Origin of the sequence: Streptomyces solicavernae, assembly GCF_029968095.1 — a bacterium.
Taxonomy (GTDB): domain Bacteria; phylum Actinomycetota; class Actinomycetes; order Streptomycetales; family Streptomycetaceae; genus Streptomyces; species Streptomyces solicavernae.
In genome coordinates, this window is the sequence record NZ_JASCIR010000004.1 from 112,071 (window position 1) to 225,714 (window position 113,644).

The following is a 113,644-nucleotide window of genomic DNA, read 5'->3' on the forward strand; positions in this document are numbered from 1 at the left end:
GGCCCGTACAGCCGAGATGTCGAACTGCAGCCGCACCTTCTCGCTCACCATCGTGCCGCCCGCCGCGAGGCGCTGGTTGTAGACCAGGCCCCACTCGGTGCGGTCGATGGTGGTGGTCCCGTCGAAGCCCGCGCGCTCGTAGCCGAAGGGGTCCATGACCGAGCCGAGGTAGTCGAGCTGCAGGTCGACGGGCCGGGTCACGTCGCGGATGGTGAGGTCGCCCGTCATACGGAAGCTCTCCCCGCCCTCGTGCACGGCCGAACTGGAGCGGAACGCCATCTCCGGGAAGCGGTTCGCGTCGAAGAAGTCCGTGCCTACGAGATGCGCGTCCCGCTGTTCGACCCCGGTGTCGACGCTCCCGACGCGGATGACGAGTTCGGCCCGCGACTCGGAGGGCCGGTCCCCGTCGAAGTAGAGCGCGCTGTCGTAGTCGGCGAACGCACCCCGCACGGTCGTGACCATCGCGTGCCGCACGGAGAACCCGATCCGGCTGTGCGGCCCGTCGATCGTCCAGTGCCCGGTCAGCGCACGGAGCGCAGGATCGAGCGCGACCCCGCCACCACCGGCCGGCGGACCGGCGACCGGAGTCCGCTCGACGGTGGCGCTCTGACGACGGCTGAAGATGCCCATGAGGCCGTACTCTCCTTCGAGTTGGTCACTCCGTGTTATCACGGCCCGGTAACCGCCCCTCAGCGAGATGGGCGCCCTCGTCCGGCTTCCATGCCCCCGCCTGCAAACAAGCACAAGATCGGCAAGATGTGTACGCACCCTCGGGCGCGCGGGCATCACGCAGGGTGATGGGTCGTGGGCGAGTGGGGGATGTGGGTGGCCGGTCGGGCAAAGAAAAAGACCCCGCCTCAGCAAAACCGCTGAGTACGGGGTCTACAGGCACCTCGTCCAAGGTGCCCCCGGCAGGATTCGAACCTGCGCACACGGCTCCGGAGGCCGTTGCTCTATCCCCTGAGCTACGGGGGCGTGTCCACCGCGGCAGGCGCGGCGACGGGTAGAACCCTACCAGCTTCGCGGGGGTGGCCAGGAACGGGTATTTCCGGGGGTGGGCAGGGGGTTCGGCAGGGGGGTCGGCGCCTCCCCCGGGGTGAGGCGGAGGCCGTGTGCCGCTGCCGGGCGGAAGTGGGGAAAACCCGGACGCGGGGCGCCTTGCGGTCCTACTCTCAAGTTGTGCCAGGGGCGTTGGGCCGGGTCCTTGTCGTCGACGACAACAAGGTGATCCGGCAGCTGATCAGGGTCAATCTCGAAGTTGAGGGCTTCGAGGTCGTGACCGCGGCCGACGGTGCCGAGTGCCTGGACGTCGTTCAGCAGGTGCGCCCCGATGTGATCACCCTCGACGTCGTGATGCCCCGGCTCGACGGGCTCCGCACCGCCGCGCGGCTGCGCTCCGAACCCTCGACGCAGGACGTGCCCGTCGCGATCGTCAGCGCCTGCACGCGGTACGAGGTGGAGAGCGGCCTCGCCGTAGGGGTCGACGCATTCCTGAGCAAGCCCTTCGAACCGGCCGAACTCCTCGGAGTCGTAAGGCAGCTGTGCCGGAACGGACGGCGGCCCGGGGTCAGGTCCGGGCGCATGGGGGAGCGCGCCGAAGAGGCCGGCGGGCGCACGCGCCGCTGAGGTGCGGGAACGGGCGGGCCGTCCACATCGCAAGAAGACGGCGAAACCGGTTCGCCTACCCACCCCCCTCCTCCCATACGCTTGTCCCGTGACCCCCGCCGAGCTCTCCCGAACCGTGCTGCGCGTCGTGCGCCGTGCTGCCGAGGATGAGCAGCTGAGCGTGGTCGTGCCCGCACGCGTAGTGGTCGAGCGGCCGCGGCCCGGCGGGCGCGGGGACTTTGCCTCCAATGTCGCGCTGCAGCTCGCGGGCCAGGCCGGACGCCCGCCGCGCGAGGTCGCCGAGGTGCTGAGCGCCGCGCTCGTACGCGAGCCGGGCATCGCCGGAGTCGAGATCACCGGGCCCGGCTTTCTGAACTTCACCCTGGACGGCGCGGGCGGCTCCCCTCTCGTACGGGACGTCCTCGCGCAGGGCGCGGCCTACGGACACGGGGACGCGCTCGCCGGGCGGGATTTCGCCTTCGCGCCGGTGGACGAGGTGCGCGCCGGGATCGTCACCGACGGTGTCGTACGGCTGCTTCGGGCGCTCGGCGCGCGGGCCGGGGTCGTGCCCGGGGGAGACCACACGCTGCGCGTCGCGCCCGTACCGCGCAGTGCGGGCGATGTGTTCGAGCGGTTCGGTGCCGACGCCGCCCGCTGGGCCCTGCTGAGCGCCCCGCCCCAGGAGACCCCGCGCTTCCCGGCCGCGCTGCTCGCCCAGACCGAGGACAACCCGCTGTTCCGCGTCCGGTACGCGCATGCGCGGGTGCGGGCCCTGCTCCGTAACGCCGCCGAGCTCGGGTTCGCCCCCGAGGCGGGGGACGCGGACGGCCCGCTGCTCGCCTTCCTCGCCGACCATCCCTCCGTACTCGAAGCCGCCGCCCACCACCGCGCCCCCGACCGGCTCGCGCGGCACCTCGTGGGCGGGGCCGATGCCGTACTCGCGTACCAGCACACCGTCCTGCCGCTCGGCGACGAGAAACCCTCGGCCGCCCACCGTGCCCGGCTCGCGCTCGCCGAAGCCGCCGGGACGGTGCTCGCCGGCGGCCTGACCCTGCTCGGCATCAGCGCCCCCGAACATCTGTGAGAGAGACCGCATCATGAGCCGTTCCGCACACCCCGCCGGGCCCCGCCACGCCGATGTCCTGCCCGAGGGCCACTGGACCGCGCCGCCCGCCGACCTCAACGCCCTCGACCCGAAGGTCTGGTCGCGCACCGTCGAGCGCGCCGCCGAGGGCGCCGTCAGCGTCGGCGGCATCGAGGTCGCCCGGCTCGCCGAGGAGTTCGGCACCCCGGCGTACTTCCTCGACGAGGACGACTTCCGGGCCCGCTGCCGCGCCTGGCGGGACGCCTTCGGCACCGAGGCCGACGTGTTCTACGCCGGGAAGGCCTTCCTGTCCCGGGCCATCGTGCGCTGGCTGCAGGAGGAAGGGCTCAACCTCGACGTCTGCTCCGCCGGCGAGCTCACCACCGCCCTCGCCGCGGGCATGCCCGCCGAGCGGATCGCGTACCACGGCAACAACAAGAGCCCCGAGGAGATCGAGCGGGCCGTCGAGGCGGGCGTCGGGCGGATCGTGCTCGACTCCTTCCAGGAGATCGTGCGGGTCGCGCACACCGCCGAGCGGCTCGGCAAGCGGCAGCGCGTGCAGATCCGTGTGACGGTCGGCGTCGAGGCGCACACCCACGAGTTCATCGCCACCGCCCACGAGGACCAGAAGTTCGGCATCGCCCTCGCGGGCGGTCAGGCCGCCGAAGCCGTACGACGGGCGCTCAAGCTGGACGGCCTCGAACTGACCGGCATCCACTCGCACATCGGCTCGCAGATCTTCGACATGGCCGGCTTCGAGGTCTCCGCCCGGCGCGTCGTGCAGCTCCTCGCCGAGGTGCGGGACGAGCACGGCGTCGAGCTGCCGGAAATCGACCTCGGCGGCGGGCTCGGCATCGCGTACACGAGCGACGACGACCCGCGTGAGCCGCACGAGATCGCCAAGGCGCTGAGCGAGATCGTGACGCGGGAGTGCGAGTCCGCCGGGCTCGCCACGCCCCGCATCTCCGTCGAGCCGGGCCGCGCCATCGTCGGCCCGACCGCCTTCACCCTCTACCGCGTCGGCACCGTCAAGCCGCTCGAAGGACTGCGCACGTACGTGTCCGTCGACGGCGGCATGTCCGACAACATCCGCACCGCGCTCTACGACGCCGAGTACACCGTGGCCCTGGTGTCGCGCCGCTCCGACGCCGAGCCGATCCTTGTCCGGGTGGTCGGCAAGCACTGCGAGAGCGGTGACATCGTGGTGAAGGACGCGTTCCTGCCCGCCGACCTGGCGCCCGGCGACCTGATCGCCGTGCCCGCGACGGGCGCGTACTGCCGCTCCATGGCGAGCAACTACAACCACGCGCTGCGCCCGCCGGTCGTCGCCGTCAGGGACGGCGAGGCCCGAGTGATCGTGCGGCGTGAGACGGAGGAGGATCTCCTGCGTCTGGACGTCGGATGACCGAGGTCCGGCGGGGCGGGACCGACCGCCCCGTGAAATTTCCGTCTCACAATCCGGACGTAGGGTAGAAACTCCGTTCCGGTGGGTGAGACTGGTCCAACCGTAGATGTAATGAGAAGTGAGGTCGGATGATGCGTACGCGTCCGCTGAAGGTCGCGCTGCTTGGCTGCGGGGTTGTCGGCTCCGAGGTGGCGCGCATCATGACGACGCACGCCGACGACCTGGCGGCCCGGATCGGCGCCCCCGTCGAGCTGGCGGGCGTGGCCGTCCGCCGCCCCGACCGGGTGCGCGAGGGCATCGACAAGTCCCTGATCACCACCGACGCCACGGCGCTCGTCAAACGCGGCGACCTGGACGTCGTGGTCGAGGTCATCGGCGGCATCGAGCCCGCGCGCACGCTGATCACCACCGCCTTCGAGCACGGCGCCTCGGTCGTCTCCGCCAACAAGGCGCTGCTCGCCCAGGACGGCGCGGCCCTGCACGAGGCCGCCGACGAGCACGACCGCGATCTGTACTACGAGGCCGCCGTCGCCGGTGCCATCCCGCTGATCCGCCCGCTGCGCGAGTCCCTCGCCGGCGACAAGATCAACCGTGTCATGGGCATCGTCAACGGCACCACCAACTTCATCCTCGACAAGATGGACTCGACCGGCGCCGGCTACCAGGAGGCCCTGGACGAGGCCACCGCGCTCGGGTACGCCGAGGCCGACCCGACGGCCGACGTCGAGGGCTTCGACGCCGCCGCCAAGGCCGCGATCCTGGCCGGCATCGCCTTCCACACGCGCGTGCGTCTGGACGACGTGTACCGCGAGGGCATGTCCGAGGTCACCGCCGCCGACTTCGCGTCCGCGAAGGAAATGGGCTGCACCATCAAGCTGCTCGCGATCTGCGAGCGCGCCGCCGACGGCGAGTCCGTCACCGCCCGCGTGCACCCCGCGATGATCCCGCTCAGCCACCCGCTCGCCTCGGTCCGCGAGGCGTACAACGCGGTGTTCGTGGAGTCCGACGCGGCCGGCCAGCTGATGTTCTACGGCCCCGGCGCGGGCGGCGCCCCCACCGCCTCCGCGGTCCTCGGCGACCTCGTGGCCGTCTGCCGCAACAAGCTCGCCGGCGCCACCGGGCCCGGCGAATCCGCGTACACCCGACTGCCCGTGAGCCCCATGGGCGAGGTCGTGACGCGGTACCACATCAGCCTCGACGTGGCCGACAAGCCGGGCGTGCTCGCCCAGGTGGCGACGGTCTTCGCCGAGCACGGCGTATCGATCGATACGGTGCGCCAGCAGGGCAAGGACGGCGAGGCATCGCTCGTCGTCGTCACCCACCGCGCCGCGGACGCCGCCCTCACCGGCACCGTCGACGCTCTGCGGCAGCTCGACACCGTGCGTGGTGTCGCCAGCATCATGCGTGTTGAAGGGGAGTAAGGAAGCCATGACCGCCATCCGAACCGGCGCCCACCAGTGGCGCGGGATCATCGAGGAGTACCGCGACCGTCTCCCCGTCACCGAGACGACGCCCGTGGTCACGCTCGGCGAGGGCGGCACTCCGCTCGTCCACGCAGAGGCGCTGTCCGAACTCACCGGCTGCGAGGTGCACCTGAAGGTCGAGGGCGCCAACCCCACCGGTTCGTTCAAGGACCGCGGTATGACCATGGCCATCACCAAGGCCAAGGAGGAGGGCGCCAAGGCCGTCATCTGCGCCTCCACCGGCAACACCTCCGCCTCCGCCGCGGCGTACGCGGGCAAGGCCGGCATGGTCAGCGCCGTCCTCATCCCGCAGGGCAAGATCGCCATGGGCAAGCTCGGCCAGGCCCTGGTGCACGGCGCCAAGATCCTCCAGGTCGACGGCAACTTCGACGACTGCCTGGTGCTCGCCCGCGGCCTGAGCGAGAACTACCCGGTGGCGCTGGTCAATTCGGTCAACCCGGTCCGCATCGAGGGCCAGAAGACCGCCGCGTTCGAGATCGTGGACCGCCTCGGCGACGCCCCCGACATCCACGTCCTGCCCGTCGGCAACGCCGGCAACATCACGGCCTACTGGCGCGGGTACAAGGAGTACGCGGCCGACGGCCTCAGCTCGCACACGCCGCGCATGTGGGGCTTCCAGGCCTCCGGTTCGGCGCCGATCGTGCGCGGCGAGGTCGTCAAGGACCCGTCGACGATCGCCACCGCGATTCGCATCGGCAACCCCGCCTCCTGGGCCTTCGCCGAGGCCGCGCGGGACGAGTCGGGCGGCTTCATCGACGAGGTGACCGACCGTCAGATCCTGCGTGCCTACAAGCTGTTGGCCTCCCGCGAGGGCGTCTTCGTGGAGCCCGCGTCGGCCGCCTCCGTCGCCGGTCTGCTGAAGGCCGCCGAGGACGGCAGGCTCGACAAGGGGCAGCGCATCGTCTGCACGGTCACGGGCAACGGCCTGAAGGACCCGGACTGGGCCGTCGCCGGCGCCCCCCAGCCCGTCACCGTCCCGGTCGACGCCGCGGCCGCCGCCGAGCGCCTCGGCCTGGCCTGACGCCTGGCACAACTGCCGGTGTGAACGGCGCCTGTTGGGGGCATCCCTTCGAGCGGGTGCCCCTGCGGGCGGATGTCTCAGGGCATAACCCGCATTCCCTGACAGGGGGTGCACAGGGGGCTTACGACACGCATCGTGCGCCTCCTGTGCGCCCTGTGTCGCCACTGAACCTTCCTTCGATAGGCTGTACCGAACCCGCCTGCCGCATATGCCGCGGTGCCGCCGGTAGCGGCCTTCGGGTATTTCCGTAACTCAGTCGTTTCCCTTGCGAGAGCACGAACTCGCAGTTCAACAAGGAGAGTCATCGAGCGATGGCCGGTCCCGCATTCCGCGCCGCCGCCGTCCGGGTGCGCGTCCCCGCCACCAGCGCCAACCTCGGCCCGGGCTTCGACGCCCTCGGCCTGTCGCTGGGTCTGTACGACGACGTCGTAGTCCGGGTGGCCGATTCCGGTCTGCACGTCGACATCGCAGGCGAGGGCTCCGACACCCTCCCGCGCGACGAGAAGCATCTGCTCGTACGCTCCCTGCGCACCGCCTTCGACCTGCTCGGCGGCCAGCCCCGCGGCCTTGAGGTGGTCTGCGCCAACCGCATTCCGCACGGCCGCGGCCTCGGCTCCTCGTCCGCCGCGATCTGCGCCGGCATCGTCGCCGCGCGGGCCGTGACCATAGGGGGTGACGTCAAGCTGGACGACACCGCGCTGCTCGAACTCGCCACGGAGATCGAGGGGCACCCCGACAACGTCGCCGCCTGCCTGCTCGGCGGCTTCACGCTCTCCTGGATGGAGGGCGGATCGGCGCGCGCGATCAGGATGGACCCCGCCGATTCCGTCGTTCCGGTGGTTTTCGTACCGGGCAAGCCGGTCCTCACCGAGACCGCCCGCGGACTGCTCCCGCGCACCGTCCCGCACGTCGACGCCGCGGCCAACGCGGGCCGGGCCGCCCTGCTCGTCGAGGCGCTCACCCGGCGCCCCGAGCTGCTGCTCGCGGCCACCGAGGACCGGCTGCACCAGGAGTACCGCGCCCCCGCCATGCCGTCGAGCGTCGCCCTGGTGGAGCGGCTGCGCGCGGACGGGGTCCCCGCGGTCATCTCCGGCGCGGGCCCGACGGTCCTGGCGCTGGCGGAGAGCAGCACGGCCGACAAGGTCGCCACGCTCGCGGGCGAGGGCTGGGCGGCCAACCGCCTCGCCCTCGACGCTACGGGCGCGAGCGTGCTGCCGCTTGCGCCCTGATACGCGAATGCCGGAGCAAGAGAGGGGGAATATTTGTTGGATCCGGTAGTGTTAACCTCAAGTCTGCACCCGAGCCCTGATGGGCGTGGTGCCTCGTGTCCCTGTCAGGTAAGCAGGGGACAGACCTTCTTCCGGGAGCCCCCGAACTGTTCGATGGCACGCATCGAGCGGCACTGAGCACGCTCCGGAGTCGGTGCGACCGATCCGAGTGACACAGCACGAACCGGTGTCACGGATTCGGGAAGCGCCGTCATCAATGAATTCTTCCGCCACTTCCGGCGGGACCACCGCCCCGGCAGGTCCGCACCACACAGGCACCCGCCGGACAGCACAACCGGTCGCCGAGCCAGACAGGCCGACGTCCGCTCCAGGGAAGGACCCTTCGTGAGCGACACCACCGATCTGATGGGCGTGACTGCCGACAACGCGGTCGACACCGCCGGCGCGCCCGCCACGGACGCCTCTGCCGCGCCTGCCACCGGTGCTTCGGCCGGCACGCGGCGGCGCCGCGGCACCGGCCTTGAGGGCATGGTGCTGGCCGAGCTTCAGCAGGTCGCATCGGGCCTCGGGATCAGGGGCACCGCGCGGATGCGCAAGAGCCAGCTGATCGACGTCATCAAGGAGGCCCAGGCCGCCGGAGGCTCCGCCCCCGCCAAGTCGACGGGTGACGCCGAGACCAAGCCCAAGCGCCGGGCCACCTCCAAGGCCCGTACCGGCGAGACCGAGAGCGCCGGCAAGGCGCCGCAGGCCGAGAAGGCCGAGAAGCCCGCCAAGACGGAGAAGTCTCAGAAGGCGGAGAAGGCCGAGAAGCCCGCCGCCCAGCAGCAGATCGACATCCCGGGCCAGCCGGCCTCCGACGACGCCCCCGCAGGTGAGCGCCGCGGCCGCCGTCGCGCCACCGCCGAGGCCGGCGCCCCCGAGGGCCAGGCCGAGTCGAAGCCCGAGGCGAAGACCGAGGCCGCGGACTCCCGTTCCGAGCGCGCCGAGGGCGCCGCGGACAGCGCCGAGGGCCGCGGCCGTGACCGCGACCGCGGTGACCGCGGCAACCGCCGCGACCGCGGCAACCGCCGCAACAAGGGCGACGACCAGGGTGGCCAGGGCGGCGGCCAGGGCCGTCAGCAGCAGGGCGGCGGCGGCCGTCAGGACCGTCGGGCCGATGAAGACGGGGACGAGTTCGAGGGCGGCCGGCGCGGTCGCCGCGGCCGCTACCGCGACCGCCGTGGCCGTCGCGGCCGTGACGACGCGGGCGAGCCGCAGCTGTCCGAGGACGACGTCCTGATCCCCGTCGCGGGCATCCTGGACATCCTCGACAACTACGCGTTCATCCGTACGTCCGGCTACCTGCCCGGCCCGAACGACGTGTACGTCTCCCTCGCCCAGGTCCGCAAGAACGGTCTGCGCAAGGGCGACCACGTCACCGGCGCCGTGCGCCAGCCCAAGGACGGCGAGCGGCGCGAGAAGTTCAACGCGCTCGTCCGCCTCGACTCCGTGAACGGCATGGCGCCCGAAACCGGCCGCGGCCGCCCGGAGTTCAACAAGCTGACGCCCCTGTACCCGCAGGAGCGGCTGCGCCTGGAGAACGAGCCCGGCGCCCTGTCGACCCGGATCATCGACCTCGTGTCGCCGATCGGCAAGGGCCAGCGCGGTCTGATCGTGGCCCCGCCGAAGACCGGCAAGACCATGATCCTGCAGGCCATCGCCAACGCGATCACGCACAACAGCCCCGAGTGTCACCTCATGGTCGTCCTCGTCGACGAGCGGCCCGAGGAAGTCACCGACATGCAGCGGTCGGTGAAGGGCGAGGTCATCTCCTCGACCTTCGACCGTCCCGCCGAGGACCACACCACCGTCGCCGAGCTGGCCATCGAGCGCGCCAAGCGCCTCGTCGAGCTGGGTCACGACGTGGTCGTCCTGCTCGACTCGATCACCCGCCTCGGCCGTGCGTACAACCTCGCGGCCCCGGCCTCCGGGCGCATCCTGTCCGGTGGTGTCGACTCGACCGCGCTGTACCCGCCGAAGCGCTTCTTCGGTGCCGCGCGGAACATCGAGGACGGCGGCTCGCTGACCATCCTGGCCACCGCGCTCGTCGAGACCGGCTCGCGCATGGACGAGGTGATCTTCGAGGAGTTCAAGGGCACCGGCAACATGGAGCTCAAGCTCGACCGGAAGCTCTCGGACAAGCGCATCTTCCCGGCCGTCGACGTCGACGCCTCCTCCACCCGCAAGGAGGAAATCCTCCTGAACGGTGAGGAGTTGAGCATCGTCTGGAAGCTGCGCCGGGTGCTGCACGCGCTCGACTCGCAGCAGGCGATCGAGCTGCTTCTCGACAAGATGAAGCAGACGAAGTCGAACGCCGAGTTCCTGATGCAGATCGCCAAGACCACGCCCACCCCGGGCAACGGCAACGACTGACCGGGTCCAGCGGACCCTCGGAAGTCCCGCCTCGTCACGATGGTGACCAGGCGGGACTTTCTTTGTGCGGGGCCCGCTGCCCCGAGACCTTTCCCACAGCTCAGCGCCCCCTCGGGACGGCCCCTCAAGGCCCGCTCCGTACCGCGACCGTGCAGGTGAGAGCGGTTACCCGGACGGGCGCGAAAGGACGGTTCCCGGGCAGCTCGGGCCCTTCGGCCTTACGGAGCGCTTAACGCCCTGTGCAACCCTTTTTCGGGATTCGACGTCTGACCAGTGGATGCACCAAAGCGCCGCGTAAAGGTGGCGTCGAGCCGTCAGACCCTGAGAGCAGGGGGTACCCGACGACCGAGGACTGAGGAGCACATGGCCGACGAGAGCGACGATCCCGGTACGGTGCAGCGCCGACGCGACAAGGGCGCCACCGGAACGCGCCGCAAGCGCCGGGGGCGCAGCAAGGCCCTGGCAGTCACCGCCTGGGCCGCGGCCTCCGTGGTGCTCGCCGGAGGCATCGGCCTCGGCTACGTCTACTTCAAGCTGAACGGCAACATCAACGGCGTCGACATCAACGCCGCGCTCGGCACCGACCGGCCCGACGACGTCGACAACGGCTCGATGGACATCCTCGTCCTCGGCTCCGACTCCCGCGACGGCGCCAACTCCAAGTACGGCGGCGCCGGGCAGGAGGGCGCCCGCTCGGACACCGCGATGGTCGTGCACGTCTACGAGGGCCACAAGAAGGCAAGCGTGGTCTCCATCCCCCGCGACACCCTGGTCACCAGGCCGGCGTGCACGACGGAGGCCGGGACGAGAGACCCCGGCGGGCCGCACCACATGTTCAACGAGTCGTACTCGGTGGGCGGCCCCGCCTGCGCGGTGAAGACCGTCGAGAAGATGTCCGGCATCCGCATGGACCACTATCTGGAGGTCGACTTCACCGGCTTCAAGAAGCTCATCGACGAGCTCGGCGGCGTGGACGTCACCACCGAGAAGGCCATCTCCGACCCGGACAGCCACCTGAACCTGGCGGCCGGCACCCACACCCTCGACGGCGAGCAGGCCCTCGGCCTGGTCCGCACCCGGCACGCGGTGGGCGACGGCGGCGACCTCGGCCGCATACAGCTCCAGCAGGCCTTCATCAAGGCGCTGCTCGACCAGATCAAGGACGTCGGCGTCTTCACCAGCCCGAAGAAGCTGTACGACCTCGCGGACACGGCCACCAGGACGGTCACCACCGACTCCGAGCTGGACGACGTCAAGAGCCTGATCGGCTTCGCCAACAGCCTCAAGGGCATCGAGTCGAACGACATGAAGATGGTGACGCTCCCCGTCACGTACGACCCGAACGACCCGAACCGCGTCCTGCCGCTGGAGCCGCAGGGCAAGCAGGTCTGGGCCGCCCTGCGCGCCGACCGGCCGATCCCCGCCTCCGCGACGAAGGGCTCGGCGGGCGACAAGGGGGAGGCGGGCACCGTGGTGAGCAGCAAGTAGCGCGCGGGCCGACAGTGCGGGACAGCGCTGGGAATAACCCGCCCCCACCCCCCGTTTTGGGGGATGCGGCCCAGTCCTGGCAGACTGGTACGTCGGCCCCGGTTCACGCACCCGCATCCCGCGTCTGCGACCCGGCGCCCTCCCGGAACTAGGAGACACCTTGAAGCGCGACATTCACCCCGAGTACGTCGAGACCCAGGTCAGCTGCACCTGCGGCGCGTCGTTCACCACCCGCAGCACGATCTCCAGCGGCACCGTCCGCGCCGAGGTCTGCTCCGAGTGCCACCCGTTCTACACGGGCAAGCAGAAGATCCTCGACACCGGTGGCCGCGTGGCCCGCTTCGAGGCCCGCTTCGGCAAGGCCGCCGGCTCCGCCAAGAAGTAGCGAGCCACAGCGCCGGTCCTCGGTCGCTCCCGCCCGGGGCGACGAGGACCGGCGTTTTTGGTCGTTCCCTTCCCTTTTACGTACACAGGAGCCCGGAGATGTTCGAGGCGGTCGAGGACCTGATCGGTGAGCACGCCGATCTTGAGAAGCAGCTCGCCGACCCTTCGGTCCACGCGGACCAGGCAAACGCGCGCAAGCTCAACAAGCGCTACGCCGAGCTGACCCCGATCGTCGGCACGTACCGCTCCTGGAGGCAGACCGGGGACGACATCGAGACGGCCCGTGAACTGGCCGCAGACGACCCGGAGTTCGCCGCCGAGGTCAAGGAGCTTGAGGAGCAGCGCGAGGAGCTCACCGAGAAGCTGCGCCTGCTGCTCGTGCCGCGCGACCCGTCCGACGACAAGGACGTCCTCCTGGAGATCAAGGCGGGCGCGGGCGGTGACGAGTCGGCGCTGTTCGCCGGCGACCTCCTTCGGATGTATCTGCGGTACGCGGAGCGCATCGGCTGGAAGACCGAGATCATCGACTCCACCGAGTCCGAGCTCGGCGGCTACAAGGACGTCCAGGTCGCCGTCAAGACCAAGGGCGGCCAGACCCCCGAACCGGGGAACGGCGTCTGGGCGCGGATGAAGTACGAGGGCGGGGTGCACCGCGTGCAGCGGGTGCCGTCGACCGAGTCGCAGGGCCGCATCCACACCTCCGCCGCCGGCGTGCTCGTCACGCCCGAGGCCGAGGAGGTCGACGTCGAGATCCACGCCAACGACCTGCGGATCGACGTGTACCGCTCGTCCGGCCCCGGCGGCCAGTCCGTCAACACCACGGACTCCGCCGTACGCATCACGCACATCCCGACCGGTGTCGTGGCCTCCTGCCAGAACGAGAAGTCCCAGCTGCAGAACAAGGAGCAGGCGATGCGTATCCTGCGCTCCAGGCTGCTCGCCGCGGCGCAGGAGGAGGCCGAGTCCAAGGCCGCCGACGCCCGCCGCAGCCAGGTCCGCACGGTCGACCGCTCCGAGAAGATCCGTACGTACAACTTCCCGGAGAACCGGATCTCCGACCACCGGGTGGGCTTCAAGGCGTACAACTTGGACCAGGTGCTCGACGGCGACCTGAACGCGGTCATCCAGGCCTGCGTCGACGCGGACTCCGCGGCGAAGCTCGCGGCCGCGCAGTAAGCCCCCTCGCATACGAACTCCGGAGGACGAGCGTGCAGCGATCATTTGGGGAGCGACCCCCAAGCCCCCGCAGCGTGCTGCTCGCGGAAGTGGCCCAGGCCACCCAGCGGCTTGCCGACGCCGGCGTGCCCTCGCCGCGTTTCGACGCGGAGGAGCTCGCCGCCTTTGTGCACGGCGTGAAGCGGGGCGAACTGCACCACGTCAAGGACGCCGACTTCGACGCCCGCTACTGGGAGGCCGTCTCCCGCCGCGAGGCCCGCGAGCCGCTCCAGCACATCACCGGCCGTGCCTTCTTCCGCTACCTCGAACTCCAGGTGGGTCCCGGGGTGTTCGTGCCGCGGCCGGAGACCGAGTCGGTGGTCGGCTGGGCCATAGACGCGGTCCGCGCGATGGACGTGGTCGAGCCGCTGATCGTCGACCTGTGCACGGGCTCCGGTGCGATCGCCCTCGCCCTGGCCCAGGAGGTGCCGCGCTCTCGGGTGCACGCCGTGGAGCTGTCCGAGGACGCGCTGCGGTGGACCCGTAAGAACGTCGAGGGGACGAGGGTCCGGCTGCACCGGGGGGACGCGCTGACCGCGCTGCCGGACCTGGACGGCCAGGTGGACCTGGTGATCTCCAACCCGCCGTACATCCCGCTCACCGAGTGGGAGTACGTCGCCCCGGAGGCCCGCGACCACGACCCGGAGCTGGCGCTGTTCTCCGGCGAGGACGGGCTCGACACCATCCGCGGCCTGGAGCGCACCGCGCACCGGCTGCTCCGCCCCGGCGGCGTCGTCGTCATCGAGCACGCCGACACCCAGGGCGGCCAGGTCCCCTGGATCTTCACCGAGGAACGGGGCTGGGCCGATGCGGCCGACCACCCCGACCTGAACAACCGGCCGCGCTTCGCGACCGCCCGCAAGGCGCTGCCGTGACGGCGCAACCACCGCAGAACACCGAGAAGCTGTACGCGTACGAGGAGGCTCGCTCAATGGCACGGCGATACGACACGAACGACGCGACGGACCGCGTGACGGGTCTGCGCGAGGCCGCGTCCGCCGTTCGCCGCGGCGAGCTGGTCGTGCTGCCCACCGACACGGTCTACGGAATCGGCGCGGACGCCTTCTCCTCGGAGGCCGTGGCGGACGTGCTCGCCGCCAAGGGGCGGGGCCGCAACATGCCCACGCCCGTGCTCATCGGCTCCCCGAACACGCTGCACGGCCTGGTCACGGACTTCTCCGAGATGGCCTGGGAGCTCGTCGACGCGTTCTGGCCGGGCGCCCTCACCCTGGTCGCCAAGCACCAGCCGTCGCTGCAGTGGGACCTCGGGGACACCCGCGGCACCGTCGCGATCCGGATGCCGCTGCACCCCGTCGCGATCGAGCTGCTCACCGAGGTCGGCCCGATGGCGGTGACCTCGGCGAACCTCACCGGGCACCCGGCGCCGGAGAACTGCGACGACGCGCAGGAGATGCTGGGCGACTCCGTCTCCGTCTACCTGGACGGCGGGCCGACGCCCGGCATCGTGCCCTCCTCCATCGTGGACGTCACCGGCAAGGTGCCCGTACTCCTTCGCGCGGGCGCGCTCGACGCCGACGAGCTCCGCAAGGTGGTACCCGACCTTGAGGTGGCCAATTGACGGCCCCCGAGGGGCGTGGCATAGCGAGCTTCCCCGAAACGTTTCCCGGCGCCTTCGCCGGTCCGACGGACAGCTTCCGCATCCTCCACGTCAGCACCGGCAACGTCTGCCGCTCGCCGATCACCGAGCGGCTGAACCGTCATGCCCTGGCCCACCGCCTCGGCGACCTCGACACCCGCGGCCTGATCGTGGAGAGCGCGGGCACCTGGGGGCACGAGGGCGCCGCGATGGAGACCAACGCGGCGGCGGTCCTCTCCGACTTCGGGGCGGACTCCACCGGCTTCATCGGCCGCGAACTGCTCGACGAGCACGTCATCCGCGCCGACCTGGTCCTCACCGCCACCCGTGACCACCGCGCGCAGGTCGTCTCGATGGGCCACAGCGCGGGGCTTCGCACGTTCACCCTGAAGGAGTTCACGCGGCTCGTCCGCGCCATAGATCCGGCGACCCTGCCCGATCCCCTCGACGACGGCGTGGTGGAGCGGGCCAGGGCGCTCGTACGGGCCGCGGCGGCGCTGCGCGGCTGGCTGCTCGCGCCGAGCGCGGAGGCGGACGAGGTGCACGATCCGTACGGCGCCCCGCTGCCGTTCTTCCGCTCCATCGGCGACGAGATCAACCAGGCGCTGGACCCGGTCGTCACGGCGCTCACGGGGGTACCGGCGGCGGGGTTGCCGGCGTAGGACGGAAACGGGCCGCAGGGGGCCGGGGATGCGCACGCCGGGCGGGGCGCCGGTGGTCGGCCTAGATTGGGACCCAGGACCCTCTCCCCGCCGGAGCCGATGATGCCGGTCACCACCGCGGCCGCCGCCGCCACCGCCCCCGCCCTCGGGCCCGATGTCGACGCCCTGCGCCGCCAGGACCCCGAGCTGGCGGAGATCCTGCTCGCCGAGCTGGAACGCCAGTCGACCGGCCTGCAGTTGATCGCCGCCGAGAACTTCACCTCGCCCGCCGTCCTCACCGCGCTCGGCTCACCCCTCGCGAACAAGTACGCCGAGGGCTACCCCGGCGCCCGCCACCACGGCGGCTGCGAGTTCGTCGACGTCGCCGAGCGCATCGCCGTGGACCGCGCCAAGGCCCTGTTCGGCGCCGAGCACGCCAACGTACAGCCGCACTCCGGCTCCTCCTCGGTGCTCGCCGCGTACGCCGCGCTGCTTCGCCCCGGCGACACGGTCCTCGCGATGGGCCTGCCGCACGGCGGTCACCTCACGCACGGCTCGCCCGCGAACTTCTCCGGCCGCTGGTTCGAGTTCGTCGGCTACGGCGTCGACGCCGAGAGCGGCCTCATCGACTACGAGCAGATCCTCGCCCTCGCCCGCGCGCACAAGCCGAAGGCCGTGGTCTGCGGCTCGATCTCGTACCCGCGCCACCTCGACTACTCCGCCTTCCGGGACATCGCCGACGACGTGGGCGCGTACCTGATCGCCGACGCCGCCCACCCCATGGGCCTGGTCGCCGGGGGAGCGGCGCCCAGCCCGGTGCCGTACGCGGACGTGGTGTGCGCCACCACCCACAAGGTGCTGCGCGGCCCGCGCGGCGGCATGCTGCTGTGCGGGTCCGACCTCGCGGAGCGCATCGACCGCGCCGTGTTCCCGTTCACGCAGGGCGGCGCCCAGATGCACACGATCGCCGCGAAGGCCGTCGCGTTCGGCGAGGCGGCGGCCCCGGCGTTCACGACGTACGCGCACAAGGTGGTCGCCAACGCCCGTGCCCTGGCCGAGGAGTTGACCAGGCGCGGCCTGCTGATCACCACCGGCGGCACCGACACCCACCTGCTCACCGCGGACACCGGCCGCTTCGCCCTCGACGCCCGCACCGCCCGCGGCCGCCTCGCCGCAGCCGGCCTGGTCCTCGACACCTGCGCGCTGCCGCACGGCGACGTCCGCGGACTGCGCCTGGGCACGGCGGCCGTCACCACGCAGGGCATGGGCCAGGAGGAGATGACGCGGATCGCGGAGCTGTTCGCGGCGGCCCTGCACTCGGACGCGGAGCCCGGCCGGCTGCGCGGCGAGGTGCGGGAGCTCGTACGACGGTTTCCGCCCTATCCGGGATGACCCGCCCGCACCGGGCCGGATGACGTCCCCCTGTCAGGCTGGATAACGCGCCATCCGGCTGGATAACGCGCCCAGGTCCGGCTGGATAACGCGCCTCGCGCGGGCCGTACGCCTCCGGATCCGGGGTAGGCGCAGCGAGGTGGACCGGTACTCGTGCAACCATCGTCGCTACCCGGAAGTCCTCAACCATATGCGCGCGAAGCTAGGGTGTGGGGCTGAGATGGCCAGCGATACCTGTGGGGAAGCCCGTGCGTGAATATCTGCTGACGCTCTGCGTCACGGCAGCGGTCACCTATCTACTGACCGGGCCGGTGCGGAAGTTCGCCATCGTCGCCGGGGCGATGCCGGAGATCCGCGCGCGTGACGTGCACCGGGAACCGACCCCGCGGCTCGGCGGCATCGCGATGTTCTTCGGCCTGTGCGCGGGCCTGCTCGTCGCGGACCACCTGCAGAACCTCAACGAGGTCTTCGAGAACTCCAACGAGCCTCGCGCGCTGCTCTCCGGCGCCGCCGTCATCTGGCTGATCGGTGTCCTGGACGACAAGTTCGAGATCGACGCCCTGATCAAGCTGGGCGGCCAGATGATCGCCGCGGGCGTGATGGTCATGCAGGGTCTGACGATCCTGTGGCTGCCGGTCCCCGGTGTGGGATCCGTCTCCCTCAGCGACCAGCAGGGCACGCTCCTGACGGTCGCCCTGGTCCTGATCACCATCAACGCCGTGAACTTCGTCGACGGCCTCGACGGCCTCGCGGCAGGCATGGTCTGCATCGCCGCCGCGGCGTTCTTCCTGTACGCGTACCGCATCTGGTTCTCGTACGGCATCGAGTCGGCCGCCCCGGCCACCCTGTTCGCGGCGATCCTGATGGGCATGTGCCTGGGCTTCCTGCCGCACAACATGCACCCCGCGCGGATCTTCATGGGCGACTCCGGCTCGATGCTGATCGGCCTGGTCCTCGCGGCCGGCGCGATCTCCATCACGGGCCAGGTGGACCCGGACGCGATGAACCTGTTCGCCGGCTCGGAGCGCTCCGCGGTGCACCAGACGGTGCCGGTCTACATCCCGCTGCTGCTGCCCCTGACGATCATCGCGGTGCCCGCGGCGGACCTGATCCTCGCGGTGGTACGCCGCACCTGGCGCGGGCAGTCGCCCTTCGCGGCGGACCGGGGCCACCTGCACCACCGGCTCCTGGAGATCGGCCACTCGCACAGCCGGGCGGTCCTGATCATGTACTTCTGGTCGGCGCTCATCGCCTTCGGCGCCCTGGCGTACTCGGTGCACTCGGCGTCCATGTGGATCGTCCTGGTGGTCGTCGTGCTGAGCTTCGTGGGCCTGGTCCTGCTGCTCCTGCCGCGCTTCACGCCGCGTACGCCGCGCTGGATGGACGCGTTCGTGCCACCTCGGTACCGGAGGGGGCGGGGGGCCGCGGAGGCTGTGGGGGCGGCGGAGTCCGCCGAAGCCGCCGAAGCCGCCGAGCCGTCCGGGGACGCCGGTGAACCGGCCTCGGATGCGGCCGCCGCACGGCGGCCTGCGGTACGCGGCGGGGGCTCCACGGCGATCGGCGGCCGCTCCCGTTACCCGGAAGAAACATCCACGCCGGACCACTCCCGCGTCTAGCCGCCGCCAAACAGTGCCAATAGCAGACAAGTCGGGCGTATGCGCGCGCAGACGCGCGCATTAACTCTCATGTGTGACGGCTGGCACACCCGGTGGGTAAAGACCTCATCAAATAGTTTGTGATACCGTTCACGAGATCCCGGGGTAGGGCCGAAGGACCGTAGTGCGACGGTCGCTTGGCACCAAGGAGCTCTCCGTTCCCGGGCTTACGCTCGTCCATGACGACAACTCGTCCCCTTCTGTAGTAAGTGGAGCTGCCGCCATGCAGTCCAATGACGCCCGAACTCTCGTGCCCATCGTCGTGCCCACCGTCGCCGTCGGCGCCATCGCCGCCGTCGTCAGTGGAATCGTCGCGGGTGGCGAGGGAGCGATCGGCGCCGTCGTCGCGACCGCGGTGGTGTGCCTCTTCATGGGGCTCGGGATTCTCGGCCTCCAGTTCACCGCCAAGCACTTTCCGCACCTGTTCCAGGCGATGGGACTCGTGCTCTATGTCGTGCAGTTGCTGGTGCTGTTCGTGTTCGTCGCCGTCTTCAAGGACACCACTCTCTTCAACCCGAAGACTTTCGCCGTGACCATCATCGTCGCGGCGGTGGCCTGGGTAGCCGCACAGGCCCGTGCCCACCTCAAGGCGAAGATTTTCTACGTCGACCCCGACTCTTCGGACAGCTCGAAGAACGAGAAGTCGGGGTCCTCGTCATGAGGGGTAGGGCCGGGATAAAGAGCCGTAAGAACTCCTGCTATCGTCCGGTGCCAACTGCGGCACTGCGGGCGCGGGCAACTGAGCTGACGCCTGCTTCATCGCGAGGCTCAACGCCTGATAGCCGCCCCCATATCCGAAACACCAGACCGGTGCCGACTCGCGGCTGCACGCCGCGCCGACACAACGAGGTTGCCGTACTTATGCGTCACGCCGAAGGAGCCCGCGGTGAGTGCTGACCAGACCCAGCTCGCCTTTGACTGGAGCTGCCGCATCATGTCCGACAACGGATGTGGCTTCCCGGCGCCGGGCCTGCACTCATTCCTTTTCCAGCCGATCTTCACCGTCGCCGGCTTCGAGTTCAACAAGGTGATGCTGCTCGCCCTGATCGCGACCGGCGTCGTGGTCACTTTCTTCACCCTCGCCTTCGGCAAGGCGAAGGTGGTCCCGGGCAAGCTGCAGCTCGCCGCCGAGGCCGGATACGACTTCGTACGCCGCGGAATCGTCTACGAGACGCTGGGCAAGAAGGAGGGCGAGAAGTTCGTCCCCCTGATGGTCTCGCTGTTCTTCTTCATCTGGATCATGAACATCTGGTCCGTGATTCCGCTGGCCCAGTTCCCGGTGGGATCGATCATCGCCTACCCGGCCGTGCTCGCCGCCATCGTGTACCTGATCTGGGTGCCGCTGACCTTCAAGCGCCACGGCTTCGTCGGCGGCTGGAAGAACATCACCGGATACGACGCCTCGCTCGGGCCGGTGAAGTGGCTCGTCTCGGCGATCGAGTTCTTCTCGAACCTGCTGGTCCGCCCCTTCACCCACGCGGTCCGGCTCTTCGCCAACATGTTCGCCGGTCACCTGATGCTGGTGATGTTCACCGTCGCCTCCTGGTACCTGCTGAACAGCTGGATGATTCCGGCGGCCGGCGTGTCCTTCGCCATGACGATGGCCATGATCGTCTTCGAACTTTTCGTGCAGGCCGTCCAGGCGTACGTCTTCGTGCTGCTTGCCTGCTCGTACCTTCAGGGCGCGCTCGCCGAGCACCACTGAGCCAACCCGCCCGCACCACCCCCAGATCGCCCGGTGGCCAACCCCCACCGGTCCTTGAAAGAGAAGGAAGTAACGGCATGTCCGCGACCATCGAACTCGCCGCCGTCACCGGATCCCTCGGTTCCATCGGCTACGGCCTCGCCGCCATCGGCCCCGGCATCGGCGTCGGCATCGTGTTCGGTAACGGCACGCAGGCCCTGGCCCGTCAGCCCGAGGCCGCCGGCCTGATCCGCGCCAACCAGATCCTCGGCTTCGCCTTCTGTGAGGCGCTCGCCCTCATCGGCATCGTTCTGCCGTTCGTCTACGGCAAGTGAGCTGAGCCCTCACTGACCACGTTTCGACGAAAGGCACTGACGTGATCGACAGCATGATTCAGCTGGCGGCCGGGGAAGAGCAGAACCCGCTCATCCCGCCCGGCCCCGAGCTGCTCGTCGGCACCATCGCCTTCGCCATCGTCTTCTTCTTCTTCTGGAAGAAGCTCCTCCCGAACATCAACAAGGTTCTGGAGCAGCGCAGGGAAGCGATCGAAGGCGGCATTGAGAAGGCCGAGGCCGCCCAGACCGAGGCCCAGAGCGTCCTTGAGCAGTACAAGGCCCAGCTCGCCGAGGCCCGGCACGAGGCCGCGCGGCTGCGCCAGGAGGCGCAGGAGCAGGGCGCCACGCTCATCGCCGAGATGCGCGCCGAGGGCCAGCGGCAGCGTGAGGAGATCATCGCTGCCGGCCACGCGCAGATCGCCGCGGACCGCAAGGCTGCCTCGCAGTCGCTGCGTCAGGACGTCGGCCAGCTGGCCACCACCCTGGCCGGCAAGCTCGTCGGCGAGTCCCTTGAGGACCACGCCCGGCAGAGCCGCACCATCGACCGCTTCCTTGACGAGCTTGAGGAGAAGGCCGAGGCCGCGCGATGAACGGAGCGAGCCGCGAGGCACTGGCCGCCGCACGTGAGCGTCTCGACGCGCTGACCGACAACACGTCGGTGGACGCGACCGCGCTCGCGGACGAGCTGGCCGCCGTCACCGCGCTGCTCGACCGCGAGGTGTCGCTGCGTCGGGTCCTGACCGACCCGGCGCAGGCCGCTGAGGCGAAGGCCGAGCTCGTGGGCCGGGTACTCGGTGGACAGGTCTCCGCCGAGACCGCCGATCTGGTGGCCGGCGTCGTCCGCTCCCGCTGGTCGCAGTCGCGTGACCTGGTCGACGCCCTTGAGGAACTGGCCGACGTGGCCGACCTCACCGCCGCGCAGCGTGCCGGCAAGCTCGACAACGTCGAGGACGAGCTGTTCCGCTTCGGGCGGATCGTCTCCTCAAGCACCGAGCTGCGGGCCGCGCTGACCAGCCGTACCGCCGCCGGAACGGCCAAGGGCGAGCTGCTGCGCAGCCTGCTCGGCGGCCGCGCGGAGGCCACGACGGAGCGACTGGTCGCACGCCTGGTGACCCACCCGCGGGGACGTAGCCTGGAAGCGGGACTTGAGTCCCTGTCCAAGCTGGCCGCGGACCGCCGGGACCGCACGGTCGCGATCGTCACCTCGGCCGTCCCGCTGTCCGACGGACAGAAGCAGAAGCTGGCGGGTTCGCTGGCGAAGCTGTACGGGCGCCAGATGCACCTCAACCTCGACGTGGACCCCGAGGTCCTCGGCGGGATCAGGGTGCAGGTGGGCGATGAGGTCATCAACGGCTCCATCGCGGACCGGCTCGAAGACGCGAGCCGCCGGATGGCCGGCTGACGGCCACACGGTCGACCTGGGCGTAACGCTCGGCGAATCAACTCAACAAGCATGACTACGGCCCGAGTTGGGTCGTGCAGACAGTTTTTCTGGGGGGCGCCCCCAGACCCCCAAGAAAACTTCGGGCCCAACAAGGAGAGCAGGGAACCCAGATGGCGGAGCTCACGATCCGGCCGGAGGAGATCCGGGACGCGCTGGAGAACTTTGTCCAGGCGTACAAGCCGGACGCGGCCTCGCGCGAGGAGGTCGGTACGGTCACCCTGGCCGGCGATGGCATCGCGAAGGTCGAGGGCCTGCCCTCGGCCATGGCCAACGAGCTGCTGAAGTTCGAGGACGGCACCCTCGGTCTCGCTCTGAACCTCGAAGAGCGCGAGATCGGTTCGATCGTCCTCGGCGAGTTCAGCGGAATTGAAGAGGGCCAGTCGGTCTCCCGTACCGGCGAGGTCCTGTCGGTCGCCGTCGGCGAGGGCTACCTCGGCCGTGTCGTCGACCCGCTCGGCAACCCGATCGACGGCCTCGGCGAGATCGAGACCACCGGCCGCCGCGCCCTTGAGCTGCAGGCCCCCACGGTCATGGACCGCAAGTCGGTGCACGAGCCGATGGAGACCGGCTACAAGGCCGTCGACGCGATGACCCCGATCGGCCGTGGTCAGCGTCAGCTGATCATCGGTGACCGCCAGACCGGCAAGACCGCCCTGGCCGTCGACACGATCATCAACCAGCGCGACAACTGGCGCTCGGGCGACGTGAACAAGCAGGTCCGCTGCATCTACGTCGCCATCGGTCAGAAGGGCTCGACCATCGCCTCCGTGCGTGGTGCCCTCGAAGAGGCCGGCGCCCTTGAGTACACGACGATCGTCGCCGCCCCGGCGTCCGACCCGGCGGGCTTCAAGTACCTGGCCCCCTACACCGGTTCGGCCATCGGCCAGCAGTGGATGTACGAGGGCAAGCACGTCCTCATCATCTTCGACGACCTCTCGAAGCAGGCCGACGCCTACCGCGCCGTGTCCCTGCTGCTCCGCCGCCCGCCGGGCCGTGAGGCCTACCCGGGCGACGTCTTCTACCTGCACTCCCGCCTCCTGGAGCGCTGCGCCAAGCTCTCCGACGAGATGGGCAAGGGCTCGATGACCGGTCTGCCGATCGTCGAGACCAAGGCGAACGACGTGTCGGCGTTCATTCCGACCAACGTCATCTCCATCACCGACGGCCAGTGCTTCCTGGAGTCGGACCTGTTCAACGCCGGTCAGCGCCCCGCGCTGAACGTCGGTATCTCCGTCTCCCGAGTCGGTGGTTCCGCGCAGCACAAGGCGATGAAGCAGGTCTCCGGCCGCCTCCGCGTGGACCTCGCCCAGTTCCGTGAGCTGGAGGCGTTCGCCGCCTTCGGTTCCGACCTGGACGCCGCGTCGAAGGCCCAGCTGGAGCGCGGTCAGCGCATGGTCGAGCTGCTCAAGCAGGCTCAGTACCAGCCGATGCCGACCGAGGACCAGGTCGTCTCCGTCTGGGCCGGCACCACCGGCAGGATGGACGACGTGCCGGTCGCCGACATCCGCCGCTTCGAGCGCGAGCTCCTGGACCACCTGCACCGCAAGGAGCAGGGCCTGATGACCTCCATCAAGGAGGGCGGCAAGATGTCCGACGACACCCTCACGGCCGTCGCGGACGCCATCGCGGAGTTCAAGAAGCAGTTCGAGACCTCCGACGGCAAGCTGATCGGCGAGGACGCTCCGGCAGCCGTCGACGTCTCCAAGTGACGACGGAAGGGACCTGACTCATGGGAGCCCAGCTCCGGGTCTACAAGCGTCGCATCCGGTCCGTCACCGCGACGAAGAAGATCACGAAGGCGATGGAGATGATCGCCGCCTCGCGTGTCGTCAAGGCACAGCGCAAGGTGGCGGCCTCCACGCCGTACGCGACCGAGCTCACGCGCGCGGTCACCGCGGTGTCGACGGGTGCGAACGACAAGCACCCGCTGACCACCGAGGTGGAGAACCCGACCCGGGCCGCGGTCCTGCTCCTCACGAGCGACCGTGGTCTGGCCGGTGCCTTCAACTCCAACGCGATCAAGTCGGCGGAGCAGCTCACCGAGAAGCTCCAGGCCGAGGGCAAGCAGGTCGACACGTACATCGTCGGCCGCCGCGGCATCGCCCACTACAACTTCCGCGAGCGCAAGATCGCGGGGGAGTGGACGGGCTTCACGGACGAGCCCTCGTACGCGGACGCCAAGGCGGTCGCCGGGCCGCTGATCGAGGCCATCGAGAAGGACACGGCCGAGGGCGGCGTGGATGAACTCCACATCGTCTACACCGAGTTCGTCTCGATGATGACGCAGAACGCGGTCGAGTCCCGACTGCTTCCGCTCAGCCTCGACGAGGTCGCGGAGGAGGCGGGCACCAAGGACGAGATCCGCCCGCTGTACGACTTCGAGCCGTCGGGTCAGGACGTCCTGGACGCCCTGCTTCCGCGGTACGTCGAGAGCCGTATCTACAACGCGCTGCTGCAGTCGGCTGCCTCCAAGCACGCCGCGACCCGCCGCGCGATGAAGTCGGCGACCGACAACGCCGGAGAGCTGATCAACAACCTCTCCCGGCTTGCCAACGCGGCCCGCCAGGCCGAAATCACCCAGGAAATCAGCGAGATCGTCGGTGGCGCGAGCGCCCTGGCCGACGCGACCGCGGGGAGTGACAAGTAATGACGACCACTGTTGATACGGCCGTTGCCACGGGCCGCGTCGCCCGGGTGATCGGCCCGGTCGTCGACGTGGAGTTCCCCGTCGACGCGATGCCGGACATCTACAACGCCCTCACCGTGCAGGTGGCCGACCCGGCCGCCGACGGCGAGCTGAAGACCCTGACGCTTGAGGTCGCCCAGCACCTCGGCGACGGCCTGGTCCGCGCGATCTCCATGCAGCCCACCGACGGTCTGGTCCGCCAGGCCGCGGTGACCGACACGGGCGACGGCATCACCGTCCCCGTCGGCGACTTCACCAAGGGCAAGGTGTTCAACACCCTCGGTGAGGTGCTGAACGTCCCCGAGGAGAACGCCAACGTCGGTGAGCGCTGGTCCATCCACCGCAAGGCGCCGAACTTCGACGAGCTTGAGTCGAAGACCGAGATGTTCGAGACCGGCGTCAAGGTCATCGACCTTCTCACCCCGTACGTCAAGGGTGGAAAGATCGGCCTGTTCGGTGGTGCCGGCGTCGGCAAGACGGTGCTCATCCAGGAGATGATCTACCGCGTCGCCAACAACCACGACGGTGTCTCCGTGTTCGCCGGTGTCGGCGAGCGCACCCGTGAGGGCAACGACCTCATCGACGAGATGTCCGAGTCGGGCGTCATCGACAAGACCGCGCTTGTCTTCGGTCAGATGGACGAGCCGCCGGGCACCCGTCTGCGCGTGGCCCTCGCCGGTCTGACCATGGCGGAGTACTTCCGCGATGTGCAGAAGCAGGACGTGCTGTTCTTCATCGACAACATCTTCCGCTTCACGCAGGCCGGTTCCGAGGTCTCGACCCTTCTGGGCCGTATGCCCTCGGCCGTGGGTTACCAGCCGAACCTGGCCGACGAGATGGGCCTCCTCCAGGAGCGCATCACGTCGACCCGTGGTCACTCGATCACGTCCATGCAGGCGATCTACGTCCCTGCTGACGACCTGACCGACCCGGCCCCGGCCACCACGTTCGCCCACCTCGACGCGACGACGGTTCTCTCCCGTCCGATCTCCGAGAAGGGCATCTACCCGGCCGTGGACCCGCTGGACTCCACGTCCCGCATCCTGGACCCGCGGTACATCGCGCAGGACCACTACGACGCCGCCATGCGCGTCAAGACGATCCTGCAGAAGTACAAGGACCTCCAGGACATCATCGCGATCCTCGGTATCGACGAGCTCGGCGAGGAGGACAAGCTCGTTGTCCACCGTGCCCGTCGCGTGGAGCGCTTCCTGTCGCAGAACACCCACGTCGCCAAGCAGTTCACCGGCGTCGACGGTTCGGACGTGTCCCTCGAGGAGTCGATCGCGGCCTTCAACGCGATCTGCGACGGCGAGTACGACCACTTCCCCGAGCAGGCGTTCTTCATGTGCGGTGGCATTGAGGACCTCAAGGCCAACGCCAAGGAGCTCGGCGTCTCCTGAGTCCGCTGACTCACGGGAGGGGCGGGCGCGTCCCGCCCCTCCCGGTACGCCCACTAGAATTTGACCCAACACCCGGCAGAACCGCCGGGTGGTGACCCGAGGAGCCACCCTTGGCTGCTGAGCTGCACGTCGAGCTGGTCGCCGCCGACCGCCAGGTCTGGTCCGGCGAGGCCACCCTGGTCGTGGCGCGCACCACGTCCGGCGACATCGGCGTCATGCCCGGTCACCAGCCGCTGCTCGGTGTGCTGGAGTCGGGCCCTGTGATGATCCGTACGACCTCCGCGGAGGCCGGCACGATCGTCGCCGCGGTGCACGGCGGTTTCGTCTCGTTCGCGGACAACAAGCTTTCGCTGCTGGCCGAGACCGTGGAAATGGCCGACGAGATCGATGTACAGCGTGCGGAGCGGGCGCTGGAGCGTGCGAAGTCGGAGGCCGACGCGGCCGCCGAACGGCGCGCGGACGTCCGCCTTCGCGCGGTGGCGGCGCGCTGACGACAGCGCGACGCGGAGTGTGCGACTCAGCCGCGGCCAGGACCGGAGCGATCCGGACCGGGCCGCGGCTGAGGCGATGCAGGTGCAAGGTCGGTTTGCGTGACTGGACGGAGCGAGGAGGTCGGTGCCGATGATCCTCGCTGTGGTTGTGTGCGCGCTGGTGGTCGTGCTCGTGTTGGTGGGGCTCTTCGTCTTCGGGCTGCGCAGGCGCCTGATCCAGCGCTCCGGCGGCACCTTCGACTGTTCCCTCAGGTGGAACGCGCCCGAGCCCGGGGATACGTCCGGCAAGGGCTGGAGCTATGGAGTGGCCCGGTACAACGGCGATCGCATCGCCTGGTTCCGGGTCTTTTCGTACGCGCCGCGGCCGCGGCGGGTGCTTGAGCGGTCCGCGATCGAAGTCGTGGACCGGCGTGCGCCCGACGGCGAGGAGGAGCTGGCGCTGCTCTCCGACGCGGTGGTGCTCGGCTGCACGCATGACGGGACGCGGATCGAGCTCGCGATGAGCGAGGATGCGCTGACCGGTTTCCTGGCCTGGCTGGAGGCGGCGCCTCCGGGGCAGCGGGTCAACGTGGCTTAGGGCGCTCCTGCCCCATAGGGCGCGGGGAACTGCGCGACCAGCCACGACGGCGCAGCAGCCGACCGACGGTATCGCCTCAGATCCTCAACTCCTGAGCCAGAACGGCCGCTTGGACCCTGCTGCGCAGTTCCAGCTTGCCGAGCAGTCGGCTCACATGGGTCTTCACGGTGGCCTCCGCCATGTCCAGTCGTACCGCGATCTCCGCATTGGACAGGCCCTGGCCGAGGCAGGACAGGACCTCGCGCTCGCGGCGGGTGAGGGCGTCCACGGCCTCCAGGACCGCAGGGTCGGGGGCGCCCTGCGCGCGGGCCGGCTCCGCCGCGAACTCGGCGATCAGGCGGCGGGTGACGGCCGGGGCGATCAGGCCCTCGCCGCGCGCGACCGTGCGTACCGCCTCGATCAGGTCGGCCGCGTCGGTGTTCTTCAGGAGGAACCCGGCGGCGCCCGCGCGCAGCGCCCCGAAGACGTACTCGTCCAGGTCGAAGGTGGTCAGCACAAGTACGTCGGCCAGCTGCTCGGCGACCACCCGGCGGGTCGCGGCGACGCCGTCGAGGCGGGGCATCTGGACGTCCATCAGGACCAGGTCGGGGCGGAGTTCGCGGGCGCGGGCCACCGCCTCCTCGCCGTCGGCGGCCTCGCCGACGACCTCGATGTCCGGCGCGCTGCCCAGGATCAGGACGAGGCCCGCGCGCACCGCGGACTGGTCCTCGGCGACCAGGACCCGGATCATTCGCTTCCTCCTTGAGATGTCTGCGGCACGGCTTCTCCCACGGGCAGCGCGGCCCGTACGCACCAGACCTTGCCGCGGTCGCTGTCGCGCGGCCCCGCCTCGAACTCCCCGCCGAGCAGCGTCGCCCGCTCCCGCATGCCGACGAGCCCCGCCCCCGAGCCCGGCGCGCGCGGCCCCGACGGGTCGCCGAAAGCGCTGGTCACCGTGGCGGTCAGGGTGCTGTCGGCCAGCGCCAGGACCACGTGGACGGGGCCCGGCGCGGCGTGCTTGAGGGCGTTGGTCAGGGACTCCTGGACGATCCGGTACGCGGCCAGCTCGACCGGGGCCGGCAGGCGGGCCGAGTGGGCGCGGCGGTCGTCGAGCGTGACGTCCAGGCCGTTGGCGCGGGCCTGTCCTGCGAGGGCGGTGAGGCCGTCGAGGGTGGGCGCCGCGGCCGGTTCGTGGTCGTCGCTGCCGTCCCGGAGCAGGCCGATGAGGCGGCGCATCTCGGCCAGTCCGTCGACGCTGTTCTCGCGGATCACACCGAGGGCGTCCCGGGTGGTGCGCGGGTCGTCCAGGGAGAGCGCGGCGGTGGAGTGGATGGCGATGGCGGAGAGGTGGTTGGCGACCATGTCGTGCAGCTCCCGGGCCATCCGGGCGCGCTCGGCGGTGACGGCCTGCACCCGGTCCGTCTCGGCGAGCAGCGCGGTCTGTTCGGCCCGCAGGCGCGCGGTCTCGGCGGCGTCCCGGTGGTTGCGGACGATGGCGCCGGTGGTGGCGGGGGTGAACGTGATGAGGCCGACCATGAGGCCGAGCAGCACCGCCTCGGGCTGCTGGAACCAGGCCAGGAAACCGAGCGTGGCGGCGACCGTGGCCAGCCCGGTGGCCCATGGAAGGCGCCGGGCGGCGGCGGGCGAGCCGTACAGGACGGCGGCGTACGCGAGGTCCGCGAAGAGGATGACGGTCACGAGGTTGCCGGGCGTGAACTGGTCGGCCACCAGCGCGAGCGTGCCGAGGGCGAGCGCGGTCTGCGGCAGCGTGCGGCGCATCAGCTCCAGGGCGGACATGAGGGCCAGCGGTACGAGGAGCCAGGCGTCCGGGAGCGAGGGGACGGGCGGCGTGCGCATGCCGAGGCCGATGCCCCAGAGGGCGAGCCCGCCGAGCAGCCCGGAGAGGGCGATCAGGACGTCGATCCGGTGCGGCCGGGGCAGGCTCGCGACTCCCGCGCGTCGGCGCGGCGGGCGGTCGGCCGCACGGGGCGGGCTCTCGGAGGTCACCCTGCCATCCAACACGGCGGGCGCGGCCCTGGCGTCCGTACGCAGATGGAGGCGGGTCGGAGCGCGACTGCATCCTTCGATGTACGCGCACTTCGTCTGCGCAGACGACGAGCGGGCGCGCGGCGGACGGGACGCTGGAGGGACCGTGAGAGGAGAGTCCCGTGATCGTCACGCTCATCGTCATCTGCGAGGTCGGCTTCTGGGTGCTGCTCGCCGCGGGCCTGGCCCTTCGGTACTGGGCGAGGATGCCACGCGCGAGTGTCGCCGTACTGCTGTGCGAGCCGCTGCTCGAAGTGGTGCTGTTCGTGGCCACCGCGATCGACCTGCGGGGCGGCGCCGAGCCGGACTGGAAGCACGGCCTCGCGGCGGTCTACATCGGCTACTCGGTCGCGCTCGGCCATTACACGATCAAGTGGGTCGACGTCCGCGTCGCCCACCGCTTCTTCGGCGGCCCGCCGCCCCACACCCCGAAGTACGGCACCGCCCGCGCGCTGCACGAGTGGAAGCTGGCGGCCCGCTGGGTGCTCGCCGCGGTGATCGCCATGGGGCTGCTGCAGGGGGCGATCTGGTACGTGGGGGAGGCGGGGCGGACCGGCTCGCTTGAGGAGTGGCAGCAGAAGATGCTGTTCGTGATCGGCATCAACGTGGTGATCGCCGGCTCGTACACCCTCTTCCCGAAGAAGCCCCCGCTCACCTCCGGCAGGTCCGCGTGAGGGCTACCGCTCCCCGCCCGGCACCCACAGCACGTCCCCGACCTCCTTGTTGGCGACCCGGGCCAGGATGAACAGCAGGTCGGACAGGCGGTTGAGGTACGTCGCCGTCAGGGCGTTCATCGTCTCGCCGTGCGCTTCGAGCGCCGCCCACGTGGAGCGCTCGGCGCGCCGTACGACCGTGCACGCCTGGTGCAGCAGGGCCGCGCCGGGCGTGCCGCCGGGCAGGATGAACGAACGCAGCTTCTCCAGCTGCTCGTTGAAGTGGTCGCAGTCCGCCTCCAGCTTGTCGACGTAGGACTGCTCGACGCGCAGCGGCGGGTATTCCGGGTTCTCGACGACCGGCGTGGACAGGTCCGCGCCCACGTCGAACAGGTCGTTCTGCACACGCGTGAGGACCTTGACGACCTCCTCGTCGAGCCCGCCGAGCGCGATCGCGGTGCCGAGCACGGCGTTGGCCTCGTTGGCGTCGGCGTACGCGGCGATCCGCAGATCGGTCTTGGGGGCGCGGCTCATGTCGCCGAGGGCGGTGGTGCCGGTGTCTCCGGTGCGGGTGTAGATGCGCGACAGAATGACCATGGGGCCGAGGTTACTCCGCGGGGCGTGGGGCGGGGGCCCGGAACGTCCGCGGAACTTCCGGCCAAAACGCCCCAACTGCGCGGTGCGGACCGGGTGGTCGCGCGACGGGTGGGCGTGACGCGTATCTCGTACGCCCCCAAGGCGGCCTCACGCCCGCTAGTCTCCGCCGGAGAGTTCGTTGTCAACCACGGGTAAGACCGCAACTGTCAAAGGGGATCGCACAGTGGCACGGAAGCTCGCCGTCGTCGGAGCCGGACTCATGGGGTCCGGTATCGCTCAGGTCTCCGCCCAGGCGGGCTGGGACGTGGTCCTGCGCGATGTGACCGACGCAGCCCTGACCCGTGGCACCGACGGCATCAAGGCCTCGTACGAGAAGTTCGTCAGCAAGGGGAAGCTGAGCGCCGAGGACGCCGAGGCCGCGCTCGCCCGGATCACCACGACCACCGATCTGGACGGCGCCGCCGACGCGGACGTCGTAGTCGAAGCCGTCTTCGAGAAGCTTGAGGTCAAGCACGAGATCTTCCGTACGCTCGACAAGCTGGTGCGCCCCGAGACCGTGCTCGCCTCCAACACCTCCGCCATCCCGATCACCAAGATCGCGGCGGTGACGGAGCGTCCGGAGCGGGTCGTGGGCGCGCACTTCTTCTCGCCGGTGCCGATGATGCAGCTGTGCGAGCTGGTCCGCGGCTACAAGACGAGCGACGAAACCCTCGCCACCGCGCGGGAGTTCGCCGAGTCGGTCGGCAAGACCTGCATCGTCGTGAACCGTGACGTCGCGGGCTTCGTGACCACTAGGCTGATCTCGGCCCTCGTGGTGGAGGCTGCCAAGCTCTACGAGTCGGGCGTCGCCACCGCCGAGGACATCGACATCGCCTGCAAGCTCGGATTCGGCCACGCGATGGGCCCCCTGGCCACCGCCGACCTGACCGGGGTCGACATCCTGCTGCACGCGACCAGCAACATCTACACGGAATCCCAGGACGAGAAGTTCGCTCCGCCGGAGCTGATGCGCCGCATGGTCGACGCCGGCGACATCGGCCGCAAGAGCGGGCAGGGGTTCTACGAGCACTGAACCGCGGTGCCCCGGCCGGACGCCCGTACGCGACCCGTACGCACCGGCCGGGTCCCCCTCAGGGGTGAATTGCGTATCGGTTCGCTCACGGACGGCAACTTCTGCGTCCGTGGGCCAGTCAGTTCAGTGAGACCACAGTGGGGACGTACGTGACGACGGTGGCGACGACGCCACAGCACTCTCGGGAGCGCATATGCACATCAGGGGCGACCATGCCGAGCTGACCGTCGGGGGCAGCCTCGACGTCCGAAGCGCGGCGGACGCCCGGACTGTCCTGCACTCGGCCCTGGACGAGGGGGCGGGCGACCTCGTCCTCGACCTCTCGGACCTCGCCGCACTCGACGCCACAGGACTCGGCGTGATCATGGGCGCCCACCGCCAGGCGGGCCGCTGCGGGCGCCGCCTGGTCCTGCGCAACGTACCGCCGCAGATGCAGCGGCTGCTCGTGGCCACCCGGCTGCACCGCATCCTCGCGATCGAGGGCGGAATCGGGGCGCATCCCCTGTAACGCGCGCCACCGCGTGGTCGCGCGCGCCACCGCGGTGGGTCACCCGCGCCATCGAGCGCGCACGCCAACGACAAATCCGGTGAGACCGTGACGTCCCGGACGGCACGCCACCCCAGGTGTTCCGCGGCACCGGCCCAAGGTCTAAGGTTCGGTCGCTCACCGATCCCGTTCCCGTGATCCCGTGAGTGCCGGACCAGAAGCGACAGAGCCGTATGCGAAGGCCGGGGAAGTCAAGGCATACGACGCTTATGGGGGCTTTGACCATGGACCCGACGAGCCGGGGACCCGAGGAGCACGGCCAGGACGGCCGCGGCCCGCACGGCCCCGCCGGTGCGCCGCCCGCCCGCGAGCCCGGACCGCACCGCGACGCGGCCCCGAACTCCGCGAGCCGGGGCTACCCCGCCGCCTCCGAGTTCCCGGCCGCCGCGCCCGTACGGACCGTGCAGCTGACCTCCGGCGACTACCTGCTGACCGTCAACCCGGTCGACGGCAGCGAGATCGAGCCATGCCCGCCCGGCGAGCAGCCCGCGCGCCCGCAGCGGTACGAGCCGGACGAGCGGGCCGCCCGCGCCACCGCCGCCGTACCGCCCGCGCCGCCCGGCCCCGCCCGGGTCCGGCCGCCGCTCCTGGAGCGCCAGGAGGTACGCGAACGGCTCGCCCGGCTGCTCGCCCGCGGCCGCTCCGTACGCCTCACCGGGCCCGCCGGCTCCGGGCGCACCTCGCTCCTCGACGCCGTCGCCGAGGACTGCGCCGACCTCGCGCCCGACGGGGTCGTCCGGCTCTCCGGCCACCGCCGCGGCCCCGCCGAACTCCTCCACGAGCTGTACGCCGCCGTCTACGCCTCGCCCGGACACCGCCCCGACGACGCCCAACTCCGCGGCTGCGTCCACGAGATCGGGGCCGTCGTCGTCCTCGACGACCTGGAGTTCGGCGGGGCCACCCTGCAGGACTTCCTCGACGCCACCCCCGAGTGCGCCTACCTCCTCGCCGCCACCCCGGACGTGGCCGCGCCGCTCGCCGATTCGCACCTCGAAGAGATCTTCCTCGGCGGCCTCGACCGGGCCGCCGGACTCAAGCTCCTCGAACTCGCCACGGGCCGCCCGCTCGTCGACGAGGAAGAGGCCCTCGCCGGCGACCTGTGGTTCGAGTCCGAAGGGCTCCCGCTGCGGTTCATGCAGGCCGGGGCGCTGCTGCGGCAGCGCGACCGGCTGCTCGCCGAGGCCGCGGACGCCGAGGGCGGTCCGGAGGAGGGCGCCGCAGTGCCGCTGCCGTCCCTCGCCGAGGCCGCCGCGCCCGCCGCGCTGCTCGCGTCCCGGCTGAGCGAATCCGCCCGTACCGCCCTGGAGTTCGCGGTCGCGCTCGGCGGCGAGGTGCCGCATCAGGCGCATCTGCCCGCCCTCGTCGGCGACACGCACGCGGACGCCGCGCTCGGCGAGCTCGCCGCCGCCGGGCTCGTCGGCCCCACCGGTGCGCGCCACCGCCTCGCCGCGGGCGTCCTCACCCAGCTGGAAGCCGCCGGGTACGGGGACGTCGCGCCCGCCCGCGCGCACGCCGCCGCGCAGCACTACTCCTGGTGGGCCGGTCACCCCTCGGTCACCGCCGACCGCGCCACCGCCGAGTCCGACGCGCTGCACGCCGCGCTCACCGCCCTCGTGCCCGGCACCGAGGCCGGCCACCTCGGCTCGGCCGTCCTGCTCGCCCGCACCGCGGCGCCCGCGCTCGCGGCGGGGCTCGCCTGGGGCGCCTGGGAGCGGGTCCTGCGGATCGGCCAGGAGGCGGCGCGGCTCGCCGGTGAGGTGGCCGAAGAGGCGTACTTCCACCACGAGTTGGGCGTCCTCGCGCTCCTCGGCGGCCGCCTGGAGCGGGCCCGTACGGAGCTGGAGGCGTCCATCGGGATGCGCGGCGCCCTCGCCGACAAGCGGGGCACCGTCGCGGGCCGCCGCGCCCTCGCCCTGGTCTCCGACCGTGACGGCACGACCCCGCCCGCGGGCCTCCCGGCCACACCGGCCGCGCTGCCGGACCCCGGCGGTTCCGGGGGTTCCGGGGGTCCTGGTGGTTCCGGCGGTCCTGGCGGGCCTGGCAGTGCTGGCAGTTCCGGCAGGTCCGGCCGGTCGGGCAGTGCTGGCAGTTCCGGCGGTTCCGGCTTCGCTGCGGACGAGGTGCGGACGGTGGTGAGCCGTGCGGCCGCCGCCGGGCCGGGGGCGGGGAGCGCGCGCAGGGCCGTCGTCGCCGGTACGCGGCGCAACCTCGCGGCGGCGGGGGCGGGCGCGCTGCTCGCCGCCGTGCTCGGCACCGTGGTCACGCTCGGCGCGATCTCCGAGGACGAGGGGCCGGCCCGGACGGTCAAGCCGGACCGTACGACCGGCCGGCCGGACGACGACGGCCTGCCGCCCGAGCAGCCGGCGGACGACCTGAGCAGCGGCCCGGCCGCCCCGTCCGCGCCCGGCACGTCCGGTACGCCGAGCAGCTCGCCCTCGGACAGTCCGAGTGGCAGCGAGTCCCCGAGCCCGAGCGGGTCCGCATCGGACGACCCGACGACTTCGGCGCCGCCGAGCTCGTCCGAGCCGCCCACGTCCTCCAGGCCGCCGAGTTCGTCCAGGCCCCCGACGACCTCGACGCCCCCCACGTCGGAGCCTCCGCCGTCCTCTCCCGACCCGGACCCGTCGAACCCGGACCCGGACCCGGACCCGGACCCGGGCTCCAGCGAACCGCCCAGCAGCGCGGCGGGCAGCCCGTCGCGTACGGGGCCGGGGTCTGGGCCGGAGTCGGGGTCGGCGGCGCCGGAGGGGGCGGTGGCCTGAGGGGGCTGGGGCCTGAGGGGGCCGGGGCCCCCGAACCCGTACCGCGGGCCTGCCCCTCAGACCCCCAGACCCCCCAGACCCTCAGCCCTCAGCCCTCAGAACAACCGCAGCTTGTCGTCCTCGATGCCCCGCAGCGCGTCGTAGTCCAGGACCGCGCAGTCGATGCCGCGGTCCGTGGCGAGGACGCGGGCCTGGGGCTTGATCTCCTGGGCCGCGAAGACCCCGCGTACGGGCGCCAGGTGCGGGTCGCGGTTCAACAGGTCCAGGTAGCGCGTGAGTTGCTCGACGCCGTCGATCTCGCCGCGGCGCTTGATCTCCACCGCCACCGTCGCCCCGTCCGCGTCCCGGCACAGGATGTCGACCGGGCCGATCGCCGTCTGGTACTCGCGACGGATCAGGGTGTATCCCTCGCCAAGTGTCTCGATCCGGTCGGCGAGCAGCTCCTGCAGGTGCGCTTCCACGCCGTCCTTGATGAGGCCCGGGTCGACGCCCAGTTCGTGCGAGGAGTCGTGCAGGATCTCCGCCATCGTGATGATGAGCTTCTCGCCCGCCTTGTTCACGACCGTCCAGACGCCCGCGTCGTCCCCCGAACCCTCCTTCAGGGTGCACGGCGGCGACATCCAGTTCAGGGGCTTGTAGGCCCGGTCGTCCGCGTGGATCGAGACACTGCCGTCCGCCTTCACGAGGATGAGGCGGGGCGCGAGGGGGAGGTGGGCGGTGAGCCGGCCCGCGTAGTCCACGGAGCAGCGGGCGATGACGAGACGCATGGTCGGCAACGCTACTGGACGCCCCCGCTCCGCGCGAAACGCCCTCGTGGAACGAGCGGCGGCCCCGGAACGGAGCGGCGAACTGCGCCCTATTTACCGGGAAGGACACTGTTCGCCCTTGGCCGGTTGTGCGTGCATTCTCCTGGTGCGAGCAGGACAGGTTGCATACCGTGGAAGCGGGTGGTCGTCACGCGTGCACGCTGCGTATGCGTCGCCCCTTGCCTGTCCGTCAGCCCCCGCTCCCCGGGGGTGCGAGAGGAGAACCCATGTCGCTCGACGTCTCACCGGCACTGTTGGAACAGGCCGAGCGAGGCGAGGTCGACGAAGCCGCCTTCGTCGACTGCGTCCGGACCTCCCTGCCCTACGCATGGGAGATGATCAGCTCTCTGGTGGCCCAGCTGAAGGTGGACGGCGGCGAGTTCGCCGACAACCAGACGCCGCCGCCGAACGAGCAGGCGCGTGGTCAGCTGCTGCGTGCACTCGCGAGCGACGCGATACGAGGGGCGCTCCAGCGCCACTTCGGAGTGCGTCTCGCCTTCCAGAACTGCCACCGCGTCGCGGTCTTCCCGCTCGGCGAAGAGTCCGACGACCGGCTGGCCAAGTTCACTTCCGTACGGGGCCAGTTGCTGAACCAGTCGCCGGAACTCAGGGACTGCTGAACCCTGTTGCTGCCGTCCCGTACGCGGGAGGTGTCACAAGTCCGGGGCGGCAGCCCACCCGTCGGCACACCGCACCCTCAGGCCAGCTGCGGCAGCACCTCCGCGCCCAGCCGGCGCACGTTCTCCTCCGTCGCCGCCAGGTCCCCGGAGCCCTCCATGAGCAGCGCGAACCGCGTGATGCCGGTGCGTTCCGCGGTCGCCGCGAGCCGGTCCGCGCAGCGCCGCGGCGTGCCCACCGGGTGGATCCCGCAGAGCATTTCGGTGTACGCGAGCGGGTCCCGCATCCGCCGCTCCCGGCCGTCGACCGTGACATGCGCGTCCAGGCCCTGCTTCAGCCAGCCCGGCATCGCCTTGAGCAACGTCTCCGCCGCCTGCGCGTCCCGGTCCGCGACCTGCGCCACCCCGGCCGACACATGCCCGGCCGCCCGTACGACGTCCGGGGTGTGCCCCGCGGCCAGCGCGCTCGACCGCCACAGCGCCACCATGTCCGCCTTCTCCTCGTCCCCGCAGTGCATGCCGAGCAGCATCGGCAGGCCCCGCTCCGCGGCAAGCCGCACGCTCGCGGGCGAGGTGCAGGCCACCACGACCTCCGGACCCGCGGGCCCGGACAGAGCCTCGTCGGGACGCGGAACCACCGCCACCTCACGGAAGTCGAACTGCTCACCGGACGCGCCGACCCGGGGTTTGCGCAGCCAGTCCAGGAGCAGGTCCAGGGATTCGGGGAAGCCCTTCTCGTACGCCCCGATCTCCTTGCCGAAGACCTCCAGGTCCACCCACGGCCCGCCGCGGCCCACGCCGAGCGTGAAGCGGCCGCCGCTGGTGAGGTGGAGGAGCGCGGCCTGCTCGCCGAGGGCCACCGGATGCTGGGTGGGCAGCACGCTCACCGCGGTGCCGACGCGGATGCGCCGGGTGCGGCCGAGCAGAAACGCCGCGAACGTCGCCGCGGACGGGCACACTCCGTACGGGACGAAGTGGTGCTCGGCCAGCCAGACCGAGTCGAGCCCGGACTCCTCGGCGACCTCACCGATGCGCAGGGCCCGGTGCAGCGCCTCTCCCTGGCCCTGGCCCGGGAACTGCGCGGCCAGTACAAAACTTCCTACACGCATCGCACTCCTGCCTCTCGGCGCCGACGCGGCCTCCCCTACGCGCAACAACGCGCAGCACGTGCCAAGGGCACGGCCTGGCATACAGGTTGGCCCATTTTCATACGGGAGAGTGCCCCGGTTCATACGGGAGAGTGCCCCGGAAGGGCGGTCCCTCCGTCGAGGCACGGGTACCCAGGGAAGCGGCGCGTAGGCTGGAGCGGTCCCATCGGCTTCCCGTACGCACATGAGGTGTTCCGTGTCTCCGCGCCGCAACCGCCCCAAGGGCGCAGGCTCCAACGGCAGGGGAGCGGACGACGACCGTCCGCGCTACGGCGGGCACCAGTACACCGAGTCGTGGCAGGGCGAGGAGTTCACCGTCCGGCACGTCGCCGGTTCCGGCGGGCCCGGCAAGACGTACCGCTGCCCCGGCTGCGACCAGGAGATCCGCTCGTCCGTGCCGCACGTGGTGGCCTGGCCGGAGCACGGAGGGGGCGTCGACGACCGCAGGCACTGGCACAAGGCCTGCTGGAACGCGCGGGACCGCCGCACCACGCGGGTGCAGCGGTCCCGTAACGCGCCGAGGTTCTGAGGCGTCCGCCTCGCCCGGCACCCGCATCCGAGGAGTCCGTCAGAGGGCGTCCGTCGGTCAGACGTCCCTGGTCTCGGTGGTGAGGAACGCGGCGCCGAGGGCGACGGCCGTCAGGCCGATCATGATCCACAGCGGTTCCCAGCCCGTCGGGCCGGTGCCGCCGGCGACCGAGTCGCCGTAGAAGGCGATCAGCTGGCTGGGCACGGCGTACTGCAGCAGGAACAGCTGCAGGTCCGCCATGGACTTCGAGAACATGAACATGGCGAGCACCAGCGGCAGCAGCACCACACCGATCATGATCGTGATCGCTCCGGCGGAGTGCCGCACCAGGGCGCCCACCGCCAGCGACAGCAGCCCGAGCGTCGCGACGAAGAGACCCACGCCGACCGTGCCGCGCAGCCACTCCTCGCCGGTCGCGCTCGCGCCCTCGACCATGGCGGTCTGCAGCGCGGCCACGAGCGCTGCCGCGAGCGTGGTGACGACGAAGACCAGGGCGAAGAAGACGATCGACTTGGCGGCCAGGATCCGGCTGCGGGACGGGCAGGCCGTCGTGGTCGTACGGATCATCCCGGTGCCGTACTCGGAGCCGATGGTCAGCACGCCCAGCGTCATCACGCACAGCATGCCGAGCAGGATGCCGAAGGAGCCGAGGCCGATGGCGGATGCGCCGTCGAGGTCCAGGTCGGCCGAGGCGGCGACGATGCCGATCAGCGTGCCGATGCCGAGGACCAGGGCCAGCATCACGCCGAGCGTCCACATCGTGGAGCGCACGCTGCGGAGCTTCGTCCACTCCGAGGTGAGCGCGTGCCCGAGGTGCGTCTTCGTGATCGGGATCGGCGAGACGTACGTGTCCACCTGCGGGGCCGACTGCCACTGCTGTTGGGCTTGTTGGGCTTGTTGGGGCTGGGGCTGGGGCTGCTGGGGGGTGGCGTTCTGCGGGGCGGGCAGCGTGCGCAGCATCGCGGTGTGCTCCTGCGGCGGCTGCTGGGGCGCCTGCTGCGGGTGTTGCGGGGGAGCGGGCGGCGCGGGGGGCGCGGACGGGGGCTGGGGCGGCTGCTGCGGCTGCGGCGCGGAGGGCGGGGGCGGAGTGCTCATCGGGTGGCGTCCTCGTTGTCGCTGGTGGCGCTCTCGGTCGGTGCTGCGGCGGGCGGCAGCGGCTGGGCCTGCGGCTGCTGGGCCTGGGGCTGGGCCTGCGGCTGCTGCGGCTCGGGCAGCTTGCGCAGCATCGCCGTCTGCTGTTCCTGCGCGGCCGCGGCGGGCAGCGTGCGCAGCATCGCCGTGTGCTCGGGCGCCTGTGCCTGCGCCTGTGCCTGCGCCTGCGCCTGCGCCTGGTCTGCGTACGGGTTCGGCCGGTCGCCGTGCTGCGGGGCCGGCGGCGGGTACCAGCCCGGCTGGTCCTGGCCGGGCACCGGCACCGGCGGCGCCATCCCCGGCGGCATGCCCGCGGCCTGCGGCTCCTGGAAGCCGCCCAGCTGGTCGGCCGTGGAGCGGTAGTCCACCGCGCCCTGGGTGAGCCGCATGTACGCCTCCTCAAGCGAGGCCTGGTGCGGCGACAGCTCCCACAGGCGTACGTCCGCCTCGTGCGCGAGGTCGCTGATGCGGGGCAGCGGCAGGCCCGTGACGCGCAGCGCGCCGTCCTGCTCGGGCAGCACCTGGCCGCCCGCCTCGGTCAGGGCCGACGTCAGCTTCTCGCGCTGCTGCGGTTCGGTCTCCGGCGTACGGACGCGCGCGAAGCCCGCCGAGTTGGCCGCGATGAACTCACGGACGCTCATGTCGGCGAGCAGCTGGCCGCGGCCGATCACGATCAGATGCTCGGCGGTCAGGGCCATCTCGCTCATCAGGTGCGAGGAGACGAAGACCGTACGGCCCTCGGCGGCGAGCGACTTCATCAGGTTCCGGACCCAGAGGATGCCCTCGGGGTCGAGGCCGTTGACCGGCTCGTCGAAGAGCAGCACCTGCGGGTCGCCGAGCAGCGCGGCGGCGATGCCGAGGCGCTGGCCCATGCCGAGCGAGAAGCCCTTGGACCGCTTCCTCGCCACGTCCTGGAGGCCGACGACGCCGAGCACCTCGTCGACCCGGCGGGCCGGGATGCCGGACAGCTGGGCGAGCGAGAGCAGGTGGTTGCGGGCGTGCCGGCCGCCGTGCACGGCCTTGGCGTCGAGCAGCGCGCCCACCTGGCGCGGCGCGTTCGGCAGCTTGCGGTACGGGTGCCCGGCGATCGTGACGCGACCGGACGTCGGGTTGTCGAGCCCGAGGATCATGCGCATCGTCGTCGACTTGCCCGAGCCGTTCGGCCCGAGGAAGCCGGTCACGGTGCCCGGCCGGACTTGGAAGGAAAGGTTGTACACGGCCGTCTTCGCGCCGTAGCGCTTGGTCAGACCGGCTGCCTCGATCATTCTCCGCACCCATCGAGAGGTTCAGGACGTCGGGGCAGTGCTCACGCCCCCGTAAGGGTTAGGAGGATATCCACGGCTTGACGGTTCCGGCCAAGTCGGGTGAAGGACCAGGCCCTCCTCCGCGAAGAGCCGCGCGGCCCGGGCCCGTACCGCCTCGTCGGCCCGCGCCGCGCGCACCCAGGCCCGCGCGTCCGGACCGAGCAGCGCGCGCAGCGCCGCCGAGCCCGCGAGCAGCCCGGCGAGCAGCGCCTCCTGTTCGCCCGCCGCCAGCGGCCGCCCGTCGGGACCGGCGAGTACGCCCCGCTCCCCGGTGTAGACCCAGGCGCCGGGCCCGTCGCCGCGGAGGTAGCCCTCGTCCAGCCACCGGCGCCGGTAGTACGGCAGCTCGGTGGCGTCGACGGCGGCGAGCTGGGCGTCGTCGAGCCAGCTGAGGACGAGGGTGCGGGTGCTGTCCGGGTCCGGGTAGGGGGCGGCGGCCACATACCCGGCCCGCCCCACATGTGCGGAGCACCCGATGCCGAGGCCGCGCACCGTGACCGGCAGCATCGGCACGTCCGAGCCGAGGGACCGCCGCGCGAGCTTGTACGCGACCTGGGCGGGGCAGGCGTTGGAGCCGACGGCGAGCACCGGGTGGCGACGGTCCAGGTCGTCCAGGACCTGGTCGAGCCGCCCCCCGCCCTCGACGTACATCCCGCCGAGCGGACCCGCGCCGCCCGTGAGCCGCAGCAGCCGGTCCCCGCGCAACAGGGCGGGCCAGGGCACGGGCGGCCCGGGGTACGTCAGCGGCTGCTCGAACGGCACGACACCGAGCCCGAGCTCGACAAGGCTCCGCCCCTTCACGACTTGCCTCCTGCACTCGCCCCGCGAGGGTGCGCCCTTCCAGGGGCGCGGGGAACTGCGCGACCGGCCCAAGGAGGAAAACTTGCATGAACTTGCATGAACTCGCACGAAATCGCAAGAACTCCCACGAGCCCCTACGAACACCTACGAACTCCCACAAACCCCTACGCATCCCTCCGCTTGAGCAGTACATACCCGCCCAGAACGGCCACCACCACCCACGCCCCCATGATCGCCAACCCGCCCCAGGGCCCGTACGGAGTGTCGTCGTCCAGCGGGCTGACCACCTGCATGATCTTCTGGCCCGCCTGGTCCGGCAGGAACTGGCCGATCTTCTTCGTGGCCGAGACGTTGCCGAGGATGCTGGAGACCAGGAAGAAGAACGGCATCAGGATGCCGAGCGACAGCATCGGGCTGCGCAGCATCGCGGCGACGCCCATCGAGAAGAGCGCGATCAGCGTCATGTAGAGCCCGCCGCCGATCACCGCCCGCAGCACTCCGGGGTCGCCGAGCGAGGCCCGGTGCTCGCCCATCGCTGCCTGGCCGACGAAGAACGTGATGAAGCTGGTGACCATGGCCACCACCAGGGCGAGCGCCGTGGCCACCGCGATCTTGCTGAACAGGAACGCCGCGCGCTGCGGCACCGCCGCGAGCGAGGTGCGGATCATCCCGGTGCTGTACTCGTTCGACACCACGAGCACCCCGAAGACGATCATCGCCAGCTGACCGAGGCCCATGCCCGCGAAGCTGATCGCGGTCGGGTCGAAGGCGAGCCGCTCGCGGGCGTTCATGGAGTCGAAGTCGTTGCTGACGAGGATCGAGATGAGCAGGCCGAGGCCGACCGTCACGACGACGGCGAGGCCCAGCGTCCACACCGTCGACGCCACCGACCGGATCTTGGTCCACTCCGACTTGAGTACGAGTACGCGTCCCGAGGACATCCGCTCAGCCCCCCGCCTTCCGCTTCCGCTGCTCCCGGGCCCACTGCTCGCCCCAACCGCCGCCGGAAACGGCCTCCGTGCCCGTGCCTCCGGCCCACCCGTTGGTGTCCGGCGGCCCCGTATCGGAGTGCGCGTGGTACTCCACCGACTCGGCGGTCAACTGCATGAACGCCTCCTCCAACGAGGCCTGCTGCGGGCTCAGTTCATGGAGTACGAGATGGTGCTCGGCGGCCAGCTCCCCGATCAGCTCCGACCGCGCCCCGTCCACCTCCAGGATTCCGCTTCCGGCCTCGACGGCGGGCACCCCGGCCTGTCCAAGGACGTCCCGGAGCCGTTCCTGCTGCGGTGAGCGCAGTCGTACGTACGACCGGGAGTTCTCCCGGATGAAGTCGGCCATCGAGGTGTCCGCGAGCAGACGGCCCTGGCCGATGACTACCAGGTGGTCGGCGGTGAGGGCCATTTCGCTCATCAGGTGCGAGGAGACGAAGACAGTACGGCCCTGCGCCGCGAGGCCCTTCATCAGATTCCGGATCCAGTGGATGCCCTCGGGGTCGAGACCGTTGACCGGCTCGTCGAACATCAGGATCTGCGGATCGCCGAGCAGCGCGCCCGCGATGCCGAGCCGCTGGCCCATGCCGAGCGAGAAGCCCTTGGCCTTCTTCCTCGCGACGGCGGTGAGGCCGACGGTGTCCAGTACCTCGGCCACCCGGGACTTCGGGATGCCGTTGGACTGCGCCAGGCACAGGAGGTGGTTGAAGGCGCTGCGCCCGCCGTGCATGGCCTTGGCGTCGAGCAGGGCGCCGATGTACTTGAGCGGGTGCCGGATCTGCTCGTAGTGCCGGCCGTCGATCCGCACGTCACCGGCGGTGGGGTGGTCCAGGCCGAGGAGCATCCGCATCGTGGTGGACTTGCCCGCGCCGTTGGGCCCGAGGAAGCCGGTGACGACGCCGGGTCTGACGGTGAAGGTCAGATGGTTGACCGCGACCTTCTCCCCGTACCGCTTCGTCAGGCCCTCAAGCTCGATCATGCGGCCACGCTAAAACGGCACAAAGCCCCCTGCCACTTGAGTGACAGAGGGCTTCGTCGCGCTCGGGGTACCGCAGAAGCAGTGGTCAGCGGGTCTGCTGGGCCGGAACTCCGCGGCTGACCGGCTCCTCCTCGCCGCCCGGCGCGGCCTGCGCGGCCACGGCGGCACCGGTGAGGGTGGCCAGCATCTCGCGGACGTTGGTCAGCTGCGCGTTGATCGAGTCGCGGCGGTTGGTCAGGGCCGCCAGCTCGCGCTCGGACTCGCTGCGGATGCGGTCGGCCTTGGCGTTGGCGTCCGCCACGATGTCCTCGGCCTGACGCTGCGCGGTCTCCACCGTCTGGCGCGCGCGACGCTCCGCGTCCGTGCGCAGCTTCTCCGCCTCCAGGCGCAGCTGCTCGGCGCGGTGCTCGATCTCCGCGAGGCGCTTCTCGGCCTTGGCCTGACGCGAGGCCAGGTCGCGCTCGGACTGCTCGCGGCGCTTGGCGAGGTTGGTCTCGAAGTCGGCGGCGGCCTGCGCGGCCTTGGCGCGGGTCTCCTCGAAGAGGGCGTCGGCCTCCTCGCGCTTGGACTGCGCGTCCTTCTGCGCCTCGGTGCGCAGCGCGGTCGCCTCGCCCTTGGCCTTCTCTACGATCCGGACGCCCTCGTCCTCGGCCTTGGCCTTGCGCTCGGCGGCGAACGCCTCCGCGTCGTTGCGCACCTGCTGGGCGGCGGACTCGGCCAGCTCGCGGTGCTGCTCGGCGGCCCGACGGGCCTCCTCGCGCAGGTCCTTGGCCTCCTCCTCGGCAAGCCGGAGGATCTTCTCGACGCGGGCGCCGAGTCCGGCGTACGACGGCTCCGCGTCGTTCACCTGGGCCTGGGCGTTCTGCGTTTCGAGGTGGAGCTCCTCGATGCGCTTTTCCAGAGCAGTGATACGAGCGAGAGCGGAGTCACGGTCGGAGACGAGCTTGGAAATACGTTCGTCCACCTGAGCGCGGTCGTACCCACGCCGCACAAGCTCGAAGCCGTAGGGGGAAGTGTCGCTCATGGGGTTCCTGTCAAATGGGACCGGTGAGGTGTTAGGAGGAATCCTAGGGGTCTTGGCGGCGTGTCATCGAGCAGTTGCCCGTTTGATCTGGAGAATGACACCCCTTTCGGGTGGCACATGACCGGACCGCTTGCCAGCGCTGTCTCCCAACACCCCTGCCGAGTACGGAAGATGGCGTTCCCGCCAGGGCCTGTTCCGCGAAGGCCCGCCGGACCGGCCCTAGTTTTCCGAGGACTTCCCACCCGATCGAGGGGCCCCGACCGTCGCCCCCGCCTTGACGCCCCCGGAGCCGCCGCCCGCCTTGCCGTTGCCGCCGGCCGAGGGCACCTCGAAGGACTCCAGGGCCTCCAAGACGTCCTGGACCCGGGAGATTTCGGCGTTGATGTCCTCCCGGCGGCGCACCAGGACGTCCAGCTCCCGCTGCCCCTCCTCGACGAGCCGCGCGGCCTCCCGCTCGGCCTCCGAGGTGAGCCGCTCCGCCTCCCGTACGGCGTCGGCCTTCTTCTGCTCGGCCTCCTTGATGAGGCCCTCCGCCTTCTTCACGGCGGAGATGCGCACCGTGCTCGCCTCCGAATCGGCGTCCGCCTTCAGCTCCTTGGCCTTCGCCTGCGCCTCGGCCAGCTGCTCCTCGGCCGCCTTCACCAGGGCGTCACAGCGTTCTCCCGCAGATTTCATCTGCTCGGCGGACTCGCGCCGCGCCCGCTCGTGCAGCTCCTCGATCTCGCCGGTGATGCGTTCGCGCAGCTCCTCGGCCCGCTCCCGGATCTGGGTCGCGTCCCGGCGCGCGCCGACGAGGAGTTCGTCCGCGTCCGTACGCGCCTTCTCGACCATCGAGTGGCCCTCGGTGCGCGCCTCGGAGACAAGCCGCTCCGCCTCGTTGCGTGCGGCGCCGACCATCGTGTCCGCCTGCGTCTCCGCGTCCGCCGTCGTCTTCAGCGCCTTCTCGGCCGCCTCCGCCGTCAGCTTCTCGGCCTCCGCCGTCGACTCCGTGATGAGCTTGTCGACCTGCTCGGCGGCCTCCGTACGCCGCTTGTTGGCGTCCGCGCGGGCCTCGTCGCGCATGCGCTCGGCCTCCGCCTGCGCCTCGCTGCGCAGCCGCTCCGCCTCCGCGGCGGCCTCCGCCCCGACCCGCTCGGCCTCGCTGCGGATCCGCTCCGCGTGCTGCTGCGCCGAGCCGACGGTCTCCGCCGCCTCCGCGCGCAGCCGCTCCGCCTCGTTGCCCGCGTCGGCGAGGGTCCGGTCGGCCTCCGCGCGGGATTCGGCGCGGAGCTGGTCGGCGGCGGCCTGGCTGTCGGCGCGCAGCTGTTCGGCGGTGGCCTCCGACTCCGCGCGCAGCTGGTCCGCGGTGGCCCGGGACTCCGCGCGCAGCTGGTCGGCCGCGGCTTGCGTCTCGGTGCGCAGCTGGTCGGCGGCGGCCTGGCTCTCCGCGCGCAGCTGCTCCGCCGCGGCCTGCGTCTCGGACTGCAGCCGCTCGGCCTCCGAGGTGGCCTCGCCGATCAGCCGGTCGGCCTGCTCCGCCGCGTCCGTGCGGATCCGGTTGGCGTCGTCGCGGGCCTCCGCGCGGCTACGGGACGCGTCCTGCTCGGCCGCGGACAGCCGCTCGGACGCCTCCGTACGGGACCGCTGAGCGTGCTCCGTCGCCTCCGACCGCAGCCGCTCGGCCTCCGCCAGCGCCTCCGCGACCGTGCGCTCCGCAAGGGACTTGGCGGCCTCGGACTCCTCCTGGGCCTCGCGCCGCTGCCGCGCCGCGTCCTCGGCGGCCCGCTCCCGCTCCGCGTACGCGTCCGTGCGGACCCGCTCCGCCTCCTCGGTGGCCTCGCCGCGGGTGCGCTCCGCCGCGTGCTCGGCCGCCGAACGCAGGCCCGCGATCTCCTCCTGCGCCTGCTCGTGCAACCCCGCCACGGAGTCCCGCACCTGCTGCGCCGTCAGCTCGGCCGCGGCGACCAGGTCACCGGCCCGCTGGTCCGCCTCCTCGACCAGGCGGTGCGCCTCGGCCTGCGCCTCCTCGACCCGCTTGCGCGCCGCGGCGAGCAGCTCCTCGCTCTGCTCGCCGGCCCGCTCCCGCTCCTGGTCGGCCTCCGTGCGCGCCGAGTTGAGCAGCTCCTCGGCCTCCCGGCGGCGCCGCGCGGCCTCCTCCTGGGCGGCCGACAGCGCCTCGGCGGCCTCCGCCGACACCCGCTCCGCGGCGGCCGCGGCCTCCGCGCGCACCCGGTCGGCCGTCTCCTGCGCCTCGGTCTTGAGCCGCTCCGCCTCCGTCGCGGCCTCGCTGCGCAGCCGTACGGCGACGGCCTCGCCCTCGGCCCGCGACTCGGACGCCTCCGCGGCCGCTTCCGTACGCAGCCGCTCGGCCTCGTTCTCGGCCTGCGCCTGCAGCGTGCGGATGCGCTCGGCGGCCTCGGCGCGCAGCCGCTCCGTCTCGTCCGCGGCCTCGCGCCGGATCCGCTCGGCCTCGGTGCGGGCGTCCTGCAGCGCCGTCTCGGCCGCGCTGACCCGCTCCTCGGCCTCGGTGTGCAGCCGGGTCAACTCCTCGGCGGCCTCGGCCTGCCGGCGCTCGATCGCCGCGTCCGCCTCCTGGCGCAGCTGCCGCGCCGCCTCCTCGGCCTCCGCCTTGGTGGCCTCGGCCTGCTCCCGGGCCTCGTCGCGGTGGCGCTCGGCCTCGGTGCGGGTGCGTTCCAGGGTCTCCTCGCCCTGCTTGCGCAGCGTCGTCGCCCGCTCGATGGCCTCGGTGCGGACCTTCTCTGCGTCCGCGCTCGCCCCGGTGCGCAGCTCATCGGCGTCGCCGCGCGCCTTGGTCAGCAGCTCCTCGGCGGAGGCCGCGGCCTCCTCGATCTTCTGCACCGCCTCGCGCCGGGCCTCGGCGCGGATCTTCTCGCCCTCGGAGACCGCCTCGGCCCGCAGCTGCTCGGCCTCGCCGCGCAGCCGGCGCGCCTCCTCCTGCAGCTCGACCGTCTTGGCGCGGTACTCCTTGGTGTCGTCCTTCGCGGCGCCCTTCAGCTCCTCCGCGATGTCGTGCGCCTCGGCCCGCAGCCGGTCCGCCTCGGTCTCGGCCTCGCTGCGGATCCGCTCCGCCTCGTCGCTCGCGGCCTTCGTGGTCCTCTCGGCGTCCTCGGCGGCCTTGTTGAGCGACTCCTCGGCGCTGCGCGCGGCCGCCGCGAGCTGGGATGCGGTCTCCTCGGCCGTGATCGTACGGGCCTTCTCGGCGGCCTCCGCGATCAGCTTCTCGGCCTCGGCGCGGGCGTCGGCGAGGGCCTGGGCGGCCTCCTCCTGGGTGGCCTCGGACTCCTTGGTCGCCTCGCCGACCAGGCGGGCCACCTGCTCCTTCGCCGTACGGGTCCGCTGCTCGTTGGTGGCCTCGGCGGTGGCCAGGGCCTTCGCCGCGGCGTCCTTGGCCTCGGTGACGACCTTCTCCGCCTCGGACCGCGCCTCGCGCAGCGCCGACTCGGCCTCCGTCATGCGCTGCTCGGCGGTGCGGTTCAGCTCGGCGGTCTTGCGGCGGGCCTGCTCGGACTCGCTCGCCGTGCTCGACCGCAGCTGCTCGGCGTGGTCGGTGGCCTCCTGGGCCTGCTGCGAGGCGGCGTTCAGGAGGCGCTCGGCCTCGGCGCGGGCCCGGCGCAGGACCGCCTCGGCCTCGGCCCGGCCGGCCTCCGCCTCGCCGGTGAGCCGCTGCCGTGCCTCGGTGGTGAGCCGTTCGGCCTCCGCGCGGGCGGCGGCCAGGGACTGCTCGGCCTCCGTGCGCGACTCGTCGATCAGGCGGCGGGCCTGCTGCTCGGTGCGGTTGCGCAGCTGCTCGGCCCACGCCACGTTCTCGTTGACGTGCGACTCGACGGTCTGGCGGCGCTCGTTGAGCTCCTGGTCGAGCTGCTGGCGCCGGGACACGGCCTCGGCGTGCAGCTCGGACTGCAGCCGGGACTGCTGCTCGGCGTGCTCCTGGAGGATGCGCTGGGTCTGGGCGCGGGCGTCCCGCAGCTCACGCTCGGCGTCGGCGCGCAGCTGGTCGGCCTGGATCTGGGCGTTCCGCAGCAACTGCTCGGCCTGGTAACCGAGATCGGCGGTGTCGTAGGCAGGGCGGGACGCGAGGCTGCGGCGCGCCTCGTGCAGCTTCGCGCGCAGCACCTCGACCTGGTAGCCGAGGTCCTCGGCGTGCTGAACGGCCTTCTCCCGCTCGGTCTTCAGCCGGTCCATCTCGGCCTCGAACCGCGAGAGGCTGTCGGTCCGGCCGGTCTCAGCCCGCGAGTTGTCCTGGCGTTCGTAGCCCCGCACTGCGCGGTCCCATCCGTCCCCTGGCGACAAGTTTCTCCGTACGAGCCCAGTCCGTCCGCCGAACGGGCCCCCGGGGGAATGGTGACAGATCCACGGCGTACGAGGGGATGCCGCCTTGACGCGACGGCCGCTCGACACGCGTGACCCCGGACCCCGGACCCCGGAAAACGGCCGCCCCGATACGCGCGACGGCCGCCCCCAACCCTACCGGCCCAGGGATGCCGAGGTCAGTGGTCCTGGGAGGGCTCCGCCGCGGAAGTGACCAGTTCGGTGAGGACGCCGTGGCAGTCCTTGGGGTGCAGGAAGGTGATCCGGGACCCCATCGAGCCGGTCCGCGGCTCGTCGTAGAGGACCCGTACGCCCTTGTCCTTGACCGCGGCGGCGTCCGCGTCGACGTCCGCGGTGCCGAAGGCGATGTGGTGCACGCCCTCGCCGTTCTTGGCCAGCCACTTGGCGACCGTGGAGTCCTCCCGGGTCGGCTCCAGGAGCTGGAGGTACGAGGCGCCGCCGTCGGACGTCTCGTTGATCTTCAACATGGCCTCGCGGACGCCCTGTTCCTGGTTGACCTCGGTGTGGAAGACCTCGAAGCCGTACGTCGAGGTGTAGAACTCGACGGTCTTGTCCAGGTCGTGGCAGGCGATCCCGATGTGGTCGATGCGTGTCAGCATGGGCACCAGTGGAGCGCGTCGGCCCTGATCACGCAACGTGCGCGCGATCACACCGAAAGGCCGGTGACCCGAGCCCGTACGCCTCAGTACATTGAGGTTCACCTTCCATCTGGGGGGATCCCCCCAGACCCCCCAACTCGTTCACTCCTCATCCAAGGGGCCGTGCCTCATGTCTGGAACGAACAGCACGACCTCGGTGATCGTCGCAGGGGCCCGCACGCCCATGGGACGACTCCTTGGTTCCCTCAAGTCCTTCTCCGGAGCCGACCTCGGCAGCTTCGCGATCAAGGCCGCGCTCGACCGCGCGGGCGTCGTCGGCGACCAGGTCCAGTACGTCATCATGGGCCAGGTCCTGCAGGCCGGGGCCGGGCAGATCCCCGCGCGGCAGGCCGCGGTCAAGGCGGGCATCCCGATGAACGTCCCGGCGCTCACCGTCAACAAGGTCTGCCTCTCCGGCCTCGACGCGATCGCCCTGGCCGACCAGCTGATCCGCGCCGGCGAGTTCGACGTCGTGGTGGCCGGCGGCCAGGAGTCCATGACCAACGCCCCGCACCTGCTCCCCAAGTCCCGCTCGGGGTTCAAGTACGGCGCGATCGAGATGCTCGACTCGATGGCGTACGACGGCCTGACCGACTCCTTCGAGGGCGTCGCCATGGGCGAGTCCACGGAGAAGCACAACACCCGCCTCGGCATCGCCCGCCCCGAGCAGGACGAGATCGCCGCGCAGTCCCACCAGCGGGCGGCGGCCGCGCAGAAGAACGGCCTGTTCGAGGCCGAGATCACGCCGGTCGAGATCCCGCAGCGCAAGGGCGACCCGGTCGTCTTCGCCGAGGACGAGGGCATCCGCGCCGAGACCACCGCCGAGTCCCTGGGCAAGCTCCGCCCCGCCTTCGCCAAGGACGGCACGATCACCGCGGGCACCGCCTCGCAGATCTCCGACGGCGCCGCCGCGGTCGTCGTGATGAGCAAGGCCAAGGCCGAGGAGCTGGGGCTCGACTGGATCGCCGAGATCGGCGCGCACGGCAACGTCGCGGGCCCGGACAACTCCCTGCAGTCGCAGCCCTCCAATGCCATCAAGCACGCCCTGGACAAGGACGGCCTGAGCGTCGGCGACCTCGACCTGATCGAGATCAACGAGGCCTTCGCCGCGGTCTCCGTGCAGTCAATGAAGGACCTGGGCGTTACGCCGGAAAAGGTGAACGTCAACGGCGGCGCGATCGCCCTCGGCCACCCCATCGGCATGTCCGGCGCCCGCATCGTGCTGCACCTCGCCCTGGAGCTGCAGCGCCGCGGCGGCGGGGTCGGCGCGGCCGCGCTGTGCGGCGGTGGCGGTCAGGGCGACGCGCTCGTCGTCAAGGTCCCGAAGGCCTGACCGCGCAGTCGTTCCCACGTACGCGAAGAGAACGGGAGCAGTGATGCAGGACGTCCCCGCCCTGGTGGCTCAGGCACGGGAGGGCAGGCCGCGGGCCGTGGCCCGGCTGATCTCACTGGTGGAGGGGGCGTCCCCGCAGCTGCGCGAGGTGATGGCGGCGCTGGCCCCGCTGGCCGGCGGGGCGTACGTGGTGGGCCTGACCGGCTCGCCGGGCGTCGGCAAGTCCACGTCCACGTCGGCGCTCGTCTCGGCGTACCGGCGGGCCGGGAAGCGGGTCGGGGTGCTCGCCGTCGACCCGTCCTCGCCGTTCTCCGGCGGTGCGCTGCTCGGCGACCGGGTGCGGATGTCGGAGCACGCCTCCGACCCCGGGGTCTACATCCGCTCGATGGCCACGCGCGGGCACCTCGGCGGCCTCGCCTGGGCCGCGCCGCAGGCGATCCGCGTCCTCGACGCCGCCGGCTGCGACGTGGTCATCGTCGAGACGGTCGGCGTCGGCCAGTCCGAGGTGGAGATCGCCTCGCAGGCCGACACCTCCGTAGTCCTGCTCGCACCCGGCATGGGCGACGGCATCCAGGCGGCCAAGGCCGGAATCCTGGAGATCGGCGATGTGTACGTGGTGAACAAGGCCGACCGCGACGGCGCGGACGCGACGGCCCGCGAGCTCAACCACATGCTGGGCCTCGGGGAGTCCCGAGGCCCCGGCGACTGGCGCCCGCCGATCGTGAAGACGGTCGCGGCGCGCGGCGAGGGCGTCGACGAGGTCGTCGAGGCGCTGGAGAAGCACCGCGCGTGGATGGAGGAGCGCGGGGTGCTCGCGGAGCGCCGCAGGGCGCGGGCGGCGCACGAGGTGGAGACGATCGCGGTCACCGCCCTGCGGGAGCGGATCGCGGATCTGCACGGGGACCGGCGGTTGTCCACGCTGGCCGAGCGGATCGTGGCGGGCGAGCTCGATCCTTACGCGGCGGCGGATGAGCTGGTGGCGGGGCTTACGTCGCGGTAGGGCCCGGGTGGTCCGGCCCGCAACCTCGGCCGGGGCACGCGCCTCCTCAACGCCGCAGGGGTGAGGAGAAGCCTTCAGGCAGCGTTCAGGAACCGTCTGGGACCCTTTGCGCATGCGCTTGCTGATCGTCGAGGACGAGAAGAGACTCGCCCTGTCCCTGGCCAAGGGACTCACCGCCGAGGGGTACGCCGTGGACGTCGTCCACGACGGCCTGGAGGGGCTGCACCGGGCGGGCGAGGGCGTGTACGACCTCGTCGTACTGGACATCATGCTCCCCGGCATGAACGGCTACCGCGTCTGCGCCGCCCTCCGCGCCGCGGGCCACGACGTCCCGATCCTGATGCTGACCGCCAAGGACGGCGAGTACGACGAGGCCGAGGGCCTGGACACCGGCGCGGACGACTATCTGACCAAGCCGTTCTCGTACGTCGTCCTCGTCGCCCGCGTCAAGGCGCTGCTGCGGCGGCGCGGCAGCAGCGGGGCCTCGCCCGTCATCGCGCTGGGCGAGATCGAGGTCGACACGGCCGCCCGCCGCGTCCGCCGCGACGGAGCCGAAGTGACGCTCACCGCAAAGGAGTTCGCGGTCCTCGAACAGCTCGCCACGCGCGCCGGGACCGTCGTGTCCAAGGCCGAGATCCTGGAGCACGTCTGGGACTTCGCGTACGACGGGGACCCGAACATCGTCGAGGTCTACATCAGCGCGCTGCGCCGCAAGCTGGGCGCCCCGCTGATCAGGACGGTGCGCGGCGCCGGCTACCGGCTTGAGGCGCGGTGAGCCGCGTGTTCGGGTCGATCCGGGCGAAGGCCACGCTCGGCGCCACCCTCGTCGTCGCCGTGGCCCTGGTCGCCGCGGGCGTCGCGGTCCTGCTCTCGCTGCGCGGCAACCTGAGCGACCGGGCCGACGCCGACGCGGACAACGCGGCCCGGCAGGTCGCCTCACAGCTCGCGGCCCGTACGCCGTACAAGGACCTGGACCTTCCGGACGGCGAGGACCATCCCGTGCAGGTCGTCGACGAGGACGACCGGGTGCTCGCCGCCTCCGAGGACCTGGAGGCGATCCACGGCACCGGAGCGTCCGCGGTGCGCCCGGTCCCGGCGCCGGGCGCGGACCGGGACGACGACGAGGACGACGCCCCGGGCCCCGGCGAGCTGGGCGAGGTCACCCGGCACACCACGGGCCGGGCGACGGTCGACGGCGACGAGGCCGCGTACCGCTTCGCCGAGGTCGAGGTGGACGACCTGCGGGACGAGACGGTCCGGGTGTACGCGGGCGCGCCCCTTGAGGCCCAGCGCAGCGCGGTCGGCACGGCGGCCACGGCGATGCTCATCGGCTTTCCGCTGCTGCTGCTCGTGGTCGCCGGTACCACCTGGCTGGTGACGCGGCGCGCGCTGCGCCCCGTGGAGGGCATCCGCGCCGAGATGGCCGCGATCACGGCCTCGGAGGACCTGTCACGGCGGGTGCCGGAGCCGGACGCGCACGACGAGGTGGCGCGGCTCGCGCGGACCACCAACGAGACCCTGACGGCCCTGGAGGCGAGCGTGGAGCGGCAGCGGCGGTTCGTCGCGGACGCCTCGCACGAGCTGCGCAGCCCGATCGCCTCGCTCCGCACCCAGCTCGAAGTGGGCGCCGCCCACCCGGAGTTGCTGGACGTTCCGGGCGCGGTCGCGGACACCGTACGGCTGCAGCAGCTCGCCGCCGACCTGCTGCTGCTCGCCCGGCTCGACGCGGGGGAGCGGCCGGGCGAGGCGCGGCTCGACCTGGCGGCGTTCGTGCGCGAGGAGGTGTCGCAGCGCGCCGGGGACCGGGTGCCGGTGGCGGTGCGGGCCGTGGACGAGGGGCTCGAACTGGCCGGTTCCCGCTCGCAGTTGGGGCGGGTGCTCGGCAACCTCCTGGACAACGCGCAGCGGCACGCGCGCTCCCGGATCACGGTCGAGGCGCACGCCGAGGGCGGCGTGGCGGTGCTTGCCGTCGCGGACGACGGGGACGGGGTGCCGGACGCGGAACGGGAGCGGATCTTCCAGCGGTTCGTACGGCTCGACGACGCCCGCAGCCGCGACGACGGCGGCGCGGGCCTCGGCCTGGCCATCGCCCGCGACGTCGCCGAACGCCACGGCGGCCGCCTGACGGTCGGCCGGTCGCCGGAAGGCGGGGCCCTGTTCCGGGTGGAACTGCCGCTCGGGGGTTAGGGGCGGACGCGGGTTGGGGCCGGACGAGCCCTGGGTCCCCGCGGGGGCCTGCTACGGCCTGCCGCGTTCCGCGCGCAGCTGCTCCGCGATCGGCGTGAGCGTCGCCCGCAGCTGCTGCAGCGCCTCCGGGGCCATCATGTCGATGAAGTGCTTGCGCACGGACTCGACATGGTGCGGGGCGACCTTGCGCATCGTCTCCATGCCCTGCTCCGTCAGGACCGCGTAGAGCCCGCGCCGGTCGGACTCGCAGTGCTCGCGGCGGACCAGGCCGGCGTTCTCCATGCGGGTGATCTGGTGCGAGAGGCGGCTCTTGGACTGCAGTGTGGCCGTCGCGAGGTCGCTCATCCGCAGCCGCTGGTCCTCGGACTCGGAGAGGTTGACCAGGATCTCGTAGTCGTTGATCGTGAGGCCGAAGGGCTGCAGGTCCTTCTCCAGCTGGTACGTGAGCAGCCGGTTGACCTCAAGGTGTGTGCGCCACGCACACTGCTCGGCTTCGGTCAGCCAGGGGGTGGCCGTTTCGGTCTCCATGTATCGATTCTACCTAAGAAGTTGAAAAGTAAACGAGAATGGGAGGTGTGACGGCGCACACGGCCCGGACGGGCGTTCCGGCGGGGCGTCGCGCCCCGCCTGGCAGGGCGTCACACCCCGCCTGACGGGGTGCCGCGCGCCGCCGTTCGAACTCCGCTGTTCGAAGCCGTCACACTCCGCAGACTACCGCTCACAGCCCGAAGCGACGCTGGAGGTCCCCGAGCTGGCCGGGAAGCCTCGGTGCCCCCTGGCCGCCCGGCCCGCCCCCGCCCGGAACCCCGGGCTCCTGCGGCGCGGCGCCCGTCGCCTGCTCCGGCATCAGTGTCTCGGACGACTGCAGCAGCACCGTACCCGCGCCCACGAACTCGAACTGGTGCTCCTCGCCCGAGGCCCCGCCGATCCCGGTGAGCGCCCGGATGCCGCCCATCACGCCGGTCAGGTACCCGTGGTCGTAGTGATGGCACGGCGAGGGGCAGTCCGCCCAGCCGACCAGCGCCTGCGGGTCCACCCGGATCGGCGGCTCCATGAACACCACCGGGCCGTTGCTCGCCGCCACGAACTTGCCCGTGCCGATGAGCGTCAGGAACCCCGGAACGATGCTCTGCTTCAGCGCGAGACTTGGCTGAAAAGCGAGGAGGTTGCCGGAGCGAATGGTCAGGTTGCCCTCCTCCAGGTCGAAGGAGTTGACGTCGAAGGCCCGGTCGGCGAGGAGCATCTTGCCGCTGCCCTCCGCCACCACCCAGTCGCTCGCGTGCAGAGGCGAATGGAACGACGTCCGTACGAGCCGGTCGAGCCGGCCGTGCCCGATGCCCTGGAAGTCCATCGACCCGTAGTACGCGATCATCTTCCCCTTCTGCAGGAACCACTGGCTCCCCTTCAACTCCACGCAGAAGGTGTACGGGTTGACGTTGTCGTCGCTCGGCAGCGTCATCGGGTCCAGGACCACGGGCGTGCTCACAGCTTCTCCTCCGATGCCTGGACGTACACCGCGCCGCTGCCGGACAGCTCCAGCTGGAACGCCTCACCCGAGCCGCGCCCCACCATGTCCCGCCAGCCCAGCGCCGTGGACAACTTGTTGCGTACGTCCCCGTGGTGAGCGACGTACGCCTGCGGGTCGACGTGCACCGGGGCCTGCGGGGTGACCGGGAGCTGAACCACTCCGCCGTGCGCCATGACCGCCACCGCGCCGTGGCCCTTCAGGGTCGTCGTGAACAGGCCCTGGCCGGTGACCTGGCCGCGCACCATGCCCATCACGCCGCCCTGCGCGCCCATGAACATCGTGCCCTGCTCCAGCGTCCCGTCGAAGGCAAGCAGCCGGTCCGCCTCCACGTACAGCGTGTCCCCCGCGAGGTTGATCACCTCGATGTGGTGGCCGCCGTGCCCGAACATCACCGTGCCCTGGCCTTCGACGGTCATCAGCGGCGTCGCCTCGCCCGCGACCCGCCGCCCGACCATCGACATCACCCCGCCCTGCCCGCCCTGCACATTGGGCGTGAAGGACACGTCCCCCTGGTACGCGAGCATCGCCCCGCGCTGGCTGAACAGCCGCTGCCCCGGGCTCACCGTGGCCTCGACCATCTTCGAGTTGACCTCACGGAACGGCATCAGACCTCCCCGCCGATCGTGTTCCGCTCGCTGGGCTGGACGTACACCAGGCCGTCCCCCTCGAAGCGGATCTGGAAGGACTCGCCGGACCCCTCGCCCATGAACGTGCGGAAGTTCACGCCCGACTGGAAGCTCTGGCTGACGTTCCCCTGGTGCGCGATGTACGCCCCCGGGTCGACGCTCAGCGGGTACTGCGGCGACACCCGCAGGACCACCGCCGGGCCGTCCGACACGATCGCCGCCTGGCCGGTGCCCTCCACGGTCGTCGTGAACAGGCCGTTGCCCTGCGAGGCGCCGCGCAGCCCGGTGAAGCTGGTGCCGGTGCGCAGCCCGGCGTCGGTGCAGAGCAGGTTGCTGGACTCCACGTACAACGTGTCGTGCTGCAGCTGCACCAGGTTGATCTCGCTCGCGCGGTCGGCCAGGAAGCACGTGCCGTGCCCCTTCACCTCCATCACGGTCATCTGCTCGCCGGTGAGGCGCCGTGTGACCATGCCGCGGATGCCCTCCCCGCCGCCGGACATCTTCTTGAACGCCACCTGGCCGTCGTACGCGACCATCGAGCCGTTCTTCGCCTTCACCGCGTCGCCCGCCAGGGAGACGGCGAGCACCTTGCTGCCTTGCAGTCGGAACTGAGCCACGGTCCGACGTTAGTCGACCCCGAATCGGACCCTGATAAAGAGTCGGCAAAGTGCGGCTGCCACAATGGGAACCGAGCTTGTGCGTACGTTCACAAGATCAGCCGCAAGGCGATCGCCGACGGCCGGCCGGACCGGCCCGGCCCGATCGCCCCCGACCGCATTCGCCCCCCGACGAAGGTGACCCGTGGACCTCAAGACCGCCTCCGCCCTCCGCCGCCTGCGCCTGGTCTCCGCGCCGGAGGCCATCTCGTTCCTGCTGCTGCTCGTCTGCTCGGTGCTCAAGCGCACCACGGAGTTCAACGCGGTGCCGGTGATGGGCGCGATCCACGGCATCCTGTTCATCCTGTACGTGCTGTTCTGGCTGGACGCCTGGAACCGCACCAAGTGGGACGTCAAGCGGGCCGCGCTCTACTTCGTCCTCTCCGTCCTGCCGACCGGCGGCTTCTTCGCCGAGAAGATGCTGAAGCGCGAGGCCGAGGCCGCGGTGATCGCGTCCCGCGCCCGCGAGGAAGGCACGGTGACCGCGTGATCGTCGCGTTCTCCGTGACCCCGCTCGGCGTCGGCGAGGACGTGGGGGAGTACGTCGCCGACGCCGTCCGCGTCGTCCGCGAGTCCGGCCTGCCGAACCGCACGGACGCGATGTTCACCTCGGTGGAGGGCGAGTGGGACGAGGTGATGGACGTCGTGAAGCGCGCCGTCGCCGCCGTCGAGGCGCGCGCCCCGCGGGTCTCCGTCGTCCTCAAGGCGGACATCCGCCCCGGCGTGACGGACGGCATGACGTCGAAGGTCGAGACGGTGGAGCGCCACCTCGCCGGCTGACGGCCCGTGCGAACGTCCCGAGAGCCCCCGCCCCGCGGGGGCTCTCCGCATGTCCGGGTCCCCATGTCCGGGTCCCCATGTCCGGGTCCCCATGTTCGGGTCCCCACCGGATGCGCCCCGCCCCCGCAGCGGGTCAGATGGGGCTCAGGCAGATCCCGCGCACCGCACGGAGGCGCACCATGACATCGGAGCCCACGGGCGGAACCCGCACCGGCCGCGGGCCTGCCGAGGCCGCGCCGCCGCCCGATCCGCGCCGCTGGAAGATCCTCGCGGTCATCGGCCTCACTCAGCTCATGGTCGTCCTCGACGCCACCATCGTGAACATCGCCCTGCCCTCCGCGCAGGCCGACCTCGGGTTCTCCGACAGCCGCCGCCAGTGGGTGGTGACCTCGTACGCCATGGCCTTCGGCACGCTCCTGCTGCTCGGCGGGCGGGTGGCCGATCTGTTCGGGCGCAGGCGCGCCTTCCTCGTCGGCCAGATCGGGTTCGCCGCCGCCTCCGCGCTCGGCGGCGCCGCGGGCACCTTCGAGCTCCTGGTGACGGCCCGTGCCCTGCAGGGCGTCTGCGCGGCCCTCCTCGCACCCGCCGCCCTCGCCCTGCTCACGACGACGTTCACCGGTCCCGAACGCGGCAAGGCCTTCGGCGTGTTCGGCGCGCTCGCCGCCTCGGGAGGGGCGGTGGGGCTGCTCCTGGGCGGCCTGCTCACCGAGCATCTGAGCTGGCGTTCGACGCTCTACGTCAACGTCCTCTTCGCCGCCGTCGCCGTCACCGGCGGCGCGCTGCTGCTCGGGCGGCAACGGCCCACCGCCCCGCCCAGGCTCGATCTGCCGGGCACCGCCCTGGCCTCGTCCGGGCTCTTCTGCGTCGTGTACGGCCTCGCGCAGGCCGGCGTGAACGGCTGGGCGTCCCCGGACAGCTGGGGTTTCCTCGCGGCCGGCGCCGTACTGATCGCGGGCTTCGTGGGGTGGCAGCACAGGGCCCGCCACCCGCTGCTGCCGCTGCGCATCGTGCTCGACCGGGTCCGCGGGACGGCTCTGGTGGCCGTGTTCCTCACCGGCCTCGGCATGTTCGGGTGCTTCCTGTTCCTCGCGTACTACCTGCAGCACACCCGCGGCTACAGCCCCGCGAGGACCGGTCTCGCCTTCATGCCCATGTCCGGCTCCGTCGTGCTCAGCGCGATCGGCAGCGGAACGGGGCTGTTCCGCAGGCTCGGCGCCCGTGCCCGCGTCAGCGGCGGCATGCTGCTCGCGGCGGCCGGCATGGCGTGGCTGACCGGCCTCTCGCCGGACCGGGCGTACGTCGTAGACCTCGTGCCGGGCCAGGTCGCCACCGGCCTCGGCATGGGCCTGATCACGGCGGCCGCCATGAACCTCGGCACCGCGGGAATCGACCCCCGGGACGCGGGTGTCGGCTCGGCCACGGTCAACGCCATGCGGCAGATCGGCGGTTCGGTCGGCACGGCGCTCATGAGCACCCTCGCCGCGGGCTCCGCCGCCGCCCATCTGGCGGACAGGCGGCCCACGCCGGGTGTCGTGGCGCGGGCCGCCCTGGAGAGCTGTCACACCGTCTTCGCGGCGGCGGCGGGAATCTTCGTCGCCGGCGCCGTCCTGACGTTCCTCATGCTGCCCGGCGGCCTGTCCGTGGAGCGCGCCCACGGCGCCCAGCGGGGCCGCCGTCCCTCAGGGGCAGGCCGCGACTGAGCTGCGGATCCGCTCGCCCTCCGACGCGTGCTTCACCCTGCAGTCGTCCGTTCCCGGGCCTCCGTCGACCATCGCCCAACCGGGGCCGATCGTCAGGACCCCGCCATCCTGCGCCTGGACCACGTCGTCACCCGGTCCGCCCTGGACGGTCCCGGAGGACTCGGTGCCCAGCGACTTGGGCTCGATGAGGTCGTTCTCGCTGCCGCCGACGACCCGGCCGCCGATGTCGACGGAGCTGGTGCGGATGACGTCGTTGCCGTCGTTGCCGAACACCTGGCCGCCGCCGCGCTTGTACGTGCCGGGATAGCCCTGTACGGCGCCCGTGGTGATCTCGTCGTCCCCGTGGTCGCCGTGCACGGTGGCGCCGTGCTCGGCGGTGCCCACGACAAGGGCGGTGATGATGGTGTCGTCGCCTCCGCCGCCGCGGACCATCGAGTCGGCGTTGCGGGGGAAGAGGTTGTTGACCTGGATGGTGTCGGCGCCCTCGCCGCCGAGCACCGACGCGTCCACGACGAGGCCCTTGACCCGCATCTTGTCGTTGCCGCCGCCTCCCCAGACGATGACGTTCTGCACGTCGCCCTCGCACAGGATCGTGTCGGGGCCCGGCGTTCCCTCGACCTTCGAGCCGGGCGGGGCCTCTTCGCCGTTGACGGTGCACCAGTGGGCGGGCAGGGGTTCGGCGGCGGGGGCCGGGGCCACGGCCACGGAGGCCAGGACGAGAACCGAGGTGGGCAGGGCACGCATGGCGGTGCGCAGGGTGCGCCGAGTGCGCAGCATGAAGTCTCCCGAGCATGAAGAGGGGCGGAGTGGAGGGGCCAAGTGGAGGGGGAAAGGTGTGCGGACAGTTCGTCAGGACTGGTCGTTGTCAGGACATTTCGTCAGGACATTTCGTCAGGACTGGTCGTCGTCAGGACAGTTCGTGGCGCAGCGGAGTGAGCTGCTCGATGTCGTAGCGGGCCCGCAGTTCCTGGATCGCCGCGGGGTCCGGTGATACGCCGGAGTCGAGCAGGGCGAGGAGCTCCTCGAAGTACCGCTCGTGATCCGGAGGCGGTGAGGCCTGGAAGAACATTCTGGCCGGTTCGCCCGTCGGATTGGCGAAGGCGTGCGGGCAGCCGGGCGGAACCACGATGACGGTTCCGGGAGTCGCCCGGACGACGCGGCGGCCGTCGAGCGCCCGCCACTGCCGCCAGTCGTCCCCGGTGCGGACGCGGGGCTCGAACGCCATCACGTCGAGCTCGCCCTCCAGGACGTAGAAGAGTTCCTCGCTGCGCGTGTGCAGGTGGGCGCCGACGTCGAAGCCGGGCGGTACGACGACCTCGAAGCTGGAGGTCACCTGGGAGTGCTCCCCGGTGACCTTGAACGTGACCTGCTGGGCGGTGGTGATCAGGGTCCGGCCCTGGCCGGGCGGCACGAGGAGTCCCGAACGGGCGAGGTGTGCGGTCATGACCAGGTCACCGGGAGACCTTCGGGCCCCCGGATGAGAGCTCCGGGACGCCAGCGCAACTCGTCCGGTTCGACGGCGAACCGCAACTCCGCGAACCGGTCGAGCAGCGCGTCCACCAGCAGTTCGGACTCCAGGCGGGCAAGGACGGCTCCGGGGCAGTAGTGGGGTCCGTACCCGAAGGAGACGTGCGGGTTGGGGCTGCGGTCGAGCCGCAGTTCGTCGGGGTCGGGGAAGACGTCCGCGTCGCGGTTGGCGGCGAGGTAGGAGACGTAGACCGCCTCGCCCGCGCGGATGAGGTGGCCGGCGACGGTGACGTCTTCGAGGGCGATCCGGGAGAGGCCGACGGCGTTGCGGTGCGGGATGTAGCGCAGGAGTTCGTTGAGCGCCGACGGCCGCAACTCGGGTGTGGTGCGCAGCCGCTGAAGGAGGTCCGGCCGGGTGAGCAGGATGTAGACCATGTTGCCTACGTTGTTGGTGACCGCCTCGCCGCCGATCTGGATGAGCAGGGCGAGGCCGGTGGCTTCCTCCTCGGTGACCTCTCCGCTCTCGACGGCTCCGACGAGGAGACCGATGACGGTGTCGCCGCCCGCGCCGCGCCCCTCGCGCAGCAGCCCGCCGAGGTAGGCCAGCATGTCCGCCTTGGCCCGCTCGCTGCGCCCCGCACCGTGGGCCGAGGAGAGGATCAGCGTGGTCCATTCGTGCACCGTCGACCGGTCGGCCTCCGGAACGCCCATCAGCTCGCACACGACGGCGAGCGGAAACGGCGCGAGCAGCCGCTCGGTCAGGTCCGCCGGCGGCCCGTCGCGCAGCATCCCGTCGACCAGCCCGTCGAGGATGTCCTGTGCCCGCGTACGGAGCCGCTCCACACCGCCGGCGGTGAAGGCCCCGGCGACGGCGCGGCGCAGCCGGGTGTGGTCGGGCGGGTCCTCGAAGCCGACCGCGCCGGGGGCGGGGATGAAGTGGGGGGCCAGGCGGGTGACATCGTGCTCGACGACCAGCTTGCGGCTGAACCGGGGGTCGTTGGTCACCATCCGCACGTCGTCGTAACGGCAGACCAGCCAGGCCCACCCGCTTCCGTTGGGGAGCTTGATACGGGTCACCGGTCCCGCCTGCATCAGCTCGGCGAGGACGGGGTCGAAGTCGACCCCGTCCAGATGCAGTGCCGGCCAGTGCGTGACGGGTGGCTGCGCGGTGTCGGGGCCGTCCCTCAGCATCGTTGTCGATTCCTCCGTGACGCGGTCTCTCGCCTGAGTGGTCTCGCCTAGGCGGCCTCTCGTCCCGTGCTCCAGTTGCCCAGTGCGACCTCGGCGGTGATCCCCGGGCCGAATCCCGCCAGGAGACCTCGCGCGGTGTCGTGGGTGCCGTTCTCGTCGAAGAGCCGGCGCAACGCGTCCAGGACGACGGCGCTCGCGATGTTGCCGTACTCGGTCAGTGTGGTCCGGCTGAAGCGGAATGCTTCGGATGCCACACCGAGGTACTTGCTCAGGTCGTCGAGGATCCGCGGCCCACCTGCGTGGATGATGTAGAAATCCAGGGCCGCGGCGTCCCAGCCATGCGCATGGGCCAGCTGTTTGAGCACCGGAGCAAGCGGCTCCATGGTGCCGGGAACGCGCCGGTCGAGCCGGAAGTGGAACCCGGTCGCCTTCACTTCGTACGCGATCCACTGCTCCGTACGGGGGATGATGTACGAGCCGTTGCGCCGCAGTTCGATGCCGGTGCCGCCGCGGCCGCGGACGGCTGCTGCGGCCACGCCGTCGCCGAAGAGGCCGTTCGAGAGGAGGTTGCCCACCTCCAGGTCGCTCGGCTGGTAGCACAGGGAGCAGAACTCGCAGGCGACGATCAGCGCGTTCGCCTCCGGGTACGCCGTGCAGAAGTCGTGCGCACGGTTCACCGCGGCCCCGCCCGCCGCGCATCCCAGCTGGGCGATGGGCAACTGCCGGGTGTCGGTGCGGAACCCCATCGTGTTGATCATCCACGCGGTCAGCGACGGCATCATGAAGCCGGTGCAGGACACGTAGACGATCAGGTCGATGTCCTTCGGGCGCAGGTCCGCGTCGACCAGCGCCTGACGTACCACCTCCGGAACCCGTGCCTTGGCCTCGGCCTCGTAGACGGCGTTGCGCTGTTCGAAGCCGGGGTGCCTGAGGGTCTCCTCGATCGGGCGCACCACGTGCCGCTTCGCGACGCCGGTGTTCTCGATCAGCCGCAGGGCCAGGTCGAGCTGCGGATGGTCCGTGTGCACGGACCGGGCCAGGTCGAGGGTCTGCTCCATGGTGAGCACATGCTCGGGCACGGACACCGTCGGTCTGCACAGAGTCGCCACGGCGGCTCTCCTTCCTGTTCGGACACAGCCTCACGGACCCGTGCGCATTGCGCGCGCGGGACGGTTCCGCCGGTGACGCGGCCAATCCGGTGACGCTGGGCGCCGCGCGCGGCGGACCGGGGGCGAACGGGAAGGCATGGCGCAGCCCGCGCGCCCCACGGAATCGACCGCCGGGAGCGACCGCCGGAATCGACCGCCGGGAGCGACCCGGGAGCGACCGGGAGCGACAACAGAGCAGGCCGAGACAGACCGAGCCGGACCGAGCCGGAACGAACAGACCGAGCCGGACCGAGCCGGACCGAACAGACCGAGCCCGGACCGAGCCGGACCGAACAGACCGAGCCAGACCGAGCCAGACCGAGCCAGGTCGAACAGACCGAGCCGGACCGAACAGACAGTGCACACAGCGAAGCAGGGAGATGAAGCATGACGTCAGAGCCGCGCGCTCCTTTCGGCCCCGGGACGGAACCGGCTTCGGACGAGACGGTCCACTGCTGGAGCCTCGACGACCTCCAGGGCCTCGACTTCGACCCCTTCCTGCACGACCGGCTGCGCGACGGGCGGGCCACCCGGGTCCAGCTGCCGTTCGGCGAGGGCAGCGCCTGGCTGATGGCGAGCTACGCCCACGTCAAGGCGGCGACGACCGACCCGCGCTTCAGCAGGGCGGAGCTGGTCGGGCGTACGGTCACCAGCTCCTCGCCGCACGCGATCGCCTCCCAGCAGGCGTCCCTCAACTACGCGGACCCGCCGCGCCTGAACGACATGCGCCGGGTGGTGGCGCGGGCGTTCACCGGCAAGAGCATGCACAAGCTCAGGCCCGCCGCGCAGCGCACCGCCGACGGCCTCCTCGACGCGATGGAGCGGCACGGCTCACCGGCCGACCTCGTGGAGCACCTGCACGGCCCCTTCCCGCTCGCGGCCGTCGCCGACCTGCTCGGCATGGACCAGGACATGCGCAAGGACATGACGTCCTGGGCGAACCTGATCATGACGCCAGGGCCGGCCCCCGAGCGGAGCAGCGACGCCCGGATGACGGTGCGCGAGTGCGTCGTCGACCTGCTCGCCCGGCGCCGCGAGGAGCCGCGCGACGACCTGGCCGGAGTCCTCGCCGCGGCCTCGGACGCCGGCGAGATCACGGAGCCTGAGGCCGTCTCCCTGGCCACCGCCATCCTGGTGAGCGGCGCCCACGCCGTACGCAACAACAGCGCCAACATGGTGTACGCCCTGCTCACCCACCCGCGGCAGCTGGAACGGCTGCGCGCCGAACCGGAGCTGATCCCGCAGGCCGTAGACGAGCTGCTGCGCTACATCCCGCACCGCAGCGGAGTGGGCCTGCCGCGGATCGCCACACAGGACGTCGAGATCGCCGGTGTCGTGGTCCGGGCCGGCGAGGCGGTCTACTCGTCGTACCTCGCGGCCAATCGCGACCCCGAGGCCTTCCCCGAGCCCGACGCACTGGACTTCGACCGGGGGCCCATCGCCCATATGGCCTTCGGGAACGGCCCGCACCACTGCGTGGGCTCGATGCTGGCCCGGATGGAGTCCGAGATCATCCTCGCCACCCTGCTCGACCGCTACCCCACGCTCGCGCTCGCGGTGCCGCCCGAGCGGATCGAGTGGCAGACGGGTGGTCTGATCCGCGGCCCCAAAGCCCTGCCGGTGTCCTGGTGATACACCGCCGCACCAGCAAGGCGGAGCGGCACATGATCAAGGTGGTCAGAGGCAGCCCGAACCACTTGGAACTGGCTGCGCTCACGGCGGTCTTCGTGGCGCTGGTACGTGGTTCCCACGCGTTGCGCGACCCGCTCCCGCGTTCCCGTCGCGCGGGGTGGGACCGCCAACCGCCGTACCTCCCTGCGCACTCCTGGCGTTCCCACGCGGTGTCCCCTCCCCGGTGAAACCGCCTGCCCCGGAACGGCCTGCCCCGGAACGGCCTGCCCCGGAACCGCCTGCCCCATAACGGCCCGCCCCGGAACCGCTCACACGGACGAGTCCGGTTCGACACTCCGGCAAATATCCCTTTTTGTAGGGTTATTGGCTTGTTCGTACCTGAACTTGCCATCGCCAGATCATCGAGACCTGGAGGCGCTGTGCGGCCGGAGGGCTACGACTACGACACCCACAGCACACTCGCGGGGCCGCTCACCGAGCCGGCCGGTGGCAAGGGCGGCGGCTACCGGGTGCAGTACACCAAGCTCCTCTCCCGCGAGCCGCACCGAATACGCGCCGTCCTCCTGATGACGCTCGCCCCCGTCCTCACCGGCCTCCTGCTCGTCTACCTCGTCTGGCCGAGCCACTGGACGCAGCGCGAGGGCGGCGAGCGCTGGCTCGTCGGCCTCGATGTCACGATGCTCGTGGCGATCGGCCTGATCGAGCTGTTCATGGTCGTCAACGTCGTCTCCATCGCCCACGCGACGCTGGTGGCGCGGGACCCGATACCCGTCACACCCGAGCCGGGCACCCGCGTCGCCTTCCTCACCACGTACGTCCCCGGCAAGGAACCCCTCGGCATGGTCCGCGCCACCCTTGAGGGCGCGACCCGAATACGCCACAGGGGGCCGCTCGACATATGGCTCCTGGACGAGGGCGACGACGGCGCGGTGAAGGCGCTCTGCGCGGAACTCGGCGTCCGGCACTTCACCCGCAACGGGGTGCCCGAGTGGAACCGCGAGACGGGCGTCCACAAGGCCCGCACCAAGCACGGCAATTACAACGCCTGGCTCGCGATGCACGGCGGCGACTACGACTTCTTCGCCTCCGTGGACACCGACCACGTACCGCTCCCCAACTTCCTCGAACGGATGATGGGTTACTTCCGGGACCCGGACGTCGCCTTCGTCGTCGGACCCCAGGTGTACGGGAACTACGACACCCCCGTCACCAAGGCCGCCGAGTCCCAGCAGTTCCTCTTCCACGCGCTGATCCAGCGCGCCGGCAACGCCTACCGCGCCCCCATGTTCGTCGGCACCAACAACGCCGTACGCATAGCCGCCGTCAAGCAGGTCGGCGGGCTCTGCGACTCGATCACCGAGGACATGGCCACCGGCTTCGAGCTGCACCGCACCAGGAACCCGCGCACCGGCCGGCACTGGCGCTCCGTGTACACCCCGGACGTCCTGGCCGTCGGGGAGGGCCCCGCCTCCTGGACCGACTTCTTCACCCAGCAGCTCCGCTGGTCGCGCGGCACGTACGAGACGGTCCTCAAGCAGTACTGGCGGGCGCCGTTCCGGATGCCTCCCGGACGGTTCTTCAACTACTCGCTGATGCTCGTCTACTACCCGATGACCGCCGTGAACTGGACGCTCGGCATCCTCAGTTGCTTCCTGTTCCTGGTTTTCGGGGCGTCCGGCACGCAGGTCGCCGCGTCGATCTGGCTGATGCTCTACAGCGACGCCGCCGCGCTCCAGGTGGGCCTCTATCTGTGGAACCGGCGGCACAACGTCTCCCCGCACGAACCCGAGGGCTCCGGAGGCCTCGCCGGGATGGCGATGTCCGCGCTCTCCGCGCCGATCTACGCCAAGTCCCTGGGGGCCGCGGTCCTGCGCAGGCCCTGCAAGTTCGTCGTCACCCCCAAGGGCGACGACGCCAGCCCCGACCGGCTGCTGACCTTCCGCGTCCATCTGTCCTGGGCGACGCTGCTGGTCGTCTCGCTCGCCGCCTCGCTCCTCCTCGGCCACACCCACGCCGCGATGCGGACCTGGGCGGTCCTCGCCCTGGTGATCTCGCTCGCGCCGGTCAGCATCTGGGCGTTCGGAGAGTTCCGCGCGCGGCGGGCGGGCGCGACGGTGGCCGAGGCTGCCCCAGGGCCCGAACTGGTCAAGGCCGCCCCACCCGCACCGGAGGCCACCCCGACGACCCAGGCGGCCCCGGCGGCCCCCACGGCCACGACCAGAGTGTCGAGCGCGCCTTCGGGAGGGAGCTGAGCGGGCTGTGCCTTCGAGTGAACGGGCTGTGCCTTCGAGCGAACGGGCTATCCCTTCGAGTTGCGCGCCAGGCTCAGCGCGTACTCCGGCCACCACTTGCCCGCCGGCGGGCCGCCCCGGCACTCGCCGTCGGACTCGCCGGGGCGCTTGATCCACAGGTAGGCGTCGACGAGCGGGTCGCCGGTCCTGGTGCCGGGCCGCTTGCCGAGGGCGCGGCCGGGCGGGTTGCACCAGGCCTCGTCGCCGCCGGGCATCGGGCCGTTGCCGTTGCGGCCGGTGTCCATCACGAAGTGCTTGCCGCCAAGGATCTTCGAGAGGTCCTTGCCGTACGCCTTCGTGGCCGCGTCGGTCTGGAAGTTGGAGACGTTCAGGGCGAAGCCGTCCGCGCGGTCGATGCCCGCCTTCCGCAGCGCCCGGGCGAGCTTGCCGCGGTCCTGGATCCAGGCGGAGTGCCCGGCGTCCAGGTAGACCTTGACGTTCGGCTGCTTCTTGAGGCGGTCGATCGCCTCGGACAGCAGCCGGTAGCGCTCCTCCTGGTACTCGGCCGGGGTGCAGCCGTCCACGACGTGCGGGATGGCGTCCGGCTCCAGGATCACCAGGGCCTTGCTGTCCTCGATGTTGTCGGCGAACGCGCCGATCCACTGCCGGTAGGCCTCCGCGCTCACGGCCCCGCCCCGCGAGTGCTGCCCGCAGTCGCGGTGCGGGATGTTGTACGCGACGAGGACGGCGGTGCGGTTCTCCTTCGCGGCGCCGCGGGTGGCCGCCTTGATCGTCGGACCCGGATCGTCGCCCGCGGGCCACGCCGCCATCGGCTGGCCGGCGATGCGGCGCAGCACCTCGGCGTCGGCGTCGCGGCCCTCCGCCCGCCAGGCCGCGACCTGCCGGGCGGCCGGGCTGTCCGGGTCCACCCAGAACTCGGACTGGCCGCCCGACGGCTTGGACGGGCCGCTCACGAGCGCCGCGTCCTCGGTCTGCGGGTCGTCCGACTCCGGGCTGCAGCCGAGGGCGAGCCCGAGCGCGGCGAGCGCGGCCCCGCCGCGCGCGAGCCGGCGGCGGCCCGGGCGGCCGCGGCGGCTGCGGTGGTCGGTGCGGGTGGTGTGGGCGGGCATCCTGCCCCCTTGGGCAACGGCGCACGAAAGGACCGGGCAATCGTGGCATGACGGACATTCGCCCGCCGGGCTGCGACACCGCTCAGCACCAGGTCAGGGGGGAGGCGGTGGGCCGGGTGGAGGCGGTCCGGTCGGCCGTACGGGTCAGCGGGGCGGCCCCCCGGCACGGAGTCGGCCGTACGGGTCGCAGACCGTACTGCGAGACGGGGCTGACCGGCATGTGACCGCCCGGTAAGGTCAGGTGCGTGCCGAAGCCGCTCAGTCTGTCGTTCGATCCCATCGCGCGAGCCGATGACCTCTGGAAGCAGCGTTGGGGTTCCGTGCCGTCCATGGCCGCGATCACCTCGATCATGCGTGCCCACCAGATCCTGCTCGCCGAGGTGGACGCGGTCGTCAAGCCCTACGGACTGACCTTCGCGCGGTACGAGGCGCTGGTGCTGCTCACCTTCTCCAAGGCCGGTGAGCTGCCGATGTCGAAGATCGGGGAGCGCCTGATGGTGCACCCCACCTCGGTCACCAACACCGTCGACCGCCTGGTGAGGTCGGGCCTGGTCGACAAGCGCCCCAACCCCAACGACGGCCGCGGCACCCTCGCCTCCATCACGGACAAGGGCCGCGAGACGGTCGACGCGGCCACCCGCGACCTGATGGCGATGGACTTCGGCCTGGGCGCGTACGACGCCGAGGAGTGCGCGGAGATCTTCGCGATGCTGCGGCCGCTGCGGGTGGCGGCGCAGGACTTCGAGGAGAGCTGAACCCGCGTCCCCGTCGGCCGGGGCCGGGGCCGGGGCCGCCTGAAGATCGCGCATAACGGGCGGTTACGCTCGTACGCATGAAGCGATCCGTGCTGACCCGCTACCGCGCCCTCGCCTACATCACCGGTGTCCTCCTGGTCCTGCTGTGCCTCGGCATGATCGGCAAGTACGCCCTGGGCCTGGACGGGGCCGCGGACTTCACGAAGGTCGTCAGCATCGCGCACGGCTGGCTGTACGTCGTGTACCTCATCTTCGCCTTCGACCTCGGCTCCAAGGCCAAGTGGCCGGTCGGCAAGCAGCTGTGGGTGCTGCTCGCGGGCACCGTCCCGACGGCCGCCTTCTTCGTCGAGCGCAAGATCTCCGCCGAGCTCGCCGCCAAGGTCGCGGACCCGGCGCCCGAGGCCGCCAAGGCGTAGCCGCCGCCCCCTGCGCCACTCGTCGACGGCTCCTGGTCAGAGCCTCTTTCAGAGGCTCCTTTCCCGGGTCCCCGGAGGGTTGGGCGCCGGTCGGCCATCGACATTTACTAGGACGTCCTAGTAAATTGGTAGGCATGGACGCTGACGCGATCGAGGACGGCCGCCGCCGCTGGCAGGCCCGCTATGACGCCGCACGCAAGCGCGACGCCGACTTCAGCACGCTCTCCGGTGATCCGGTCGAGCCGGTCTACGGGCCACGCCCCGGGGACACGTACGAGGGGTTCGAGCGCATCGGCTGGCCCGGCGAGTACCCGTACACGCGCGGGCTGCACGCCACCGGGTACCGGGGCCGGACCTGGACGATCCGCCAGTTCGCCGGGTTCGGCAACGCCGAGCAGACCAACGAGCGGTACAAGATGATCCTCGCCAACGGCGGCGGGGGACTCAGCGTCGCCTTCGACATGCCGACCCTGATGGGCCGCGACTCCGACGACCCGCGCTCGCTCGGCGAGGTCGGCCACTGCGGCGTCGCCATCGACTCGGCCGCCGACATGGAGGTCCTGTTCAAGGACATCCCGCTGGGCGAGGTGACGACCTCGATGACGATCTCCGGCCCCGCCGTGCCGGTCTTCTGCATGTACCTCGTCGCCGCCGAGCGCCAGGGCGTCGACCCGGCCGCGCTCAACGGCACGCTGCAGACCGACATCTTCAAGGAGTACATCGCGCAGAAGGAGTGGCTCTTCGAGCCCGAGCCCCACCTCCGCCTCATCGGCGACCTGATGGAGCACTGCGCCCGCGAGATCCCCGCGTACAAGCCGCTCTCCGTCTCCGGCTACCACATCCGCGAGGCCGGGGCGACGGCCGCGCAGGAGCTGGCGTACACGCTCGCGGACGGCTTCGGGTACGTGGAGCTGGGGCTCTCGCGCGGGCTCGACGTGGACGTGTTCGCGCCCGGCCTCTCCTTCTTCTTCGACGCGCACGTCGATTTCTTCGAGGAGATCGCCAAGTTCCGTGCGGCGCGGCGCATTTGGGCCCGCTGGATGAAGGAGGTCTACGGCGCTGAGACCGACAAGGCGCAGTGGCTCCGCTTCCACACCCAGACCGCCGGCGTCTCGCTGACCGCGCAGCAGCCGTACAACAACGTCGTACGCACCGCCGTCGAGGCCCTGTCCGCCGTGCTCGGCGGCACCAACTCCCTGCACACCAACGCCCTGGACGAGACCCTGGCGCTCCCCTCCGAACAGGCCGCCGAGATCGCGCTGCGCACGCAGCAGGTCCTGATGGAGGAGACCGGCGTCGCCAACGTGGCGGACCCGCTCGGCGGTTCGTGGTACGTCGAGCAGCTGACGGACCGCATCGAGGCGGACGCCGAGAGGATCTTCGACCAGATCAAGGAGCGCGGCCTGAGGGCGCACCCCGACGGCAGGCACCCCATCGGGCCGATCACCTCCGGCATCCTGCGCGGCATCGAGGACGGCTGGTTCACCGGCGAGATCGCCGAGTCGGCCTTCCAGTACCAGCAGGCCCTGGAGAAGGGCGACAAGCGGGTCGTCGGCGTCAACGTCCACACTCCGTCCGTCACCGGCGACCTGGAGATCCTGCGGGTCAGCCACGAGGTGGAGCGCGAGCAGGTGCGGGCCCTCGGCGGCCGCAAGTCCGGCCGGGACGACGCCCGGGTGCGGTCCTCGATCGACGCGATGCTCGCCGCCGCCCGCGACGGCGGCAACATGATCGGCCCGATGCTGGACGCGGTCCGCGCGGAGGCCACCCTCGGCGAGATCTGCGATGCGCTGCGGGACGAGTGGGGGGTGTACACGGAGCCCCCGGGGTTCTGAAGCCAGGATTCCCGTAGTCAGGATTCCGGTAGTCAGGATTCCGGTAGCCAGGATTCCGGTTCATGTTCCGGGGTAGGTGCGTTCGCGATACACGCACCTGCCCCGGAGGACATCTTGAGAGCACCCCGCCGTCACACGCACTTCGCCGTCACCGCCCTCGGCGCCTCCGCCCTGGCCGTGGTCGGCGCGCTCCTCGTCGCCGGCTCGGGGCCCGTCGTGGCCGACACGCCCCGACTCCCCGAGGTCCAGGACGAGTTCGACTCGCTCGGCCCCGACGTGCGCGCGGCGAAGCTGCCCTCCGGGCGCACGGCGCACTTCACCGACGCGGGCCCGCGCGACGGCCGGCCGGTGCTCTTCATCGGCGGTACGGGCACCTCCGCCCGCGCCCAGCACATGACCGACTTCTTCGCCTCCACCCGGGACTCGATGGGCCTGCGCCTCATCTCCGTGGAGCGGAACGGCTTCGGCGACACGGAGTTCGACCCGTCACTCGGCAAGAAGGACTTCGTCGAGGACGCGCTCGGGGTGCTCGACCGGCTCGGCGTCGAGAAGGTCTCCGTCATCGCCATCTCCGGCGGCGGCCCCTACGCGGCCGAACTCGCCGCCCGCGCGCCGGAACGCGTCCGCGCACTGCACCTGGCCGCCGCCCTGCCGCCGTACGGCGCGAAGCCCTCGTACTGCGACCTCTCCGACGAAGAGCTCGCCGCGGCCCTGAAGGACTCCGTCAAGGACCCGCGCAAGTGGTGGGCGCTGCCCGACGACAGCCCCGTCAGGTCCATCCCCGGCTTCGTCGACACCGCGTACGAAGAGGGCGCGCGGACCTTCAACCAGCGGGGCCAGCAGTCGGATGTCGCGCCCCAGGTGCACGAACAGCGCCTCTACTGCGACCGTCCCGGTCCCGACCTGTCCGCGCTGAAGGCCCCGGCGTTCCTCTACGCCGGCGAGAAGGACACGACGGTCCCTCCGTCCACGCTCGCCCGCTGGCAGCAGGCGCTGCCCGGCCGTGAGGTCGTACGGCGCTACGCCGACACCGGCCACGACGTCCAGTACCGGCACTGGGACCAGATCCTCGCCGACCTCGCGGGCCACGGCGACCGCACGGTCGTCTGCCGCGGCGCACACAGCGCGCTGCTGCCGGCGCGGGAGGCGGAGCGGCTGGTGGAGGCGGGCAAGGCCTCGCTGGGCAGCTGCGCCTGGAAGTGAGCGGCGGGGCGGGGAGGAGGCGCCCGGAGGGCGAAACGACGGTCACCGGGTCGACGGTCACCGGGGCGACGGTGCGAAGCCGGTCGCCGCGGCCAGACCCCCCAGCAACAGCACCGTGAACGCCCGAGCCCACTGAGTGTCCACCGGCTCCGCGCTGACCAGCGACCGGTGCACCACCGCCCCCGCGACCACGTCAAAGATCAGATCCGCGGTGCGGGCCGCCGCCGACTCGTCGGACTCGTAGGGGAGTTCGCCGCGCTCCTGGGCGCGGCGGCGGCCCTCCAGGACCAGCCGCTTCTGGCGGTCCACGATCGCGTGCCGGATGCGCGTGCGCAGCGCCTCGTCGCGGGTCGACTCCGCGACCACCGCCATCAGCGCCGTACGCGCCTCCGGCCGCTCCAGCAGCGCCGCGAACTGCAGGACCACGTACTCCGCGTCCGCGGCCAGGCTGCCGCGGTCCGGCGGCAGCTCCAGCTCGTCGAAGAGCACCGCCACCGCGTCCACGACCAGCTCGCTCTTGCCCGCCCAGCGCCGGTACAGGGTCGTCTTCGCGACGCCCGCGCGGGCGGCGACGTCGCCCATCGTCAGCTTCGACCAGCCGAGGTCCACCAGGGCCTGGCGGGTCGCCGACAGGATCGCGGCGTCGGCCTCGGCGCTCCGGGGGCGTCCCTTGCGCCCGGCAGATGGGGTTGTACGGCACATGCGGCCGACGATACCCGCCGGTAAGTCCGGCGTACCCCACGGCGATTCCGTGAGGGAGATCACCGGCGACGGCTGGGCAGACGGAACGGCGGCGATATACGCTACGAGTCGTAGCGAAAGCTAGACGCTCGTGGGACTTCGACGGGGAGCCTCCCGGGCGGCAACCACAGGTGCGGGGTGGGGACCCCGCGCCACCGCAGTACCGGTCCTCCTCGGGACCCGGACCGTGACCTGTCCGTACGCCTCGCAATCCGGCGGGGGGCCTGCGGGCGGGCCGCGGTCCCACGGATTCTGCCGGACCCGCGCACGATTCGGCAGGCCCTGGGCAGGGCTTTTCACCGCGCTTTTCGCAGTCGCGCGCGGAAGGGGGAGGATGTACTCATGCAGCCACGGAACATGTCCATGAGCGGAGTCGTCGACCTCGCCGCGGTGAAGGCGGCCCAAGAGGCCAAGGCGAAGGCGGAGCAGACGCGTGCCGAACAGGCGCGGCAGGGCGGCGGCGCCGTCCCGGCAGTGTCCCCGTCGAGTCTGGTGATCGACGTCGACGAGGCCGGCTTCGAGAACGACGTCCTGCAGCGCTCCGCCGAGGTCCCGGTCGTCCTCGACTTCTGGGCCGAGTGGTGCGAGCCGTGCAAGCAGCTCGGCCCGCTGCTCGAACGCCTCGCCACCGAGTACAACGGCAAATTCCTCCTCGCCAAGATCGACGTCGACGCCAACCAGATGCTGATGCAGCAGTTCGGGATCCAGGGCATCCCGGCTGTCTTCGCCGTCGTCGCAGGCCAGGCCCTGCCCCTCTTCCAGGGCGCCGCGCCCGAGGCCCAGATCCGCGAGACCATCGACCAGCTCGTCCAGGTCGCCGAGGAGCGGTTCGGCATCACCGGCATCACCGTCGACCCGGACGCCGCCCCGGACGACACGGCCCCCGCCGAGGTCCCGGCCGGCCCGTACGACGCCCTGCTGGAAGCCGCCGTACAGGCCCTGGACGCCGGGGACTTGGGCGGTGCGGTGCAGGCGTACCGGAATGTGCTCGCCGACGACCCGGGCAACACCGAGGCCAAGCTCGGCCTCGCCCAGGCCGACCTCCTGCAGCGCGTGCAGGGCCTGGATGCCCAGCAGGTGCGCAAGGACGCCGCCGACAAGCCCGCCGACGTGGCGGCGCAGATCGCGGCGGCCGACCTCGACCTGGTCGGCGGTCACGTCGAGGACGCCTTCGGGCGGCTCGTCGACACCGTCAAGCGCACCTTCGGCGACGACCGCGACGCCGCCCGCGTACGGCTGCTCGAACTCTTCGAGGTCGTCGGGGCGGATGATCCGCGGGTGGCCTCGGCGCGCTCGGCGCTCGCCCGCGCGCTGTTCTGACGGGCACACACGGCAAGGCTGACGGCCACGCACGGCAAGGCTGACGGGCACACACGGCAAGGTTGACGGCCACGCACGGCAAGGCTGACGGGCACGCACCGCAAGGGCTGACGGGCACACAGCGCGGCGGCGCTTCACGGGCTCGTCGGCCCTCCGCGCAGGGCCAGTTGGTGACCTGGCGCTAAACGGCCGGGACCGCAGCGGCCTTGTGAAAATTTGGCGACACAGCGATTCGGCGGCCGCGTTTTACCAAAACTTGGTAATCGCGGCCGCTGTTACTTGGAGTAAATCGCCGGGTGGGTTCTGTCCGGTTCTGCTCATCAATTTCCGCATATGTTCCAGAGGTTGGCTGCACCGAGTGTGGCCGCACGATGTCACCCCGTCGTGGCCCGGTTATCCAGCCGTTACCAGCGGGTAACGAACCCCTTGTGCGGGCGCTCCGAATGCACCACGATCGGCCACGCTCGGTCCATGCCCGCACTTCCCGACAACCAGCTCGGGGCGTCGGGCCCCTGGGTCCCCACCGAGTGGCCGGAGGCGCCGCCGACGGTCGAGGACAGGGGGGTCTCCGCCGAACGGCGGGGCCTGTCCGAGAGGTTGCGTGCAGGCGCGACCAGTGGTTGTCGCTCGGGGGTGATCGCCGGTGGTGCGGGCGCGGTTGGCGTCTGCGACACGGGCGCTCCTTCCCGAGGACGTAGCACTTCTCCCATCCCTGCCCGGCCGTGCCGCAAGGCGCGGTCAGAGCCGGAGATGTACGTCCGAGAAGGAGGAAAGTCATGGAATCCGTGGCTCGTGGCGGAACCAGGTGGAAGCGGTTCGCCGTGGTCATGGTGCCGAGCGTCGCGGCGACTGCCGCGATAGGCGTCGCCCTCGGGCAGGGCGCGCTCGCGGCATCGTTCAGTGTGTCGGGTCAGTCGTTCAAGGTGTCGGCCGACAAGCTCGACGGCAAGGGTCTGGTCCAGTACGGCGGTGTCGACGTCGGCGTCGACATGGAGGGCAAGAAGGCCCACCACCCCGTCTCCGTCTCCGCGTTCAAGTCCGCGGAGATCACCAACATGTGCCAGTCCGTGGTCTCCCACGTGCCGGTGCTCGGTGACATCACGCTCCAGCTGAGGGCGGGCGGCAACGGCACGCCCGTCAAGGCCGAGAACCTCTACATCGACGTCGCGCAGCTCGACGCCGACGCGGAGTTCCGCGGCCTCAACATCGGTGTCGCCGCCGGCCAGTCCACCAAGGGCCCCGGCATGAAGGGCGGCAAGGAGCAGGCGAACCCGAACGGCTTCGCGCAGGAGGCCGACCGGGCCATCCTCAAGAACATCGAGCAGACGGCGTGGGCGACCAGCGCCGGCACCTTCAAGCTGAGCGGCCTCAGCATGAAGCTGCACAAGGGCAAGAAGGAGTGCTTCTAGGCACTCGCCCTCGTCCCCGCGGCCCCCGTCAACAGGGGGTGCCCGCAGGGCAGCTGGCGGGGCCCTGCCGTCACTTTCCCGTCGTCCGACCGGAAGGTAACGGCAGGACCCCGGCGGGCGCGGAGCAACGGTCTCCCCGCCCGCCACCACAGATCCGCACTGATTTCACGTACCGCCGGTTCCAAGGAGCTGTTGTCCCATGAGCGCCGTGACAGAGGGGCCGAACGACCACTTCCTCACGATCCACCGGAGGAAGTTCCGGGCCTGGCGGGGCAGCCGGCCCTTCTGGGCGGGCCTCCTCACGATCCTCGGCGGCCTGCCGATCGCCTATCTGCCGTACGGCAACATCAAGCTCGGCAACCTGACGCTCGCCATGGCCACCACCGCCGGGGCGGGTTCACTGATCATCGGCGTTCTGCTGATCGTGCTCGGCCTGACCATGTGGTTCCAGCACCACTCGCGGGTTTTCGCGGGTGTCGCCGCGATCCTCCTCGCGCTGGTCTCCCTGGTGGTGTCGAACATCGGCGGATTCGTCGTCGGGTTCCTGCTCGCGCTGATCGGCGGCGCGCTCGGCATCTCCTGGGCTCCGGCCGGGGAGACCGGCGGCCGTGGCGCACACCGGGGCGGCAGGTCCGACGAGCCCGCCACGGACGACGACCGGGCGGAGCCTGCTGTGAACGGTGCGCTCGACGACCTGACAGGAACGGGCTCGATGAACGAGACGAACGGGAGGCACCGTGCCGGGTGACGAGGTGAGTTACGAGGCCACCGAGGCCGGTTCCCGTAACCGAACCGGGCCGCGGCACGCCGCCCCTAAGAAGCCGCTGATCACACGGCTGAACATGCCCGCAGGCAAGGCGATAGCCATCGCCGCCATGCCCACCAGCATCCTCATGGGCATGGGGCTGACCCCGACCCTGGCGCACGCCAAGCCGGTGCCGGACAACCCGTTCCGCGACGGCCCCTGCGTGACGGCGCCGGACAAGGAAGCCGAGGAGGCCGAGGAGAAGGACAAGGCCGAGGCGGAGAAGGCCGAGAAGGCGGCCGAGGACGCCAAGGGCGAGGCGAAGGACGAGACTCCGTCCGAGGGCGACGAGCCCACCCCCTCCCCGTCCACCGGCGACGGCGACAAGGCAGCCGGCGGCCAGGCCGACGAGCCGGAGCCCGAGCCGTCCCCGTCCGAGTCGAAGAACCCGCTCGACCCGCTGGGCGTCGGCGACGCGATCAAGGACTTCTTCACCCCGGACGACCCGACCGACGACAAGGAGTCCGAGGAGCCGGCCCCCGAGCCGTCCGCCTCGCAGGAACCCGCGTCCGAGGGCGGGAAGAGCGACGCCACGGACCCGGTCGAGGACACCGTCGACGGCGCGAAGGACGCCGTCGGCAAGGTCACCGACGGGGCGAAGGACGCCGCCGACAAGGCGAAGGACACCGTCGACGGTCTGAAGCCCGCGGAGGACACCGATCCGCTCGCGCCGGACGCGGACGGCAAGAAGCCGTTCCCGTGCGTCGAGGAGAAGAAGGTCGCGGGCGACGACGAGGTCCCGCCGGCGCCGATTCCCGAGGACCCCTGGCACCTGAAGGCGAGTTCGCTGCTCCTGAAGGGCGCCGACTACGAGGGCATCGTCAACCTGAAGACGCCCAGCGGCAAGACCAAGCAGGTCATGAAGTACGTGATCAGCAAGGGCACGGACATCGGCGACCTGCACCAGACGGTCGAGGGCCCCGGCGGCGAGACGTACCACATCAAGTCCGCGAAGGGCGCTACGTCCACGATCCGCGGCGGCAAGACGATCATGTACACCGAGCGTCTCTCGGGCCACCTCTTCGGCCTGATCCCGGTCACCTTCGACCCGGAGCACCCGCCGCCGCTGAACATCCCGACGATCTACCTGACGAACGTCGAGGCGGTGCAGGCGGCCCAGTTCGGCGGCAACCTGACCGTGCCGGGCTTCCACCAGGAGATCACCGACTGAGCCGAGCGGGAGCGAGGCACGGCCGGGGCCGCGTACGCCGGGGCCGCGTACGCCGGGGCCGCATACGCCGAGGGCGCCCCCTTTCCGCGAAGGAAGGGGGCGCCCTCAGTGCGTGGTTGACGGCGGCGTCAGGCGTTCTCGCCGCCCAGGTGGTGGACCCGGACCATGTTGGTGGTGCCGGGGACGCCGGGGGGCGAGCCGGCGGTGATGATCATGGTGTCGCCGGCGTTGAAGCGCTTCAGCTTCAGCAGCTCGGCGTCGACCAGGTCGACCATCGCGTCGGTGTTGTCGACGTGCGGGACCAGGCGGGACTCCACGCCCCAGCTCAACGCGAGCTGGTTGCAGGTGGACTGCTCGCTGGTGAAGGCGAGGATCGGCTGCGCGGCGCGGTAGCGGGACAGGCGGCGCGCGGTGTCGCCGGACTTGGTGAAGGCGACCAGCGACTTGGCGTCCAGGAAGTCGGCGATCTCGCAGGCGGCACGGGCCACCGAACCACCCTGCGTACGCGGCTTCTTGCCCGGTACGAGCGGCTGCAGGCCCTTGGACAGCAGCTCCTCCTCGGCCGCGGCGACGATCTTCGACATCGTCCGGACCGTCTCGATCGGGTACGCGCCCACGCTCGACTCGGCCGACAGCATCACCGCGTCCGCGCCGTCCAGGATCGCGTTGGCCACGTCGGAGGCCTCGGCGCGCGTGGGGCGGGAGTTGGTGATCATCGACTCCATCATCTGGGTCGCGACGATCACCGGCTTGGCGTTGCGGCGGCACATCTCCACGAGCCGCTTCTGCACCATCGGGACCTTTTCGAGCGGGTACTCGACGGCCAGGTCGCCGCGGGCCACCATGACCGCGTCGAAGGCGGCGACGACGTCCGCCATGTTGGCGACCGCCTGCGGCTTCTCCACCTTGGCGATGACGGGGACGCGGCGGCCCTCCTCGTCCATCACCTTGTGGACGTCCTTGACGTCGTTCGCGTCGCGCACGAAGGACAGGGCGACCATGTCGCAGCCCATCCGCAGCGCGAAGCGCAGGTCCTCGACGTCCTTCTCGGACAGGGCGGGGACGTTCACGGCCGCCCCGGGCAGGTTGATGCCCTTGTGGTCGGAGATGACACCGCCCTCGATGACGATCGTGCGGACCCGGGGGCCGTCGACGTCGGTCACCTTGAGTTCGACGTTGCCGTCGTTGATCAGGACCTGGTCCCCCTTGGCGACATCGCCGGGGAGGCCCTTGTAGGTCGTACCGCAGAGGGACTTGTCGCCCGGGACGTCCTCGGTGGTGATGGTGAACTCGTCACCGCGCACCAGCTCTACGGGGCCCTCGGCGAAGGTCTCCAGACGGATCTTCGGGCCCTGCAGGTCGGCGAGGACGCCGACGGCTCGGCCCGTGTCCTTGGCGGCCTCACGCACCCGGTCGTAACGCTCCTGGTGCTCCGCGTGGGTGCCGTGGCTGAAGTTGAAGCGGGCCACGTTCATCCCGGCCTCGATGAGCGCTTTCAGCTGCTCGTACGAGTCGACGGCGGGGCCCAGAGTGCAGACGATTTTGGAACGGCGCATGAGGCGGATCCTATCGGTTTGTTTCGCTAAGGAATATTCCATCTGGCGGAAACTACAAATGGGCGGGGGTGCGCTCAGTCGTGGTGTTCTCCTGCCCGGTTCGCCACAAGTGCGTAGGTCTGCCGGGCGATCTCCAGCTCCTCGTCGGTGGGCACCACGGCGACGGCGACCCGGGCGTGCTCGGGTGAGACGATCCGCGGCTCGTCCGAGCGCACCGCGTTCAGCTCGCCGTCGACCGCGAGGCCCAGCTCCTGAAGGCCCGCGACCGCAGCCTCGCGCACCGGCGCCGCGTTCTCACCGACCCCGGCCGTGAACGCGACCGCGTCCACCCGGCCGAGCACCGCGTAGTACGCGCCGATGTACTTCTTCAGCCGGTGGACGTAGATCTCGAAGGCGAGCCGCGCCGCCTCGTCGCCCTCGTCGATCCGCCGCCGGATCTCCCGCATGTCGTTGTCGCCGCACAGGCCGGTCAGGCCGCTCTTCTTGTTGAGCAGCACGTCGATCTCGTCCGCCGACATCTTGCCGACGCGCATCAGATGGAAGATGACGGCCGGGTCGACATCCCCCGAACGCGTCCCCATCACCAGGCCCTCAAGCGGCGTGAGCCCCATCGAGGTGTCCACGCACACCCCGCCGCGCACCGCCGACGCCGAGGCCCCGTTGCCCAGGTGCAGCACGATCACGTTGACCTCCTCGGGGCGCCTGCCGAGGAGTTCGGCGGTCCTGCGGGAGACGTACGCGTGCGAGGTGCCGTGGAAGCCGTACCGCCGGATGCGGTGCTCGTCGGCGGTCGCCACGTCGATCGCGTAGCGCGCCGCCGACTCCGGCATCGTCGTGTGGAACGCCGTGTCGAAGACCGCCACCTGCGGCAGGTCCGGGCGCAGCGACATCGCCGTACGGATGCCCGTCAGGTTGGCCGGGTTGTGCAGCGGCGCCACCGGGATCAGCCGTTCCACCTCCCCCAGGACCGCGCCGTCGATCACCGTCGGCTGCGTGAACAGCTGGCCGCCGTGCACCACCCGGTGCCCGATCGCGGCCAGTTCGGGGGAGTCCAGGCCGAGCCCGTCGCGGGCCAGCTCCTCGGCGACCGCCTTCAGCGCCTCGTCGTGGTCGGCGATCGCCCGGTTCTGCTCCCGCGCCCGGCCGCCCTCGGTGAGCGGGGTGTGCTTGAGCCGGGAGGTCTCCTCGCCGATGCGCTCCACCAGGCCCACGGCGAGGCGGGCGTCGTCGCGCATGTCGAGGAGCTGGTACTTCACCGACGAGGAGCCGGAGTTGAGGACAAGGATGCGGGTCGCGGTCACGGTGCTGCTTTCGATCGGGGGTCAGTGGGCGGGCGTCTGGGCCTGGATCGCCGTGATGGCGACGGTGTTCACGATGTCCCCGACGAGCGCGCCGCGGGACAGGTCGTTGACCGGCTTGCGCAGGCCCTGCAGGACCGGTCCGACGGCGATCGCGCCGGCCGAGCGCTGCACGGCCTTGTACGTGTTGTTGCCGGTGTTGAGGTCCGGGAAGATCAGCACGGTGGCCTGCCCCGCGACCTCGGACCCGGGCAGCTTGGTGCGCGCCACGGAGGGCTCCACCGCCGCGTCGTACTGGATCGGGCCCTCGATCTTCAGCTCCGGGCGCTGCCCGCGGACCAGCTCGGTCGCCGCGCGCACCTTGTCCACGTCGGCGCCCGAACCGGAGGTGCCCGTCGAGTACGAGAGCATCGCGACCTTCGGGTCCACGTCGAACTGCCGGGCCGTGGTGGCCGACTGGACGGCGATGTCGGCCAGCTGCTCGGCGTTCGGGTCCGGGTTGACCGCGCAGTCGCCGTAGACGAGGACCTGGTCGGCCAGGCACATGAAGAAGACCGAGGAGACGATCTTCGCGTCCGGCCGGGTCTTGATGATCTCGAAGGCCGGGCGGATCGTCGCCGCCGTCGAGTGCACCGAGCCGGAGACCATGCCGTCCGCGAGGCCGTCCTGCACCATCAGCGTGCCGAAGTAGTTCACGTCGGCGACCACGTCGTGCGCCAGCTCCACGGTGACGCCCTTGTGGGCGCGGAGCGCCGCGTACTGCTCGGCGAACTTCTCGCGCAGCTCGGAGGTCTGCGGGTCGATGAGCTGCGCGTCGGCCAGGTCGATGCCGAGGTCCGCGGCCTTCTTGCGGATCGCCTCGGTGTCGCCGAGCAGCGTCAGGTCGCACACCCCGCGGCGGAGCAGGACGTCCGCCGCGCGCAGGACACGCTCCTCGGTGCCCTCCGGGAGGACTACGCGGCGGCGGTCCGCGCGGGCCTGCTCGATCAGCTTGTGCTCGAACATCATCGGCGTGACCCGGCCGCTGCGGGACACCTCAAGGCGGCCGAGCAGCCCCGAGGTGTCGACGTACCGCTCGAAGAGACCGAGCGCGGTCTCCGCCTTACGAGGAGTCGCGGCGTTCAACTTGCCTTCCAGGGCGAAGAGTTCGCCCGCCGTCGGGAAGGAGTTGCCGGCCACCGAGACCACCGGCGTGCCCGGCGCCAGCCGGGAGGCGAGCCGCAGGATCTCCTCGCTGGGCCGCTCGTTCAGGGTGAGCAGGACGCCCGCGATGGGCGGCGTACCGGCACTGTGTGCGGCCAGCGCCCCTACCACCAGGTCGGCCCGGTCCCCGGGGGTCACGACCAGGCAGCCCGGCGTCAGCGCGCCGAGGAAGTTCGGCAGCATCGCGCCGCCGAAGACGAAGTCGAGGGCGTCCCGGGCCAGGCCCGAATCGTCGCCGAGCAGGACCGTGCCGCCGAGGGCGTGGGTGATCTGCGCGACGGTCGGGGCGGACAGGGCGGGCGCGTCCGGCAGGACGTAGCAGGGCACCGGAAGCTGGGACGCCAGGCCCTCCGCTATCGCGTCCCGGTCGTCGGGGGCGACCCGGTTGACCGCCATCGCCAGGACCTCGCAGCCCAGCACCTCATACGCGCGGTAGGCGTTGCGGGCCTCCGCGCGCACCGACTCGGCGGTCTGCTTCCGGCCGCCGACCACGGGCAGCACCCAGGCGCCGAACTCGTTGGCGAGGCGGGCGTTCAGGGACAGCTCGTCCGGCAGCTGGGTGTCGGCGAAGTCGGTGCCGAGGACGAGCACCACCTCGTACTCCCGTGCCACCGCGTGGAAGCGGTCGACCAGGCGGGAGACCAGCTCGGCGGTGCCGCGCTCGGCCTGCAGCGCGGACGCCTCGTGGTAGTCCATGCCGTAGCCGGACGCCGGGTCCTGGCTCAGCCGGTAGCGGGCCCGCAGCAGGTCGAAGAGCCGGTCGGGCCCGTCGTGCACGAGCGGACGGAACACCCCCACCCGGTCCACCTGACGGGTCAGGAGCTCCATGACTCCCAGCTCCACGACCTGGCGGCCGTCGCCCCGGTCGATCCCGGTCACGTACACGCTGCGCGTCACGCGTGCTCTCCCTTTCGTCGCTCGCTCAAGTTCGTCGCCCGCTCGGGGCAGTGCTGCGTCGCTCGCTCAAGGCTCTACAAAAATACTCGATGGGGCGGGAATGCCCTCTTGACAATACCCTTGCGGGTGGATAAAGCGCCCGCCGCAAGCGTGCCCCCGAAGCGCGTGGAACAATCGAAAACCGGCTCAGGTGTACGACTACGGAGCAGGAGAAGCAGCACGATGCGTATCGGAGTTCTCACCGCAGGCGGCGACTGCCCCGGCCTGAACGCAGTGATCCGGTCGGTCGTGCACCGCGCCGTCACCAACCACGGCGACGAGGTCATCGGCTTCGAGGACGGGTACGCGGGCCTCCTCGACGGCCGCTACCAGGCCCTCGACCTGAACGCGGTCAGCGGCATCCTGGCCCGCGGCGGCACCATCCTCGGCTCCTCCCGCCTGGAGCGCGACCGCTTCCGCGCGGCCTGCGACAACGCCAAGGAGCTCATCGAGAAGAGCGGCTTCGACGCGCTCATCCCGATCGGCGGCGAGGGCACCCTGACCGCCGCCCGCATGCTCTCGGACGCGGGCGTTCCGGTGGTCGGCGTGCCGAAGACCATCGACAACGACATCTCCTCCACCGACCGCACCTTCGGCTTCGACACCGCCGTCGGCGTCGCCACCGAGGCCATGGACCGCCTCAAGACCACCGCCGAGTCCCACCAGCGGGTGATGGTCGTCGAGGTGATGGGCCGGCATGCCGGGTGGATCGCCCTGGAGTCCGGCATGGCGGCGGGCGCGCACGGCATCTGCCTCCCGGAGCGCCCGTTCGACCCCGCCGATCTCGTCAAGATGGTCGAGGAGCGCTTCGCCCGCGGCAAGAAGTTCGCCGTCGTCTGCGTCGCCGAGGGCGCCCACCCCGCCGACGGCACCATGGACTACGGCAAGGGCGCCATCGACCCGTTCGGCCACGAGCGCTTCCGGGGCATCGGCACCGCCCTCGCGCACGAGCTGGAGCGGCGCCTCGGCAAGGAGGCCAAGCCGGTCATCCTCGGCCACGTCCAGCGCGGCGGCACGCCCACCGCGTACGACCGGGTCCTCGCCACGCGCTTCGGCTGGCATGCCGTCGAGGCCGCGCACCGCGGGGAGTTCGGGCACATGACGGCGCTGCGCGGCACGGACGTCCGGATGGTGCCGCTCGCGGAGGCCGTCACCGAGCTGAAGACGGTGCCGGCGGCACGGATGGACGAGGCGGAGTCGGTCTTCTGACCGCGGCTGGTCTCCCGTACGACGAGGCCGTCAGCCCTCGCGGTCGCGGACCGAGGACCAGAACTCCTCGACGATCCGCTCCAGGAACGCCGGCCCCGATGCGCCGTCCCCCGCCTCCATGCCGCCCCAGCTCAGCGTGGCCACCATCCGCGCGTGGTACTCGCCGTGCAGCCCGTCGAGGACCGCCTCCACCGTCGCCTTCGGCAGCGGCACCAGCTTGGTCACCGGGCGGACATAGCCCTCCCAGCGCGCCGTGGCCGCGCTGCGCAGCAGGTCGGCCAGGGTCTCCTCGCGGCCCGTGACCGTGATGAAGTCCCGCAGGCCGAGACCGAGCACCTCGGCGAGCGCCGCCGACTGCCGCTCGTTGCCCCGCCACCGCCCGCTCTCCTCCATCGCCAGATACGCGCCGTGCTCGACGCCCACCTCCCGGGCCACGTCCTGCGAGGCGAGACCGCGGGTGATCCGGTGCTCCCGCAACGTCGTCGCCGCGCCCAGGAGTTCACCCGGCGCACACCACAACGCCCCGGCGAGCGCGGTCAGTTCGGCCGAGCTGGGCCGGGTCCGGCCGCGCTCCCAGTCGGCGACGGTCTCCGGGGTGACGTACGACAGTCCGTAACTGGCCCGCAGGCTGTACGCGACATGGCCGTGCGCCATCCCGAGCGCCTCACGCAGCCGCCGGGCCGCAAGGTTGTTGAAGGGCGGCGTGGCGCCTGCAGCCTGGCTCTGGTACACGCGGTCACGCTAGGGCGCTACTCGACAGTCGCCTACGGTGCGTTCGCCCAGGATTACGGGGCGCGCATTCCTCGTAGGAACATCCAAGGATGCGGTGCCGAGGCGTGGGTCAATGCCCGTGCGCGGGACGGGAGTGCGCGGGACGGGAGTGCGCGGGACGGGAGTGCGCGGGACGGGAGTGCGCGGGGGCGCGCGGGACGGGAGTGCGCGGGGGCGCGCGGGAGGCGGACGTCAGCCGCTCAGCCACCGGTAGTGCAGCTCAGGGCGGCCGACCTGGCCGTACTGCGGGCTGCGCGCCGCCCGGCCCGTCGACACCAGGTGCTCCAGATAGCGGCGGGCGGTGATCCGGGACAGGCCCGCCTCCGCCGCCGCGGCCGTCGCCGTCAGGCCCTCGGGCGCGGCCGCCCGCAGCGTCTGCGTGACCCGCTCCAGGGTCGGCGCGCTCAGCCCCTTCGGCAGCGCGGCCGGACCCGGCGAGCGCAGCGTCGCCAGCGCCCGGTCCACCTCGTCCTGGCTGTCCGCCTCCCCGGCCGCGCCCCGGAACTCCGCGTACCGCACGAGCCGGTCCCGCAGCGTCGCGAACGTGAACGGCTTCAGGACGTACTGCACCACACCGAGCGAGACGCCCTCGCGCACGACCGTCAGGTCCCGCGCCGACGTCACCGCGATCACGTCGGCCTGATGCCCGGCCGCCCGCAGCGAGCGCGCCAGCTGCAGGCCGTGCCCGTCCGGCAGGTACAGGTCGAGAAGCAGCAGGTCGACCTCGGTACGGTCCAGAACCCGGCGGGCCTCCGCGCCCGAGTGGGCCTTGCCGACCGTACGGAATCCGGGCACCCGGTCCACGTACTGGACATGCGCGTCGGCCGCGACCGGGTCGTCCTCGACCACCAGAACCCGGATCTCGGCACCCTGTCTCGCTGGTCGCGTCATACGGGCACCTCTCATTGCAGCGGCAAACGGACCGTGAACTCCGCGCCGCCCTCCGCGGACTCCGTCACCTCGACCGAGCCGCAGTGCCGGTGCACCGCCTGCCGGACCAGGGCGAGCCCGATGCCGCGCCCCGGACCCTTGCCGGACCAGCCGCGCCGGAACACGTCCGCGCCCGCGGGGATGCCGGGACCGTTGTCGCCGACCCGGAGCAGCAGCTCCGCGTCGGCGGCGCGCGCGGTCACCGTAACCCGGCCGCCCCGCGTCCCGGTCGCCGCGTCCACCGCGTTGTCGATCAGATTGCCCAGGACCGTGACCAGGTCACGCGGCGGCAGCGAGTCCGGGAGCAGCCCGTCGTCCATCCGGCTGTCCGCGGACACCACCAGCTCGACGCCGTGCTCGTTGGCCTGCGCCGCCTTGCCGAGCAGCAGCGCCGCGAGCACCGGCTCACCCACCGACGTCACCACCTGGTCGGTCAGCGCCTGCGCCAGCTCCAGCTCCGCCGTCGCGAACTCCACGGCCTCGTCCGCGCGGCCCATCTCGATCAGCGAGACCACGGTGTGCAGCCGGTTCGCCGCCTCGTGCGCCTGCGAGCGCAGCGCCTGCGTGAAGCCCCGCTCGTGGTTCAGCTCGCCGGTCAGCGCCTGCAGCTCCGTGTGGTCGCGGAGCGTGACGACGGTGCCGCGCCGCTCGCCCCCCGACACCGGCGAGGTGTTGAGCACGACCACCCGGTCACCGGTCAGATGCACCTCGTCGACCCGCGGCTCGGTGGCGAGCAGGGCGCCCGTCAGCGGCGCGGGCAGCCCCAGCTCGGCGATGCCCCGGCCGACCGCGCCGTCCCCGAGGCCGAGCAGCTCCCGCGCCCCGTCGTTGATCAGCGCGATCCGCCGCTGCCCGTCGAGCATGAGCAGCCCCTCGCGCACCGCGTGCAGCGCCGCCTGGTGGTACCCGTGCATCTGCGACAGCTCGGCCGCGTTCATGCCGTGCGTGTGCCGGCGCAGGCGGGCGTTCACCACGTACGTACCGAGCCCGCCGAGCGCCAGCGCCGCCGCGGCGACGCCGATCAGCGCGGTCAGCTGCTCCCGTACCTGCTCGGTGATCTCCTCGATGGTGATCCCCGCACTGACCAGGCCGACGATCCGCCCACGGTCCTCGATCGGCGTCACCACCCGCACGGAAGGACCGAGCGTCCCGGTGTACGTCTCGTGGAACGTACGGCCCGCAAGGGCGGGCTTGATGTGCCCGAGGAACTCCTCCCCGATGTTGACCGGGTTGGGGTGCGTCCAGCGGATCCCGTCCGTGTCCATGATCGTCACAAAGTCCACGTCGGTCGCCCGCTGCACCTTCTCCGCGTACGGCTGCAACGTCCGGCTCGGATCCGGCCCCCGCACCGCCTCCCGCACCGACGGCGACTCGGCGACGGCCCGCGCCGTCCCCTCCGCCTGCCGCTGCGCCGCGCCCTCGGCCTGCCGGTGCGCGGTGACGTACGCGAACACCGCACACCCGGCCACGACCAGCGCCACGAGCACGACCTGCATGGCGAACAGCTGCGCGGCGAGACTGCGGGGGCGGGGGACACGGGGCATACCGCCATGGTGCCTGGTCGTACAAGCACGAACTAATTGGCATCGCTCGTCCCAGCGGGAGGAGACGCCCGGACTCCGCGCCGACGACCGGCGCTCCTTCCGGGCTTTCCTGCTTCGACGCCGACCGCCCGCCCGGAGAGCCTCCGCTCGGGTCCTACGTCCGCTCCACAGGCAGACACCGCCAGCCCGGCGGCCAGTGTGGTCCGTGCCGCGTTCACGTCCCGGTCGTGATGAGCCCCGCAGGCGGGACACACCCAGTTCCGGATGCGCAGCGGCAGGTCCGCGACCAGGTGGCCGCAGTGCGAGCAGGTCTTGCTGGTGGGGCAGAACCGGTCGATCACGATCAGTTCGCGCCCGTACCAGTGGGATTTGTACGTCAGCATGAACCGCAGCCGCCCCCACGAGGCATCGGAGATCGCCCCCGCGAGCCGGGGGTTCCTCAGCATGTTCCGGACGGCAAGGTCCTCGATCACGATCGTTTGGTTCTCACGAACGAGACGCGTGGACAGCTTGTGCAGAAAGTCGTTGCGACGGTCGGCGATCCTGGCGTGTATCCGGGCGGCCTTGGCGCGGGCCTTGTCGTGGTTCCTGGAACCGGGCTGTTTGCGGGACACCGACCGCTGCGCCCTCGCGAGCCTGGCCTGCGCGTTCTTCCCGAACCGGGGATTGGGGACCTTCTCGCCACTGGAGAGGGCCACCAGTGAGTGGATTCCGGCGTCCACGCCGACCGCCGACGCCACCGGGGGCAGCGCCGCCACCTCATCGGTCATGAGGAGCGACACGAACCACCGGCCAGAGCGGTCCTGTGTGACGGTCACCGTCGTCGGGGACACGCCGGGCGGCAGGGGGCGCGACCAGACGATGTCCAGGGGCTCGGACATCTTCGCGAGCCGGAGGCGCCCGTCGCAGTAGCGGAAGCCCGAAGCCGTGTACTCCGCCGACCTCTTGGACCGCTTCCTCGACTTGAACCGTGGATGGCGGCTGTGCCCGGAGAAGAACGCCGAGAACGCGGCCTGGAGGTGCCGCAGACTCTGCTGCAGCGGCACCGAAGACACCGCGCGGAGGTAGGCGTACTCCTCCGTCTTCTTCCAGGCGGTGAGCAGAGCCGACGTCTCCTGACAGGTCACGCGCTCCCCGCGCACGGCCCAGGCCTCGCGCCGCGTCTGCAGCGCCATGTTGTAGACGCGGCGCACGCAGCCGAACGTGCGTGACAGCTCCGCCGCCTGCTCCTCGGTCGGATGGAAGCGATACCTGAAGGCGCGCTTCACCTGTTGTGTCCGCACAGATCACAACGTAGTGACAGCGTCGGAATTCGGGGCGGAAACGCAGAAGGTGGGCATCCGAACCTCGGGAATCGAACTCAATGAACACAAGGATGACCCCGGTCACGCCGTGATGGATATTCTCCGGGACCGCTGTCGTGACGTGAGCCGCGTTTCCGGAAGCCGGCGTGAAGCCCCCCGGGTGTCGACAGGGTCGCCAGACAGAGCCGTATGTGCGAGGAGGCACCGTGGCCGCCAAGCGGGACAGAACCCACTTTCTCTATATCGCCGTCATCGGCGCGGTGCTGCTCGGCATTGCCGTCGGTTTCGCCGCGCCCGGTGTCGCGGTGGAGCTGAAGCCGCTCGGCAGCGGCTTCGTGAACCTGATCAAGATGATGATCTCGCCGATCATCTTCTGCACCATCGTCCTCGGCGTGGGCTCCGTACGGAAGGCCGCCAAGGTCGGCGCCGTCGGCGGGCTCGCGCTCGGTTACTTCATGGTGATGTCGACCGTCGCCCTCGCCATCGGCCTGGTCGTCGGCAACATCCTGGAGCCCGGCCACGGACTGCAGCTCACCGAGGCCGTACGCGGCGCGGGCGAGGCGCAGGCCGAGGGCGGCTCGGAGTCCACCACGGACTTCCTGCTCGGCATCATCCCGACGACGATCGTCTCCGCGTTCACCGGCGAGTCGGTCCTCCAGACCCTCCTCGTCGCCCTGCTCTGCGGCTTCGCCCTGCAGGCCATGGGCTCCTCCGGCGAGCCGATCATCCGCGGCATCGGGCACATCCAGCGCCTCGTCTTCCGCGTCCTCGGCATGATCATGTGGGTCGCCCCGGTGGGTGCGTTCGGCGCGATCGCCGCGGTCGTCGGCGAGACCGGCCTGGACGCCCTGAAGTCCCTCGCCGTCATCATGATCGGCTTCTACGTCACCTGCGCCCTGTTCATCTTCGTCGTACTCGGCACGCTGCTGAAGCTCTTCACGGGCATCAACATCTTCAAGCTCCTGAAGTACTTGGGCCGCGAGTTCCTGCTGATCGTCTCCACCTCGTCCTCGGAGTCGGCGCTGCCGCGGCTCATCGCGAAGATGGAGCACCTGGGTGTCAGCAAGCCGGTCACCGGCATCACCGTGCCGACCGGGTACTCCTTCAACCTCGACGGCACCGCGATCTACCTCACGATGGCCTCGCTGTTCGTCGCCGAGGCGATGGGCAACCCGCTGTCGCTCGGCGAGCAGATCTCGCTCCTTGTCTTCATGATCATTGCGTCCAAGGGTGCTGCGGGCGTCACCGGCGCCGGTCTGGCCACGCTCGCGGGCGGCCTGCAGTCGCACCGCCCCGAACTGGTCGACGGCGTCGGCCTGATCGTCGGCATCGACCGCTTCATGAGCGAGGCCCGCGCCCTCACCAACTTCGCGGGCAACGCGGTCGCCACGGTCCTGGTCGGCACCTGGACCAAGGAGATCGACAAGGAGCGCGCCGCGCAGGTCCTCGCCGGACAGATCCCGTTCGACGAGCGCACCCTGGTCGACGACCACGCGCCGGCGACGGACGCGTCCGACGCGTCCGACGCCTCCGACGTGGAGCTGCCGGAGCAGGCGGAGGGGCCGGGGGAGAAGAAGTCCCTCAAGGTCTGAGCATCCAAGGTCTGAGCATCGGCCGACGGTACGGCGGGCCGCCCCTGGCGTGGGGCGGCCCGCCGTCGTCGTACCCGGATTCTCTGCGGCTGTGTGCCGCCGGGCTCAGCTCCCCGTCGCCCCCGGGAACAGTGACGCGAACGGTTCCATCAGGCCCGCCGCGTCCCGTGCCGCCGGGTCGTCGAACTGCCAGACCAGGAACAGCAGGAACGAGATCAGCGCCGTGAACAGCCCGGCCAGGATCAGCTCGCGGGTGGAGCGCCGCAGCTGCAGCGCGAAGAGCATGCCGACGCTGACGAGCCCGCCGATGATGAGCCCGAACCACACCGTCCCGCCGAGCGTGGAACCGGAGTCCAGGGCCCGGGTGTTGCGTGCCTCCACGGCCGCGGTGATCTGGTCGGCGAGGGCGTAGGAGGCGCGGCTCTCGCTGTCGGTGCGGGGCTTGTGGTCGAGTACGGCTCTGCGTACGTCTCTCAGGAGCCGGTCGCCGCGGTCGGTGAGCTCGCCCGAGTCGGCGAAGGCGGGCCACTCCTTCTTGAGGGAGTGCTCGATGTACGCGTCGATGCCCGAGCGGATGCGTTCGGCGGTCGGGGCCGGGTAGTCGGTGGCGCGCTCGCGGATCTCGTGCAGCGCGAAGGCCTCGGCGCGCGCGGTGTCCTCGGCGGCGGCCTTGCCCTCCCAGACGCCGGCGATGGCGAGGCCGAGGACGATCGCGTAGACCACGCCGATCATCATCGTCATGTACTCGATGACGTCCGGGGTGTCGTCCGGGTCCTCGTCCTCGGCGACGCGGCGGTCGCGCAGGAACGCGGTGAATACGACGGCGGCGCAGGCGGCCGCCATGGCGAGGGCGAGCGCGAGCCAGTTGCTCAACTGAGTTCCCTTCAGGGGAAGAGTTCGGGGTGGGGCAGGTGGCCCCGGTCGTTCACGGCGTTCACGGCGCTCACGGCGGTCGCGGCGTTCACGGTTTCAGGAGGAACCGCCGCCGCCCGCACGGCCGATGGCGCCGCCGCCCGCGTTGGCGGCCCCGAACGCCGCGGCGATCACCGCGGGCGCGACCAGCAGCAGGGTCCGGGTGACGGGCGAACCGCCCTGCGCGTCGGCGCGCTGCGGCCGGGCGCGCGGCGGGGGCGGGAAGAAGGAGGGCGAGGCCGAGGGAGTCGGGCGCGGAGTCTTCGAGGGCTTCGGCGACTCGGGCGGAGGGGGAGGGGGCGCCGGAGTGCTGGGCGGCGGGGGCTCGGGCACGACTCGGGGCGGCCCGGGCTTCGGCTTCGGCGGCGGCTTCGGCCGGGGCTTCGGGGGCGCGGGAGGCGGCGTCGTACGACGACAGGCCCTCCGTACGGCCTCGCCGACGCCCTGCTTCCGCGCCACCTCACCGAGCTCTTCGAGCGGCAGGTCGACACCCGCGTACGCGCAACTGTCCGCACGGGGCCGACGATCGGCGGCAGACGCGCCCCCGGGGACGGCCAGCAGGAACACGGGCAACAGAGCGGCGGCGGCCACGCGCCGGACGGTCATGACGGTCACATGAGCAGACTGTGCAGCCGGTGGTCCCGCCATGTACCCACGGAGATCGTTTAGCCCATAGGGGGTACGGGGGCGTGCACGGGGTGGACGGAATTGAGGCGGGTGGGGCGGGTGGGGCGAGAAGGCGGGATGCGTGGGACGAGAAGGCGGGATGCGTGGGAGGAGAACAGGTCAACCGGCCCCGTTGCGCGCCCGATTCGGGGCCTGTTCGTGTCAATCGTTCATTTATCGGCATCACTTACGGTGATGGCTTCGCTCGCGTGGTGACCACGATCGGGGGACGGCATGGCACTGCGTATTCACTTCACGGCGGAGGACCTTGCGCGTACGACGGTGGCCGCGCGCCCGGACGTCATGTGGGAGCTGACGCTCAGTCTCCATCAGCTCCAGGCGTCCAGACCGGCCGCCCGCTGCCGACCCTGGGTCGGCCACGTACGGGACCGGCTGCGCGGGCGCGGGCGGCCGGACCTGCGGGGCGTGCTGAACCGGCTCACCGCGCTCGTACCGCCGCGCGGCAGCTTTCCGGACTTCCTCACTCCACCGGGCCAGCCACCCTTGGAGGACGGCTTGGAGCTGATCCGGAGCACTCGGCGCCGGGCGCTCGCCGCCGACCTCGCTGCGGTGTTCCGTACCCGTGAACGTCCGCTGTGGGTACGTCAGTTGGCCGACGGCGACCGGGAGGGGAGGCGCGAGCTGGCGCGGGCGCTCGCCGTGTACCACCGTGAGCTGGTCCACCCCTGCCTGGCCGGGCTGGACGAGACGCTGTTCGCGGAGCGTGCGGCGTGCGGGCGGCGCGTCCTGGACGGCGGGGTCGGGCGGTTGCTCGGCACGCTGTCGCCGACGATGCGGTGGGCCTGGCCCGTACTCAGTGCCGACTATCCGGTCGACCGGGACCTGCGTCTCGGCGGGCGGGGCATCACGCTCGTTCCGTCCTTCTTCTGCGTGGCCCCGGTCACGCTGATCGACCCGGAGCTGCCGCCGGTGCTCGTCTATCCGGCCCGGGAGGGGGAGCGGCCGGGAGCGCCCGGGGCCGGGGCCGGGGCGGGTACCCGGGGCCGGGCGTGCGCGGCGGTCGACGGCCTGGCCCCGGTGCTCGGGCGCACGCGGGCGCTGGCGATCCGGGCGCTGACCCACCCCTGCTCGACCAGTGAACTCGCCCTGCGCATCGGGGTGTCGGCGGCAAGCGCCAGCAGGCACGCGACGGCGCTGCGGGACGCGGGCCTGGTCACCAGCACGCGGCTGGGCGGCGAGGTGCTGCATGTGGCGACCCCGCTGGGGGCGGAGCTGGCCGGGGCGGGGGTCGGTGGCTCCGGGGTTGGCGGTGGCGGTGGCGGGGGCGGCGGTGCCGGGGTTGGCGGTGGCGGGGGCGGCGGTGCCGGAGGCGAAGGGTCCGTTTGCGCCAGGGCGTAATCCCCTGGCCGGGGCCGGTGGGTCCCCTCTCCCATAGTCATGGCCACACCAAGTGGCGACCGTGAACGGGGAGGGAAAGCAGTGAAGAGACGCATAGCCACCGTGCTCGGCGGCATCCTGGCGGCGGGCTTGCTCAGCATGCCGACGGCCGCGGCGGAGGATCCACCGGACCGCCCGGACTTCAAGGCGCCGTTCTCCTGCGACCAGACGTGGGCGATGTTCACGTACGGAGGGCACGGCCCTGACGACGGCAGTCAGGAGCAGAAGCGCATCGACATGCAGTGGACGGAGGGCGAGACCGAAGGGGCCGCTATCGTGGCCTCGGCAGGCGGCACGGTGTCGCACGTCGAACCGGGCGGTGTGCACATCGACCACGGCAACGGCTGGTTCACCCAGTACCTGCACATGAAGGACCGGGTGCCGGAGGGAACCGAGGTCGGGCAGGGGGACCGGATCGGCGCCGCAAGCAATGTGGGAACCGGGGTCGTCCACCTCCACTACCAGCAGATGTACGACTTCGACGGCAACGGCTACCCCACAGAGGGGAACCAGGGCCCCGCCGAGCTCGTCTACCCCGTGATCCAGGGCAAGGAGTACCGGCTCACCCCGGAGAACGGTGAGAACCTCAAGAGCACCAACTGCGACGGCGACGGCGGCGAGCCCGAGCCCGAGCCCGAGCCCGAGGACACCACCCTCGCCTACACCGGCGACAAGAGCATCGCCAACGGCTCCGAGGCCACCCTCTCCGCCGAGCTGAGGACCAAGGACTCGGACGAGCCCGTGGAGGGCCGCGAGGTCTCCTTCGAGCTCGGCTCCGAGGACGGCGGCGGCGCCGTGCAGACCTGTGACGGAGAGACGGACGCCGACGGCACGGCGAGCTGCACGGTCGAGGTCGCGGACCAGAAGCTGACGGACGACGGCACGGTGCCGCTCACCGCCACCTTCGCGGGCGACGACGCGTACGTGAAGTCCAAGGCCGAGGCGGACCTCAAACTCCAGCACATGGAGGGCCGTTCGTACGGTCTCGCCGCCGAGGTTCCGCTCCCGCTGCTCCCGCTGAGCATCGACCCGACCCCGGACACCGGCACCCTCCGCACGGCCGAGGCGGAGAGCCTGGGCCCCGAGTGCGCCGAGGGCGTCAACGCGGTGGTCCTGAACGCCGACGCGCTCTGCGCCGAGGTCGCCGCGAAGGTCGGCCCGAGCGCGGTCACGTCGACCGCGACCGTCGCCGACGTGAGCATCGGCCTGCCCGGCCTCCCGGTCGTGGGCGTCTCCGGGCTCACCTCGAAGTCGACCAGCAGCTGTGAGGCGTCGACCGGCAGCGTCGAGCTGGAACTGACGGTCGCCGGTACCCCGGTCGAGATACCGGACACGCCGGGCTTCGAGGTCGACCTCGGACTCGCGGGCAAGCTCGTGGTCAACGAGCAGATCCCGGTGGACGGCGCCGACAAGGGCCTCACGGTCAACGCCGTGCACCTGACGACCCTCGCGGGCGCGGATGTGGTGATCGGCTCCAGCACATCCAGCGCGCACGACTGCGCGTAGCCGCTGCGCCGCAGCTGCAGGCACTTCGCAACTTCGCCCCGCCGAGCGGAATCTGCTCGGCGGGGCGAAGGGGCGTTAGCGCGCATATCGGGCAATAGCGCCAATAATGCCAATTGTATCAATCACGCCAATAACGCTAATTACGTCAATTCCGGAATTCAGCTGATGTCTGGTGAGTTGTCGGTTGACGCTCGATATCCATCCGGCGGCCCCGGAAATCGTGGACGGTGATGTGACGTGCCATTCGGGCCATGGCATGATCGGACGCATTCGTCGGCCGATGTGAATTCTGGTGCGCGGAAACGGGAGGGCCCACGTGGGAGATCATTTCAAGACCGATATTGATCAATTGGCTGCGTTCAACAAGGACCTCACCGAGGCACATGACTCCCTCGAACAGGTCCGCCAGGCCCTCCAGCACGTCCGGTCCGACCAGGTCGGCACAGCGGAGCTGGACGAGGCGTGCGACGACTTCCAGGAGCGCTGGAAGTACGGGAACGAGCAGATCAAAGAGCGTATCGGCAAAGTCACCGAGGGCCTGCAGCAGAACACGGACAACTACCGCGAGATTGAGACCTCCCTGGAGGAGAGCTTCAAGCGCGCCGCGGCTGCGGGGAAGTGAGCACGATGGCCCAGAACCCCTACGTACACCTCGGCTGGAATCCCGTTCCCGGTGAGGCGGGCGAAGTCGAGAAGCTCCGTACGCAGCTCACGAAATCGGCGACCGCGCTGCAGACCGCGTACCAGAAGATCGACAAACTCCTCGGCGAGTCCAGCTTCTGGGAAGGCGACGCCGCCGTGGGCTTCCGGGAGGCCCTCGACGGCGACCTGCCGAAGTACATGAAGGACGCCCACAAGTCGCTGAGCCTCGCCGCCGGCCACCTCGGCTCCTGGCACGGCGGCCTGACCAGCCGCAAGGAGCTGGCCAAGAAGTACGACGCCGAAGCGGCCGACCACAAGGGCGACCTGAAGGCGGCCAACTCCCAGCACGAGTCGGCCAAGCAGAACCCGGACCTGAAGCTCAAGGACCAGACGTTCACCGAGGGCCCGGAGCTGGAGGCCGCCCAGGCCCGCCTCAACGCGGCCACCACCCGCCTCAACGAAGCGGTCACCGCCGTCAACAACGCGCAGGGCGCATTGGACGACGTGCTGCGCAAGGCGCGGGAACTGGAGAGTACGCACGAGTCGGACGCGCGGGACCTGGCGCGGAAGCTCAAGGACTCCACCAAGGACCTGGCGCCCGAGGAGCCCGGCTGGCTGAGCAAGGCACTCAGCTGGATCGGCGACAACCTGACGAACATCCTCAGCGTCCTTGCGGCGGTGGCGGGGCTGCTCGCGTTGCTGTGCACGGGGCCGTTCGGGATCGCCATGCTGCTCGCCGCGGGCGCGCTCAGCCTGGCCACCATGGGATCCCGGCTCGCCGACCCGAAGGTACGGGCCTCACTCGCCGACGGTTTCACCAAGGGGGAGTTCGACTCGGACTTCTGGGCGAACTCCATCGGCCTCGCCGGTGACGCCCTCGGGGCCGTGCCCGGCGTGGGCGCCGCGACCCGGGGCCTCAACGGCGCGATCCAGTCGACCCGCTTCGCGAACGAAGCCGTCAGCGCCGGGCAGTTCCTGGGCCGGTTCGCCGACGACACGGTCACGGCCGCCGGGCGGCTGATGCCCAGCATGACCGACGCCGGTCCGATCGGGAACCTGATCGTCCGCGGCGTCGGCGGCGGCGAGGGCCTCACCAAGGGCCTGGCCCTCGCGTCACCCATCGCCGGTGTCGGCACCGCAGGCTTCGGCCTCGCCGCCGACCAGATCGACGCGCTGAAGCCGGGCGGGGACACGGCCACGGGCATCGACGGCGGCCGCGCGGGGATCTTCGACGGACCCGGCGCTATCGCCCCGATCCAGGCGACGCTGCGGGCGGTGCTGCGATGACGGACAACCAGGCGACGGACAACCAGGTGACGGACAACCAGGTGACGGAAGGCCATGGGGGTGCGGGTACCGAGGGCGGCGCGGCCGACCCCTCGCTGCGCCTCGTGATCGACGACTCGGCCCGGGACACGACCGCCAAGCTGTGGTACGCGCTGCCCGACGGCTATCTCGACGTCCCCCTCGCCGCGCTCGACCCGGCCCCGGGCACCGAGTACGAGGACCACTTCACCAGCGTCATGGCGCTCATCCTGAGCTGCGTACCCGAGGAGCAGCGCGCTGTGTACGCGGGCGCGCTGCGGGACATGCGGTTCTTCGTCACGCAGATGCGCGCCGAGGGCGTCATCGGCTGCTCGCTCGGGATGCACTTCGCCGACGACGGCTCGTCGGCGATGTCCGTGGTCACGGCCGCCCTGAAGGACGTCGAGTGGGCGCCCCCGAAAGCCATGGCGGTGCGCGCGGCGTCCGCGCGGGAGAACGTCACGGACGTGGAACTGCTCCGGCTTCCCGGCGGGCGGCCCGGATCGTTCTGCGACACCCTCGTCACCGCGCCCGCGGTCGCTGGGATGCCCGCGCAGGACCTCTACCAGTGCGACGTGTACATCCCCGCGCCCTCCGGGTATCAGCTGGCGGTGCTGTCGCTGAGCACCACGGCCGTCGGCTCCCGCGGGCACTACCGCGACCTCTTGAAGGGCGTGGCGCACACCGTGTCCTTCCAGGATCCGCTGCCGGAGATCGAGCGGGCCGTGCAAGCCGACCGGAACGACGGGGAGTCCGGCACCATCAAGGACGGCATCACGGCCGACTTCGGCTGACCCGGGACGACTGAGGAGTGAGCGTGTACGCGAAGCAGGGCGGGCTCGAAGGACCGTTCGCCGGGCCGGTGGCCTGGGACGACCCGGGCACTCCCGCAGCCTGGTCCCGCTCCGTGGCCGGCCAGACGGCCAAGTTCGTCGGCTGGTGGGCGCTGTGGGTGGGCGTGCTGTACGTGACGGTGGGCGTGCTGCCGGAGTGGGCGGCCATTCCGGCGGCCCTGGTGCTGTGCGTGATCGCGTACAACGCCGTGATGTCCGGCGACAGGCTGGGCAAGTTCCGGCGGATGCGCCGCATCCTGAAGACCTACCCCTGGCGGCGGCAGCCGGGCGGCGTCCAGTACGACCCGCGCGGGCGCAAGGCCCAGTTCCGCCTGCCCGACCCGGACAAGCCGGAGAAGTCCGTGTCCCCGAAGCTGTCCGGCCTCTTCCTCCGCCCCTGGGACCGCATCGCCCGCAAGGGCGTCGACGAGATCGTGTACGCGGGCGACCCCCGGTTCGCATGCGTGATCGCCGAACCCGGCCCGCGCTCCCTGAGCTACGTCTCCCAGCCCACCGCGTACAACCGCCGCACCTCCCCCCGCCGCAAGGGCCTCAGCCCCGAGGCGCGGCAGCGGGCCCGGGCGATCGGGGCGCGGGTCGCGGACTGACGCCCCTGCGCAGTGCGGCGGTGAGCGCTCGCGCGGTGGGGATGTTGCAGCGGCCCAACTCCACGAGGGGGACGGCGGGCTCGCCCACGTACGCGAGGGGGTCGACCCGCAGGGAGGGCAGCGTGATCCCCGCTTCCGTGAGCGCTTCGGCCAGCGCGCGGCGGGCCGCCTCGGCGTCCTCGACGGTCACATCCTGAGCTGCGCTTCGACGGTTCACAGGACCTCCCCCCTGCTGCGCGCGTTCGCCCGCGCGGTGCCGGCGCGCAGGCGCTGTGCGGGGTCGGCGAGTTGTACGTCCTCGGGAGCGGCCTCCCACTCCCTCCCGCCCCGTTCGGGCCGGAGAAACCAGCGCCCGCAGCACTCGCCCCGGAACTCACCGAGCCGGTCGCGCCTTACGTCCCGTACGAGGGTGCCGATGGCTGGGGCGGGGGCGGGCATGTGGTCTGCGCACATAATTGCTCCTCTCTGTAGCGGAGTGGCTACCAGGAGCTTCAGGTTGGCCTAGGGTCGAAGCGTCTTCAACTTGCGTTATTTGTGCGGAGAGTTGGGTGCCCAGATGGTGAACCGCAAGGAGCTCGACCCCGAGAAATCGCCGAGTGCCGCATTCGGCCAGCGTCTGCGTGAGTTACGCGACGAGCGGGGCTGGACGCAGGACGAGCTGGCGGAGCGGATCGGTTGCTCGGGTACGCACATTTCCGCGATCGAAACTGGTCGTCGACCCCCAACTCGCCGCTTTGCGCAAGGTGCCGACAGAGCGTTCGGCACCGGGGACAGGCTCGTCCGCCAGTGCCGCGCCGCACGGCATACGTCGCTGCTGGAGGGGTTCCCTGAGTACGTCACGCATGAAGCGCGCGCTGCGGAGATCCGGCTGTACGAGGTCGGTGTCATCCCAGGCATCCTCCAGACGCCCGGGTACGCGTCGGCGCTGACGGCACGCTCCGTCGAACGCGGCGCGATCACGCCTGAGCAAGGGGAGGAGCGCAACTCCCTTCCCGCGACGCGTCAGGCGGCGCTGGACCGGGACCCGCTCCCGCTCGTCTTCGTCGTACTGGACGAAAGCTGCTTGCGGCGACCCGTCGGGGGACCCGCGGTCATGGATGAACAGTTGGCGAGCCTGACCAAATTCGCTGCGCAACCGAACACCTTGCTCCAGGTGGCCCCGTTCGACCTGGGGGACCGCCGTCCGCTCAGTCTGCCGCTCTACGTCCTGACGATGTCGAATCGCTCCCTGATCTCCTACGCAGAGTCCGCGCACCGAGGCCAACTCGAACAAGAAACAGCCTCTGTGGTGCCCTTGTTGACGGCATACCATCAACTCCAGGCCGAATCGCTCTCCCAGGCGGAGTCCGTGGCCATGATCAACCGGTTACGAAAGGGCACCCCGTGACGACCGAATCCCCCCGCTGGTTCAAGTCCTCGTACAGCGAGAACGGCGGAGCTTGCGTCGAGGTAGCCGTGAACCTCGCCAATACCCACGGCACCGTCCCCGTCCGCGACTCCAAGAACCCGGTTGGCCCCATCCTGAACGTTCCCGCGGACGCGTTCTCCTCCTTCATCGAGGGCGTCAAAGGCGGAGGGTGGGGCACCGCCTGATGGAACCGCAGTTCTTCAAGTCCTCGTACAGCAACAACGGCGGCGACTGCGTGGAGGTCGCCATCAACCTCGCCGGCACCCACGGCACCGTCCCCGTCCGGGACTCCAAGACCTCCGCCGGCCCTGTCCTGAACGTTCCCGCGGACGCGTTCGCCTCCTTCGTGGCCGGTGTCAAGCGCGGGCAGCTGGGCGTCGGCTGATCGTCCGGCCAACGGCCGTGCCTCGTACCCGGGTTGGGCGCGGGGCACGGCTTCCTCCCGGACTGCCGTTCAACGCACCGTCACAGTCAGGGTCTTGGTGACGGAGAACTTTTCGCTCTCGGCCGTCTCGGCCTTGATGCCGTCCGTGCACCGGTAGCAGCCGAACAGCTTCACCTCGGTCGTGCCCTTGCCGGAGGCGGTGAACTTGTACCAGTCCTGGCGTACGGTCGCCGCGTCGCCGGTGGTGTGCACGCCGGACAGGTAGTCCGCCAGGACCGACTCGTCGGGTGGGCCCACGATCTGCCACGTGTAGCCCGGCTGGTTGTCGTAGTGGTTGGCGATCCGGAAGGTCTCGCCGGGGCGCACGGTGACGTCGCCGTCGAAGTCCCTTTCGAGCGTGCGGACGTTGTCCGGTGGGACGTCCTCGCCGGGGCGGCCGTACCGGTCCTCGGGGTCGTCGAGGACACCGCTCACCTGCGTGCCCTCCTTGACCTCGACCGGGTACGTCATCGTCCGCTTCCCGTCGACCTCCTCCAGGACGATCCGCGCCGTCCCCGTCTTCAGTGCGCGGAACCTGAAGTACCGCGTGCCGTCCACGTCCTTGACCCCCCGCGCGTGTACGACCCCCTCCGCCTCCCCGGACTCGGCGAGCCGCCAGTCGTCGGCGTCGCCGCCCGGCCGTACGTGGATCGAGAAGTCGTGGCCGACCAGCACTTCGGGCCGCAGGGACTGCGAGGCGATGTCGATCTCCCCGTCGGGGCCGCGCGGCACGTTGTGGAGGGGCGGGGGAAGGGCACAGCACACTGTGTCATCAGCGAACAGCACCTCGTACGCCAGGAACCCGCCACCCCCGAGCACCACGAGAGCGGCACCGGCCGCGAGCCACCGGCCCTGCTTGCCGCGCGGCAGCGCCAACTTGGGCGTCGGCTCCGGCGTCGGCTCCGGCGTCGGCGTCGGCATCAAGCGTTCCTCACTCGTAAGCGTCGTAAGCGTCGTATCCGTCGTACAAATGTCGCCCGATGGCATCGACATGCGTGAACGCACGAGTGGTTCCCGGGAGCGGAGATCCAAGGGCTGGCCTTGACGTCAGGGTCAAGGGTTAGCGTCGTACGCATGCGCATCGGTGAACTCGCGGAGCGGGCCGGTACCAGTACGCGGACGCTTCGGTACTACGAGTCGCGCGGGCTGCTGCCCGCGCGGCGGGACGGCAAGGGGCATCGGACGTACGACGAGGGTGACCTGCGGTTGCTGCGGCAGATCCGGACCTTGCAGGACTTCGGGTTCGGCCTGGAGGAGACCAGGCCGTTCGTGGAGTGTCTGCGGGCCGGGCATCCGCAGGGCGACTCGTGTCCGGACTCGCTCGCCGTGTACCGCCGCAAGCTCACCGAACTCGACGCGCTGATCGGGGAGTTGACCTCGGTGCGCGCCCAGGTCGGGGCGCAGTTGGAGCGGGCCGAGCGGGCCCGTGCGGTGCTCGCGGCCGAGGCGGAGGCCCCGGGTGGGCCGGCGCCGCGGTGTGAGCTGACGACGACGGAGGGTGCGGAGAGATGACTGAGGTGGCTGAGGTGGCTGAGGTGGCTGAGGTGACTGAGGTGACTGAGATGACTGAGCTCGTCGACGTGACCGATGAGGACTTCGCGGCGGAGGTGCTGGGTGTCGCGGACCGGGCGGTGCTGGTGCAGTTCACGGCCGAGTGGTGCGGCCCGTGCCGGCAGCTCGGGCCGGTGCTGCGGGAGCTGGCCCGGGAGGAGGGGGAGCGGCTGAAGGTCGTGCAGCTGGACGTGGACCGCAATCCGGGGACGACGGTCGCGTACGGGGTGCTGGGGACGCCGACGCTGATGGTGTTCCGGGGCGGGGAGCCGGTGCGGTCGATGGTGGGGGCGCGGCCGAAGCGGCGGCTTGTGCAGGAGCTGGCGGATGTGCTGAACCCGTAGGGAATTGGCGGGCGGCGTATTCCTCGGGCTATATTGGGTGTTTCTGCGTGCGCACAGAAAAGGCCACCGACTCGAAGGAAATTTCCTTCTCGGGGTGGCCAACTAAAGACACCGTAGCCCATGAGGAGTGGAATTGTCAACCGGGGATTCCGTTGCATTGCACCGCGAAGTGCAGGCCGAACTGCAGGCCGAACTGCAGCGCGAGCAGCAATGCGTCGACCGCCTCTACACCCGCCTCGACGAGCTCCGGGCCGAGCGGGAGGCGGCCGCGCGCTTCGCGTTGGCGCAGCTGGGCAACGGTAGGCAGGCGAAGCTGGAGCGGGACATCACCGCCGACGAGCAGGCGCGCAGCGCCGCAGAACTCGCCGGTGTCGAATCCGGTCTCTGTTTCGGGCGAATTGACCACGCCCAAAAGGCCGGTGGTGGTCATCACCACATCGGGCGCATCGGAATCCGCGCCGACGACGAGGCGCGCACCCCGCTCCTGATCGACTGGCGCGCGCCCGTCGCCCGCCCCTTTTATCTCGCCACCGGGCACACCCCGATGGGAATCAGGCGCCGCCGCCATCTGGCCACCGAGGGCCGTACGGTCACGGAACTCCACGACGAGATCCTCGACCTCGACGACCCGACCCGTACCGGCTTCGAGGACCACAACGCGGACGCGGTGCTGCTCGCCGCCCTGAACGCGGCCCGCACCGGCCGCATGGGCGACATCGTGCAGACCATCCAGGCCGAGCAGGACCGCATCATCCGCGCCCCGCACCGCGGCGTCATGGTCGTCGAGGGCGGGCCCGGCACCGGCAAGACCGCCGTCGCGCTGCACCGGGCCGCGTATCTGCTGTACGCGGAGCGGGAGTTGCTGGCCAAGCGGGCCGTCCTGATCGTCGGCCCGAACCCGGCGTTCCTCGGCTACATCGGCGAGGTGCTGCCCTCCCTCGGAGAGACCGGCGTACTCCTCGCCACCATCGGTGAGCTGTACCCCGGCGTGCACGCCACCGGCACGGACACCCCGGCGGCCGCGGCCGTGAAGGGGCGCGCGGACCTGGCGGACGCGCTGGCCGCACTCGTACACGACCGGCAGTCCGTGCCCGACCCGGCCCTGGAGATCGACCACGACGACTACGGCACGCTGTACCTGGAGCGCGCCATGGCCGAGGACGCCCGCGCGCGGGCCCGGAACACGCGGTTGCCGCACAATCTGGCGCGGCCGTACTTCGTGTTCGCCCTGATCGACGCGCTGACCGAGCAGCTCGTGGACCGGCTCGGCGGCGACCCGTACGGCGGGCCGAACCTGCTCGGGCCCGATGACGTCGCGCAGCTCGGCAAGGAGATCGCCACCAGCACCGAGGTGCACGCCGCGATCGACTCGCTGTGGCCGCCGCTCTCCCCGCAGGGCCTGGTCGCGGAGTTCCTTGAGGACCCGCGCGGGTACGTGCCGGACGCCGACGCCGAGGCGATCAGGCGTGCGCCGGGCGCCCCCTGGACGGAGGCGGACGTGCCGCTGCTTGACGAGGCGGCGGAGCTGCTCGGCGTGGACGACTCGGCGGAGCGCGCCGCGAAGGAGGCCGAGCGGCAGCAGCAGATCGAGTACGCGCAGGGCGTCCTCGACATGTCGTACTCCTCCCGTACCTACGAGTTCGAGGACAAGGAGGAGGCGGACGAGGACGCGGCCGAGGTCCTTTCCGCGCACGACATCATCGACGCCGAGCGGATGGCGGAGCGCCAGGAGGAGGCCGACCACCGCACGGCCGCCGAGCGTGCCGCCGCCGACCGGACCTGGGCGTTCGGCCACATCATCGTGGACGAGGCGCAGGAGCTGTCGCCGATGGCGTGGCGGCTGCTCATGCGGCGCGTCCCGACCCGCTCGATGACCCTGGTCGGCGACCCGGCGCAGACGGGTTCGGAGGCCGGGGTCGGCCGGTGGGCGGACATCCTTTCGCCGTACGTGGAGGACCGCTGGGAGCTGGTGCGGCTCGGCGTCAACTACCGCACGCCCGCCGAGATCATGGACGTCGCGGCGGACGTGCTGCGCGCACAGTCGCCGGAGTTCGAGCCGCCGCGGTCGGTGCGGTCGACGGGCGTACGGCCGTGGGTGCGGCGCACCGACGATCTGCCTGGCGCCGTGGCCGAGGCGGTCGCGCGCGAGCTGCCGGAGGAGGGGCGGCTCGCGGTGATCGCGCCGCGCGGACTGCACGCGGAGCTCGCCGAGGTGCTCGAAGGGGTCACGGCGGGCGCGGCGCCCGACCTCACGCACCAGCTGGTGCTGCTCGACGCGCGGCAGTCCAAGGGCCTGGAGTTCGACAAGGTTCTGGTGGTCGAGCCGGCGGAGTTCCGGACGAGCGATCTGTACGTGGCGCTGACCCGGGCGACGCAGGGGCTGGGTGTGCTGCACAGCCGCGAACTGCCGTTCCCCGAAGACGGATTGTCGGTGGCGGGTGGCAGCATGCCGGTATGACGTACGGCGAGGTGTCCTACGGACGAGCGCCCGCCAAGCGCCGCACCGCCGACATCGGCACGGGCAGCCAGTCCGGGCGGTGCCGGGCCTCGTACAGGACCTCGTAGACCGCCTTGTCCGTCTCGTACGCCCGCAGCAGGGTCTCCTCGGCGCGCGGGTCGTGGCCGGCGGCCTCGGCGTAGCCGTCGCAGTACGCCTCCCGGCAGGCCGCCGCCCACGCGGGCGCGCGGTGGGTGTACGCGGCGTAGTCGAAGGAGCGCAGCATGCCCGCCACGTCCCGTACGGCCGGGTGCGGGCGGCGGCGCTCGGCGAGCGGGCGGGCCGGTTCCCCCTCGAAGTCGATCACGTGCCAGGTGCGGTCGGCCCCGTACAGGCACTGCCCCAAGTGCAGGTCGCCGTGGACGCGTTGGACCGTGCGCCGGGTGTCGTCGAGCGCGCGGAGCGCGGTGTACGCGGCGGCCAGGGCGGGGGCGTACGGGCGCAGCTCGGGCACGGCGCGGGCGGTGGCGTCGAGGCGTTCCGCCATGGCGGCGGCGAGGGCCTTGGTCCGGGGCCGGGCGAGCGCGGCCGTCGGCAGGGCGCGGGCCAGGGCGCGGTGCACCTCGGCGGTGGCCCGGCCGAGCGCGGCGGCCTCGCGGGTGAAGGGGGCGCCGTCGGCGAGGGCGCGCAGCGCGAGGGTCCAGCCGTCCGTCGCGCCCGCGACGAAGGGCTGCAGGAGCCCGAGCACGTACGGCTCGGCGGCACCGGGCGGCCACGCCCCCGCCCAGGCCACCGGGGTCGGCACCCGCGGGCAGTCCACGCCGGCCAGGGCGCGGGACAGCTCCAGCTCGGGGTGGGTGCCGGGGGCGACACGGCGGAACAGCTTGAGGATGTACGTATCGCCGTACACGAGGGAGGAGTTGGTCTGCTCCACGTCGAGGACGCGCGGCGCGAGACCGTCGGGGACGGCCGGTCCGGGGGGCCGTTCGAAGGACAGCGCGCCCTGCGTCCCGGGCGTGCGCAGCAGGTCGAGCAGGTGCCCGGCGAGCAGCGGGTCGTGCAGCGCCTCGTACACGGCGAGCCCGGCGAGCGGGCCGTTGCGGGGGCGGCCGAGGAGCGCGTCCGACAGATGCGGGGGGACCGTTCGCCGTACGCCGAGCAGGAGTTGGTAGCAGTCCGTGTCCCGGCCGGGCTGCCGGGCGTCGACGAGGAGGTGCAGCAGACCGGGCTCCGCGGCGGCCGCCCGGAGGCCCGTCACCGCGACCGGGGCGAAGCCGGTGACGGGCCGCCCCTTGCCCGCGAACCAGCGCTGACGCGGGAGCCAGTCGCGCAGCAGCGGGGCGAGGGAGTCCACCAACTGCGCGGCGCCGGTGAGGTGGTGGCGGGTGGCCGCCTGTGAGCGCGTCACGGTTTCCGACATGCGTCGCGGTCCCCTTCCCGTTGCGGGCTCCGCGTCGCGGCATATTCCCTTTCCGGGCCCTCCCCGAAACCGGGCCCTGGCCCCGTGTCACGGCCGTCCGCGCACGCCACGGCGGGCGGCGCCCGGAGTTCCGGATGCCGCCCGCCGCGAGCTGACCGCCGGTCGCCCGAAGGTCGGGGACCGAAGATCGGGGACCGAAGGTCAGTGCTTGTTCTTGCCCTTGGCCGCCTTGACGTTCACGCCCGCCCAGGCCGCGTCCACGCCCTTGTACTCGGCGGAGTCCGCGCCGTACAGGTCCTTGGCGGCGTCGAGCGTCGCCGTGCGGGCCTTGGCGTAGTCGGTGTTGGACGTCATGTACGTGGTGAGGGCCTTGAACCAGATCTTCTCGGCCTTGTCCCGCCCGATGCCGGTGACGGGCTTGCCGTCGGCGGTCGGCGAGTCGTACTTCACGCCGTTGATCTCCTTCGCGCCGCTGCCCTCGGACAGCAGGTAGAAGAAGTGGTTGGCGACGCCCGAGGAGTAGTGGACGTCGATCTGGCCGATGCCCCTGTACCAGCTGTCCTTGGACTTGCCGTCCTTGCTCGGCTTGTCCATGTAGCGCAGCGGGGTGCCGTCGCCGCGGATGTCGATCTTCTCGCCGATCAGGTAGTCGCCGACGTCCTCCTTGTTGTTCGCGGAGAACTCGACGGCGGAGCCGAAGATGTCGGAGGTCGCCTCGTTGAGACCGCCGGACTCGCCGCTGTAGATCAGCCCTGCGGTGTGGGAGGTGACGCCGTGGGTCATCTCGTGCGCGGCCACGTCGATGGACGTCAGCGGCTTGGCGTTGCCCTCGCCGTCGCCGTACGTCATGCAGAAGCAACTGTCGTCCCAGAAGGCGTTGACGTAGTTGTTGCCGTAGTGGACGCGGGAGTACGCGCCGACGCCGTCGCCCTTGATGCCGTCGCGGCCGTGCACGTTCTTGTAGTAGTCCCAGGTGAGCGCGGCGCCGTAGTGCGCGTCGGCGGCCGCGGTCTCCTTGTTGGCGGGGGTGCCGTCGCCCCACTCGTCGTCGTCACCGGCCACCAGGGTGCCCTGGCCCGAGGTGCCGCCCCCGAGGTCGTACGTCTTGTGGTCGCCGCGCCCGGTGTCGGTGAGCGAGAAGCCGCTGGACTCCTGCTTGGTGCCGAGCTCCACGTCGCCGCTGTACTGGGTGTGGCCGGCGCCGGTGCGGATGTCGTCCCACTGGAAGATCTTCTTGCCGGAGCGGGCGTCCGTGACGACGTGCAGCCGGCTCGGGGTGCCGTCCTTCTTGGTCGACTTGACGACCTTCTCGTACGCGAGGCGCGGGGTGCCGCTCGCCGCCCAGACGACGGCGCGGGCGCCCTTCGGCGCGGCCTTGGCGCGCGCGGTGTCGACCTTCAGGTCACCGGCGTGCGCCTTCGTGACGCCCTCCGTCCTGCGGGACTTGGTCTCGTGCACGACCAGGTCGCCGCCGAGGACGGGCAGTCCGTCGTACGTGCGCTCGTAGCGGGTGTGGACGCTGCCGTCGCGGTCCTTGACGACGTCGCGGACGACGAGCTTCTCGGCCGAGGAAAGGCCCAACTCCTTCGCCGTACGGGCCTTTTCGGCGTCCGCGTCGCGCAGCAGCTCGGCGCGCTGCGAGGCGGAGAGCTTGGTGGGCGACGCGCCGGGGGTCTTCTCGGCGGTGGGCGCCGCCGAGGCGGTGGTGAGGCCGGCGCCGATCAGGGCGGCGGCGACGATCGCCGTGCCGGCGGCGGTGGCGGCTCGTCTGGTGGACACGTGGCGCGTTATGTGGGGCGACACTCTTTACTCCCTGGATGTGGGGGTGTCCGGGCGGCGTTGGGCCCATCCGGACGGGGAAGTACCTGGTGCTGGTGCCGTGTTGCGGCTGTGCCGTGCGGGGAGAGAGTGTCATTGGCGGCGCGTACATGTCAGGGGGTGTCGCCAGGTTGACCGAATCTTGACCAATACTCGTGGCGCGCTGTCCGTTATGCGAACTGGGTGGCGTCCCCGGCACGTTGCCGCAACGCCACCCAGTCTGCCCCGATCCGTACGGGCCGGGTTCCGTACGGGCCGGGTTCCGTATGGGCCGGGTTCCGTATGGGCCGGGTTCCCTACGGGCCGTTTACGGGAAGGTCAGCTTCCAGCCGTTGATCTGGCCCGTGTCCCGCGCCGCCCGGTCCTGCACCCGCAACTTCCAGGTCCCGGCGGCCCGTTCACCGGAGGCGTCCACCGTGTACGTGGTCCGCACGTCGTCCGCCGAGTCCGAGGACTGGTACGGCTTCAGGCTGTACACCGACCCGTCCGGCGCGACCAGGTCGACCACCAGGTCGCCGCGCCAGGTGTGCGCGATGTCCACGCCCACCTTCAGGCCGGCCGGCGCGTTCCCCGTCCGGTCGGCCACGGAGATGGACGACGTGACCGCCGGCCCGTTGTCCGGGATGGCCACGTCGGCGGTGTTCTCGTACACCGTGCCGTCGCCCGGGGTGCCGCCGCCGGACCGCTCGCCCACGTTGACGCCCGCCCACGCGTCCTGCACCGCCTTGTACTCGGCGCTCGACGTGCCGTACAGCTCACCGGCCACCGCGAGAGTCCCGGCGCGCGCACCCGCGTAGTCCGTGCGGGAGTGGAACTTGGTCGTCAGCGCCTTGAACCAGATCAGCGCGGCCTTCTCGCGGCCGATGCCGGTGACGGGCAGCCCGTCCGAGGTCGGCGAGTCGTACGCGACGCCGTTGACGGTCTTCTTCCCGCTGCCCTCGGACAGCAGATAGAACCAGTGGTTGGCCGGGCCCGAGGAGTAGTGCACGTCGATGTTGCCGATGCCCGCGTACCAGGCGTCCTTCGACGCGCCGTCCCGGCTCGGCCGGTCCATGTAGCGCAGCGGGGTGCCGTTGCCGCGGATGTCGATCTTCTCGCCGACGAGATAGTCGCCCACGTCCTCGGAGTTGGCCGCGTGGAACTCGACGGCGGCCGCGAAGATGTCGCTGGTCGCTTCGTTGAGGCCGCCGGACTCGCCGCTGTAGATCAGGCCCGCGGTGTGGGAGGTGACGCCGTGGGTCATCTCGTGCGCGGCCACGTCGATGGACGTCAGCGGCTTGGCGTTGCCCTCGCCGTCGCCGTACGTCATGCAGAAGCAGCTGTCCTGCCAGAAGGCGTTGACGTAGTTGTTGCCGTAGTGGACGCGCGAGTACGCGCCGACCCCGTCCCCGCGGATGCCGCTCCTGCCGTGCACATTCTTGTAGTAGTCCCAGGTCAGCGCGGCCCCGTAGTGCGCGTCGGCGGCCGCGGTCTCCGCGTGGGACGGGCTGCCGTCGCCCCAGGTGTCGTCGGCCCCGCTGAACAGGGTGCCCTGGCCCCATGTGCCGCGGTTCAGGTTGTACGTGCGGTGGTCGCCGCGGCCCGTGTCGGTGAGCGTGTAGCCGCTGCCCGACTGCGCGGTGCCGAGCGGGACTTGACCGCTGTACTGGGTGTTTCCGGTGCCGTTGTGCACGGCCTGCCGCTCGAACAGCTTCTTTCCGGTGCGGGCGTCGGTCACGACGTGCAGTTCGTTCGGCGTGCCGTCCTTCTGCAGCCCGCCGACGACGGTCTCGTACGCGAGCACCGGCTTGCCGCCGTGGCCCATCCAGACGACCTTGCGGGGCGCCTTCCGGGCCTCGGTCCGCGTCGAGCCGTCGGCCTTCGCGAGCCCGAGGGCCTGGCGTTCGGCGGCCTTCGCGGTCACCTCGGCCCGGGTGTCGACACCGCTCAGCCGGGCCCGGCTCGCCTTCGCCACGGCCTCGGTGCGGCCGGCCTCGCTCTTGCTCACGACCAGGTCGCCGCCGAGGACGGGGAGTGAGTCGTACGTGCGCTCGTAGCGGGTGTGGGTGGTGCCGTCGCGGTCCTGGACGACGTCCCGGACGACGAGCCGCTCCTTCGCGCCGAGTCCCAACTCCTTGGCCGTACGGGCCTTTTCGGCGTCCGCCTCGCGCAACAGCTCGGCGCGCTCGGACGGGGAGAGCTTGGCGGGCAGCGCGCCCGGGTCGGCCTTGCCCGCGGCCGCGGCGGGCCCGGACTGCAGGCCCACGGAGAGCAGGGCGGCGGTGGCGAGCAGCGCGCCGACGGCGCCGGTGCGTCTGCGGCGGGCGAAGGGGGAGGTGCGTGGGGAGGTGCGTGTCACGGCTGACTCCTTCTGCGGGCCGCGGATCGCGCGGCCGACGGGAACGGACGGTGGGTGGCCGCCCGGGCAGAACAAGGCAGTGCACGGTGCACGTGGGGGGTGCGCGACGAACGCGCCGGCGGTGAAGTGCCGTGAAGCGTGGGGGTGCTGACACGTTCGGTGCAGGGGAAGCGTGCCAGCGCAGCGGTGACGTGTCAGGACCGCGTCACAAGGTTGGCCGGAAATGGTCCGTTGGGCGGTGGAGGATGTTCGGTATGCGGACGTGCGCACGTGGCGCCACGAGAGCTTCCCCTACCCGCCCCCCCCTACCCGCCCCCTGCCCGGCCGGGCACGTCAGCCGAGAATCCCCCGGTCGTACGCCGTGGCCACCGCCGCCGCACGGTCCTTCACGCCCAACTTGCCGTAGATGTGCGTCAGATGCGTCTTGACCGTGGCCTCGCTGATGAACAGCTCCGCGGCGATCTCCCGGTTCGGGGTGCCCTTCGCGACCAGGGCATCCGGCCCCGGTCGATCACCGCGATCCGGTCGCAGAGGCGCTGCGCCTCCTCCATCCGATAGCTAGCGGGGGGGGACCCGTGCCTTTAGGCATGGGGGGAATCGCTTCTCAGGGCTGCTCTGACCTCAACTGTGCCCACGGGTCTGCACTGTTGACCCGAGCCAACTAGATACATGGCATGTGTATAGTGATCGTCATGGCCGTGGCCAGGAAGGTTCGCCGGTACTCCGGCGGTGTGTATGACTTGGGGCTCCACGTGGTGTGGTGCCCCAAGTACCGTCGTCGCGTGCTCGGTGGCCGGGTCGCGGTCCGCCTGGACGAGCTGATCCGGCAGAAGGCGGCAGAGAAGGGCTGGGAGATCATCGCTCTTGAGGTGATGCCCGATCACGTGCACCTGTTCGTCAAGCACGAGCCGAAGGCTTCCGCCTCCTACGTGGCGAACCAGTTCAAGGGCTTCACCTCCCGCGTGCTCCGCTCGGAGTTCCCGCATCTCAAGAGCCAGATGCCTACCCTGTGGTCCTCTTCGTTCTTCGTCGCCTCGGTCGGCGCGGTCAGCGCCGACACGGTGGAGAAGTACATCAACACCCAGTGGGAACGCCCCTGGACGAAGAAGCAGAAGGAGGGACAGGCGTGATACGCGCATACAAGTTCCTCCTTCGCCCCACCACCCGCCAGGCGCAGGCCCTCGGCGAGATGCTGCGGGATCACTGTTCCCTCTATAACGGGGCCTTGCAGGAACGCCGCGACGCCTGGCGGCACGCCTCGAAGGCGAGCATCAAGTACGGGCAGCAGTCGGCGCAGCTCAAGGACGTTCGCGCCTTCGATCCCGAGCGGCAAGGCCGCTGGTCGTTCAGCTCGCAGCAGGCGACGTTGCGCCGCCTGGACAAGGCGTTCCAAGCCTTCTTCCGACGCGTGAAGGCCGGAGAAAAGCCCGGCTATCCCCGCTTCCGGGGCGTCAACTGGTTCGACACCGTGGACTTCCCCAAGGACGGCGACGGCTGCCGCTGGGACTCCACCCCGCACGACCCCGTCACCCGCGTGCGCCTGCAAGGCGTCGGGAATGTCCGCGTGCACCAGCACCGACCGGTGAAGGGTCGCGTTAAGACCGTCAGTATCAAGCGTGAGGGCCGACAGTGGTATGTCGTCCTCGCCTGCGACAACGTCCTCGCCGAACCACTCCCGGCCACGGACGCGGTCACCGGCATCGACATGGGTGTCACGCACTTCCTCACCACATCTGAGGGTGTACACGTCGCCAATCCACGGCATGGCAAGCGCAACGCCGATGCCCTCGCCCAGGCTCAGCGGGCCCTCAAGGCGTTTGGCCGCCGGAAGCGGGAGAACCGCACCGCAAAGCACCGCCGGGCCGTGGAGAAGGTCGCCGCGCTGCACCGCAAGGTACGGCGCCAGCGCACCGACCACGCACACAAGACCGCGCTTGCCCTGGTCCGCGACTACGACCAGATCGCACACGAGCGGCTGAACATCGCGAACATGGTCCGCACCCCCAAGCCGAAGCCCGACCCCGAGATCCCCGGCACGTTCCTGTCGAACGGTGCCGCCTCGAAGGCCGGGCTCAACCGCAGCATTCGGGTTGGGGGGTGTTCCTGGGCATCCTCGCGCAGAAGGCTGAAAGCGCCGCTCGTGTACTAATCCCGGTGGATCCCCGCAACACCTCCCGCACCTGCCCCGAATGCGGGCACGTGGACGGCGAGAACCGCGACGGCGAAAAGTTCCAGTGCACCGCCTGTGACCACCGCGACCACGCGGACCGGGTAGGCGCCTGGAACGTCGCACTCAGGGCCGGGCTGGTCCTTCCCGACGTGGCCTAGCCACCGACAGGAGAAGCCCCCCGGATTTATCCGGGGGGGAGGAGTCACGAAATGTGTGACGAGCAGGACGGTCACACCACTCGCCCGCACCTCCTCGATCAGCTGCCAGGTGTCCCGGCGGGCCCGCGGGTCGAGGCCCGTGGTCAACTCGTCGAGGACGACCACGCGGGGCCCGCCGATCAGGGCGAGCGCGATGAAGAGCCGCTGCTTCTGGCCGCCGCTGAGCTTCCCGAACCGGGCGCCCAGCTTCTCGTCGAGCCCGAGCCGCTCGGCCAGCGGCCGCCAGTCGGCCGGCTTCTCGTAGAACGCGCTGTACAGCTCAAGCGCCTCGCGCACGGTGAGCTTCGCCTGCAACTCGCTCTCCTGCAGCTGGGCGCCGAGCAGCTGGGTGACTTCGCGGTGGTCCGCGACCGGGTCGAGTCCGGCGACGCGCACGGACCCGGCGTCGGGGACGCGCAGCCCCTCCACGCACTCGACAGTGGTCGTCTTGCCCGCGCCGTTCGGGCCGAGCACCCCGAAGATCTCCCCCTCCTCCACGGCGAACGACACCCCGTCCACGGCGGGCCTGCCCCCGTAGACCTTCCTCAGGTCCCTCACTTCGATGACTGCCATACCCCGAGCGTCCCGGCCGGCCCGCCCCCGGAACATCGGCCATCACGCTCGAACCGGGATCAGCCGATCGGTTGACGGGGCGGTACGACGGTGTTCTCGGGGCGGTACGACGGTGTGACGGGGCGGTACGACGGTGTGACGGGGCGGTACGACCGTGCGGTGACGTTTCCCCCGGACCGCACTCGTCGTTGTACACGCGTGACACAGCTTGCGACACGCGCCCGGCGCGCACCGGCCCGTAGGGCCGCCGTACTGACATGGGTGGGCCTCGCCGCCCTCCTCGCCGCCCTCACCGGCTGCTCCGGCAGTGGGACCGGCTCGCTCGACGCGATGTTCGGCAAGGGCACCGCCGAGGACGCGATCCGGATCAGCCCCGGCCACGGCGAGCGCAGCGTCAGCGCCGACCAGAAGCTGGAGGTCGAGGTCCCGGCCGGGCGGCTTGAGTCCGTCAAGGTGGTCAAGTTCCAGGACGCGCAGGACAGCGCCGTACCGGGCGAGATCTCCGAGGACGGCCTGAGCTGGGAGCCGAAGGACCAGCGGCTCGCCCTCGCCGCCAAGTACACGGTGGACGCGGTCGCCCTCGACGGCCACGGTCGGCGGCACGCCCGGCACGTCACGTTCACGACGTACGTACCGGACGAGCGGTTCGTCGCGTACGTGAAGCCGGAGAACCGCTCCACCGTCGGCACCGGAATGATCGTCTCCCTGGAGTTCAACCGGGAGATCGAGAACCGCGAGGCCGTCGAGCGCGCCGTGCGGGTGACCGCGGACCCGCCCGTGAAGATCGCCGGGCACTGGTTCGGCAAGACCCGCCTGGACTTCCGCCCCGAGGACTACTGGCAGCCGGACACCCGGGTCACCGTCGACCTCGGCCTGCGCGACGTGGAGGGCGCGGAGGGCGTGTTCGGGCTGCAGCAGAAGCAGTTCGGCTTCACCGTCGGCCGCAGCCAGGTCTCCCGCGTCGACGCCGCCGAGCACACCATGGAGGTACGCCGGGACGGCAAGCTCCTGTCGACCCTGCCGATCACCGCGGGCGGCGGCAAGAACACCACGTACAACGGCAAGATGGTGATCTCCCAGATGCTCGACGTGACCCGGATGAACGGCGCCACGGTCGGCTTCACGGACAGCGACGGCAAGGGCGAGTACGACATCCCGGACGTGCCGCACGCCATCCGCCTCACCACCTCCGGCACGTTCCTGCACGGCAACTACTGGACTCCGGCCGCCACGTTCGGCAACGAGAACGTCAGCCACGGCTGCGTGGGCCTGCGGGACATCAAGGGCGGCAGCTCGGACACCCC

Annotated in this window: 107 protein-coding genes, 1 tRNA gene and 2 pseudogenes (2 of these 110 only partly in view); 68 read left to right on the forward strand and 42 right to left on the reverse strand. The window is 71.2% G+C overall.

Annotated elements, in window-relative coordinates; all coding sequences use genetic code 11:
* Positions 1–630, reverse strand: partial view of a YceI family protein gene (locus tag QIS99_RS07145; protein ID WP_282511610.1) — the 5' portion only. 9 nt of this gene lie to the left of the window's left edge; only the first 630 of its 639 coding nucleotides appear in the window; its start codon is at positions 628–630; the stop codon falls past the left edge of the window.
* Positions 631–903: 273 nt separating this feature from the next.
* Positions 904–975: transfer RNA gene (locus QIS99_RS07150), tRNA-Arg, on the reverse strand.
* Positions 976–1,131: 156 nt separating this feature from the next.
* Between QIS99_RS07150 and QIS99_RS07155 the strand changes: the two genes are divergently transcribed.
* The 25 genes from QIS99_RS07155 (at position 1,132) to QIS99_RS07275 (ending at position 27,232) form a co-directional block, all read left to right on the forward strand.
* Positions 1,132–1,626: a response regulator gene (locus tag QIS99_RS07155; RefSeq protein ID WP_282511612.1), complete on the forward strand. Its 495-nt coding sequence runs from the start codon at positions 1,132–1,134 to the stop codon at positions 1,624–1,626.
* A gap of 88 nt (positions 1,627–1,714) precedes the next feature.
* On the forward strand, positions 1,715–2,689 hold the full coding sequence (nrtL, locus tag QIS99_RS07160) for an ArgS-related anticodon-binding protein NrtL (protein WP_282511614.1): 975 nt from the start codon (positions 1,715–1,717) through the stop codon (positions 2,687–2,689).
* A gap of 13 nt (positions 2,690–2,702) precedes the next feature.
* Positions 2,703–4,094, forward strand: coding sequence for a diaminopimelate decarboxylase (lysA, locus tag QIS99_RS07165; protein WP_282511616.1), 1,392 nt, complete (start codon positions 2,703–2,705; stop codon positions 4,092–4,094).
* A gap of 131 nt (positions 4,095–4,225) precedes the next feature.
* Complete coding sequence (locus QIS99_RS07170) at positions 4,226–5,515, forward strand: homoserine dehydrogenase (RefSeq protein ID WP_282511961.1); 1,290 nt, start codon at positions 4,226–4,228, stop codon at positions 5,513–5,515.
* A 7-nt stretch (positions 5,516–5,522) separates the two neighbouring features.
* Positions 5,523–6,599 carry a threonine synthase gene (gene thrC, locus QIS99_RS07175; RefSeq protein WP_282511618.1) on the forward strand — a complete coding sequence of 359 codons (1,077 nt, stop codon included), beginning with the start codon at positions 5,523–5,525 and terminating at the stop codon, positions 6,597–6,599.
* Positions 6,600–6,910: 311 nt separating this feature from the next.
* On the forward strand, positions 6,911–7,828 hold the full coding sequence (gene thrB, locus QIS99_RS07180) for a homoserine kinase (protein WP_282511620.1): 918 nt from the start codon (positions 6,911–6,913) through the stop codon (positions 7,826–7,828).
* A 384-nt stretch (positions 7,829–8,212) separates the two neighbouring features.
* Entirely contained in the window at positions 8,213–10,240 is a 2,028-nt protein-coding gene (gene rho, locus QIS99_RS07185) for a transcription termination factor Rho (protein WP_282511622.1), read from the forward strand.
* A gap of 363 nt (positions 10,241–10,603) precedes the next feature.
* A complete protein-coding gene (locus tag QIS99_RS07190) occupies positions 10,604–11,728 on the forward strand; it encodes an LCP family protein (RefSeq protein ID WP_282511624.1) in 1,125 nt (374 codons plus the stop codon).
* Positions 11,729–11,888: 160 nt separating this feature from the next.
* On the forward strand, positions 11,889–12,113 hold the full coding sequence (gene rpmE, locus QIS99_RS07195; RefSeq protein ID WP_055696813.1) for a 50S ribosomal protein L31: 225 nt from the start codon (positions 11,889–11,891) through the stop codon (positions 12,111–12,113).
* A gap of 98 nt (positions 12,114–12,211) precedes the next feature.
* The gene (gene prfA, locus QIS99_RS07200) at positions 12,212–13,288 is read left to right on the forward strand and encodes a peptide chain release factor 1 (RefSeq protein WP_282511632.1); all 1,077 of its coding nucleotides are present in this window, start codon (positions 12,212–12,214) and stop codon (positions 13,286–13,288) included.
* 32 nt (positions 13,289–13,320) lie between these two features.
* Positions 13,321–14,202 (forward strand): peptide chain release factor N(5)-glutamine methyltransferase, encoded by an 882-nt coding sequence (gene prmC / locus QIS99_RS07205; RefSeq protein WP_282511634.1) that lies wholly within the window; start codon positions 13,321–13,323, stop codon positions 14,200–14,202.
* Between the two features lie 56 nt (positions 14,203–14,258).
* Complete coding sequence (locus QIS99_RS07210; RefSeq protein WP_282511636.1) at positions 14,259–14,906, forward strand: L-threonylcarbamoyladenylate synthase; 648 nt, start codon at positions 14,259–14,261, stop codon at positions 14,904–14,906.
* On the forward strand, positions 14,903–15,586 hold the full coding sequence (locus QIS99_RS07215; protein ID WP_282511638.1) for an arsenate reductase/protein-tyrosine-phosphatase family protein: 684 nt from the start codon (positions 14,903–14,905) through the stop codon (positions 15,584–15,586). Before QIS99_RS07210 ends, QIS99_RS07215 begins: the two co-directional genes overlap by 4 nt.
* A 102-nt stretch (positions 15,587–15,688) precedes the next feature.
* Positions 15,689–16,957, forward strand: coding sequence for a serine hydroxymethyltransferase (locus QIS99_RS07220; protein ID WP_282511640.1), 1,269 nt, complete (start codon positions 15,689–15,691; stop codon positions 16,955–16,957).
* A gap of 248 nt (positions 16,958–17,205) precedes the next feature.
* Entirely contained in the window at positions 17,206–18,573 is a 1,368-nt protein-coding gene (locus QIS99_RS07225) for an MraY family glycosyltransferase (protein WP_282511642.1), read from the forward strand.
* Positions 18,574–18,835: 262 nt separating this feature from the next.
* On the forward strand, positions 18,836–19,273 hold the full coding sequence (locus tag QIS99_RS07230; protein WP_282511644.1) for a hypothetical protein: 438 nt from the start codon (positions 18,836–18,838) through the stop codon (positions 19,271–19,273).
* 273 nt (positions 19,274–19,546) lie between these two features.
* Positions 19,547–20,317, forward strand: a complete 771-nt coding sequence (atpB, locus tag QIS99_RS07235) for a F0F1 ATP synthase subunit A (protein ID WP_282511963.1) — start codon at positions 19,547–19,549, stop codon at positions 20,315–20,317.
* A gap of 77 nt (positions 20,318–20,394) precedes the next feature.
* Positions 20,395–20,631, forward strand: a complete 237-nt coding sequence (gene atpE / locus QIS99_RS07240; RefSeq protein WP_282511646.1) for an ATP synthase F0 subunit C — start codon at positions 20,395–20,397, stop codon at positions 20,629–20,631.
* Between the two features lie 53 nt (positions 20,632–20,684).
* Entirely contained in the window at positions 20,685–21,221 is a 537-nt protein-coding gene (locus QIS99_RS07245) for a F0F1 ATP synthase subunit B (protein ID WP_408909504.1), read from the forward strand.
* Positions 21,218–22,033 carry a F0F1 ATP synthase subunit delta gene (locus QIS99_RS07250; protein WP_282511650.1) on the forward strand — a complete coding sequence of 272 codons (816 nt, stop codon included), beginning with the start codon at positions 21,218–21,220 and terminating at the stop codon, positions 22,031–22,033. The genes QIS99_RS07245 and QIS99_RS07250 overlap by 4 nt, the downstream gene beginning before the upstream one ends.
* Before the next feature lie 152 nt (positions 22,034–22,185).
* A complete protein-coding gene (gene atpA, locus QIS99_RS07255; protein ID WP_282511652.1) occupies positions 22,186–23,784 on the forward strand; it encodes a F0F1 ATP synthase subunit alpha in 1,599 nt (532 codons plus the stop codon).
* Between the two features lie 20 nt (positions 23,785–23,804).
* Positions 23,805–24,722, forward strand: a complete 918-nt coding sequence (locus QIS99_RS07260) for a F0F1 ATP synthase subunit gamma (protein WP_282511654.1) — start codon at positions 23,805–23,807, stop codon at positions 24,720–24,722.
* Positions 24,722–26,164, forward strand: coding sequence for a F0F1 ATP synthase subunit beta (gene atpD / locus QIS99_RS07265; RefSeq protein ID WP_282511656.1), 1,443 nt, complete (start codon positions 24,722–24,724; stop codon positions 26,162–26,164). The genes QIS99_RS07260 and atpD overlap by 1 nt, the downstream gene beginning before the upstream one ends.
* Before the next feature lie 110 nt (positions 26,165–26,274).
* On the forward strand, positions 26,275–26,655 hold the full coding sequence (locus QIS99_RS07270) for a F0F1 ATP synthase subunit epsilon (RefSeq protein WP_282511658.1): 381 nt from the start codon (positions 26,275–26,277) through the stop codon (positions 26,653–26,655).
* 130 nt (positions 26,656–26,785) lie between these two features.
* Entirely contained in the window at positions 26,786–27,232 is a 447-nt protein-coding gene (locus QIS99_RS07275) for a DUF2550 domain-containing protein (protein ID WP_282511660.1), read from the forward strand.
* Positions 27,233–27,308: 76 nt separating this feature from the next.
* On the opposite strand, the gene QIS99_RS07280 is transcribed toward QIS99_RS07275, so the two are convergent.
* Positions 27,309–27,962, reverse strand: a complete 654-nt coding sequence (locus tag QIS99_RS07280; protein WP_282511662.1) for a response regulator — start codon at positions 27,960–27,962, stop codon at positions 27,309–27,311.
* Positions 27,959–29,152, reverse strand: coding sequence for a sensor histidine kinase (locus QIS99_RS07285; protein WP_282511965.1), 1,194 nt, complete (start codon positions 29,150–29,152; stop codon positions 27,959–27,961). The genes QIS99_RS07280 and QIS99_RS07285 overlap by 4 nt, the downstream gene beginning before the upstream one ends.
* Before the next feature lie 227 nt (positions 29,153–29,379).
* Here QIS99_RS07285 and QIS99_RS07290 point away from each other — a divergent pair, with 227 nt between their 5' ends.
* The gene (locus QIS99_RS07290; protein WP_282511663.1) at positions 29,380–29,931 is read left to right on the forward strand and encodes a hypothetical protein; all 552 of its coding nucleotides are present in this window, start codon (positions 29,380–29,382) and stop codon (positions 29,929–29,931) included.
* A gap of 3 nt (positions 29,932–29,934) precedes the next feature.
* Here the strand turns inward: QIS99_RS07290 and QIS99_RS07295 are convergent, their stop codons facing one another.
* A complete protein-coding gene (locus QIS99_RS07295; protein WP_282511665.1) occupies positions 29,935–30,507 on the reverse strand; it encodes a cob(I)yrinic acid a,c-diamide adenosyltransferase in 573 nt (190 codons plus the stop codon).
* Positions 30,508–30,730: 223 nt separating this feature from the next.
* Here QIS99_RS07295 and QIS99_RS07300 point away from each other — a divergent pair, with 223 nt between their 5' ends.
* The 3 genes from QIS99_RS07300 (at position 30,731) to QIS99_RS07310 (ending at position 34,888) form a co-directional block, all read left to right on the forward strand.
* Positions 30,731–31,579, forward strand: a complete 849-nt coding sequence (locus QIS99_RS07300; protein WP_282511667.1) for a 3-hydroxyacyl-CoA dehydrogenase family protein — start codon at positions 30,731–30,733, stop codon at positions 31,577–31,579.
* Positions 31,580–31,772: 193 nt separating this feature from the next.
* A complete protein-coding gene (locus QIS99_RS07305; RefSeq protein ID WP_282511670.1) occupies positions 31,773–32,087 on the forward strand; it encodes an STAS domain-containing protein in 315 nt (104 codons plus the stop codon).
* Between the two features lie 263 nt (positions 32,088–32,350).
* Entirely contained in the window at positions 32,351–34,888 is a 2,538-nt protein-coding gene (locus QIS99_RS07310; protein WP_282511671.1) for an ATP-binding protein, read from the forward strand.
* Positions 34,889–34,983: 95 nt separating this feature from the next.
* Here the strand turns inward: QIS99_RS07310 and nucS are convergent, their stop codons facing one another.
* The gene (gene nucS, locus QIS99_RS07315; protein ID WP_282511672.1) at positions 34,984–35,655 is read right to left on the reverse strand and encodes an endonuclease NucS; all 672 of its coding nucleotides are present in this window, start codon (positions 35,653–35,655) and stop codon (positions 34,984–34,986) included.
* Between the two features lie 266 nt (positions 35,656–35,921).
* Between nucS and QIS99_RS07320 the strand changes: the two genes are divergently transcribed.
* Positions 35,922–36,314, forward strand: coding sequence for an SCO5389 family protein (locus QIS99_RS07320; protein WP_282511673.1), 393 nt, complete (start codon positions 35,922–35,924; stop codon positions 36,312–36,314).
* A 77-nt stretch (positions 36,315–36,391) separates the two neighbouring features.
* On the opposite strand, the gene QIS99_RS07325 is transcribed toward QIS99_RS07320, so the two are convergent.
* Complete coding sequence (locus tag QIS99_RS07325; protein WP_282511676.1) at positions 36,392–37,420, reverse strand: LLM class flavin-dependent oxidoreductase; 1,029 nt, start codon at positions 37,418–37,420, stop codon at positions 36,392–36,394.
* 235 nt (positions 37,421–37,655) lie between these two features.
* Between QIS99_RS07325 and QIS99_RS07330 the strand changes: the two genes are divergently transcribed.
* Complete coding sequence (locus QIS99_RS07330) at positions 37,656–37,988, forward strand: ATP/GTP-binding protein (RefSeq protein ID WP_282511678.1); 333 nt, start codon at positions 37,656–37,658, stop codon at positions 37,986–37,988.
* 57 nt (positions 37,989–38,045) lie between these two features.
* Here QIS99_RS07330 and QIS99_RS07335 read toward each other — a convergent pair whose 3' ends face one another.
* From QIS99_RS07335 to mce, 8 genes are all read right to left on the reverse strand, one after another.
* On the reverse strand, positions 38,046–38,948 hold the full coding sequence (locus QIS99_RS07335) for an ABC transporter permease subunit (RefSeq protein WP_408909505.1): 903 nt from the start codon (positions 38,946–38,948) through the stop codon (positions 38,046–38,048).
* Between the two features lie 131 nt (positions 38,949–39,079).
* Complete coding sequence (locus QIS99_RS07340; protein WP_282511682.1) at positions 39,080–40,384, reverse strand: ABC transporter ATP-binding protein; 1,305 nt, start codon at positions 40,382–40,384, stop codon at positions 39,080–39,082.
* Between the two features lie 21 nt (positions 40,385–40,405).
* A complete protein-coding gene (locus tag QIS99_RS07345; RefSeq protein WP_282511683.1) occupies positions 40,406–41,224 on the reverse strand; it encodes a hypothetical protein in 819 nt (272 codons plus the stop codon).
* Between the two features lie 164 nt (positions 41,225–41,388).
* On the reverse strand, positions 41,389–42,165 hold the full coding sequence (locus tag QIS99_RS07350) for an ABC transporter permease (RefSeq protein WP_282511684.1): 777 nt from the start codon (positions 42,163–42,165) through the stop codon (positions 41,389–41,391).
* 4 nt (positions 42,166–42,169) lie between these two features.
* The gene (locus tag QIS99_RS07355) at positions 42,170–43,192 is read right to left on the reverse strand and encodes an ABC transporter ATP-binding protein (RefSeq protein WP_282511685.1); all 1,023 of its coding nucleotides are present in this window, start codon (positions 43,190–43,192) and stop codon (positions 42,170–42,172) included.
* 85 nt (positions 43,193–43,277) lie between these two features.
* Positions 43,278–44,216, reverse strand: a complete 939-nt coding sequence (locus QIS99_RS07360) for a coiled-coil domain-containing protein (RefSeq protein WP_282511686.1) — start codon at positions 44,214–44,216, stop codon at positions 43,278–43,280.
* Between the two features lie 219 nt (positions 44,217–44,435).
* Positions 44,436–48,476 carry a polarized growth protein Scy gene (gene scy, locus QIS99_RS07365; protein WP_282511687.1) on the reverse strand — a complete coding sequence of 1,347 codons (4,041 nt, stop codon included), beginning with the start codon at positions 48,474–48,476 and terminating at the stop codon, positions 44,436–44,438.
* 227 nt (positions 48,477–48,703) lie between these two features.
* On the reverse strand, positions 48,704–49,144 hold the full coding sequence (mce, locus tag QIS99_RS07370) for a methylmalonyl-CoA epimerase (RefSeq protein WP_282511688.1): 441 nt from the start codon (positions 49,142–49,144) through the stop codon (positions 48,704–48,706).
* A gap of 169 nt (positions 49,145–49,313) precedes the next feature.
* On the opposite strand from mce, the gene QIS99_RS07375 reads away from it, so the two are divergent.
* From QIS99_RS07375 to QIS99_RS07390, 4 genes are all read left to right on the forward strand, one after another.
* Entirely contained in the window at positions 49,314–50,516 is a 1,203-nt protein-coding gene (locus QIS99_RS07375) for an acetyl-CoA C-acetyltransferase (protein WP_282511689.1), read from the forward strand.
* Positions 50,517–50,559: 43 nt separating this feature from the next.
* Positions 50,560–51,516 (forward strand): methylmalonyl Co-A mutase-associated GTPase MeaB, encoded by a 957-nt coding sequence (gene meaB, locus QIS99_RS07380; protein WP_282511690.1) that lies wholly within the window; start codon positions 50,560–50,562, stop codon positions 51,514–51,516.
* Positions 51,517–51,628: 112 nt separating this feature from the next.
* The gene (locus QIS99_RS07385; protein WP_282511691.1) at positions 51,629–52,291 is read left to right on the forward strand and encodes a response regulator transcription factor; all 663 of its coding nucleotides are present in this window, start codon (positions 51,629–51,631) and stop codon (positions 52,289–52,291) included.
* Entirely contained in the window at positions 52,288–53,703 is a 1,416-nt protein-coding gene (locus tag QIS99_RS07390) for a sensor histidine kinase (protein ID WP_282511692.1), read from the forward strand. The genes QIS99_RS07385 and QIS99_RS07390 overlap by 4 nt, the downstream gene beginning before the upstream one ends.
* Positions 53,704–53,754: 51 nt before the next feature.
* Here QIS99_RS07390 and QIS99_RS07395 read toward each other — a convergent pair whose 3' ends face one another.
* From QIS99_RS07395 to QIS99_RS07410, 4 genes are all read right to left on the reverse strand, one after another.
* A complete protein-coding gene (locus tag QIS99_RS07395; RefSeq protein ID WP_282511693.1) occupies positions 53,755–54,231 on the reverse strand; it encodes a MarR family winged helix-turn-helix transcriptional regulator in 477 nt (158 codons plus the stop codon).
* 190 nt (positions 54,232–54,421) lie between these two features.
* Positions 54,422–55,189: an AIM24 family protein gene (locus QIS99_RS07400; protein WP_408909496.1), complete on the reverse strand. Its 768-nt coding sequence runs from the start codon at positions 55,187–55,189 to the stop codon at positions 54,422–54,424.
* Positions 55,186–55,836, reverse strand: a complete 651-nt coding sequence (locus QIS99_RS07405) for an AIM24 family protein (protein WP_282511694.1) — start codon at positions 55,834–55,836, stop codon at positions 55,186–55,188. The genes QIS99_RS07400 and QIS99_RS07405 overlap by 4 nt, the downstream gene beginning before the upstream one ends.
* The gene (locus QIS99_RS07410; RefSeq protein WP_282511695.1) at positions 55,836–56,474 is read right to left on the reverse strand and encodes an AIM24 family protein; all 639 of its coding nucleotides are present in this window, start codon (positions 56,472–56,474) and stop codon (positions 55,836–55,838) included. Before QIS99_RS07410 ends, QIS99_RS07405 begins: the two co-directional genes overlap by 1 nt.
* Before the next feature lie 184 nt (positions 56,475–56,658).
* On the opposite strand from QIS99_RS07410, the gene QIS99_RS07415 reads away from it, so the two are divergent.
* From QIS99_RS07415 to QIS99_RS07425, 3 genes are all read left to right on the forward strand, one after another.
* Complete coding sequence (locus tag QIS99_RS07415) at positions 56,659–57,003, forward strand: DUF3817 domain-containing protein (RefSeq protein ID WP_282511696.1); 345 nt, start codon at positions 56,659–56,661, stop codon at positions 57,001–57,003.
* Positions 57,000–57,293 (forward strand): MTH1187 family thiamine-binding protein, encoded by a 294-nt coding sequence (locus QIS99_RS07420; RefSeq protein ID WP_282511697.1) that lies wholly within the window; start codon positions 57,000–57,002, stop codon positions 57,291–57,293. Before QIS99_RS07415 ends, QIS99_RS07420 begins: the two co-directional genes overlap by 4 nt.
* A gap of 179 nt (positions 57,294–57,472) precedes the next feature.
* Positions 57,473–58,993, forward strand: a complete 1,521-nt coding sequence (locus QIS99_RS07425) for a DHA2 family efflux MFS transporter permease subunit (protein WP_282511698.1) — start codon at positions 57,473–57,475, stop codon at positions 58,991–58,993.
* Here the strand turns inward: QIS99_RS07425 and QIS99_RS07430 are convergent.
* From QIS99_RS07430 to QIS99_RS07445, 4 genes are all read right to left on the reverse strand, one after another.
* The gene (locus QIS99_RS07430; RefSeq protein WP_282511699.1) at positions 58,973–59,770 is read right to left on the reverse strand and encodes a hypothetical protein; all 798 of its coding nucleotides are present in this window, start codon (positions 59,768–59,770) and stop codon (positions 58,973–58,975) included. The two genes, QIS99_RS07425 and QIS99_RS07430, sit on opposite strands and share 21 nt — an antisense overlap.
* Positions 59,771–59,900: 130 nt before the next feature.
* Positions 59,901–60,437 carry a cupin domain-containing protein gene (locus tag QIS99_RS07435; RefSeq protein WP_282511700.1) on the reverse strand — a complete coding sequence of 179 codons (537 nt, stop codon included), beginning with the start codon at positions 60,435–60,437 and terminating at the stop codon, positions 59,901–59,903.
* A complete protein-coding gene (locus QIS99_RS07440; RefSeq protein ID WP_282511701.1) occupies positions 60,434–61,651 on the reverse strand; it encodes a cytochrome P450 in 1,218 nt (405 codons plus the stop codon). The genes QIS99_RS07435 and QIS99_RS07440 overlap by 4 nt, the downstream gene beginning before the upstream one ends.
* Positions 61,652–61,698: 47 nt before the next feature.
* Complete coding sequence (locus tag QIS99_RS07445) at positions 61,699–62,760, reverse strand: type III polyketide synthase (RefSeq protein ID WP_282511702.1); 1,062 nt, start codon at positions 62,758–62,760, stop codon at positions 61,699–61,701.
* 426 nt (positions 62,761–63,186) lie between these two features.
* Here QIS99_RS07445 and QIS99_RS07450 point away from each other — a divergent pair, with 426 nt between their 5' ends.
* From QIS99_RS07450 to QIS99_RS07455, 3 genes are all read left to right on the forward strand, one after another.
* A complete protein-coding gene (locus QIS99_RS07450) occupies positions 63,187–64,431 on the forward strand; it encodes a cytochrome P450 (RefSeq protein WP_282511703.1) in 1,245 nt (414 codons plus the stop codon).
* Positions 64,432–64,463: 32 nt separating this feature from the next.
* Entirely contained in the window at positions 64,464–64,658 is a 195-nt protein-coding gene (locus tag QIS99_RS32300; protein WP_408909497.1) for an acyl-CoA carboxylase subunit epsilon, read from the forward strand.
* A gap of 192 nt (positions 64,659–64,850) precedes the next feature.
* Complete coding sequence (locus QIS99_RS07455) at positions 64,851–66,683, forward strand: glycosyltransferase family 2 protein (RefSeq protein ID WP_282511704.1); 1,833 nt, start codon at positions 64,851–64,853, stop codon at positions 66,681–66,683.
* A 47-nt stretch (positions 66,684–66,730) separates the two neighbouring features.
* On the opposite strand, the gene QIS99_RS07460 is transcribed toward QIS99_RS07455, so the two are convergent.
* Positions 66,731–67,792: a glycoside hydrolase family 6 protein gene (locus QIS99_RS07460; protein ID WP_282511705.1), complete on the reverse strand. Its 1,062-nt coding sequence runs from the start codon at positions 67,790–67,792 to the stop codon at positions 66,731–66,733.
* Between the two features lie 47 nt (positions 67,793–67,839).
* Here QIS99_RS07460 and QIS99_RS07465 point away from each other — a divergent pair, with 47 nt between their 5' ends.
* The 5 genes from QIS99_RS07465 to QIS99_RS07485 all read left to right on the forward strand — a co-directional run bounded on the left by QIS99_RS07465 (position 67,840) and on the right by QIS99_RS07485 (position 72,001).
* Positions 67,840–68,016, forward strand: a complete 177-nt coding sequence (locus QIS99_RS07465) for a hypothetical protein (protein ID WP_282511706.1) — start codon at positions 67,840–67,842, stop codon at positions 68,014–68,016.
* A gap of 21 nt (positions 68,017–68,037) precedes the next feature.
* Entirely contained in the window at positions 68,038–68,547 is a 510-nt protein-coding gene (locus tag QIS99_RS07470; protein WP_282511707.1) for a MarR family winged helix-turn-helix transcriptional regulator, read from the forward strand.
* A gap of 77 nt (positions 68,548–68,624) precedes the next feature.
* Positions 68,625–68,963: a DUF3817 domain-containing protein gene (locus QIS99_RS07475; protein ID WP_282511708.1), complete on the forward strand. Its 339-nt coding sequence runs from the start codon at positions 68,625–68,627 to the stop codon at positions 68,961–68,963.
* Between the two features lie 134 nt (positions 68,964–69,097).
* Positions 69,098–70,798 (forward strand): acyl-CoA mutase large subunit family protein, encoded by a 1,701-nt coding sequence (locus tag QIS99_RS07480; protein WP_282511709.1) that lies wholly within the window; start codon positions 69,098–69,100, stop codon positions 70,796–70,798.
* 114 nt (positions 70,799–70,912) lie between these two features.
* On the forward strand, positions 70,913–72,001 hold the full coding sequence (locus QIS99_RS07485) for an alpha/beta fold hydrolase (RefSeq protein WP_282511710.1): 1,089 nt from the start codon (positions 70,913–70,915) through the stop codon (positions 71,999–72,001).
* A 57-nt stretch (positions 72,002–72,058) separates the two neighbouring features.
* Here the strand turns inward: QIS99_RS07485 and QIS99_RS07490 are convergent, their stop codons facing one another.
* Positions 72,059–72,703: a TetR/AcrR family transcriptional regulator gene (locus QIS99_RS07490; protein WP_282511711.1), complete on the reverse strand. Its 645-nt coding sequence runs from the start codon at positions 72,701–72,703 to the stop codon at positions 72,059–72,061.
* 381 nt (positions 72,704–73,084) lie between these two features.
* On the opposite strand from QIS99_RS07490, the gene QIS99_RS07495 reads away from it, so the two are divergent.
* The 4 genes from QIS99_RS07495 to QIS99_RS07510 all read left to right on the forward strand — a co-directional run bounded on the left by QIS99_RS07495 (position 73,085) and on the right by QIS99_RS07510 (position 77,447).
* Positions 73,085–74,062, forward strand: a complete 978-nt coding sequence (locus tag QIS99_RS07495; protein ID WP_282511712.1) for a tetratricopeptide repeat protein — start codon at positions 73,085–73,087, stop codon at positions 74,060–74,062.
* A gap of 776 nt (positions 74,063–74,838) precedes the next feature.
* The gene (locus QIS99_RS07500; protein WP_282511713.1) at positions 74,839–75,471 is read left to right on the forward strand and encodes a DUF6230 family protein; all 633 of its coding nucleotides are present in this window, start codon (positions 74,839–74,841) and stop codon (positions 75,469–75,471) included.
* A 199-nt stretch (positions 75,472–75,670) separates the two neighbouring features.
* Positions 75,671–76,219 carry a DUF6114 domain-containing protein gene (locus QIS99_RS07505; RefSeq protein ID WP_282511714.1) on the forward strand — a complete coding sequence of 183 codons (549 nt, stop codon included), beginning with the start codon at positions 75,671–75,673 and terminating at the stop codon, positions 76,217–76,219.
* The gene (locus tag QIS99_RS07510) at positions 76,209–77,447 is read left to right on the forward strand and encodes a hypothetical protein (RefSeq protein WP_282511715.1); all 1,239 of its coding nucleotides are present in this window, start codon (positions 76,209–76,211) and stop codon (positions 77,445–77,447) included. Before QIS99_RS07505 ends, QIS99_RS07510 begins: the two co-directional genes overlap by 11 nt.
* 128 nt (positions 77,448–77,575) lie before the next feature.
* Here QIS99_RS07510 and pyk read toward each other — a convergent pair whose 3' ends face one another.
* The 3 genes from pyk to pta all read right to left on the reverse strand — a co-directional run bounded on the left by pyk (position 77,576) and on the right by pta (position 82,401).
* A complete protein-coding gene (gene pyk / locus QIS99_RS07515) occupies positions 77,576–79,003 on the reverse strand; it encodes a pyruvate kinase (protein ID WP_282511717.1) in 1,428 nt (475 codons plus the stop codon).
* Positions 79,004–79,077: 74 nt separating this feature from the next.
* Positions 79,078–80,304, reverse strand: a complete 1,227-nt coding sequence (locus QIS99_RS07520) for an acetate kinase (protein WP_282511719.1) — start codon at positions 80,302–80,304, stop codon at positions 79,078–79,080.
* Between the two features lie 21 nt (positions 80,305–80,325).
* Positions 80,326–82,401, reverse strand: coding sequence for a phosphate acetyltransferase (gene pta / locus QIS99_RS07525; RefSeq protein WP_282511721.1), 2,076 nt, complete (start codon positions 82,399–82,401; stop codon positions 80,326–80,328).
* A gap of 222 nt (positions 82,402–82,623) precedes the next feature.
* On the opposite strand from pta, the gene QIS99_RS07530 reads away from it, so the two are divergent.
* Positions 82,624–83,649, forward strand: a complete 1,026-nt coding sequence (locus tag QIS99_RS07530; RefSeq protein WP_282511723.1) for a 6-phosphofructokinase — start codon at positions 82,624–82,626, stop codon at positions 83,647–83,649.
* Between the two features lie 30 nt (positions 83,650–83,679).
* Here QIS99_RS07530 and QIS99_RS07535 read toward each other — a convergent pair whose 3' ends face one another.
* From QIS99_RS07535 to QIS99_RS07550, 4 genes are all read right to left on the reverse strand, one after another.
* On the reverse strand, positions 83,680–84,381 hold the full coding sequence (locus QIS99_RS07535; RefSeq protein ID WP_282511725.1) for a helix-turn-helix domain-containing protein: 702 nt from the start codon (positions 84,379–84,381) through the stop codon (positions 83,680–83,682).
* 231 nt (positions 84,382–84,612) lie between these two features.
* Complete coding sequence (locus tag QIS99_RS07540) at positions 84,613–85,311, reverse strand: response regulator (protein ID WP_282511726.1); 699 nt, start codon at positions 85,309–85,311, stop codon at positions 84,613–84,615.
* An 11-nt stretch (positions 85,312–85,322) separates the two neighbouring features.
* Entirely contained in the window at positions 85,323–86,894 is a 1,572-nt protein-coding gene (locus QIS99_RS07545) for an ATP-binding protein (RefSeq protein ID WP_282511727.1), read from the reverse strand.
* A gap of 32 nt (positions 86,895–86,926) precedes the next feature.
* Entirely contained in the window at positions 86,927–88,177 is a 1,251-nt protein-coding gene (locus QIS99_RS07550) for an RNA-guided endonuclease InsQ/TnpB family protein (RefSeq protein ID WP_282511729.1), read from the reverse strand.
* Between the two features lie 212 nt (positions 88,178–88,389).
* Here QIS99_RS07550 and QIS99_RS07555 point away from each other — a divergent pair, with 212 nt between their 5' ends.
* Positions 88,390–89,790 carry a cation:dicarboxylate symporter family transporter gene (locus tag QIS99_RS07555; RefSeq protein ID WP_408909498.1) on the forward strand — a complete coding sequence of 467 codons (1,401 nt, stop codon included), beginning with the start codon at positions 88,390–88,392 and terminating at the stop codon, positions 89,788–89,790.
* Positions 89,791–89,895: 105 nt separating this feature from the next.
* Here QIS99_RS07555 and QIS99_RS07560 read toward each other — a convergent pair whose 3' ends face one another.
* Both QIS99_RS07560 and QIS99_RS07565 read right to left on the reverse strand, forming a co-directional pair.
* Positions 89,896–90,663: a bestrophin-like domain gene (locus tag QIS99_RS07560; protein ID WP_282511733.1), complete on the reverse strand. Its 768-nt coding sequence runs from the start codon at positions 90,661–90,663 to the stop codon at positions 89,896–89,898.
* A gap of 96 nt (positions 90,664–90,759) precedes the next feature.
* Positions 90,760–91,317, reverse strand: a complete 558-nt coding sequence (locus QIS99_RS07565; RefSeq protein ID WP_282511735.1) for a hypothetical protein — start codon at positions 91,315–91,317, stop codon at positions 90,760–90,762.
* A 285-nt stretch (positions 91,318–91,602) separates the two neighbouring features.
* On the opposite strand from QIS99_RS07565, the gene QIS99_RS07570 reads away from it, so the two are divergent.
* From QIS99_RS07570 to QIS99_RS07595, 6 genes are all read left to right on the forward strand, one after another.
* On the forward strand, positions 91,603–92,727 hold the full coding sequence (locus tag QIS99_RS07570; RefSeq protein ID WP_282511737.1) for an ArsR/SmtB family transcription factor: 1,125 nt from the start codon (positions 91,603–91,605) through the stop codon (positions 92,725–92,727).
* 81 nt (positions 92,728–92,808) lie between these two features.
* On the forward strand, positions 92,809–94,272 hold the full coding sequence (locus tag QIS99_RS07575; protein WP_282511739.1) for a choice-of-anchor P family protein: 1,464 nt from the start codon (positions 92,809–92,811) through the stop codon (positions 94,270–94,272).
* A 316-nt stretch (positions 94,273–94,588) separates the two neighbouring features.
* Positions 94,589–94,894, forward strand: a complete 306-nt coding sequence (locus tag QIS99_RS07580; RefSeq protein WP_282511741.1) for a hypothetical protein — start codon at positions 94,589–94,591, stop codon at positions 94,892–94,894.
* A 5-nt stretch (positions 94,895–94,899) separates the two neighbouring features.
* Positions 94,900–96,201, forward strand: a complete 1,302-nt coding sequence (locus tag QIS99_RS07585; RefSeq protein WP_282511743.1) for a hypothetical protein — start codon at positions 94,900–94,902, stop codon at positions 96,199–96,201.
* Positions 96,198–97,013 (forward strand): hypothetical protein, encoded by an 816-nt coding sequence (locus tag QIS99_RS07590; protein ID WP_282511745.1) that lies wholly within the window; start codon positions 96,198–96,200, stop codon positions 97,011–97,013. The genes QIS99_RS07585 and QIS99_RS07590 overlap by 4 nt, the downstream gene beginning before the upstream one ends.
* A 23-nt stretch (positions 97,014–97,036) precedes the next feature.
* On the forward strand, positions 97,037–97,660 hold the full coding sequence (locus tag QIS99_RS07595) for a hypothetical protein (protein ID WP_282511747.1): 624 nt from the start codon (positions 97,037–97,039) through the stop codon (positions 97,658–97,660).
* Here QIS99_RS07595 and QIS99_RS07600 read toward each other — a convergent pair.
* Both QIS99_RS07600 and QIS99_RS07605 read right to left on the reverse strand, forming a co-directional pair.
* Complete coding sequence (locus QIS99_RS07600) at positions 97,605–97,877, reverse strand: hypothetical protein (RefSeq protein WP_349017281.1); 273 nt, start codon at positions 97,875–97,877, stop codon at positions 97,605–97,607. The two genes, QIS99_RS07595 and QIS99_RS07600, sit on opposite strands and share 56 nt — an antisense overlap.
* Positions 97,874–98,113, reverse strand: a complete 240-nt coding sequence (locus tag QIS99_RS07605; protein ID WP_282511749.1) for a hypothetical protein — start codon at positions 98,111–98,113, stop codon at positions 97,874–97,876. The genes QIS99_RS07600 and QIS99_RS07605 overlap by 4 nt, the downstream gene beginning before the upstream one ends.
* Positions 98,114–98,216: 103 nt before the next feature.
* On the opposite strand from QIS99_RS07605, the gene QIS99_RS07610 reads away from it, so the two are divergent.
* Genes QIS99_RS07610 through QIS99_RS07620 form a run of 3 tightly spaced genes read left to right on the forward strand, consistent with a single transcriptional unit; the run spans position 98,217 to position 99,453 of the window.
* The gene (locus tag QIS99_RS07610) at positions 98,217–99,047 is read left to right on the forward strand and encodes a helix-turn-helix domain-containing protein (protein WP_282511751.1); all 831 of its coding nucleotides are present in this window, start codon (positions 98,217–98,219) and stop codon (positions 99,045–99,047) included.
* Positions 99,044–99,253, forward strand: coding sequence for a DUF397 domain-containing protein (locus QIS99_RS07615; RefSeq protein ID WP_282511753.1), 210 nt, complete (start codon positions 99,044–99,046; stop codon positions 99,251–99,253). Before QIS99_RS07610 ends, QIS99_RS07615 begins: the two co-directional genes overlap by 4 nt.
* Positions 99,253–99,453, forward strand: a complete 201-nt coding sequence (locus tag QIS99_RS07620; protein WP_282511755.1) for a DUF397 domain-containing protein — start codon at positions 99,253–99,255, stop codon at positions 99,451–99,453. Before QIS99_RS07615 ends, QIS99_RS07620 begins: the two co-directional genes overlap by 1 nt.
* 69 nt (positions 99,454–99,522) lie before the next feature.
* On the opposite strand, the gene QIS99_RS07625 is transcribed toward QIS99_RS07620, so the two are convergent.
* Positions 99,523–100,413, reverse strand: a complete 891-nt coding sequence (locus tag QIS99_RS07625) for a hypothetical protein (RefSeq protein WP_282511757.1) — start codon at positions 100,411–100,413, stop codon at positions 99,523–99,525.
* A 153-nt stretch (positions 100,414–100,566) separates the two neighbouring features.
* On the opposite strand from QIS99_RS07625, the gene QIS99_RS07630 reads away from it, so the two are divergent.
* The 3 genes from QIS99_RS07630 (at position 100,567) to QIS99_RS07640 (ending at position 103,845) form a co-directional block, all read left to right on the forward strand.
* Positions 100,567–101,004, forward strand: a complete 438-nt coding sequence (locus QIS99_RS07630; protein ID WP_282511759.1) for a MerR family transcriptional regulator — start codon at positions 100,567–100,569, stop codon at positions 101,002–101,004.
* A 50-nt stretch (positions 101,005–101,054) separates the two neighbouring features.
* Positions 101,055–101,387, forward strand: a complete 333-nt coding sequence (locus tag QIS99_RS07635) for a thioredoxin family protein (protein WP_282511971.1) — start codon at positions 101,055–101,057, stop codon at positions 101,385–101,387.
* A gap of 193 nt (positions 101,388–101,580) precedes the next feature.
* On the forward strand, positions 101,581–103,845 hold the full coding sequence (locus QIS99_RS07640) for a HelD family protein (RefSeq protein WP_282511973.1): 2,265 nt from the start codon (positions 101,581–101,583) through the stop codon (positions 103,843–103,845).
* Positions 103,846–103,861: 16 nt separating this feature from the next.
* Here the strand turns inward: QIS99_RS07640 and QIS99_RS07645 are convergent, their stop codons facing one another.
* The 4 genes and pseudogenes from QIS99_RS07645 to QIS99_RS07660 form a co-directional block, all read right to left on the reverse strand.
* Entirely contained in the window at positions 103,862–105,244 is a 1,383-nt protein-coding gene (locus QIS99_RS07645; RefSeq protein WP_282511761.1) for a maltokinase N-terminal cap-like domain-containing protein, read from the reverse strand.
* Between the two features lie 201 nt (positions 105,245–105,445).
* A complete protein-coding gene (locus tag QIS99_RS07650; RefSeq protein ID WP_282511975.1) occupies positions 105,446–107,035 on the reverse strand; it encodes a M4 family metallopeptidase in 1,590 nt (529 codons plus the stop codon).
* 334 nt (positions 107,036–107,369) lie between these two features.
* Positions 107,370–109,400, reverse strand: a complete 2,031-nt coding sequence (locus tag QIS99_RS07655; protein WP_282511763.1) for a M4 family metallopeptidase — start codon at positions 109,398–109,400, stop codon at positions 107,370–107,372.
* A 333-nt stretch (positions 109,401–109,733) separates the two neighbouring features.
* Positions 109,734–109,895 (reverse strand): annotated as a pseudogene (locus QIS99_RS07660) (response regulator transcription factor); the annotation flags it as partial.
* A gap of 197 nt (positions 109,896–110,092) precedes the next feature.
* On the opposite strand from QIS99_RS07660, the gene tnpA reads away from it, so the two are divergent.
* From tnpA to QIS99_RS07675, 3 genes are read left to right on the forward strand one after another with little or no spacing between them, the layout of a single operon-like run.
* Complete coding sequence (gene tnpA / locus QIS99_RS07665) at positions 110,093–110,530, forward strand: IS200/IS605 family transposase (RefSeq protein ID WP_282511765.1); 438 nt, start codon at positions 110,093–110,095, stop codon at positions 110,528–110,530.
* Positions 110,485–111,549: an RNA-guided endonuclease InsQ/TnpB family protein gene (locus QIS99_RS07670; RefSeq protein WP_282511767.1), complete on the forward strand. Its 1,065-nt coding sequence runs from the start codon at positions 110,485–110,487 to the stop codon at positions 111,547–111,549. The genes tnpA and QIS99_RS07670 overlap by 46 nt, the downstream gene beginning before the upstream one ends.
* Positions 111,498–111,728 carry a transposase gene (locus QIS99_RS07675; protein WP_282511770.1) on the forward strand — a complete coding sequence of 77 codons (231 nt, stop codon included), beginning with the start codon at positions 111,498–111,500 and terminating at the stop codon, positions 111,726–111,728. Before QIS99_RS07670 ends, QIS99_RS07675 begins: the two co-directional genes overlap by 52 nt.
* A gap of 27 nt (positions 111,729–111,755) precedes the next feature.
* Here QIS99_RS07675 and QIS99_RS07680 read toward each other — a convergent pair.
* Positions 111,756–112,340 (reverse strand): annotated as a pseudogene (locus tag QIS99_RS07680) (ABC transporter ATP-binding protein); the annotation flags it as partial.
* Positions 112,341–112,592: 252 nt separating this feature from the next.
* Here QIS99_RS07680 and QIS99_RS07685 point away from each other — a divergent pair.
* Positions 112,593–113,644, forward strand: partial view of a L,D-transpeptidase gene (locus QIS99_RS07685; RefSeq protein ID WP_282511977.1) — the 5' portion only. 148 nt of this gene lie beyond the right edge of the window; 1,052 of the gene's 1,200 nt are visible here — the first part of the coding sequence; its start codon is at positions 112,593–112,595; its stop codon lies off the right edge, out of view.

Excerpts from the sequence above, each read along its gene's own strand:
- QIS99_RS07590 (WP_282511745.1), top strand. The coding sequence starts at position 96,198 with ATGACGGACAACCAGGCGACGGACAACCAGGTGACGGACAACCAGGTG.
- mce (WP_282511688.1), bottom strand. The coding sequence starts at position 49,144 with ATGCTGACACGCATCGACCACATCGGGATCGCCTGCCACGACCTGGAC.
- QIS99_RS07475 (WP_282511708.1), top strand. The coding sequence starts at position 68,625 with ATGAAGCGATCCGTGCTGACCCGCTACCGCGCCCTCGCCTACATCACC.
- QIS99_RS07545 (WP_282511727.1), bottom strand. The coding sequence starts at position 86,894 with ATGCCCCGTGTCCCCCGCCCCCGCAGTCTCGCCGCGCAGCTGTTCGCC.
- QIS99_RS07280 (WP_282511662.1), bottom strand. The coding sequence starts at position 27,962 with ATGATCCGGGTCCTGGTCGCCGAGGACCAGTCCGCGGTGCGCGCGGGC.
- QIS99_RS07635 (WP_282511971.1), top strand. The coding sequence starts at position 101,055 with ATGACTGAGCTCGTCGACGTGACCGATGAGGACTTCGCGGCGGAGGTG.
- QIS99_RS07395 (WP_282511693.1), bottom strand. The coding sequence starts at position 54,231 with ATGGAGACCGAAACGGCCACCCCCTGGCTGACCGAAGCCGAGCAGTGT.
- QIS99_RS07460 (WP_282511705.1), bottom strand. The coding sequence starts at position 67,792 with ATGCCCGCCCACACCACCCGCACCGACCACCGCAGCCGCCGCGGCCGC.
- QIS99_RS07480 (WP_282511709.1), top strand. The coding sequence starts at position 69,098 with ATGGACGCTGACGCGATCGAGGACGGCCGCCGCCGCTGGCAGGCCCGC.
- pyk (WP_282511717.1), bottom strand. The coding sequence starts at position 79,003 with ATGCGCCGTTCCAAAATCGTCTGCACTCTGGGCCCCGCCGTCGACTCG.
- prfA (WP_282511632.1), top strand. The coding sequence starts at position 12,212 with ATGTTCGAGGCGGTCGAGGACCTGATCGGTGAGCACGCCGATCTTGAG.
- QIS99_RS07335 (WP_408909505.1), bottom strand. The coding sequence starts at position 38,948 with ATGCTGCGCACGCTGCCCGCCCCGCAGAACGCCACCCCCCAGCAGCCC.
- QIS99_RS07625 (WP_282511757.1), bottom strand. The coding sequence starts at position 100,413 with ATGCCGACGCCGACGCCGGAGCCGACGCCGGAGCCGACGCCCAAGTTG.
- QIS99_RS07620 (WP_282511755.1), top strand. The coding sequence starts at position 99,253 with ATGGAACCGCAGTTCTTCAAGTCCTCGTACAGCAACAACGGCGGCGAC.
- QIS99_RS07360 (WP_282511686.1), bottom strand. The coding sequence starts at position 44,216 with ATGAGCGACACTTCCCCCTACGGCTTCGAGCTTGTGCGGCGTGGGTAC.
- QIS99_RS07275 (WP_282511660.1), top strand. The coding sequence starts at position 26,786 with ATGATCCTCGCTGTGGTTGTGTGCGCGCTGGTGGTCGTGCTCGTGTTG.
- QIS99_RS07570 (WP_282511737.1), top strand. The coding sequence starts at position 91,603 with ATGGCACTGCGTATTCACTTCACGGCGGAGGACCTTGCGCGTACGACG.
- tnpA (WP_282511765.1), top strand. The coding sequence starts at position 110,093 with ATGGCCGTGGCCAGGAAGGTTCGCCGGTACTCCGGCGGTGTGTATGAC.
- atpD (WP_282511656.1), top strand. The coding sequence starts at position 24,722 with ATGACGACCACTGTTGATACGGCCGTTGCCACGGGCCGCGTCGCCCGG.
- QIS99_RS07350 (WP_282511684.1), bottom strand. The coding sequence starts at position 42,165 with ATGTCCTCGGGACGCGTACTCGTACTCAAGTCGGAGTGGACCAAGATC.
- QIS99_RS07260 (WP_282511654.1), top strand. The coding sequence starts at position 23,805 with ATGGGAGCCCAGCTCCGGGTCTACAAGCGTCGCATCCGGTCCGTCACC.
- QIS99_RS07170 (WP_282511961.1), top strand. The coding sequence starts at position 4,226 with ATGCGTACGCGTCCGCTGAAGGTCGCGCTGCTTGGCTGCGGGGTTGTC.
- meaB (WP_282511690.1), top strand. The coding sequence starts at position 50,560 with ATGCAGGACGTCCCCGCCCTGGTGGCTCAGGCACGGGAGGGCAGGCCG.
- QIS99_RS07190 (WP_282511624.1), top strand. The coding sequence starts at position 10,604 with ATGGCCGACGAGAGCGACGATCCCGGTACGGTGCAGCGCCGACGCGAC.
- QIS99_RS07630 (WP_282511759.1), top strand. The coding sequence starts at position 100,567 with ATGCGCATCGGTGAACTCGCGGAGCGGGCCGGTACCAGTACGCGGACG.
- QIS99_RS07405 (WP_282511694.1), bottom strand. The coding sequence starts at position 55,836 with ATGCCGTTCCGTGAGGTCAACTCGAAGATGGTCGAGGCCACGGTGAGC.
- QIS99_RS07250 (WP_282511650.1), top strand. The coding sequence starts at position 21,218 with ATGAACGGAGCGAGCCGCGAGGCACTGGCCGCCGCACGTGAGCGTCTC.
- QIS99_RS07310 (WP_282511671.1), top strand. The coding sequence starts at position 32,351 with ATGGACCCGACGAGCCGGGGACCCGAGGAGCACGGCCAGGACGGCCGC.
- QIS99_RS07585 (WP_282511743.1), top strand. The coding sequence starts at position 94,900 with ATGGCCCAGAACCCCTACGTACACCTCGGCTGGAATCCCGTTCCCGGT.
- atpA (WP_282511652.1), top strand. The coding sequence starts at position 22,186 with ATGGCGGAGCTCACGATCCGGCCGGAGGAGATCCGGGACGCGCTGGAG.
- QIS99_RS07465 (WP_282511706.1), top strand. The coding sequence starts at position 67,840 with ATGACGGACATTCGCCCGCCGGGCTGCGACACCGCTCAGCACCAGGTC.
- QIS99_RS07430 (WP_282511699.1), bottom strand. The coding sequence starts at position 59,770 with ATGCTGCGCACTCGGCGCACCCTGCGCACCGCCATGCGTGCCCTGCCC.
- QIS99_RS07385 (WP_282511691.1), top strand. The coding sequence starts at position 51,629 with ATGCGCTTGCTGATCGTCGAGGACGAGAAGAGACTCGCCCTGTCCCTG.
- QIS99_RS07435 (WP_282511700.1), bottom strand. The coding sequence starts at position 60,437 with ATGACCGCACACCTCGCCCGTTCGGGACTCCTCGTGCCGCCCGGCCAG.
- QIS99_RS07320 (WP_282511673.1), top strand. The coding sequence starts at position 35,922 with ATGTCGCTCGACGTCTCACCGGCACTGTTGGAACAGGCCGAGCGAGGC.
- QIS99_RS07440 (WP_282511701.1), bottom strand. The coding sequence starts at position 61,651 with ATGCTGAGGGACGGCCCCGACACCGCGCAGCCACCCGTCACGCACTGG.
- QIS99_RS07295 (WP_282511665.1), bottom strand. The coding sequence starts at position 30,507 with ATGGTCATTCTGTCGCGCATCTACACCCGCACCGGAGACACCGGCACC.
- QIS99_RS07340 (WP_282511682.1), bottom strand. The coding sequence starts at position 40,384 with ATGATCGAGGCAGCCGGTCTGACCAAGCGCTACGGCGCGAAGACGGCC.
- QIS99_RS07530 (WP_282511723.1), top strand. The coding sequence starts at position 82,624 with ATGCGTATCGGAGTTCTCACCGCAGGCGGCGACTGCCCCGGCCTGAAC.
- thrB (WP_282511620.1), top strand. The coding sequence starts at position 6,911 with ATGGCCGGTCCCGCATTCCGCGCCGCCGCCGTCCGGGTGCGCGTCCCC.
- QIS99_RS07450 (WP_282511703.1), top strand. The coding sequence starts at position 63,187 with ATGACGTCAGAGCCGCGCGCTCCTTTCGGCCCCGGGACGGAACCGGCT.
- QIS99_RS07230 (WP_282511644.1), top strand. The coding sequence starts at position 18,836 with ATGCAGTCCAATGACGCCCGAACTCTCGTGCCCATCGTCGTGCCCACC.
- QIS99_RS07490 (WP_282511711.1), bottom strand. The coding sequence starts at position 72,703 with ATGTGCCGTACAACCCCATCTGCCGGGCGCAAGGGACGCCCCCGGAGC.
- QIS99_RS07325 (WP_282511676.1), bottom strand. The coding sequence starts at position 37,420 with ATGCGTGTAGGAAGTTTTGTACTGGCCGCGCAGTTCCCGGGCCAGGGC.
- atpE (WP_282511646.1), top strand. The coding sequence starts at position 20,395 with ATGTCCGCGACCATCGAACTCGCCGCCGTCACCGGATCCCTCGGTTCC.
- QIS99_RS32300 (WP_408909497.1), top strand. The coding sequence starts at position 64,464 with ATGATCAAGGTGGTCAGAGGCAGCCCGAACCACTTGGAACTGGCTGCG.
- QIS99_RS07220 (WP_282511640.1), top strand. The coding sequence starts at position 15,689 with ATGCCGGTCACCACCGCGGCCGCCGCCGCCACCGCCCCCGCCCTCGGG.
- QIS99_RS07355 (WP_282511685.1), bottom strand. The coding sequence starts at position 43,192 with ATGATCGAGCTTGAGGGCCTGACGAAGCGGTACGGGGAGAAGGTCGCG.
- QIS99_RS07305 (WP_282511670.1), top strand. The coding sequence starts at position 31,773 with ATGCACATCAGGGGCGACCATGCCGAGCTGACCGTCGGGGGCAGCCTC.
- QIS99_RS07505 (WP_282511714.1), top strand. The coding sequence starts at position 75,671 with ATGAGCGCCGTGACAGAGGGGCCGAACGACCACTTCCTCACGATCCAC.
- QIS99_RS07605 (WP_282511749.1), bottom strand. The coding sequence starts at position 98,113 with ATGTGCGCAGACCACATGCCCGCCCCCGCCCCAGCCATCGGCACCCTC.
- nucS (WP_282511672.1), bottom strand. The coding sequence starts at position 35,655 with ATGCGTCTCGTCATCGCCCGCTGCTCCGTGGACTACGCGGGCCGGCTC.
- QIS99_RS07540 (WP_282511726.1), bottom strand. The coding sequence starts at position 85,311 with ATGACGCGACCAGCGAGACAGGGTGCCGAGATCCGGGTTCTGGTGGTC.
- QIS99_RS07645 (WP_282511761.1), bottom strand. The coding sequence starts at position 105,244 with ATGTCGGAAACCGTGACGCGCTCACAGGCGGCCACCCGCCACCACCTC.
- QIS99_RS07425 (WP_282511698.1), top strand. The coding sequence starts at position 57,473 with ATGACATCGGAGCCCACGGGCGGAACCCGCACCGGCCGCGGGCCTGCC.
- lysA (WP_282511616.1), top strand. The coding sequence starts at position 2,703 with ATGAGCCGTTCCGCACACCCCGCCGGGCCCCGCCACGCCGATGTCCTG.
- QIS99_RS07500 (WP_282511713.1), top strand. The coding sequence starts at position 74,839 with ATGGAATCCGTGGCTCGTGGCGGAACCAGGTGGAAGCGGTTCGCCGTG.
- QIS99_RS07210 (WP_282511636.1), top strand. The coding sequence starts at position 14,259 with ATGGCACGGCGATACGACACGAACGACGCGACGGACCGCGTGACGGGT.
- thrC (WP_282511618.1), top strand. The coding sequence starts at position 5,523 with ATGACCGCCATCCGAACCGGCGCCCACCAGTGGCGCGGGATCATCGAG.
- QIS99_RS07245 (WP_408909504.1), top strand. The coding sequence starts at position 20,685 with ATGATTCAGCTGGCGGCCGGGGAAGAGCAGAACCCGCTCATCCCGCCC.
- QIS99_RS07375 (WP_282511689.1), top strand. The coding sequence starts at position 49,314 with ATGTCTGGAACGAACAGCACGACCTCGGTGATCGTCGCAGGGGCCCGC.
- QIS99_RS07495 (WP_282511712.1), top strand. The coding sequence starts at position 73,085 with ATGCAGCCACGGAACATGTCCATGAGCGGAGTCGTCGACCTCGCCGCG.
- atpB (WP_282511963.1), top strand. The coding sequence starts at position 19,547 with ATGTCCGACAACGGATGTGGCTTCCCGGCGCCGGGCCTGCACTCATTC.
- QIS99_RS07610 (WP_282511751.1), top strand. The coding sequence starts at position 98,217 with ATGGTGAACCGCAAGGAGCTCGACCCCGAGAAATCGCCGAGTGCCGCA.